Source organism: Clostridium sp. DSM 17811, from assembly GCF_018861905.1.
Classification (GTDB): domain Bacteria; phylum Bacillota; class Clostridia; order Clostridiales; family Clostridiaceae; genus Clostridium_AD; species Clostridium_AD frigoriphilum.
On the sequence record NZ_JAHLDU010000004.1, the window covers coordinates 1 to 115,343 of the forward strand.

General features: G+C 30.0%; 116 protein-coding genes and 3 riboswitches (1 of these 119 running past the window's edge). Of the genes, 89 read left to right on the forward strand and 27 right to left on the reverse strand.

Annotation, left to right across the window (positions count from 1 at the left end; all coding sequences use genetic code 11):
• Positions 1-149 precede the first annotated feature (149 nt).
• The 6 genes from KPL44_RS06860 (at position 150) to KPL44_RS06885 (ending at position 3,548) form a co-directional block, all read left to right on the forward strand.
• Positions 150-296, forward strand: coding sequence for an RNA polymerase sigma factor (locus KPL44_RS06860; protein ID WP_253201656.1), 147 nt, complete (start codon positions 150-152; stop codon positions 294-296).
• A gap of 2 nt (positions 297-298) precedes the next feature.
• Positions 299-757, forward strand: a complete 459-nt coding sequence (locus KPL44_RS06865; RefSeq protein WP_216248154.1) for a zf-HC2 domain-containing protein — start codon at positions 299-301, stop codon at positions 755-757.
• 242 nt (positions 758-999) lie between these two features.
• A complete protein-coding gene (locus tag KPL44_RS06870; RefSeq protein ID WP_216248155.1) occupies positions 1,000-1,443 on the forward strand; it encodes a DUF2953 domain-containing protein in 444 nt (147 codons plus the stop codon).
• A 111-nt stretch (positions 1,444-1,554) separates the two neighbouring features.
• Entirely contained in the window at positions 1,555-1,947 is a 393-nt protein-coding gene (locus KPL44_RS06875; protein WP_216248156.1) for a GerW family sporulation protein, read from the forward strand.
• Positions 1,948-2,186: 239 nt separating this feature from the next.
• Positions 2,187-2,963 (forward strand): DUF4931 domain-containing protein, encoded by a 777-nt coding sequence (locus KPL44_RS06880; protein ID WP_216248157.1) that lies wholly within the window; start codon positions 2,187-2,189, stop codon positions 2,961-2,963.
• A gap of 138 nt (positions 2,964-3,101) precedes the next feature.
• Positions 3,102-3,548 (forward strand): hypothetical protein, encoded by a 447-nt coding sequence (locus KPL44_RS06885; RefSeq protein ID WP_216248158.1) that lies wholly within the window; start codon positions 3,102-3,104, stop codon positions 3,546-3,548.
• Positions 3,549-3,636: 88 nt separating this feature from the next.
• Here KPL44_RS06885 and KPL44_RS06890 read toward each other — a convergent pair whose 3' ends face one another.
• On the reverse strand, positions 3,637-4,929 hold the full coding sequence (locus KPL44_RS06890; RefSeq protein WP_216248159.1) for an FtsW/RodA/SpoVE family cell cycle protein: 1,293 nt from the start codon (positions 4,927-4,929) through the stop codon (positions 3,637-3,639).
• On the reverse strand, positions 4,920-5,261 hold the full coding sequence (locus KPL44_RS06895) for a PadR family transcriptional regulator (RefSeq protein ID WP_216121822.1): 342 nt from the start codon (positions 5,259-5,261) through the stop codon (positions 4,920-4,922). The genes KPL44_RS06890 and KPL44_RS06895 overlap by 10 nt, the downstream gene beginning before the upstream one ends.
• Before the next feature lie 241 nt (positions 5,262-5,502).
• On the opposite strand from KPL44_RS06895, the gene KPL44_RS06900 reads away from it, so the two are divergent.
• From KPL44_RS06900 to rhaA, 21 genes are all read left to right on the forward strand, one after another.
• Positions 5,503-5,874, forward strand: coding sequence for a GntR family transcriptional regulator (locus KPL44_RS06900; RefSeq protein ID WP_071611689.1), 372 nt, complete (start codon positions 5,503-5,505; stop codon positions 5,872-5,874).
• A gap of 32 nt (positions 5,875-5,906) precedes the next feature.
• Positions 5,907-6,797: an ABC transporter ATP-binding protein gene (locus KPL44_RS06905; protein ID WP_216248160.1), complete on the forward strand. Its 891-nt coding sequence runs from the start codon at positions 5,907-5,909 to the stop codon at positions 6,795-6,797.
• Positions 6,790-7,830 (forward strand): ABC transporter permease, encoded by a 1,041-nt coding sequence (locus KPL44_RS06910; protein ID WP_216248161.1) that lies wholly within the window; start codon positions 6,790-6,792, stop codon positions 7,828-7,830. Before KPL44_RS06905 ends, KPL44_RS06910 begins: the two co-directional genes overlap by 8 nt.
• Before the next feature lie 35 nt (positions 7,831-7,865).
• Positions 7,866-8,756, forward strand: coding sequence for an ABC transporter ATP-binding protein (locus KPL44_RS06915; protein ID WP_216248162.1), 891 nt, complete (start codon positions 7,866-7,868; stop codon positions 8,754-8,756).
• Entirely contained in the window at positions 8,749-9,810 is a 1,062-nt protein-coding gene (locus KPL44_RS06920) for an ABC transporter permease subunit (RefSeq protein ID WP_216248163.1), read from the forward strand. The genes KPL44_RS06915 and KPL44_RS06920 overlap by 8 nt, the downstream gene beginning before the upstream one ends.
• 40 nt (positions 9,811-9,850) lie before the next feature.
• On the forward strand, positions 9,851-10,216 hold the full coding sequence (locus KPL44_RS06925) for a hypothetical protein (RefSeq protein ID WP_216248164.1): 366 nt from the start codon (positions 9,851-9,853) through the stop codon (positions 10,214-10,216).
• A 300-nt stretch (positions 10,217-10,516) separates the two neighbouring features.
• Positions 10,517-10,939 (forward strand): PTS sugar transporter subunit IIA, encoded by a 423-nt coding sequence (locus tag KPL44_RS06930; RefSeq protein ID WP_216248165.1) that lies wholly within the window; start codon positions 10,517-10,519, stop codon positions 10,937-10,939.
• A complete protein-coding gene (locus KPL44_RS06935; RefSeq protein ID WP_216248166.1) occupies positions 10,939-11,421 on the forward strand; it encodes a mannose/fructose/sorbose PTS transporter subunit IIB in 483 nt (160 codons plus the stop codon). Before KPL44_RS06930 ends, KPL44_RS06935 begins: the two co-directional genes overlap by 1 nt.
• 23 nt (positions 11,422-11,444) lie before the next feature.
• On the forward strand, positions 11,445-12,209 hold the full coding sequence (locus KPL44_RS06940) for a PTS mannose/fructose/sorbose transporter subunit IIC (protein WP_216248167.1): 765 nt from the start codon (positions 11,445-11,447) through the stop codon (positions 12,207-12,209).
• Between the two features lie 21 nt (positions 12,210-12,230).
• The gene (manZ, locus tag KPL44_RS06945) at positions 12,231-13,106 is read left to right on the forward strand and encodes a PTS mannose transporter subunit IID (RefSeq protein ID WP_216248168.1); all 876 of its coding nucleotides are present in this window, start codon (positions 12,231-12,233) and stop codon (positions 13,104-13,106) included.
• 184 nt (positions 13,107-13,290) lie between these two features.
• Complete coding sequence (locus tag KPL44_RS06950) at positions 13,291-14,106, forward strand: Cof-type HAD-IIB family hydrolase (protein ID WP_216248169.1); 816 nt, start codon at positions 13,291-13,293, stop codon at positions 14,104-14,106.
• A 140-nt stretch (positions 14,107-14,246) separates the two neighbouring features.
• Positions 14,247-15,593, forward strand: coding sequence for a sensor histidine kinase (locus KPL44_RS06955; RefSeq protein ID WP_216248170.1), 1,347 nt, complete (start codon positions 14,247-14,249; stop codon positions 15,591-15,593).
• The gene (locus KPL44_RS06960; RefSeq protein ID WP_216248171.1) at positions 15,586-16,257 is read left to right on the forward strand and encodes a response regulator; all 672 of its coding nucleotides are present in this window, start codon (positions 15,586-15,588) and stop codon (positions 16,255-16,257) included. Before KPL44_RS06955 ends, KPL44_RS06960 begins: the two co-directional genes overlap by 8 nt.
• A complete protein-coding gene (locus KPL44_RS06965) occupies positions 16,247-17,578 on the forward strand; it encodes an ABC transporter substrate-binding protein (RefSeq protein ID WP_216248172.1) in 1,332 nt (443 codons plus the stop codon). Before KPL44_RS06960 ends, KPL44_RS06965 begins: the two co-directional genes overlap by 11 nt.
• Positions 17,579-17,597: 19 nt before the next feature.
• Positions 17,598-18,542, forward strand: a complete 945-nt coding sequence (locus tag KPL44_RS06970) for a sugar ABC transporter substrate-binding protein (RefSeq protein ID WP_216248173.1) — start codon at positions 17,598-17,600, stop codon at positions 18,540-18,542.
• Positions 18,543-18,722: 180 nt separating this feature from the next.
• Positions 18,723-20,474 (forward strand): methyl-accepting chemotaxis protein, encoded by a 1,752-nt coding sequence (locus KPL44_RS06975; protein ID WP_216248174.1) that lies wholly within the window; start codon positions 18,723-18,725, stop codon positions 20,472-20,474.
• A 401-nt stretch (positions 20,475-20,875) separates the two neighbouring features.
• Positions 20,876-21,190: an L-rhamnose mutarotase gene (gene rhaM / locus KPL44_RS06980; RefSeq protein ID WP_216248175.1), complete on the forward strand. Its 315-nt coding sequence runs from the start codon at positions 20,876-20,878 to the stop codon at positions 21,188-21,190.
• 18 nt (positions 21,191-21,208) lie between these two features.
• Positions 21,209-22,495, forward strand: coding sequence for an MFS transporter (locus KPL44_RS06985; RefSeq protein ID WP_216248176.1), 1,287 nt, complete (start codon positions 21,209-21,211; stop codon positions 22,493-22,495).
• Between the two features lie 124 nt (positions 22,496-22,619).
• A complete protein-coding gene (locus tag KPL44_RS06990; protein ID WP_216248178.1) occupies positions 22,620-23,618 on the forward strand; it encodes an AraC family transcriptional regulator in 999 nt (332 codons plus the stop codon).
• Between the two features lie 145 nt (positions 23,619-23,763).
• Complete coding sequence (rhaB, locus tag KPL44_RS06995; RefSeq protein ID WP_216248181.1) at positions 23,764-25,173, forward strand: rhamnulokinase; 1,410 nt, start codon at positions 23,764-23,766, stop codon at positions 25,171-25,173.
• A 44-nt stretch (positions 25,174-25,217) separates the two neighbouring features.
• On the forward strand, positions 25,218-26,474 hold the full coding sequence (rhaA, locus tag KPL44_RS07000) for an L-rhamnose isomerase (protein WP_216248182.1): 1,257 nt from the start codon (positions 25,218-25,220) through the stop codon (positions 26,472-26,474).
• Positions 26,475-26,556: 82 nt separating this feature from the next.
• Here the strand turns inward: rhaA and KPL44_RS07005 are convergent, their stop codons facing one another.
• On the reverse strand, positions 26,557-28,554 hold the full coding sequence (locus KPL44_RS07005; protein WP_216248184.1) for an FAD-dependent oxidoreductase: 1,998 nt from the start codon (positions 28,552-28,554) through the stop codon (positions 26,557-26,559).
• Positions 28,555-28,744: 190 nt separating this feature from the next.
• Between KPL44_RS07005 and KPL44_RS07010 the strand changes: the two genes are divergently transcribed.
• On the forward strand, positions 28,745-29,359 hold the full coding sequence (locus KPL44_RS07010; protein ID WP_216248186.1) for a TetR/AcrR family transcriptional regulator: 615 nt from the start codon (positions 28,745-28,747) through the stop codon (positions 29,357-29,359).
• 83 nt (positions 29,360-29,442) lie between these two features.
• Here KPL44_RS07010 and KPL44_RS07015 read toward each other — a convergent pair whose 3' ends face one another.
• Positions 29,443-30,564, reverse strand: coding sequence for a glycoside hydrolase family 88/105 protein (locus KPL44_RS07015; protein WP_216248188.1), 1,122 nt, complete (start codon positions 30,562-30,564; stop codon positions 29,443-29,445).
• A 357-nt stretch (positions 30,565-30,921) separates the two neighbouring features.
• Here KPL44_RS07015 and KPL44_RS07020 point away from each other — a divergent pair, with 357 nt between their 5' ends.
• From KPL44_RS07020 to sigG, 10 genes are all read left to right on the forward strand, one after another.
• Positions 30,922-32,469, forward strand: coding sequence for an MFS transporter (locus tag KPL44_RS07020; protein ID WP_216248190.1), 1,548 nt, complete (start codon positions 30,922-30,924; stop codon positions 32,467-32,469).
• 233 nt (positions 32,470-32,702) lie between these two features.
• A complete protein-coding gene (locus tag KPL44_RS07025; RefSeq protein WP_216248191.1) occupies positions 32,703-33,539 on the forward strand; it encodes a sugar phosphate isomerase/epimerase family protein in 837 nt (278 codons plus the stop codon).
• Positions 33,540-33,651: 112 nt separating this feature from the next.
• Positions 33,652-34,842, forward strand: coding sequence for a pyridoxal phosphate-dependent aminotransferase (locus KPL44_RS07030; protein WP_216248193.1), 1,191 nt, complete (start codon positions 33,652-33,654; stop codon positions 34,840-34,842).
• A gap of 340 nt (positions 34,843-35,182) precedes the next feature.
• Complete coding sequence (gene spo0A / locus KPL44_RS07035) at positions 35,183-36,001, forward strand: sporulation transcription factor Spo0A (protein WP_216248196.1); 819 nt, start codon at positions 35,183-35,185, stop codon at positions 35,999-36,001.
• A 364-nt stretch (positions 36,002-36,365) separates the two neighbouring features.
• A complete protein-coding gene (locus tag KPL44_RS07040) occupies positions 36,366-36,725 on the forward strand; it encodes a hypothetical protein (protein WP_216248198.1) in 360 nt (119 codons plus the stop codon).
• A complete protein-coding gene (locus KPL44_RS07045; RefSeq protein WP_216248199.1) occupies positions 36,725-36,880 on the forward strand; it encodes a hypothetical protein in 156 nt (51 codons plus the stop codon). The genes KPL44_RS07040 and KPL44_RS07045 overlap by 1 nt, the downstream gene beginning before the upstream one ends.
• Positions 36,881-37,108: 228 nt before the next feature.
• Positions 37,109-37,612: an ABC transporter ATP-binding protein gene (locus KPL44_RS07050; protein ID WP_216248201.1), complete on the forward strand. Its 504-nt coding sequence runs from the start codon at positions 37,109-37,111 to the stop codon at positions 37,610-37,612.
• Between the two features lie 106 nt (positions 37,613-37,718).
• Complete coding sequence (locus KPL44_RS07055) at positions 37,719-37,958, forward strand: FtsX-like permease family protein (RefSeq protein WP_216248203.1); 240 nt, start codon at positions 37,719-37,721, stop codon at positions 37,956-37,958.
• A gap of 140 nt (positions 37,959-38,098) precedes the next feature.
• Entirely contained in the window at positions 38,099-39,397 is a 1,299-nt protein-coding gene (locus KPL44_RS07060; RefSeq protein ID WP_216248205.1) for a hypothetical protein, read from the forward strand.
• A gap of 417 nt (positions 39,398-39,814) precedes the next feature.
• Positions 39,815-40,588: an RNA polymerase sporulation sigma factor SigG gene (sigG, locus tag KPL44_RS07065; RefSeq protein ID WP_216248207.1), complete on the forward strand. Its 774-nt coding sequence runs from the start codon at positions 39,815-39,817 to the stop codon at positions 40,586-40,588.
• 178 nt (positions 40,589-40,766) lie between these two features.
• On the opposite strand, the gene KPL44_RS07070 is transcribed toward sigG, so the two are convergent.
• A complete protein-coding gene (locus tag KPL44_RS07070; protein WP_216248208.1) occupies positions 40,767-40,973 on the reverse strand; it encodes a DUF6440 family protein in 207 nt (68 codons plus the stop codon).
• A gap of 429 nt (positions 40,974-41,402) precedes the next feature.
• On the opposite strand from KPL44_RS07070, the gene KPL44_RS07075 reads away from it, so the two are divergent.
• On the forward strand, positions 41,403-41,552 hold the full coding sequence (locus KPL44_RS07075) for a CD1375 family protein (RefSeq protein ID WP_216248210.1): 150 nt from the start codon (positions 41,403-41,405) through the stop codon (positions 41,550-41,552).
• Positions 41,553-41,601: 49 nt separating this feature from the next.
• On the opposite strand, the gene KPL44_RS07080 is transcribed toward KPL44_RS07075, so the two are convergent.
• Positions 41,602-43,827 (reverse strand): HelD family protein, encoded by a 2,226-nt coding sequence (locus KPL44_RS07080; protein ID WP_216248212.1) that lies wholly within the window; start codon positions 43,825-43,827, stop codon positions 41,602-41,604.
• Positions 43,828-44,143: 316 nt separating this feature from the next.
• On the opposite strand from KPL44_RS07080, the gene KPL44_RS07085 reads away from it, so the two are divergent.
• From KPL44_RS07085 to KPL44_RS07100, 4 genes are all read left to right on the forward strand, one after another.
• On the forward strand, positions 44,144-44,902 hold the full coding sequence (locus KPL44_RS07085) for a DeoR/GlpR family DNA-binding transcription regulator (protein WP_216248214.1): 759 nt from the start codon (positions 44,144-44,146) through the stop codon (positions 44,900-44,902).
• A 254-nt stretch (positions 44,903-45,156) separates the two neighbouring features.
• On the forward strand, positions 45,157-45,975 hold the full coding sequence (gene rhaD / locus KPL44_RS07090) for a rhamnulose-1-phosphate aldolase (RefSeq protein WP_216248215.1): 819 nt from the start codon (positions 45,157-45,159) through the stop codon (positions 45,973-45,975).
• Positions 45,976-46,016: 41 nt separating this feature from the next.
• Entirely contained in the window at positions 46,017-47,168 is a 1,152-nt protein-coding gene (fucO, locus tag KPL44_RS07095) for a lactaldehyde reductase (protein WP_216248217.1), read from the forward strand.
• Positions 47,169-47,432: 264 nt separating this feature from the next.
• Entirely contained in the window at positions 47,433-47,648 is a 216-nt protein-coding gene (locus KPL44_RS07100) for a CsbD family protein (protein ID WP_216248220.1), read from the forward strand.
• A 134-nt stretch (positions 47,649-47,782) separates the two neighbouring features.
• Here the strand turns inward: KPL44_RS07100 and KPL44_RS07105 are convergent, their stop codons facing one another.
• Together KPL44_RS07105 and KPL44_RS07110 are read right to left on the reverse strand one after the other, a co-directional pair.
• The gene (locus tag KPL44_RS07105) at positions 47,783-49,174 is read right to left on the reverse strand and encodes a sugar porter family MFS transporter (RefSeq protein WP_216248221.1); all 1,392 of its coding nucleotides are present in this window, start codon (positions 49,172-49,174) and stop codon (positions 47,783-47,785) included.
• Positions 49,175-49,370: 196 nt separating this feature from the next.
• Positions 49,371-50,456 (reverse strand): GntR family transcriptional regulator, encoded by a 1,086-nt coding sequence (locus tag KPL44_RS07110; protein WP_216248231.1) that lies wholly within the window; start codon positions 50,454-50,456, stop codon positions 49,371-49,373.
• 168 nt (positions 50,457-50,624) lie between these two features.
• Here KPL44_RS07110 and KPL44_RS07115 point away from each other — a divergent pair, with 168 nt between their 5' ends.
• From KPL44_RS07115 to KPL44_RS07165, 11 genes are all read left to right on the forward strand, one after another.
• Positions 50,625-52,310: a ribulokinase gene (locus KPL44_RS07115; protein ID WP_216248238.1), complete on the forward strand. Its 1,686-nt coding sequence runs from the start codon at positions 50,625-50,627 to the stop codon at positions 52,308-52,310.
• Positions 52,311-52,313: 3 nt separating this feature from the next.
• Positions 52,314-53,015: an L-ribulose-5-phosphate 4-epimerase gene (locus KPL44_RS07120; RefSeq protein ID WP_216248240.1), complete on the forward strand. Its 702-nt coding sequence runs from the start codon at positions 52,314-52,316 to the stop codon at positions 53,013-53,015.
• 38 nt (positions 53,016-53,053) lie between these two features.
• Complete coding sequence (araA, locus tag KPL44_RS07125; RefSeq protein WP_216248242.1) at positions 53,054-54,520, forward strand: L-arabinose isomerase; 1,467 nt, start codon at positions 53,054-53,056, stop codon at positions 54,518-54,520.
• A gap of 71 nt (positions 54,521-54,591) precedes the next feature.
• Positions 54,592-55,239 (forward strand): fructose-6-phosphate aldolase, encoded by a 648-nt coding sequence (fsa, locus tag KPL44_RS07130; RefSeq protein ID WP_216248244.1) that lies wholly within the window; start codon positions 54,592-54,594, stop codon positions 55,237-55,239.
• 168 nt (positions 55,240-55,407) lie between these two features.
• Positions 55,408-56,184: an EFR1 family ferrodoxin gene (locus KPL44_RS07135; RefSeq protein WP_216248246.1), complete on the forward strand. Its 777-nt coding sequence runs from the start codon at positions 55,408-55,410 to the stop codon at positions 56,182-56,184.
• Between the two features lie 203 nt (positions 56,185-56,387).
• Positions 56,388-56,867 carry a glutathione peroxidase gene (locus KPL44_RS07140; protein ID WP_216248249.1) on the forward strand — a complete coding sequence of 160 codons (480 nt, stop codon included), beginning with the start codon at positions 56,388-56,390 and terminating at the stop codon, positions 56,865-56,867.
• Positions 56,868-57,063: 196 nt separating this feature from the next.
• Positions 57,064-57,984: an NUDIX hydrolase gene (locus KPL44_RS07145; RefSeq protein ID WP_216248251.1), complete on the forward strand. Its 921-nt coding sequence runs from the start codon at positions 57,064-57,066 to the stop codon at positions 57,982-57,984.
• Between the two features lie 53 nt (positions 57,985-58,037).
• A complete protein-coding gene (locus KPL44_RS07150; RefSeq protein ID WP_216248253.1) occupies positions 58,038-58,691 on the forward strand; it encodes an isochorismatase family cysteine hydrolase in 654 nt (217 codons plus the stop codon).
• Between the two features lie 231 nt (positions 58,692-58,922).
• The gene (locus KPL44_RS07155) at positions 58,923-59,282 is read left to right on the forward strand and encodes a hypothetical protein (protein ID WP_216248254.1); all 360 of its coding nucleotides are present in this window, start codon (positions 58,923-58,925) and stop codon (positions 59,280-59,282) included.
• Positions 59,283-59,339: 57 nt separating this feature from the next.
• The gene (locus KPL44_RS07160; protein ID WP_216248255.1) at positions 59,340-60,821 is read left to right on the forward strand and encodes a nicotinate phosphoribosyltransferase; all 1,482 of its coding nucleotides are present in this window, start codon (positions 59,340-59,342) and stop codon (positions 60,819-60,821) included.
• A 105-nt stretch (positions 60,822-60,926) separates the two neighbouring features.
• Positions 60,927-61,766 (forward strand): pirin family protein, encoded by an 840-nt coding sequence (locus tag KPL44_RS07165; RefSeq protein WP_216248256.1) that lies wholly within the window; start codon positions 60,927-60,929, stop codon positions 61,764-61,766.
• Positions 61,767-61,821: 55 nt separating this feature from the next.
• Here the strand turns inward: KPL44_RS07165 and KPL44_RS07170 are convergent, their stop codons facing one another.
• Positions 61,822-62,319: a C40 family peptidase gene (locus KPL44_RS07170; protein ID WP_216248257.1), complete on the reverse strand. Its 498-nt coding sequence runs from the start codon at positions 62,317-62,319 to the stop codon at positions 61,822-61,824.
• Positions 62,320-62,555: 236 nt separating this feature from the next.
• On the opposite strand from KPL44_RS07170, the gene KPL44_RS07175 reads away from it, so the two are divergent.
• Entirely contained in the window at positions 62,556-63,938 is a 1,383-nt protein-coding gene (locus tag KPL44_RS07175) for an AAA family ATPase (protein WP_216248258.1), read from the forward strand.
• Positions 63,928-64,641 carry a hypothetical protein gene (locus KPL44_RS07180; protein WP_216248259.1) on the forward strand — a complete coding sequence of 238 codons (714 nt, stop codon included), beginning with the start codon at positions 63,928-63,930 and terminating at the stop codon, positions 64,639-64,641. The genes KPL44_RS07175 and KPL44_RS07180 overlap by 11 nt, the downstream gene beginning before the upstream one ends.
• Before the next feature lie 59 nt (positions 64,642-64,700).
• On the opposite strand, the gene KPL44_RS07185 is transcribed toward KPL44_RS07180, so the two are convergent.
• Complete coding sequence (locus KPL44_RS07185; protein ID WP_216248261.1) at positions 64,701-66,080, reverse strand: amino acid permease; 1,380 nt, start codon at positions 66,078-66,080, stop codon at positions 64,701-64,703.
• 491 nt (positions 66,081-66,571) lie between these two features.
• Here KPL44_RS07185 and KPL44_RS07190 point away from each other — a divergent pair, with 491 nt between their 5' ends.
• A complete protein-coding gene (locus KPL44_RS07190; RefSeq protein WP_216248263.1) occupies positions 66,572-67,399 on the forward strand; it encodes an alpha/beta hydrolase in 828 nt (275 codons plus the stop codon).
• Positions 67,400-67,657: 258 nt separating this feature from the next.
• Positions 67,658-68,083, forward strand: coding sequence for a hypothetical protein (locus KPL44_RS07195; protein WP_216248265.1), 426 nt, complete (start codon positions 67,658-67,660; stop codon positions 68,081-68,083).
• Positions 68,084-68,162: 79 nt separating this feature from the next.
• On the opposite strand, the gene KPL44_RS07200 is transcribed toward KPL44_RS07195, so the two are convergent.
• Positions 68,163-69,170, reverse strand: a complete 1,008-nt coding sequence (locus KPL44_RS07200; protein ID WP_216248267.1) for a DUF3048 domain-containing protein — start codon at positions 69,168-69,170, stop codon at positions 68,163-68,165.
• A 203-nt stretch (positions 69,171-69,373) separates the two neighbouring features.
• On the opposite strand from KPL44_RS07200, the gene KPL44_RS07205 reads away from it, so the two are divergent.
• A complete protein-coding gene (locus KPL44_RS07205) occupies positions 69,374-70,819 on the forward strand; it encodes an NAD(P)/FAD-dependent oxidoreductase (protein WP_216248269.1) in 1,446 nt (481 codons plus the stop codon).
• Positions 70,820-70,896: 77 nt separating this feature from the next.
• On the opposite strand, the gene thiT is transcribed toward KPL44_RS07205, so the two are convergent.
• Complete coding sequence (gene thiT, locus KPL44_RS07210; protein WP_216248270.1) at positions 70,897-71,541, reverse strand: energy-coupled thiamine transporter ThiT; 645 nt, start codon at positions 71,539-71,541, stop codon at positions 70,897-70,899.
• An 87-nt stretch (positions 71,542-71,628) separates the two neighbouring features.
• Positions 71,629-71,732: riboswitch (TPP riboswitch) on the reverse strand.
• 382 nt (positions 71,733-72,114) lie between these two features.
• Here thiT and KPL44_RS07215 point away from each other — a divergent pair.
• From KPL44_RS07215 to KPL44_RS07225, 3 genes are all read left to right on the forward strand, one after another.
• A complete protein-coding gene (locus tag KPL44_RS07215; protein ID WP_216248271.1) occupies positions 72,115-72,375 on the forward strand; it encodes a TM1266 family iron-only hydrogenase system putative regulator in 261 nt (86 codons plus the stop codon).
• 35 nt (positions 72,376-72,410) lie between these two features.
• Positions 72,411-73,829 carry a [FeFe] hydrogenase H-cluster radical SAM maturase HydG gene (hydG, locus tag KPL44_RS07220; RefSeq protein WP_216248272.1) on the forward strand — a complete coding sequence of 473 codons (1,419 nt, stop codon included), beginning with the start codon at positions 72,411-72,413 and terminating at the stop codon, positions 73,827-73,829.
• Between the two features lie 177 nt (positions 73,830-74,006).
• On the forward strand, positions 74,007-74,621 hold the full coding sequence (locus KPL44_RS07225) for a nitroreductase family protein (RefSeq protein ID WP_071611759.1): 615 nt from the start codon (positions 74,007-74,009) through the stop codon (positions 74,619-74,621).
• Positions 74,622-74,694: 73 nt separating this feature from the next.
• Here KPL44_RS07225 and metA read toward each other — a convergent pair whose 3' ends face one another.
• The 3 genes from metA to KPL44_RS07240 form a co-directional block, all read right to left on the reverse strand.
• Complete coding sequence (gene metA / locus KPL44_RS07230; RefSeq protein WP_216248273.1) at positions 74,695-75,612, reverse strand: homoserine O-acetyltransferase MetA; 918 nt, start codon at positions 75,610-75,612, stop codon at positions 74,695-74,697.
• Positions 75,613-75,680: 68 nt separating this feature from the next.
• Positions 75,681-76,967, reverse strand: coding sequence for an O-acetylhomoserine aminocarboxypropyltransferase/cysteine synthase family protein (locus KPL44_RS07235; protein WP_216248274.1), 1,287 nt, complete (start codon positions 76,965-76,967; stop codon positions 75,681-75,683).
• Between the two features lie 216 nt (positions 76,968-77,183).
• A riboswitch (SAM riboswitch) is annotated at positions 77,184-77,294 on the reverse strand.
• A 72-nt stretch (positions 77,295-77,366) separates the two neighbouring features.
• Complete coding sequence (locus KPL44_RS07240; protein WP_216248275.1) at positions 77,367-77,825, reverse strand: YbaK/EbsC family protein; 459 nt, start codon at positions 77,823-77,825, stop codon at positions 77,367-77,369.
• A 114-nt stretch (positions 77,826-77,939) separates the two neighbouring features.
• Positions 77,940-78,043, reverse strand: a riboswitch (SAM riboswitch).
• A gap of 221 nt (positions 78,044-78,264) precedes the next feature.
• Here KPL44_RS07240 and KPL44_RS07245 point away from each other — a divergent pair.
• A complete protein-coding gene (locus tag KPL44_RS07245) occupies positions 78,265-78,909 on the forward strand; it encodes a hypothetical protein (RefSeq protein ID WP_216248276.1) in 645 nt (214 codons plus the stop codon).
• Positions 78,910-79,036: 127 nt separating this feature from the next.
• Positions 79,037-79,507, forward strand: coding sequence for a Cys-tRNA(Pro) deacylase (ybaK, locus tag KPL44_RS07250; RefSeq protein ID WP_216248278.1), 471 nt, complete (start codon positions 79,037-79,039; stop codon positions 79,505-79,507).
• Between the two features lie 56 nt (positions 79,508-79,563).
• Here the strand turns inward: ybaK and yjeM are convergent, their stop codons facing one another.
• Positions 79,564-81,072 (reverse strand): glutamate/gamma-aminobutyrate family transporter YjeM, encoded by a 1,509-nt coding sequence (gene yjeM / locus KPL44_RS07255; RefSeq protein WP_216248280.1) that lies wholly within the window; start codon positions 81,070-81,072, stop codon positions 79,564-79,566.
• A 312-nt stretch (positions 81,073-81,384) separates the two neighbouring features.
• Here yjeM and KPL44_RS07260 point away from each other — a divergent pair, with 312 nt between their 5' ends.
• Positions 81,385-82,737, forward strand: a complete 1,353-nt coding sequence (locus KPL44_RS07260; protein ID WP_216248283.1) for a pyridoxal-phosphate dependent enzyme — start codon at positions 81,385-81,387, stop codon at positions 82,735-82,737.
• A 72-nt stretch (positions 82,738-82,809) separates the two neighbouring features.
• Here the strand turns inward: KPL44_RS07260 and KPL44_RS07265 are convergent, their stop codons facing one another.
• Together KPL44_RS07265 and KPL44_RS07270 are read right to left on the reverse strand one after the other, a co-directional pair.
• Entirely contained in the window at positions 82,810-83,364 is a 555-nt protein-coding gene (locus tag KPL44_RS07265; protein WP_216248286.1) for a sugar O-acetyltransferase, read from the reverse strand.
• 24 nt (positions 83,365-83,388) lie between these two features.
• Positions 83,389-83,898 (reverse strand): DUF2179 domain-containing protein, encoded by a 510-nt coding sequence (locus tag KPL44_RS07270; protein WP_216248288.1) that lies wholly within the window; start codon positions 83,896-83,898, stop codon positions 83,389-83,391.
• A 325-nt stretch (positions 83,899-84,223) separates the two neighbouring features.
• On the opposite strand from KPL44_RS07270, the gene KPL44_RS07275 reads away from it, so the two are divergent.
• The 15 genes from KPL44_RS07275 (at position 84,224) to KPL44_RS07345 (ending at position 100,230) form a co-directional block, all read left to right on the forward strand.
• Positions 84,224-84,664, forward strand: a complete 441-nt coding sequence (locus KPL44_RS07275) for a MarR family winged helix-turn-helix transcriptional regulator (protein WP_253201658.1) — start codon at positions 84,224-84,226, stop codon at positions 84,662-84,664.
• 13 nt (positions 84,665-84,677) lie between these two features.
• On the forward strand, positions 84,678-86,117 hold the full coding sequence (locus KPL44_RS07280; protein ID WP_216248290.1) for an MFS transporter: 1,440 nt from the start codon (positions 84,678-84,680) through the stop codon (positions 86,115-86,117).
• 47 nt (positions 86,118-86,164) lie between these two features.
• Positions 86,165-86,311 carry a hypothetical protein gene (locus tag KPL44_RS07285; RefSeq protein WP_216248292.1) on the forward strand — a complete coding sequence of 49 codons (147 nt, stop codon included), beginning with the start codon at positions 86,165-86,167 and terminating at the stop codon, positions 86,309-86,311.
• A 232-nt stretch (positions 86,312-86,543) separates the two neighbouring features.
• Positions 86,544-88,436, forward strand: a complete 1,893-nt coding sequence (gene abc-f / locus KPL44_RS07290; protein WP_216248294.1) for a ribosomal protection-like ABC-F family protein — start codon at positions 86,544-86,546, stop codon at positions 88,434-88,436.
• Between the two features lie 209 nt (positions 88,437-88,645).
• Positions 88,646-89,875, forward strand: a complete 1,230-nt coding sequence (locus KPL44_RS07295) for an aminopeptidase (RefSeq protein ID WP_216248296.1) — start codon at positions 88,646-88,648, stop codon at positions 89,873-89,875.
• 253 nt (positions 89,876-90,128) lie between these two features.
• Positions 90,129-90,296, forward strand: coding sequence for a zinc-ribbon domain-containing protein (locus tag KPL44_RS07300; protein ID WP_071611770.1), 168 nt, complete (start codon positions 90,129-90,131; stop codon positions 90,294-90,296).
• Positions 90,297-90,640: 344 nt separating this feature from the next.
• Positions 90,641-92,122: a spore germination protein gene (locus KPL44_RS07305; RefSeq protein WP_216248298.1), complete on the forward strand. Its 1,482-nt coding sequence runs from the start codon at positions 90,641-90,643 to the stop codon at positions 92,120-92,122.
• 8 nt (positions 92,123-92,130) lie between these two features.
• A complete protein-coding gene (locus tag KPL44_RS07310) occupies positions 92,131-93,225 on the forward strand; it encodes a GerAB/ArcD/ProY family transporter (RefSeq protein WP_216248300.1) in 1,095 nt (364 codons plus the stop codon).
• Entirely contained in the window at positions 93,222-94,334 is a 1,113-nt protein-coding gene (locus tag KPL44_RS07315; protein WP_216248302.1) for a Ger(x)C family spore germination protein, read from the forward strand. The genes KPL44_RS07310 and KPL44_RS07315 overlap by 4 nt, the downstream gene beginning before the upstream one ends.
• 2 nt (positions 94,335-94,336) lie before the next feature.
• Positions 94,337-95,425, forward strand: a complete 1,089-nt coding sequence (locus KPL44_RS07320; RefSeq protein WP_216248303.1) for a GerAB/ArcD/ProY family transporter — start codon at positions 94,337-94,339, stop codon at positions 95,423-95,425.
• Complete coding sequence (locus KPL44_RS07325) at positions 95,422-96,543, forward strand: Ger(x)C family spore germination protein (protein WP_216248304.1); 1,122 nt, start codon at positions 95,422-95,424, stop codon at positions 96,541-96,543. Before KPL44_RS07320 ends, KPL44_RS07325 begins: the two co-directional genes overlap by 4 nt.
• Before the next feature lie 35 nt (positions 96,544-96,578).
• Positions 96,579-97,736 carry a Ger(x)C family spore germination C-terminal domain-containing protein gene (locus tag KPL44_RS07330; RefSeq protein WP_216248305.1) on the forward strand — a complete coding sequence of 386 codons (1,158 nt, stop codon included), beginning with the start codon at positions 96,579-96,581 and terminating at the stop codon, positions 97,734-97,736.
• A 21-nt stretch (positions 97,737-97,757) separates the two neighbouring features.
• Complete coding sequence (locus tag KPL44_RS07335; RefSeq protein WP_216248306.1) at positions 97,758-98,843, forward strand: GerAB/ArcD/ProY family transporter; 1,086 nt, start codon at positions 97,758-97,760, stop codon at positions 98,841-98,843.
• Positions 98,844-99,043: 200 nt separating this feature from the next.
• Positions 99,044-99,769: a hypothetical protein gene (locus tag KPL44_RS07340; RefSeq protein WP_216248307.1), complete on the forward strand. Its 726-nt coding sequence runs from the start codon at positions 99,044-99,046 to the stop codon at positions 99,767-99,769.
• Between the two features lie 41 nt (positions 99,770-99,810).
• The gene (locus tag KPL44_RS07345) at positions 99,811-100,230 is read left to right on the forward strand and encodes an acyl-CoA thioesterase (RefSeq protein ID WP_216248308.1); all 420 of its coding nucleotides are present in this window, start codon (positions 99,811-99,813) and stop codon (positions 100,228-100,230) included.
• A 32-nt stretch (positions 100,231-100,262) separates the two neighbouring features.
• On the opposite strand, the gene KPL44_RS07350 is transcribed toward KPL44_RS07345, so the two are convergent.
• The 4 genes from KPL44_RS07350 to KPL44_RS07365 all read right to left on the reverse strand — a co-directional run bounded on the left by KPL44_RS07350 (position 100,263) and on the right by KPL44_RS07365 (position 103,151).
• On the reverse strand, positions 100,263-100,871 hold the full coding sequence (locus tag KPL44_RS07350) for a 3'-5' exonuclease (RefSeq protein ID WP_216248309.1): 609 nt from the start codon (positions 100,869-100,871) through the stop codon (positions 100,263-100,265).
• A 304-nt stretch (positions 100,872-101,175) separates the two neighbouring features.
• Positions 101,176-101,355: an asparagine synthase gene (locus KPL44_RS07355; RefSeq protein ID WP_216248310.1), complete on the reverse strand. Its 180-nt coding sequence runs from the start codon at positions 101,353-101,355 to the stop codon at positions 101,176-101,178.
• A 115-nt stretch (positions 101,356-101,470) separates the two neighbouring features.
• A complete protein-coding gene (locus tag KPL44_RS07360) occupies positions 101,471-102,409 on the reverse strand; it encodes an anti-sigma-I factor RsgI family protein (protein WP_216248312.1) in 939 nt (312 codons plus the stop codon).
• The gene (locus tag KPL44_RS07365; protein WP_253201660.1) at positions 102,402-103,151 is read right to left on the reverse strand and encodes an RNA polymerase subunit sigma-28; all 750 of its coding nucleotides are present in this window, start codon (positions 103,149-103,151) and stop codon (positions 102,402-102,404) included. The genes KPL44_RS07360 and KPL44_RS07365 overlap by 8 nt, the downstream gene beginning before the upstream one ends.
• Before the next feature lie 196 nt (positions 103,152-103,347).
• On the opposite strand from KPL44_RS07365, the gene KPL44_RS07370 reads away from it, so the two are divergent.
• A complete protein-coding gene (locus tag KPL44_RS07370) occupies positions 103,348-103,878 on the forward strand; it encodes a DUF5667 domain-containing protein (protein WP_216248314.1) in 531 nt (176 codons plus the stop codon).
• A gap of 79 nt (positions 103,879-103,957) precedes the next feature.
• Positions 103,958-104,119: a hypothetical protein gene (locus KPL44_RS07375; protein WP_169829567.1), complete on the forward strand. Its 162-nt coding sequence runs from the start codon at positions 103,958-103,960 to the stop codon at positions 104,117-104,119.
• A 261-nt stretch (positions 104,120-104,380) separates the two neighbouring features.
• Here KPL44_RS07375 and KPL44_RS07380 read toward each other — a convergent pair whose 3' ends face one another.
• Together KPL44_RS07380 and KPL44_RS07385 are read right to left on the reverse strand one after the other, a co-directional pair.
• Positions 104,381-104,794: a hypothetical protein gene (locus KPL44_RS07380; protein ID WP_216248316.1), complete on the reverse strand. Its 414-nt coding sequence runs from the start codon at positions 104,792-104,794 to the stop codon at positions 104,381-104,383.
• 168 nt (positions 104,795-104,962) lie between these two features.
• Complete coding sequence (locus tag KPL44_RS07385) at positions 104,963-105,517, reverse strand: hemerythrin domain-containing protein (RefSeq protein ID WP_216248319.1); 555 nt, start codon at positions 105,515-105,517, stop codon at positions 104,963-104,965.
• A 264-nt stretch (positions 105,518-105,781) separates the two neighbouring features.
• Between KPL44_RS07385 and proB the strand changes: the two genes are divergently transcribed.
• From proB to clpA, 6 genes are all read left to right on the forward strand, one after another.
• The gene (gene proB, locus KPL44_RS07390; RefSeq protein ID WP_216248320.1) at positions 105,782-106,600 is read left to right on the forward strand and encodes a glutamate 5-kinase; all 819 of its coding nucleotides are present in this window, start codon (positions 105,782-105,784) and stop codon (positions 106,598-106,600) included.
• 64 nt (positions 106,601-106,664) lie between these two features.
• Positions 106,665-107,921: a glutamate-5-semialdehyde dehydrogenase gene (locus KPL44_RS07395; RefSeq protein WP_216248323.1), complete on the forward strand. Its 1,257-nt coding sequence runs from the start codon at positions 106,665-106,667 to the stop codon at positions 107,919-107,921.
• 95 nt (positions 107,922-108,016) lie between these two features.
• On the forward strand, positions 108,017-108,805 hold the full coding sequence (locus KPL44_RS07400) for a YdcF family protein (RefSeq protein WP_216248325.1): 789 nt from the start codon (positions 108,017-108,019) through the stop codon (positions 108,803-108,805).
• A 266-nt stretch (positions 108,806-109,071) separates the two neighbouring features.
• A complete protein-coding gene (locus KPL44_RS07405) occupies positions 109,072-109,452 on the forward strand; it encodes a hypothetical protein (RefSeq protein WP_216145965.1) in 381 nt (126 codons plus the stop codon).
• Between the two features lie 327 nt (positions 109,453-109,779).
• Positions 109,780-110,115, forward strand: coding sequence for an ATP-dependent Clp protease adaptor ClpS (locus tag KPL44_RS07410; RefSeq protein WP_216248326.1), 336 nt, complete (start codon positions 109,780-109,782; stop codon positions 110,113-110,115).
• A 2-nt stretch (positions 110,116-110,117) separates the two neighbouring features.
• Positions 110,118-112,457: an ATP-dependent Clp protease ATP-binding subunit ClpA gene (gene clpA, locus KPL44_RS07415; protein ID WP_216248328.1), complete on the forward strand. Its 2,340-nt coding sequence runs from the start codon at positions 110,118-110,120 to the stop codon at positions 112,455-112,457.
• Positions 112,458-112,501: 44 nt separating this feature from the next.
• Here the strand turns inward: clpA and KPL44_RS07420 are convergent, their stop codons facing one another.
• From KPL44_RS07420 to KPL44_RS07430, 3 genes are all read right to left on the reverse strand, one after another.
• On the reverse strand, positions 112,502-113,263 hold the full coding sequence (locus KPL44_RS07420; RefSeq protein ID WP_216248330.1) for an OmpA/MotB family protein: 762 nt from the start codon (positions 113,261-113,263) through the stop codon (positions 112,502-112,504).
• Positions 113,263-114,051 (reverse strand): flagellar motor protein, encoded by a 789-nt coding sequence (locus KPL44_RS07425; RefSeq protein WP_216248332.1) that lies wholly within the window; start codon positions 114,049-114,051, stop codon positions 113,263-113,265. Before KPL44_RS07425 ends, KPL44_RS07420 begins: the two co-directional genes overlap by 1 nt.
• Positions 114,052-114,344: 293 nt before the next feature.
• Positions 114,345-114,713 carry a VOC family protein gene (locus KPL44_RS07430; RefSeq protein ID WP_171297528.1) on the reverse strand — a complete coding sequence of 123 codons (369 nt, stop codon included), beginning with the start codon at positions 114,711-114,713 and terminating at the stop codon, positions 114,345-114,347.
• A gap of 194 nt (positions 114,714-114,907) precedes the next feature.
• Between KPL44_RS07430 and KPL44_RS07435 the strand changes: the two genes are divergently transcribed.
• Positions 114,908-115,343, forward strand: the 5' portion of a protein-coding gene (locus KPL44_RS07435) for an MBL fold metallo-hydrolase (RefSeq protein ID WP_216248334.1). Its footprint extends 284 nt past the window's final position; the window shows 436 of its 720 coding nt (coding positions 1-436); the start codon lies at positions 114,908-114,910; its stop codon lies off the right edge, out of view.

The following is a 115,343-nucleotide window of genomic DNA, read 5'->3' on the forward strand; positions in this document are numbered from 1 at the left end:
GAGTGATTGGTAGTAAAAGTTTTAGAGAAATTAATGAGTTCTTATATGTGTAATTTATTAGCTCCTTAATAGATGAGAGTATTTGAGAAGTTAACGTATCTAAGAACCCCACTCCTTAAGGTGTGGGAGTATCAGCAAGTAATTATAGAATGGTGATTGCATTAAGATATTTTGATGATCAGAGTTATTTAGAGATTTCAGAATTGTTAAATAGACCGCTTGGAAGCATTAAAACTGATTTATATAGGGCTAAAGCTATATTAAAGAAACAACTAGAAAATGATATGGAGGTGTAAATATGTGCTGTAAATTTGATAAAGAACTTTTATATGCTTTTGATGATAATACAATTCAACCACTAGAGAAAATATTCGTTGAAGAGCATATAAAATATTGCACTGATTGTCAAAAGGATCTAAAATTAATAAATATAATTAATCAAAATATTAAAGATGAACTTATTAATATTAAATTTCCTGATAAACTAAGTACAATTTCACAACTTGTTACAGAAAACTGTATATCTGAAATGGAGAAAACTACTATTAAATCTAAAATACATAATGCAATAAAAACATATAGTGGTATAAATAAGGCTATAAAAGGATCAAGCGTAGTATATAAACATAATCCATATAATAATTTTATTAATAATAAAATTGAAACTACTTTTAATTTTATAAAAAAACCTATAAAACATATGGTTAAAAGCAAGTTAGATGAAATAAACATTCTAAAAAAACTAAAATTAGGTTAGAACCTTAGGGAAAAGGAGGTGTTGGTTTGTTTATTTTATTTTTAATATTAAAAATACTCCTTTATTTATTAATCTTTATATTTGGTATTATTTTATTATTTTTAATAATTCCCTTTGAATATTATATAAGTTCAAAAATTTATGAAAAAATTAATGTGGATATAACCTTATTATTTTTTAAAAAAATTATAAAAGTAATTGTGAGACATGAAGACACTAAAGAAATATTTTTATTAAAAATTATGGGATTACGCATTATTAGAAAAGAAATAATAAGCCCTGATATAAAAATTGAAAAAGAGGAAAAAGAAAAGAATAAAAAGAAGAGTAAGAAAAAGAAGAGGAGTAATTTTAATATAAGGGATTATATAGAGCGGGAATTCATAAATGATTTAATAAATTATTTTAAAGATATAATAGGGATCGTAAAACCAAAAACAGTCAAAATAAATGGTTTTTATGGATTTGATGACCCTTCGCTTACAGGTATGATTTGTGGAATTATACCTCTAATATCAAATCTTATTCCTAAAAGTGATATTAATTTACAACCAGTATTCGATGATGAAATAGTTGAAATTGAGTGTGATATTCATGGAAAGATTTCTTTGCTAGCAGCAATAATAAAAACACTTAAATTTGTGTTTAAGAAAAACAACAGACAAAAAATATTTAAAAAAGCATAAAAAATCTGAAACTTAATAATAGTTTATGTGTATTGTTAAGTGTAAAGTTAATAATGATTATGTAATAAATAAATAATTAAATATATAATTAAATATTAGGAGGAAAAAGTTATGATAAATATGACAGAGAATGCTGAAGCATTATTCTCAAATCTAGAAAGATTTTTAAAGACAGAGACAGTAGTTGGTGAGGCAATAATTGTTGGAGAAACAACACTAATACCACTTATTACAGTTTCATTTGGATGCGGAACCGGGGGCGGAACAGGGAATACTCTTAAGGATGGCGAAGGTACTGGGGGAGGACTTGGAGCAGGAGCTAAGATAACTCCAACTGCTATTTTAGTTATAAAAGATGGAAATGTAACAATGCTTTCTATAAAAGGAAAATGTAATCTTGAAAATCTTATCCAAATGGTACCGGGACTAGTATCCAAAGTAAGCTCAAAAATGGGTGGATTTAAGAACAAAACAGATAAGAATAAAACGGAAAATGATATCTAACTTTAGATTAAAAATATTAAATGGTAAAATTGACTTAAACGGCCAAAGTCCTGAATTATATGGGGTTATGGCTGTTTAATATTTTTTGTAAGCTATCTTCTATTTTAGAAGATTATATATCCGTCAATTTGAAATTATTATTGATTATTTAAATAAAATCATCTATGATATTGTTAAAGTAGACACTGATTAGATTCGATTAAGCGTTTAAAAATTATATATTGGAGCAGGTGAATAAAATGAGTTCTAACAAATATTTAAAGTTTTTAGCAAATATAAGTAAAAATAAACCCAATAGCATTAAAAATAAGAAGACCCCATGCCCATTTTGTAACAGAGAGGGGCTAACAGGTATTATAGATGAAGAAGGGCCATTCATTTTAGTTAAAAACAAATTTCCTACATTAGAAAATACACTTCAAACAGTGCTAATAGAAACAAGTAGTTGCGATTTTGATATCACAATGTATGATAAAGAATATATGAGAAATTTATTAAGATTTGGAGTTCGTCATTGGATTGATATGGAGAAAAGTGGTGATTTTAAATCTGTGATTTTTTATAAAAACCACGGTCCTTATTCAGGTGGGACTATTAATCATGCACATATGCAGATTGTTGGACTAAAATCTATAGATTACAAAGAATCTTTAAAAGATGAGTATTTTGAAGGAATAGTAATTAACGAGTCGGATGAATGTGTCGTTAATCTTTCAACCAAACCCAAGGTAGATTTTACTGAATTTAATATTATAATAAATAGCATTGATAATTTAGATATAATGGCTGATAATATACAAAAAATTGTTCATTATATACTAAATGATTTTTATGTGAAATGTAGTAGTTTTAATCTTTTCTTTTATGATTGGAAGGGTAAAATAATATGTAAAGTTATACCTAGATTTATTACATCTCCATTATTTATAGGCTTTTCTATTTCTCAAATTACAAACCAAACAGATGAAATTGTAAAGCAGGTTCAACAGTTGTATTTTAAATCTGAACCTAGATAAGTTATTGATTGATAAGAAAATATCCCATATAATTTAAGTTTATGTTATATCTATTATAAAGATATGGTATTATTTAGTAGACACTTCTTAGAATAGACGAAATATTAATTTTATACAACTATTATAGGGGGAATTGATATGGGAATGGTGGATATAAATTTTATTATTTGGCTTGTGATTGTATTTGTAATTTGGTGTGTATGTATAATTTTTAGATACCTAGTTACTACAAATACAATAAAGGTAAGCAAAATTTCAAGGATATTTTATGATGATGATGAGAGGTTCATTAAAGTTTGGGGAAAAATGCAAGAAAAAGGATTGCTAAAATATATTATTAAAAGTATTTTTTCTATGACTGCTATTATGGGTATAGTAGGTTTGGTTATTATATTGTACCACCGAAGTGTGGGTGGATATGAGCAAAACCAAACATTGCTGGATTATTTGTCAACGGGGTTCGTCTTAGGTATAATTGAGTCTTTTTTCTGGGAGAAAAATCAAAATAGATACATCCGATTAAAAGAAGACGAAGAAGAAAGTATGAAAAATGATAATACAAATAACGACAGTGAAAACAATTAATGTATGCTTCTAAATATTTGTAAAATATAAATTAAGAGAAGTTTATTATGGCTTCTCTTAATTATAATTGTTACTCCATGACATTCAATTAGGCAGATAAACTTCTTCGTCTATATACACTCATAATAACACCTACGGAAAGCATATTAACAAGGCCTAAGGAACCACCGTAACTCAAGAATGGAAGTGCGACTCCAACGATTGGGAATAAATTTAGATTCATTAATATATTCGAAACAAATTGTACTATAAATACACTAATGAGTCCGCTTATAAGTAATTTGCCATAACTATTTCTAACATATTTTGAAATGTGTAAAATCCTATATATGAAAGAAATTATTATAGAAATAATAACTGCAGCTCCTAGCCATCCAAAGGTGTGTACTATATAACTAAATACTAAGTCAGATGAAATAAGCGGTACTTTTATTATGTCTTCATTTGCAGAAAAACCATGTCCCAAAATTCCAGATGTATGGGTTATATTATACATCTGAACACTTAAGAATCCAGAGTTTTTGGGATCAGAAAATGGGTGTAAAAACACTAAAAGCCTTTTTAGTGTATATGGGCGAGAGAAAGAATAAAATAAAAAAGAAATAATATTAAAGGCAACAATGTAAAAAGCATATCTTTTTTTCATACCAGATTTAAGTGCTAAAACCATAAATGAAATAAAATAAATTCCACAGTAAGCTAATGCTGGGACTGATAACATAAGAATCAATGGAATAAATAAATACACAACAGCTTTAATTAAATTTATTTTATTGTTCCAGTCATAGTTATTGAATATACCTGCCATGGATATTATAAATACATATAAACTAATAGCTTTAATGTCTACTGAAAAAGAGCCTATACTAAGGGATGAAATTCCATTTATTGGATGTCCTATGAAAAATAATAAGATAAATGACAAACACATTCCTACGAAAATATATTTTGAATATTTTTCTAATTTTCTATAATCAAAGAAATATAATAGTACAACACCTACAGTACCAATTGCTGAATATAATAAGCTATGATTAAATAAATAATCACTAGGTTTATATGAGTTTTTATATTGTATAAGATACATCAAAACAACGCCAGCATTTACAAGTATTATGGTTAAAAGTAATGTAATCCAATCGGGGGTTCCTTTATGTGCTATGTTTAACTGTTTACCTATAGCTTCCCCATCACCCATTCGCTTGATAGCTTCACTAGTTGATTCTACATCTGACAATCCTCTTTCATTATTTTCATCTACGATATCTTCTATGTGTGATAATAATTCCTCTTTTATTTCTTTATGAGCCCCCTTAAATTTTACATAAGAACATATATTGTCTATATATTCATTGATTTTAGAATTATCTTTTATGCCCATATCACAACCTCCAATAACATATTATCAACGGCTGATCTGAAAGTAGACCATTCTTCTTCTTTTTCTTTTAAAGATAATTTGCCGGCTTCCATTATCCTATAGTATTTTCGCTTACGTTTTGAAGAACCCTCATCCCAATATGATTCTACTAATCCTTTTGATTCTAATGTATGGAGAATTGGATAAAGAGTCCCTTCCTTTAATGTGAATATACCATTTGATTTTTCCTCCATTTCTTTTATCATTTCATACCCATACATTGGTTTTTTATTAATTAGTTTTAAAATAAGAATTACAGTGCTACCTTTTAAAAGTTCTTTATTTATTGGCATTTTTAACCCTCCTTATACATAGATGCTCTATACATAGTTAATCTATGTATAATGATAACACCGATCAATAAAATGTCAATATATACTTTTACATTTATATTTTAGAATAAATGTTTTTTTTAAGATTAGTTGACATTATAATAATAAAGTTATATATTTATAGTGTACTACATAACATAGTACACGTAGTACACGTTATGCAACTAGTAAAAAAATTGATTGAATGAAAGAAGGTGAGGCCATGATAAATATTGATAGTAGAAGCAGTAAGCCTATTTATGAACAGATTATTGAGAAGGTAAAGGAAAATATAATAAAAGGAATATTAAAACCAGGAGATAAACTGCCTTCTGTACGGGAACTCGCAGCAGCTATAACGGTAAATCCTAATACTATAAGTAAAGCATACATTGAGCTTGAGCGAATGAAGACAATCCAAGTTATAAGGGGAAAAGGAACTTTTGTATCAGAAAATTTTAAACCTGTTATGGATGAGGAAAAAATGAAAGAAATTAAAGAACATATGAAGAAGATAATAATAGAAGCGCATTATATAGGTCTTGATAAGGATACATTAATAGATATATTAAATGATATTTATAGTGAGTTTTAGTAATTAGAAATCTTAAAAGGGGGGGGATTATTTTGATAGATATAAAAAATGTGAGCAAAAAGATAGATGATAAATACATTTTAAAAAATGTAGATTTGCATGTGAATAAGGGGAGTATATTTGGAATAATTGGTGAAAATGGTGCTGGTAAAACTACACTTATTAAATGTTTAACAGGTATTTACAGAGTTAATGAAGGAAGTATTTTAATAGATGGGGAAGAGGTCTTTGATAATAATAAAATAAAACAGAAGATAGGGTATGTATCAGATGAAAACCAATATTTCTCATCTTTTAAAGTATGCGAGCTCTTAGAATTTTATAAGAAGGCCTATAATGACTTTTCCAAGGAGAGATTTGATGAACTTAATGTAAAATTTAAAATTCCTTTAAATCGAAGAATACGTGAGCTTTCAAAAGGCATGAAGATGAGAACAGCTATCCTTTTAAACTTAAGTATAAAACCAGATATATTAATCCTTGATGAACCAACATCTGGTCTTGATCCGGTGATTAAAAAAGAATTAATGTCAATTATCGTGGATGAAGTAGCATCAAGAGATGTAACTGTATTTATTTCATCACATCATTTGGATCATATTGAGAGAATATGTGATAGCATCGCAATAATCAAAGGTGGCGAAATAAAACTTAAAAGTTCTATGGAAGATGCTAAAAATAGTATAAAAAAACTTCAAGTTATGTTTAAAGATGAAGTCAATATAAATGAGAAGTTATCTTCTATTGATGGAGTAATTAAGGTTGAAAATATAGGCAGGGTAAATTATATAATTACTAAAAATTATACAAAAGATCTTGAGAAAAAGCTATATGACATGGGTGCTGAATTTATAGAAATTGTAGATATGAGTCTTGAGGATATGTTTATATATTTCGTAGGGGAGGAGGATAAAAATGAATAAGATTTTAAATAAGGCCCTTTTCTATAAGGAATGGATATACGTGAAATGGATAACACTTTTAACTATTGTTATACTTTTAAGTAGTAAGGGTTATGGGGTTATATCTGAATTAAATTACAAAAGAATGATTCAGGGAGGAGCAGAGAATAATTATTGGTTTAATAACGGACTTTATGAAGCAAATATTCATATTTTTATAATGGTGTTGGTTGTATTAATACTCGCCATGACTTTATTTGCAGGTGAGAAGACTAGCGAAACTCAAGGGTTTATTGCTTCCATGCCATTTACAAGGAAAGAAATAATTTTTAATAAATGGCTTGTTGGAGTGGTAAGTTTATTTATAAGTTTTGTAGTAACGTATATATTTCTAAGCTTGTTTTATTTCTTAAATATTAAAGGCATTAATACAACATTAAATCCATATTTCGATATAATTAAATGGTTTTTTATGAATACATTCCAATACATTTGCATTTTCACTTTTATGATGTTTATTCAGGCAGTTATGGGAAATAGTATAGTATCTAGCATAGTAGGTGGAATAATACTTATGGTACCATTATTTATAACTACGTTAGGAGACCTTATAATCAGAAGATACTATGGGTATAATCGATATAGGTATAAGATTACTAATGATATTTCGGACTGGTTAAGTGTTTATAGCTACAATATACCTCATCAGAGTTACGTTGAAACAGCAATAAAGGGGACGTATGCTCATGCATTTTCTTATTATACTAATTATAAATCGAAGTTATTAGTACTTTTTCTGTTAACTTGTTTATTTTTGTTCTTAGCTAATTTAGCATATAAAAAAAGAAACATTGAATATAATTTGAGACTAATAGTTTTTAAAAATTTAGAACCTGTATTTATAGGGGGAGTTGCTATTTGTTCAGGGCTTTTGGCTGGAGTTATTTTTGGAAGTGATCGCTTAAGAGAATTTGGGATTTACTTTGTCATCTTCACTATTATTGGATACTTTATATCTAAACTATTACTTAAGGTATTATCGCCAAGGAAATAATTAGGAATATTGGAATATAAAATGGGGGGATTACATTGATAGATATAAAAAATGTGAGTAAAAAGATAGATGATAAATACATTTTAAAAAATGTAGATTTGCATGTGAATAAGGGGAGTATATTTGGAATAATTGGTGAAAATGGTGCTGGAAAAACTACACTTATTAAATGTTTAACTGGTATTTACAGAGTTAATGAAGGAAGCATTTTAATAGATGGTGAAGAAGTTTTTGATAATGCTAAAATAAAACAGAAGATAGGGTATGTATCAGATGAAAACCAATATTTCTCATCTTTTAAAGTATGCGAGCTCCTAGAATTTTATAAGAAGGCCTACAATGATTTTTCCAAGGAGAGATTCGATGAGCTTAATATAAAATTTAAAATTCCTTTAAATCGAAGAATAAGGGAGCTTTCCAAAGGCATGAAGATGAGAACAGCTATCCTTTTAAACTTAAGTATAAAACCAGATATATTAATCCTTGACGAGCCAACATCTGGACTTGATCCTGTGATTAAAAAAGAATTAATGTCAATTATTGTGGATGAAGTAGCATCTAGAGATGTAACTGTATTTATTTCATCACATCATTTGGACCATATTGAGAGAATATGTGATAGCGTAGCAATAATCAAAGGTGGCGAAATAAAACTTAAAAGTTCTATGGAAGATGCTAAAAATAGCATCAAAAAACTTCAAGTGATGTTTAAAGATGAAGTCAATATAAATGAGAAGTTATCTTCTATTGATGGAGTAATTAAGGTTGAAACTATAGGTAGGGTAAATTATATAATCACTAAAAATTACACAAAAGATTTGGAGGAAAAGCTATATGACATGGGAGCTGAATTTATAGAAATTGTAGATATGAGCCTTGAGGATATGTTTATATATTTCGTAGAAGAGGAGGATAAAAATGAATAAGGTTGTAAATAAGGCCCTTTTTTATAAGGAATGGATAAATGTAAGATGGGTAACGCTTTTATCTATTATAACACTTTTATTTTATAAAGTTTATGGTGTTATATCATTGCTAAATCGAAATAAAATGTATATGGAATACAATATTGGAAGTAGGACTGACAGGTGGTTCAATAATGGAATATATGGTATGAAAAGTTATTATTTTGTAATGGTATTAGTTGTCATAATACTCGCTATAATTTTATTTAAAGGAGAAAAAACTAGTGAAACACAGGGATTTATAGCTTCTATGCCATTTACAAGGAAAGAGATAATAATTAATAAATGGCTTGTTGGTGTGGTAAGTTTACTTATAAGTTTTGTAATAACATATATATTTTTAAGCTTGTTTTATTTTGCTAATATTAATGACCTTAATACAACGTTAAATCCATACTCTGATATAGTTAAATGGTTTTTTATGGATACATTCCAGTACATTTGTATTTTTACTTTTATGATGTTAATGCAGGCAGTCATGGGAAATAGTATAGTGTCTGGCATGGTAGGTGGTATAATTTTAGGGGTACCAATATTTATGTCAATGGTAGTACAGGAATTAGTTATGAGATATTATCATTATGATGACTTAATTAATATAATCTTTGAAAAAATTAGTGGTTGGATAAATATTTATAGTTATAATGTAGCTAAACAGAAGTCCTTTTATCCAAATTCAGCAGAGAATATTAATCAGGATTATTATCAAAACTTCTATTATAGTAATTATAAATCTAAGTTATTAGTACTTTTTCTATTAATTTGTTTATTTTTGTTCTTAGCTAATTTAGCCTATAAAAAGAGAAATATAGAATATAATTTGAGATTAATTGTTTTTAAAAATTTGGAACCTGTCTTTATGGGGGGCGTTGCTATATGTTCAGGGCTTTTGGCTGGAGTTATTTTTGGAGAGAGTGGTTTAAAGGCATCATTTGGAATTTACTTTGTCATTTTCACTATTATAGGATATTTTATATCTAAACTATTACTTAAGGTATTATCCTCAAAAAAATAATTATAAGAGATGATCATTTTAATTTAAGGAGTGGGTTAGGTTGAAAAGAATACCATATATAACTGTATTAGGTTGTATAATTATTGCAGTTTTAATATCTGTTTGTGGTGAAAAAGACATTAAAAACAATCTCATTATAGGAAATAAAAGTTCAGAAATAATTAGCAATATAGCAATTCAAAGAATTGGTAAAACTGAGATTATGGGTAGTAATTTGAAGCAAAATCAGCATTGTTATTTTGATATGGGAGTGCAAAAAAATTGTACTTATAAAGTTGAATTTGAAGATAAAAATAACAAAAGTACTCTTAGCAATGAATTTACGTGTGATTTTAATAAAGAAGGAATAGTAGATATAAATGTTAGAAAAGATAATAATGGAAAGTGGGCGGTTGTTTTAAATTAGAGGGGTTTGTTTGTGAGCATATATAAGATTTATTATGCAATGTTATTAAAATTCAGTTTTAAATGTCCTAGTTGTGTTCACATAACTAGGGCCTTTTTTTATAATATAGGGTTATAATTCTGGAACTAACAGTTCAATTGAAAACTTTATGATAATTGTAATAATTTAAGTGACAATTGTCATAGTTTAGATGACAAAATGTAGGTGAAGATAATATAAAATTAGTTCATAATATATTTAAGAGATGACTGATAACGTTATCATGAATTGCGAAATAATATGTTTTAAGGGGGATAAATAATGATAGCTATTATACTTGGATCTCATGGAAAATTTTCTAAGGAATTGTTGAAGTCTTCAGAAATGATACTCGGCAAACAAGAAAATATAGGGTATGTGACTTTGGAACCTGGGGAAAGTGCTGATGATCTTGTTAAAAAGTATGAAGATTTAATTAAAAACCTTGATCTTAGAGAAGGATTGCTTTTTATGGTTGATTTGTTTGGTGGAAGTCCATTTAATGCAGCTAGTAGAATAGCAATTACGAGTGAAAATATTGATATTGTTACTGGAGTTAATTTACCAATGCTTCTCGAGGTTTCTGTTTCAAGAGATTTTAAAAGTTTAGATGATATTGTAAGAACGGCTATAGATTCTGGACTAGATGCTATAAAATCATTTAAAGAAAATTTTAATGATAATGTTGAGGAGGAATTAGAATAATGGAAATAAGTTTTGTAAGAATTGATGACAGATTAATTCATGGACAGGTAGCAACGGTTTGGGCGAAGGTATCAAAATGTAACAAAATATTTGTATGTAGTGATGAGGTTGCTAATGATAAGTTAAGAAAAAGTTTATTATTACAGGTTTCACCACCAGGAATAAAAGCCTATGTAATGCCTATTGAAAAGGCAATTGGTGCATATAAAAATCCTAAATACAACGATTTTAAAACTTTGTTTTTGACTACAAATCCAGCTGATGTTTTAAGATTGATTGAAGGCGGAGTAGATATTAAATCAGTAAACGTTGGTGGAATGTGCTTTAAAGAGGGTAAAACCCAAATATCAGCGGCAGTATCTGTAGGTCATGATGATATAAAAGCATTTAAAAAATTACATGAATTAGGAATAGAATTGGAGTTAAGACAAGTTGCCCGTGATCCAAAAGTTGATTTAATGAGTAAAATCGCAAAAATTTAAAAATTAAATAAGGGGGGATATTAATGAGTACATTACAAATAATTTTAGTATTTATAATTGCAGGTATAACTGGAATGGGGAGTGTTCTGGATTCAGCTCAAACTCATAGACCATTAATAGCATGTACACTTATCGGATTAGTTTTAGGAGACGTGAAAACGGGAATTATTTTAGGTGGTTATTTGGAACTTTTAGCACTTGGATGGATGAATGTTGGAGCAGCTATGGCTCCAGATGCTGCACTGGCTAGTGTTGTATCAACAATTTTAGTAATAGTTGGGCACCAATCAATAACAGCTGGAATGGCACTTGCAATTCCAATAGCAGTGGCAGGTCAAGTTCTTACTATTTTTGTTAGAACAATAATAGTGTTTTTTCAGCATCTTGCAGACAAATACGCCAAAGAAGCAAACTTTAGAGGCATAGAAATGTGTCATATAATGGCTTTAGCAGTACAGGCATTACGAGTTGCTATTCCAGCTGTATTAGTTGCAGCAGTTGCGGGAACTGGTACTGTTAATGCAATGCTTTCGGCAATACCAGTAGTTGTTACAAGAGGGTTACAAGTATCAGGAGGGTTTATAGTTGTTGTTGGTTATGCAATGGTAATAAATATGATGGAAGCTAAGTATTTAATGATTTTCTTCTTTGCAGGATTTCTAATTTCAGTATTTACAAGTTTCACTCTTGTTGGACTAGGAATGCTTGGACTAATTTGTGGAATAGCTTATATTCAATTGAATCCTAAGTATAGCAAAGCTTCTGAAGTTGTAGATGAATTAGATTAATTATAAAAAGGGGGATATAAAATGAGTGAAAATAAATTAAAACAACAAAATATTAAACATAAAGATATCGAAAACAAAGATGTAAAATTAACTAAAGGCGACCTTAGGAGTATGTTTATTCGTTCAAATTTTCTTTTAGGTTCTTATAACTTTGAGAGAATGCAGTCAATAGGTTTTTGTGTTACATTAATCCCTGCAATAAAAAGACTATATTCTAAAAAAGAAGATCAAGCTGAAGCTTTAAAAAGACATTTAGAATTTTTTAATACACAACCATTTGTTGCGGCACCTATTATGGGTATAACAGCAGCAATGGAGGAACAAAAGGCAAATGGTGCACAAATAGATGATGCAGCAATAAGTAGTGTAAAAGTAGGGCTCATGGGACCGCTCGCAGGGGTAGGAGATCCAATATTTTGGGGAACAGCAAGACCGGTTATAGCAGCAATAGGAGCTGGAATAGCAATTACAGGGAGCGTAGTAGGGCCTTTATTATTCTTTCTATTATTTAATGGACTTAGATTAGGTACACTTTGGCTTGGCTTAAACTATGGATATAAAAAAGGTACTGAAATAGTTACTGATGTTTCTGGAAATAAATTAGCTAAGCTAACTGAATGTGCTTCAATATTAGGTCTGTTTGTAATGGGTGCATTGGTGGCTAAATGGACTACTATTAATGTACCGGTAGTAATTTCAAGAATTACTGGATCAGATGGTAAAGTTGTAATTAACACTGTACAAAGTCAATTAGATTCCTTGTTACCAGCAGCATTACCATTATTATTAACTTTTTTATGTATGAAGTTATTAAAGAAAAAGGTAAGTGCTGTAGCAATAATATTCGCATTGTTTGCAGTAGGTATCTTTGGTTTTTGGGCAGGAATATTAAAATAACAAGCTGTCTTATAAATATAATTTTATAAAACATTAAAGGCTAACATTGAAATTTGATTTTCTCTGTTAGTTTTTTTTATAACTATAAATAAAGGGATTTAAAGTTAGTTTTGAAGTTAAATGTTATTATTAAAGAATATAATATGAGTTAAAAATTATAGAATATGGAGTGTGAAATAAATTAATGAATAAAATTAAAATGATATGTTTAGATATTGATGGAACATTACTAAATTCAGAACATAAAATTTCAAAAAAAACAAAAGAAGTAATTGAGATAGTAGCAAATCAAAAACAAATTCCAGTAATATTAGTGTCTGCAAGAATGCCTAAGGGAATATTGTTTTTACAAAAGGAACTTAATATCGAGCAACCAATTATTTGTTACAGTGGTGCTTTAGTTATGGACAAAGATGCTAATATATTATCTAATTGTAGTATAGAAGTTTCAGAGGTAAGGCAGGTTCATAATTTTGTTAAGGAAATAGGTGTGCATATGAGTTTATACAAAGATGATGAATGGTATATTGAAGAAATAGATGAATGGTCGAGTCAAGAAAGTGCAATAACTAATATTGCACCAAATGTTATAAATTTTACTGATTTATTTAATGTATGGGAACAAGAAAAATCAGGACCTAATAAGCTTCTATGTATGGCAGAACCCAATAAAATCAAAGCATTGGATCTACTAATTAAAAGTTATCATTCAAATAATTTAAATATATATCCTTCAAAACCAACCTATCTAGAAATAATGCCTAGTAATGTTTCAAAAACTTCAGCAATAGAAATCTTGATGTCAAAGTTTAACATACAAAGATCCGAAATAATTGCTATAGGTGATAACTATAATGACATTAGTATGATAGAATTTGCAGGTGTTGGGGTTGCAATGGGTAATGCACCAGAAGGAGTTAAACGATATGCTGATTATATAACTTCGACTAATGATGAAGATGGAGTAGCTATGGCAATAAAAAAATACATTATATCATGAACACTTTTTATTATGGAAGTAACTTATATAAGATGTTACAATAAAAGTGTAATGATGTAAACAAAGTGAAAATGAAATGACAAAAGAAATTAGACAAGATGTTTTGTGACGTAATTAAAAACCGATATGGAGGTAAAACGATGGAAAAACTAGATGAAAAAAGATGGGGAAAAACATCCGTAACTAGAATTTCATTGTTTGTTATAAATTTTTTAGTAATTGTATTTACGTCTATAGTTAGTTCTAATACTATAGGCTTAATTTGTGAAAATAATATGGCAAGGGAGTTTATTGAAAAAGTTAGCTCTGTTCCTACAATTGAATGGAAAATGCCTGTATTTTCTATGCTGCTTTTATTTATGCTTACTATTAGTGTTATAACTAGGGAATATCTATTTAAAAAAAATCAATTTGCATTATATATTTTTTGCGTTTTTGATATTTTATTATGCATTGGCATAATGGTATATCTTAATATGGATTATAAGGGGATATTGTTTATAGCAATAGCAAATATAGTTACTTATATTGATGGAAAAAAAAGAAAAAGTGTATTTATTTTAGTAATAATTATTATTTATATAACATTAGATTATAATATTTTGTCTATTAAAATTAATATATTTAATATTAATGATTATGTTCAATACTACACGTCAATGCAAAGACTTTATTTTTTTAGTATTAAGAATATACTTAATTCTATAAACGAAATAATCTTTATAGTGTTTATGATTCAAGTAATACAGAATGAAAGAGATGAAAATGAAAAAATTTCAGAATTGTATATCAAGCTATATAAATCCTCAGAGGAATTAGAAGTTATAAACATTCAATTGCAAGACTATGCTAGAAAATCTCAGGAAGCAGCTAAAATTAAAGAAAGAAATAGGCTAGCAAGGGAAATTCATGACACTATTGGTCATACACTTACTGGTATAGCAATTGGTTTAGAAGCATGTATAGAATTATCAGAATTCAACATTAGTAAGATGAAAATTCAGATGCTAAAAATATCAGAGCTTGCAAGATCAGGTCTCTTAGATGTTCGAAGATCTATGAATGAGCTAAGGCCTGATGCACTTGAAAGATTTTCGCTAATTGAAGCAATTTCAAAGTTGTCTGAAGATATAAATGAGTGTACAAATACTAAAGTAAAGATTCAAATTATAGGACAAGCTCCAAAAATGGGCGCGGATGAAGAAGAAACAGTTTATAGAATAGTTCAAGAGGGAATAACAAATGCAGTGAGGCATGGGGCCGCAAGTGAGATTATAGTGGCTTTAGAATTTGCAGAAAATAAGTTGCAAATTAAAATAATGGATGATGGAATAGGAGCAGGTGAAGTTAAAAAAGGGTTCGGATTAAGGCATATTGAGGAAAGAGTAAACATGTTAGGGGGAGAAGTTAAGTTTGGTGGTAATAACGCAGGAGGATTTATTATTTCTGCATACTTGTCTATAAGGGGGGAGTTTAAAAATGATTAAAATACTAATAGCAGAAGATCAAGAACTTATAAGTCAGAGTCTTGAAATAATTCTTGGAAATAAACCTGATATGAAAGTAGTTGGTGTTGCAGAGGATGGTAAAAAGGCTGTTAGATTAGCACAAAAATTAATTCCTGACATTATTCTAATGGATATCCGTATGCCTGAAATAGATGGAGTAAAATGTATAAAGATTATAAAAAAGATATTGCCACAAATAAAAATTATAGTACTTACAACCTTTGATGATAATGAATATATATTTGACGCTCTAAAATATGGGGCTAGTGGTTACCTATTAAAAGGTCTATCTTCTATAGAACTAGTGGGTGCTATTAGAACTGTATATAATGGAGGGGCTCTTATAAACCCTAATATTGCAATGAAGGTAGTTGAATTTTTCCATGAGGACGATAAGGTGGAATATAAAATCAATGTAGATGAGTTAGAATTCCATAATTTAAATAAGAATGAGTTAAAAATAATGAAATTAATAGGGAGGGGGATGTCAAATAAGGAAATAGCTCTTGAAACTAATTTTAGTGAAGGGACTGTAAGAAATTATATAAGTAATATTTTAAGTAAACTAAACTTAAGAGATAGGACACAAATAGCCATATTTGCAATTCAATCTAGATTGGAGCTGAAAAAGATTGAAAATTAGAATAGCAGAAAAAGATTTTAAAAAAATAGCTATGTCTATAATTTTTTTTATAATAATAACTTCTATTATTTATATTTATTATAAATATAAAAATGAAACAGTGGTATTAGAGTTTGGTACATTTGTTGGAAGTATGTATGATGTACCTGAGTGGCAATCTTATAAAGCTTTAGATGAAGCAATATACAAGTTTGAGAAAGCAAATCCTCATATAAAAGTTAAATATAAAAGTGGAATATTAAAGAGCGATTATTCAGAGAGATTATCCCAAAATATATTAAAAGGTAATGAACCTGATTTATTTTGTGTTTTGCCTGGTGATTTTAACACTTTTGCTTCAATTGGAGAACTAAAAAATCTTAATAATTTGATTAAAGATGATAAAACGCTAGATTTATATAAGCAATATAGTACGGCAGTAAAATCTGGAAAATATAAAGGTTCTCAATATGCACTTGCAAAAGAAGTAGATCCAGAATTAATGTTTGTAAATAAAACCTTATTAAAAAAACAGGGAATAGAATTGCCTAGTTCAGATTGGACATGGAATGATTTTTATGAAATATGTAAGAAAGTAACTCTCGATACAGATAAAGATGGTAAGATAGACCAATTTGGAACTGTAGGATTTAATTGGCAACAGGCTGTATATACTAACGGTCAGAAGCTTTTTGATACAAATGGTAATAAAGCAACTTTTGATAATGAAGGGGTTTCATATGCTATTAAGTTTATCATATTACTTAATAAGTTAAATAAAAATTATATAGTTAATCTTAAAGATTTTGATGATGGTAAAGTTGTATTTAGACCTTTCCCATTTTCAACATATAGGGCATATAAAGTATATCCATATAAAGTAATGAAATATGGACAATTTGAATGGGAATGTATAAAGTTGCCTAAAGGACCAGAGGGTGCAAACGCTGGACAACTTAATAGTCTACTTTTTGGAATAAGTTCAAGAACTAAACATGAGAAAGAGGCTTGGAAATTTTTAAAGTTTTTAACAAATGATAAAGATGTTCAAATGGATGTTTTAAAATATTCTCATGGAATGCCTGTAGTAAAGGAAGTATTAGAATCAAAAGAAACAGATAAAGAACTATCAAAGTATAATCCAGAAGGAAAAATTTTTATTAACAAGAAAGAATTGAGTCAGGTTGTAGAACAGTCTATTGTAACACCAAGTTTTCATAAATATGAGGAAAGTATGGATATAGCAGATAAAGATATATTTAAATTAATGAATAGTGGTGATGACGTGCAAGAGTCATTAATCAAATTAAACTATAAATTAAATAATTTTCTTAAGCCATAGCTAAATATAGGAGGGGCAAATGACTAAAAAAACTATTGTAATGATTCTAATAATTTTAATGGTTTTATTTACAGGAGTACTCAGTGTATATTTGAGCTTTATTAAGGAGTCTCCTTTTGGTGAAAAACGATTAAAGTTTGGTGCAACCTATATGAATATGAATAATCCATATTTTGTTAAATTAAATGAAAGTATAAAAAAAACTGTTGAAAGTCAAAATGGAACACTCATTGCACTGGATGCACAACTTGAAGTATCAAAACAAATATCTCAAGTTGATGATCTTATATCTCAAAAGGTGGACGTTATATTTTTAAATGCTGTAGACTTTAAAGGAATAAAGCCAGCACTTATAGCTGCAAAAAAGGCTAATATACCTGTTATAGTTGTAGATTCTCCAGTTTTTGATGACAAATTGGTTGATTGTACAGTGGTTTCTGAAAATTATAATGCAGGAGTTTTATGTGCAAGAGATTTAGTAGCAAAGCTTAATGGAAAAGGAAACGTTGTCATAATTGAACACCCAACGGCTAAATCAGCTATTCAAAGAATTGAAGGTTTTGAAGATACTATAAATAAATATAAAGAGATAAAGGTTGTTGCACGGAAAATATCAAATGGTCAACTTGAACTCGCTATGGAAGTTATGGATAGTATAATTCAATCAAATAAAAAAATAGATGCTGTCATGTGTCTTAATGACCCAACGGCACTAGGAGTTATTGCAGCGTTTGAAAACACTAAAAAAAATAATAAAGTATATATTTATGGAGTAGATGGAGCTGATGATGCATTAGCAATGATTGAGAAAGGAAAACTCACAGCAACAGCTGCGCAGTCGCCAGATAAAATCGGAAAAATAGCTGCAGAAACTGCTTTAAAAAAGTTGGAAGGATTAAAAATAGAAAATTATATTAATGTGCCAGTAGAATTAATTAATAAACAAAATTTGGTGTACCCATAAAGTTTGGGGTACGCCATTTTTTATTTTATAAGTGTTTGTTTTTAAATTGTGATAACTCTAGTCAAGAATATACCATAGTGAACGATATAATAAGAAGGTGAAAGTTATAGAGTGTTATATTGGAAAAGAATGTACTATAATAATAAATCTAAAAGATCAATAAATCAGGAGGTATTACATATGAAAAAAATGTTTAATAATTTAAAAATATCAACAAAATTGCTATCACTAGTTATCTTTCTGGCTATAGTTATAGGAAGTGTAGGTTTTTTAGGACTATATAATATGAATAAAATTAATTCAAATGCAACATTATTACATGACTATAATTTAGTTAGTATAGAACAAGTAAATACCTTAAGGCAAAATTATTCCGATATTAGAACAGCGTTAATTAAGATGGTTTATAAGGAAAGAAAAGATAAAGGTGAGGATGAAGAGATTGTTACAGAGATAGAGGGTTTAACTAAAAAAAATGAAAAATTATTTGCAACAATAAAAAGTACTAATGAGAAGATGAGAGTAGACAAGAGTCAAGTAGATCAAGAAAAAGATAAAGTTTTGCTTGATAAAATTGAAAGTTCATCAAAGGGATATTTAGCTTCAGGAAAAAAGGCAACCGATTTTGGATTAGCAAAAGATTTTAAATCAGCTGCAGGTCAACTCTCAGGGGCATCAAAGGATAGAGCTGCTTTATTTGAGGGTATTGATGGTCTTAATGCTAGTAGTGTTAAAGAAGCCAATTCATTTTACTCAGATAACAATATAACATTCAATGGGTCTAAAATGATAATAATAATAATTACTGTATTGGGATTTGTCTTTTCAATTATATTAGGACTTTTTATAGCTTTAGCTATTTCAAGACAACTAAAAAAAGTTGTTAATTTTGCTGGAGATATGGGAAATGGAGATTTAAATAAGGACATAGATATTGATTCAAAAGATGAAATAGGGGATCTTGCTAGAGCGCTAAATAAAGCAAAAGACAATATGAAATTGCTTATATCAGAAATAATTAATAGTTCTAGTGATATCAGTGCTGCTAGTGAAGAGTTGTCCGCAACATCTGAAGAGGTTTCTTCAAAAATGGATATTGTCAATGAATCTACTGATCATATAACCATTGGGATTCAAGATTTAAGTACTACAACGCAAGAAGTTAGTGCATCAACAAAGGAAATTGAAAATACAACAATGGCCTTAATTAACAAGGCTAATGAAAGTTTTAAATCCGCAGTAGAAATTAAGAAAAGAGCAGCTGAAATAAAAGTAAAAGCTACACAAAACATAGAGCAAGGTAATGAAATTTATGAGAAAAATCGTATAAATATACTAAAGGCAATAGATGATGGAAAAGTAGTTAAGGATATTACTGTTATGGCAGATTCAATTGGGGCAATAGCTGAGCAAACAAATTTACTTGCATTAAATGCTGCTATTGAAGCTGCTAGAGCAGGTGAAATGGGTAAGGGATTTGCAGTAGTTGCAGATGAAGTAAGAAGTCTTGCTGAGCAATCATCTGTTGCAGTAGAAAATATTCAGAGTATGGTAAATAAGATTGAAGTGGCATTCAATAATTTATCTAGAAGTGGTCAAGAGGTTTTAGAGTACCTTGAAACCGGTGTAAAACCAAGTTATCAATTACTTATGACTACTGGTGTTCAATATGATCAAGATGCAGATTTTATTAATAATATGGCAAGTGAAATAGCTAGTACATCAAAACAAATGAAAGAAGTTATAGATAAAGTAACTTATGAAATAGGTAATTTATCAGCAACTACTGATAAATCTGCTGCTAGTACAGAAGATATATCTAATAGTATAAATGAGATAACAATTGCAATAGGAGAAGTAGCAAGTTCAGCTCAAAGTCAAGCTGAAACTTCTCAGAAACTAATAGATGTAACTAATAAGTTTAATGTTTAAATAAATATTATAGTAAGTAGTAAAAAAATGAAGCCATAATTGGCTTCATTTTTTTTGCTTCTAATTGTATTAAATTACTTCGAGCTTAACAATCAATAATTGGTTAATCTAATATAAAATTGTATCTACAGATTATCATTTGTTTAAAGAATATAAAAACTGATTTTGATAGTTAACAACACTTTTAAGGTTAATGAATGTTTTTGCTTAAGTAGTTATACTTTAGTTAGTTACAAACGTATACAGTAACCGTATACAAGTAGCTGGATATTTTAAGTTTGATTACAGTGGATTTTCAAACCGATTTATTGTAAAGTAAAAGCAATTTTTTTATGTTATTTATGTAAACGTATAATAAAACAAATCAAGTAATGTTAGTTATAAATAGGGAGGAATTTTAAATGGTTCGTAAATGTATTGTAATGAAAGTATTTAGTGGGTTTCATGCTGAGTATAAAAGACGTCATGATGAAATTTGGCCTGAGATGGTTGAGATGTTACATGAGTATGGTGCAAAAAACTATTCTATTTTCTTGGATGCGCAGACGAATAGTCTAATTGCTTATTTAGAAATTGAAGATGAAGTTTTATGGAGCAAAAGTGATGCAACCGAGATTTGTCAAAAATGGTGGGCTTATATGAAAGATGTTATGGAAACAAATGAGGATAATAGCCCAGTTTCAATGGAGTTAAAAGAATTATTCCATTTAAATTAAAAAAAGGAGGAATAACAAATGATTAGTAAAGAAGAAAATAAACTAGCTTGGAAAACCACTATTTCAGCATCTATGGCAAATTACATTGATGCAGGTTCTATAGTTGCTGGAGCTGCGGGTTTATCACTATGGACTTCGTATCTTCATATGAGTGATGCGAAACTTGGATTATTAAGTGCTTTAAGTTCGAATGCTGTTTCAGCAGCTATTGGTGCGTTAATTGGTGGTTATATATGTGATAAATATGGTCGTAAATTGGTTTATAATTTCTCTATGATATTCTATATGTTTGGTATGTTATTTATTATTTTTTCACAGAATTTTGGAATGATGTTAACTGGATATATTATTGTAGGATTATCAGTTGGTGCTGACATTCCAGCTTCTTGGACAACTATTGCAGAAGGAGCTCCTGCTAAAGAGCGTGCAAAGCATTGTGGTACAGCGCAACTTGCATGGGCGGCAGGTCCCGTTATTGTTATGATTCTATCAGTAACCCTCGGACATTTAGGGCTTCTTGGTAGCCGTATAGTTTTTGGACATTTATTTGTAGTGGCACTTGTAACTTGGTTAATAAGGAGAACTTTGCCTGAGTCACAATCTTGGTTAGATCAAAAGAAAAAAGAAAAACAACTTATAGCAAAAGGACAACTAAAAAAGGTAACTATTAAAGATTTATTAAGACCAGTAAATTTTAAGTCAATAATATTTCTACTTGGTGTATATTTATTTTGGAATTTGGCAGCAGGTACAATGGGATTTTTCATGCCATTAATTTATCAAACAGTTGGTAAGGTTTCAGCAGAAACTGCTAACTTACTTCAAGCAGGTTTATTTGCATGTACAGCTATTGGTACTTATTTTGTATTTATGAGACTTGGAGATAAGGTAAGTCGTAGAGGTATTTATGCGGTATCAGCCATAATGGCAATTGGGGCATGGTCAATATTTTTATTACCAGCGTCAAGTATGAAACCTAGCATGTTATTAATATTTGTTGTTGGATATGGACTTTCATGTGGATTTGGTCAACAACCATTTTATCAATTATGGGCTAGTGAGCTTTTTCCAACAAAATATAGAGCATCTGCTCAAGGTGTAATGTTCTTTGTTGTTCGTATAGCACTTGGTATATGGAGTTTTGTTATCCCAACCATTATGAGCAAGTTTGGTTTCCAATTAGCAGCAGCATGCATGATAGGATTCCTTGTTATTAGTGCTGTAGTTGGTATTGCATTTGCTCCAAATACTTCAGGAAGAACGCTTGATGATATAGAAAAGGAACGTTATGGAAGCATAAGTTAATATATTTTCATAGTAATATAACCGCCATCAACTTTAAATTGTAAGACTAAATTTATAAGGTTATAATAAATTCATAAGACCATAATAAATAAAGAATTATAAAATAAAAAGTGATGGTGATAACATGAATATTAAAGATCTTGATAAAAAATTAAAGCAATTAAATGATATAGAAAAAAAAACTTATGATTTATATAATACTAAAATAAGTACAGAACTTGATATTAAACTTAAAGAACATTTTTCAAATAAAGTTAAAAATAATTTATGGATAATAAACAATGAAAAACTTATGAATGAATCAGAAGTTATAGCAATCCATAAACATGATAGGTTTATAAAATTTGATAAACATAAACATGATTATTTAGAAATGATGTTTGTATATTCTGGCAAAATAAATCAGGTGATTGAAGGAGAAAAATTAGTAATAGAAAGGGGAGAAATTTTATTACTAGACATGAATGTTGAACATAGTATTGAGGCTGCGGGTTTTGATGACATTGCCATTAATGTATTAATCAAAAAAGAATTTTTTGATTGGATTTTTATGAGTCAAATTGCTGATAATGATTTAATCTCAAATTTTATTGTTGAAGCAATATATGGTAAAAATAAGTTCAAGCAATACATTCATTTTAAAACATCCGAAAACGATAAAGTTTGTAATTTTATGATTCAGATACTTATGGAATACTATGATAAAAAAAATGGAATGGAAACTGCTATCCGTGCTTATATGATGTTATTATTTAATGAAATGTTAAGGGATTATAAAAAATATTTATCTAGTGAAATGGTTTCTAAAATTGATTCTACAATATCTACAGAAATTTTAAACTACATTAACAGTAATTATAAGGTTATAACATTAAAAAGCATGGCAGACCATTTTAGTTATAATCCTGATTATATAGGTAAATTAGTTAAGAAAATTATAGGAAAAACTTTAACGGAACTTGTAAAAGAAAAAAAAATTAAAGAAGCAGAATATCTATTGCATAACACAAAGATGCCAGTAATTGAAGTAATTACTGAAGTTGGTTATTCAAACGTGAGTTACTTTTATAGGCAATTTAAGGATCAAGTAGGCGTTACCCCTGATGAATATCGAAAAAAGTAGAAAATAATGTAATAGTTTGATTACTTATTAGGACAGTAAGATTCTCTTTATAGGACATAGGATTAATTAGACTATTAAACTAAAATATTAGCTATAGACAAAGTTATACGAGAAGTAGACGTTTGCAAAAGATTGGAGGTAAGTTATGGAATATTATCTAGCCATTGATATTGGTGCTTCAAGTGGAAGGCATATATTAGGCTCAGTTGAGAATGGAAAATTGAAATTAGAAGAGATTTATAGATTTGAAAATGGAATTAGTAAAGTTTCTGATGAATATTGTTGGGATATTGATAAATTATTTGAAAACATAAAAATAGGAATTAAAAAATGTGTTGAACTTGGAAAAACTCCAAAGAGTGTTGGAATAGATACTTGGGCTGTAGATTTTGTGCTTCTAGATAAAAAGGATGAGATTATAGGAAATGCAGTATCGTATAGGGATGATAGAACTGAAGGTATTATGGAAGAAGTGTTTAAGATTATCCCAAAAGATATGATGTATTTATATACAGGCATCCAGTTTCAAAGGTTTAATACTATATATCAACTACTTTCCATAAAGAAAAATAAACCTGAAATCTTAGAAAAAGCAAAAACCTTCTTAATGATTCCAGATTATCTTAATTTCTTGCTTACTGGTAAAAAAGTTAATGAGTATACTAATGCAACAACTACTCAATTAGTAAATTCTTTTGACAGGACATGGGATCCAAAGATCTTGGATGATTTAGGTATTAAGAAAGACATATTCCAAGAAATAAAATTACCTAAAACTAAAATTGGTGGGTTACGTGACGAGTTAATTGACGAATTTGGATTTGATATGGAGGTTGTACTTCCTGCAACTCATGATACTGGTTCAGCATTTATATCATCAGTATGTAATGATAGTGATAGTCTTTATTTAAGCTCGGGTACATGGTCATTAATTGGCCTTGAAAATAGATTTCCATTATGTGTACCACAAACTATGGAATACAATTTTACTAATGAAGGTGGTATAGATTACAGATTTAGATTTTTGAAAAATATTATGGGACTTTGGGTAATCCAAGAGGTTTCAAGGAATCTTGAAAATAAATATTCTTTTGCGAAGCTGGTAGATTTGGCAAGAGCAAAATCAGATTTTACATCAATAGTAGATGTTAATGATGATAGGTTCTTAAAACCAGAAAACATGATAAAGGAAATAAAGGATTATTGCTTTGAGACGGATCAAAAAGTTCCTGGCGATGTTGGTGAAATAGCAATGTGTGTATATAATAGTTTAGCTCATTGTTATAAGAAGGCTGTAGCAAACATTGAAGAAATATTTGAGAAAAAATTCAAGAGAATAAATATTTTTGGTGGAGGATGTCAAAATAATTTTTTAAATGAGTTAGTTGCCAGGGTTACTGGGAAAGAGGTCTTAGCTGGACCGGTTGAAGCAACTGCAATAGGAAATATCGTAGCTCAGCTCTTAAGTTATAACATTTTTAAAGATTTAGGCGAGGCAAGGGGAGCTATTAAAGAATCATTTAATATTATTACATTTAAACCAGATGACGTTTAAGTATCTATAATTGAGTATACGAATTATAAGGGAGGCAAATATAAATGAACATTAAAGAAAAGTATGAGATGTCTAAAAAAGAATATGAAAAATGGGGACTAGATGTAGATAAGATCTTAGAAGAACTGAGCAGGGTGAAAATATCAATTCATTGTTGGCAAGGAGATGATGTAACTGGTTTTGAAAAAACTCAGAATGCATTATCAGGTGGTATAGCTGCAACAGGTAATTATCCAGGGAAAGCTAGAAATGGAGAAGAATTAAGAAAAGATTTAGATAAAGCTCTAAGCTTAATTCCAGGAAAACATAAGGTTAATTTACATGCTATATATGCTGAAACTGATGGAGAAGTAGTTGAAAGAGACCAGTTAAAACCAGAACATTTTAAAAGATGGGTAGATTGGGCAAAGAAAAACGGTTTAGGTCTTGATTTTAACCCAACAATATTTTCACATCCCAAAGCTGCAGATGGTTTAACTCTATCAAGTCCAGATAAAGAAATAAGAGACTTTTGGATAAGACATTGCAAGGCATCGAGATTAATAGGAGAATATTTTGGTAAGGAGCTTGGACAAACTTGTTTAACAAATATTTGGATTCCAGATGGATATAAAGATATTCCAAGTGATAGAATGGGACCTAGAAAACGACTTAAAGATTCTTTAGATGAAATATTTACACAAAAAATAGATAAAAAATATAATCTTGATTGCGTTGAATCAAAGGTATTTGGTCTTGGAGCAGAAGCTTATACTGTAGGTTCAAGTGAATTTTATATAAGTTATGCAGCAAGAAACAACATAATGTCATTAATGGATACAGGACATTATCATCCAACAGAGGTTGTTTCAGATAAATTATCTGCAATGCTGTTATTTAATGATAAAGTTGCACTTCATGTAAGTAGACCAGTAAGATGGGATTCTGATCATGTTATACTATTTGATGATGAAATTAAAGAACTTTCTAAAGAAATTGTAAGAAATGATGCATTAGATAGAGTAATTATTGGACTTGATTTCTTTGATGCTAGTATAAATAGAATAGCAGCATGGACAATAGGATCAAGAAACATGATAAAATCATTACTAAGTGCAATGCTAACACCTAATGAGAAGTTAAAAGATTTACAAGACCAAGGAAACTTTACTGAAAGATTAGCTTTAATGGAAGAGTTCAAAACTTACCCAATGGGTGATATCTGGAATTACTATTGTGAAAAGAATAATGTTCCAGTAGCAGAAAAATGGCTTGATGATGTTAAAGATTATGAAAAGACTGAATTAAGTAAAAGAAGTTAATTGGATTAAGTATAAAATATAAATTATGAGTGAACTTAGAAAAGGGCCAGCAAATGCTGACCCTTTTCTAAATGTAATTTGTTTAAATGTTTCTTGATACTTCATATGCATCCCAGATTGCGTACATAATATTCTGAACTTGTCTTGCGTCTCCTAGCAGATGAACCTCTGGTACTTTAAACTTTAGTTCATCGTATAAACTCTTTTGTGAGTTATAGCCAATTGCAACAATTGCGCAATCTGCTTTTATAGCTTCTTCTTTTTCGCCTGATTTTAGTATGAAGCCTTCATTAGTAGCACTTGCTACCATTGTATTAAATTTAAGATCTATTTTCTTGAAATTAACTAAATCGCGAAGCATATCCTCATTTGCATGGCACAAAGGGCCACCTACTTTTAAGATGTCACTTTGCATTTCAACAATCGTAACTTTTTTGCCTTGATCTACTAACCATAAAGCAGCCTCGCAACCTACTAGCCCGCCACCAATAATTACTACATTATTACCAGCATCTTTTCTTCCGAGAAGAACATCTTCGGCGCTATAAACTTTACTCGAATTATCAATATTAAGAATTCTAGGAGTTGAACCAGTAGCAACAATTACAACATCAGATTTTAAATTAGTAATGATTTCTTTAGTAGCTTCTGTATTAAATTGTATATCTACTTCTAAATCTTTTAATTCATTTGTATACCATTTAGCAAGGGCTCTGTCATCGTCCTTAAAATCTGGAACTCCTCCAGCTATAATATTTCCACCTAGTCTATCGCTTTTTTCAAGCAAAGTAACTTTATGCCCCCTTAGAGTACAGACTCTAGCTGCTTCACAACCAGCCACTCCGCCACCAATGATGACCACTTTTTTACTTTTTCTAGCAGAAGCTATGCCGTATTCATTTTCTCTTCCGCAAGCCGGGTTTACAGCGCAAGATACGGTGGCATAAGTAGCGAGCCTTCCCATACAACCTTCTTGGCATGATAAACAAGGTCTCACCTTATCAAATTTATCAGCCATTATCTTATTAGGTATTTCAGCATCTGCAAGAAGAGGTCTTCCAAGCGCAATCATGTCTGTTTTTCCTTGTAGGATAGATTCACTTGCAAGTTCAGGGTCTTCCATTCTACCAGCAGTAATTACAGGAACTTTAAGTACTTTTTTTAGTATTTCATTGTACTCTAAATACATCCCTTTTTTCTGATACATTGGTGGATGACTCCAATACCAAGAATCATAAGAACCTACATCTCCATTAAAAGCATCATAACCAGCTTCTTCAAGAATTTTAGCTGCCTCAATTCCTTCTTCTATATCTCTACCTTTTTCCTCGAAATCTTCACCAGGAAGGCCACCTTGCCTCCAATCTTTAATAAAACTTTTAATGCTATAACGTAGTGAAACTGGATAATCCTGTCCACATGCTTCTTTTATCGCTTGTACAACTTCTATAGCAAATCTTAGTCTATTTCTTAAACTTCCACCATACTCATCTGTTCTATTATTAAAAAATGAAATTGCAAATTGATCAAGTAAATAACCTTCATGTACGGCATGAATTTCAATACCGTCAAAACCAGCTTTTTTAGCTATAACAGCTGACTGCGCAAATTTTTTAATATAAGTTTTTATTTCTTCTATAGTTAAGGCTCTACAGGTAACTCCATCAAGCCATCTATGAGGAATCGGTGACGGTGCTACTGCGGTTTTGCCTACAATTGAAGGTATACTTACTCTTCCAAATCCAGCTGACAACTGCAAAAACATTTTTGCCCCATAAGCATGTACTCTTTCAGTCATAATTTTTCCTGTTTTAACAAAGTTCAAAGGATTAAGTGTTGGACAAGGCATTGATGGTAAAGCACACTTTTCAATGTCATTTTCAACCATAGTTACTCCGGTAATAATTAAACCGGTACCGCCTTTAGCCCTCTCAACGTAATACTCTACTCCACGTTCATTATAAGTTCCATCGGCGTCACATAACCCACCAGGACCCATTGGTGCCATAACAAATCTGTTTTTAATTTCTAATTTACCTATTTTCATTGGCTGAAAAAGAATTTCATACTTTTTTTTCAAAATAATACCCCCTATGAAATAAAGTCTAGTGAATTTATTCAACGAACAAACTCACTGAATAGGTTCATTATATAAATATGTTATATTTATGTCAATACAATTATAAAACTTAAACTTATAAACAAAGTTGACAAACCATATTAATAACCTATAATTTACTTAGAAAAAGATTATAGTTAGGAGATTTATTATGGATGAAGAAAAGTTAAACAACAGACAACTACAAGCACTTAACACTAAAAACAAAATATATAAAAGTGCAATTGACCTTATGGACAAGAAAGGTTATAAAAATATTAAAATACAAGATATATGTAAAAAAGCCGGAGTTTCTGTAGGTTCTTTTTATAATTGTTTTGAATCTAAAAATGAAATTCTTATAGAAATATATAAGCGGGCAGATGAATATTTTATTAAGGAAGTTGCCAATAATATATATTGCGATAACGCTACAAATGAAATTATTAAGTATTTTGATTATTATGCAAAGTATAATGTTCAAGTTGGAATTGACACAATGAAATTATTGTATAACTCAAATAATAAGTTATTTATAACTAAAGGTAGGGATATGCAAAATCTACTGAATATTATTATAGAAAGAGGGCAAGAAAAAAATGAGCTTAGTAATGAGATGTCTAAAGAAAGTATTACTGAATATTTATTTATAGCTGCGAGAGGGGTTGTATATAATTGGTGTCTTTATGATGGAAAATTTGACCTTTTAGAAGCAATGAATGAATATATGAAGCGTTTTATAATTATATTTAAATATGAAAATAGTATTAAACAAAAGAATAGCTAATAGGTAGTTATTTTAAACTACCTATTAGCTATCAACAACACTCTATTTAATTATTTGCAGAATTATTGTTTATTAATTATGGTTTATAGATGGTTAAGTGCTTCCACAAGAGCCATTATAGTTAATGATTGTCCATAAGCCATTGGAGCTATAATTATATTCTTATAATGATCTACATTATATCCCATGCCAGTTCCACCGGATACTTTTAATACAGTACCATCTTTTTCTATGTTGTTACATAATGCTTTTATTGTTTTCTCAGCATATGGTTTAAATGAGTCATCAAGTATTCCTAGGCGTATTCCAGTTAAAATACCAGTAACTATAGCTGCAGAGCCAGAAACTTCCTCATAACTAGTAACATCGTCTATAACTGTATGCCATAAACCGGACTTTGCTTGATATTTAACTAAGGTATTTACTTGAGCTTTAAAAGTATCAAGTAAAAATTTCTTGATCCCTGGATTCATTGTGCCTTCAAATGCCTCGATATAGTCTAAAATTCCAAAAGTAAACCATGAATTACCTCTGCACCAAAAAACTTCACCAAAATTACTGTTTTCATTAAAACTCCAACCGTGATAGAATAGACCAGATTTTTTATCATATAAATATTTTATATGAACAAGCATTTGATTAATTGATTCATCAACCCAATCCTTCCTGTTATATTTTTGCCCCATTTTATTTAAAAATAAGACGGTCATAAATATGGTATCTATCCACATCTCACTTTCATTTAACCTTACTGCTTGCCTATCACCATTTGCACTAGTTACATGTTGGAAAGCACCTTCTTTAGTTCTTGGAAGGCAATTTATGAGCCAGTCAGCCCATGTTAAGCAAAGGTTTTCATATTCGGGATTATTAATAACTTCGCATAGATTTACAAGGGTTAGCAATGGTGCCGTAGTATTGATGTTTTTAGAAGGTAATCCTATTTCTATATTAGTTTTATACCAATTAGTTAAAAAGTCTAAATACTTATCACTCTTGTCGTGTTTATCTAATTTTAATAAACCATATAGACCTACACCTTGTGGCCAATCCCATTCTTGAATACCAAAATCTCTAGGAAATAAACCTATTGATTCGCCGCCTTCTTTAGGTAACTTTTTTTCAACGGTTGGACTATCTAGGTTAATTAGTTTATTAACAACTAGATCCAGTTTAATACGTATTTCTTTTTCTGTTAATTTCATAATACCACCTCACTATATTATAGTTTATAATTAATTTTACGCTATATACAAATTATACATTACTAAAGACAATAAATATACACATAAACAAAACAAAACAAAGAAAACATAAAATATAGTGATTTAGGTGCATAGTATAGTTATTAGTGGCTGATAAAGAATGGATAACAGACTTTGGCAGTTAACATAGGTACAAACAAACAAGATACCAACACTTACAAATATAACACACATAAAATATGTTGACTTTATGTTGCATGTGGAGTAATATCAATATAAAAGTTTGAGTAAACGTTAACGTTAATTTACGTAAACGTTAACGGTTAAATACAAAAGATATATCAGGAGGGGAAAAATATGAGTAAAAAAGACGGGAAAATAAGATTTATAAATTATTTTTCATATGGAATGAATGATTTTATAGGAGCGGGGGCATTTGCTTTAACATCTGCATGGTTATTATATTTTTATACTACATTTTGTGGCTTATCGCCAATTCAAGCTGCCTCAATATTTGCATTGGCTCGCGTTGTCGATGCGGTAGCAAGTCCTACAATGGGATTTATAACAGACAATTTCCATAAGACTAAATTAGGAAGGAGGTTTGGAAGACGGAAATTCTTCTTGTTACTTGCAATACCTCTCGTAGGAGTTTACACAACTATTTGGATTAGTGGATTCACTTATTTTTACTATCTTGCAACTTATATAGCATTTGAGTTAGTGTATACTATGATACTTATACCATATGATACGCTAGCTGCAGAAATGACATCAGATTTTAAAGTAAGGGCTAAACTTACTAGTGCAAGAATGTACATAGCTCAGTTTTCTGCATTCTTAGCAGCATTTATACCAGGAAGACTTATAAATTTATTAGGAAAAGAATCACCTAAGTCATTCTTGTATGCAGCTATGATTTTTACTGTAATATTTGTTATTGTATTAATCCTTGTCTACCTATTTACATGGGAAAGACCACTTGCAGAGATAGAGGCTGCAGAGGCGAGTGAGGTTAAAGAAAAATTAACATTTATGCAAAATGTACAAAAGATATATGTAGATTTGGTAACAACACTTAGAATTAGAACTTTCAGAGCCCATTTGGGTATGTATATTGGGGGGTACTTAGCACAAGACACATTTAATGCAGTATTCACTTATTTTGTAGTTTTTGCATTATTTCAAAATGTTATAATGGCATCAAATTTAATTGCAGTAATGTATATATTCCAAATAGCAGGTGTTGGTATAGCAACATATTTAACACTTAAATTAAATCCAGGAGCTGCATTTAGAGTAGTATCTTCAATTTTTATAATAAGCATTATAGGATATTTGATTGTGTACAAGACTATTCCAACAAGTATTATAGCTTTATATGCTGTATCTTGTATTGCTGGACTAGGACGTGGTGGAATAAATTTTGTGCCTTGGAATAACTATACTTTTGTTCCGGATGTAGACGAAATAGTATCTGGGGATAGACGTGAGGGAGTTTTTGCAGGATTTATGTGTTTCCTTAGAAAAGCTTCTCAGGCACTTGCTATTTTTTTAGTAGGAGTTGCATTAGAAGAGGCACACTTTGTATCTGGAGTAAAAACGCAGCCACAAGAAGCTTTAAATATAATGGTGGTTATATTAATAGCAGCACCTATTATATTCCTTATTATAGGTATTATAGCATCATTTAAATTTACAGTAACAAGGGAATCTCATGATATATTAAAGAAAGAAGTAAAAAGATTAAAGACGGGCGGATCAAAGGCTGATGTTGATGATGAAACTCGCAAAACTGTAGAAGAATTAACAGGATGGGATTATGAGAAGCTATGGGGAAATAATCCTGTAGGATATAAGAATTGGAAAAAATGTAAAGCTAAAGATAAACAAGCAAGTATGTAATAAATTAGTATTTATTGATAAATAGTTAGTATGTTAGTATATAAAAAGAGCTACCTTAAATTAGGAAAAATTTCTAAAAGGGTAGTTTTTTTTATAATATTCATTAAAATTAAAGGAAAAATTTAAAGGTGAAAGACTAATATTGATGTTGTATATTAATGCTATACAAGTTTTAGGAAAACAACAAGTATGATTTACAGATAATAAAATTTATTTAGGGAGTGGATTAGGTTATGAGAATTGGAATTCGCGGACATGATATAGGACAATACAAATTAGAGGAATTAGCAGAAATATTGGAAGGTAAAAATCTTAAAAGTATTCAATTTGTACCTAAAAAAATAATAACTGAATTTAAAATTATGAGTGGAAGCATGACACCAGGAATGGCTGAGCATATTAAGCAAATACTTACAAAACATAATTTGAATATAAGTATACTCGGATGTTATATAAATTTAGCAAATCCAGATGATAATGAACTTAATGAACTATTAGAGAATTTCAAAGAACATATACGTTTTGCAAAATATTTAGGATGTAATATAGTTGGGACAGAAACAGGAGCACTTAATAGAGAGTATGTTTATACAAAAGATAACAATACAGAAGAGGCATTTAAGAGGTCTCTAAGTTCAATAAAAATACTTGTAAAAGAAGCAGAAAAGTTTGGAGTTGTAGTTGGAGTTGAGGGAGTCACAAAACATGTGATGAACACACCGGAAAGGCTAAAGAGAGCAATAGATTGTGTTAATTCTAATAACCTACAAATTATATTTGATCCTATTAATTTTATAGATGAGACAAATTTCGATAAACAAGATGAGATAATAAAGAAATCATTCGAATTATTTGGTGATAAAATAGCAATCATCCATGCTAAAGATTTTGTATACGATGATGGAAAAGTAAAACAAGTCTCGATTGGTAGTGGAAAATTTAACTATCCATTATTATTATCTTTAATAAAAGAAAGAAAGCCATACATTGATATAATACTTGAGGACACAGTTCCAACAGATTTAGATTCGAGTATTAAATATATAGAGGAATTATATAAAAAAATATGAGTGTAATTAACATTTATGTTATAATATAAACTAATAATTCAAACTATTTAAGTTAGACATGAATTAGTGGGGTTATTAATATATTTTATTATATAATAAAAGGAGACCTAAAATGATATCGAGTAAGATGAAAGATTTAGTTGCTAACAGTTCTATAATAAGAGCTATGTTTGAGGAAGGTAAAAGATTATCTGATATTTATGGTGAAGAAAATGTTTTTGACTATAGCTTAGGTAATCCAAATGCTCTTCCACCTGAAAATATTAAAGTTGAAATTAATAAAATATTAAATGAAATAGCGCCTAAACTTGTCCACGGTTATATGAATAATTCTGGATATGAAGATGTTAGAGGAAAAATTGCTGAATTTTTAAATAAAAAGCACAATATAGATATTTCATACAATAATATAGTTATGACTTGTGGGGCAGCCGGAGGATTAAATATTTTATTGAAAACATTACTTAATCCAGAAGATGAAGTTATTGTTTTTGCACCATTTTTTGGTGAATACAGAAACTATGTAAATAATTTTGATGGTAAACTTGTTGTCGTTTCTACAGATATTGATACTTTTGAACCTAATATGGAGAGTTTAAAAGATAAAATAAATAGTAAAACAAAAGCAATTATTATAAACTCACCCAATAATCCAACGGGTGTCGTATACTGCGAAAAGGTTATACAAGACTTATCAGATTTAATGAATCAAAAACAGGATGAGTTAGGTACAAGCATATATCTTATATCCGATGAGCCTTATAGAGAAATAGTTTATGATAATGTTGTTGTTCCATATATTTTGAAATATTATACAAATTCATTTATTGGATATTCCTACAGTAAATCATTATCACTGCCTGGGGAAAGAATAGGCTACGTAGTTGCAAATACAAAGATGGACTGTTTTGATGATATAATGATATCTCTTAATGTTGCAAATAGAATTCTAGGATTTGTAAATGCGCCATCACTTTTCCAGAGAGTTATTGCAAATTGCCTTGAGGCCGAAGTTGATGTTAATATATACCAAAAAAATAGAGATTTATTATATAACTATCTTACAAAAATAGGATTTAAATGCGTAAAACCACAAGGAGCATTTTATTTATTTATTAGGACACCAATAAAGGATGATAAAAAGTTCTGCGAGGATGCAAAAGAATTCAACCTATTATTAGTAGCGGGATCTGCTTTTGAATGTTCAGGGCATGCAAGGTTATCATACTGTATTGATTATGAGAAAATAAAAAATTCATTACCAGCTTTTGAAAAACTAGCAAAATCATACAATCTTAAATAGTATAATTTTAAAATTATTGTTTTTATTTTTAAATTATATATAATAAGAAATAGAAATCTCAGTTTGCATACATAATGTATCAAATTGAGATTTTATTATGAATTTATAAAATACAATTTGCTGTGTGGCAATATAATTAGTTATATGTTAATATATAACTAATTATATTATAAATGTAGAAATAACATAAGAAATAGAAAGAGTCACTATCTATATTACTTAATTCGGTAATATTTTTTAATATTTTTTAATATTTTTTTAAAATAAAAGGATTTACCAAATAATTGTAGAATTTATAATTATTAGGATGTATAATTGATATGTAAAGGAGATTACGAACATGGAAGAGAAAAAAATAAATATAATTATTGTTGATGATAACAAGGAATTCTGTAATATTCTTAATGATTACTTACTAACGCAAAAGGATATAGTTGTTACTGGCATTGCACAAAATGGAATAGAAGCAATAAAATTGATTGAGGAAAAGAAACCTGATCTAGTAGTACTTGATATAATTATGCCGATTCTTGATGGACTAGGAGTTTTAGAGAGGCTAAATACAATGGAGATCCAGCCAAGGCCTCGTATAATAATGTTATCAGCAGTTGGTCATGAAAAAATTACCCAAAGAGCTATATCACTTGGAGCAGATTATTATGTTATAAAACCTTTTGATATGGAAGTATTCGCTAATAGAATAAGACAAACGCTAAATGAAAATATATATAATGATGAAATACCGAAAACGATTTCTTATGTTGATAACGATGAAATCAAAACCAATAGAAGTAAGCCGGTTGAAGTCGATATGATTGGTCAAATAACAAGCATTATTCATGAGATTGGAATACCGGCTAATTTAAAAGGTTATATGTTTGTACGCGAAGCAATAAACATGGTAGTGAATGATATTGATCTTTTATCATCAGTTACAAAAGAATTATATCCATTAGTAGGCGAAAAATTTAATACTACTGCGAGTAGAGTAGAAAGAGCAATAAGACATGCAATAGAAGTTGCATGGAGTAGAGAGCAAGTAGAAACCATAACCAATCTTTTTGGTTATACAATTAATAATGAAAAAGGCAAACCAACTAACTCTGAATTTATAGCGATGGTTGCTGATAAGTTAAGATTACAAAATAGGGTTAGCTAGTCTTAGTTATACCAATAGACTTTTTCTATTTATGAATATAAATAGAGGAGGTCTATTTTAATTTAAAAAATTAATTTCTTTATGATTGTCATTTTCATTCACATTTAGACTTATTATGAATACATTAGTAGTGTAGAATATACATTATTTATGTTCTATGCAAACCCATTAATTAAACTTTTAAATTTATAATGAAGGCAATTCAAACTATTAATCTGATTTAGTAGAACATATATCAACGTATAAGTCTTATGTTGAAAATATATTATAGTGATATATGTAGCTATAAAATTCTTGATGACGAGATCAGTATTAGTAAGTAGTGTCTTAGTTTAAATTTATATATAAAAAGGAGTTTTATTAAATGGGTAAAATTGAAAATTGTAGTAAGTGTTCATGTGAATTATGTAGTGTTATTAATGCAGACCCAGTAGATATGGAGAAACATGGTGCTAGATTACTAACTGTAAGAATAAGAGTAAACAATGTATGTTTTGATAAAAAAGTAGCTGTTGCAGTTATAATATATGACAATTGCCACAGAATACTCGCATTTAGAGGTTTTATTACAGTAGTGTGTAAAGAAAATGAATGTAGAGATGAATGTGGTACGATTGTAAGGAAATTAGTGTTTGTACTTCCAGATGATGATAGTAGTGACCCTGATGAAATTGAAGTTCGTACAGCGGCTAATTATATATATCCATGTGAGTCTAATTGTTAATGGTGGCTCATAGACAAAATATAACTGTTGATCCAATAGTATATGAAGAATTTTGCAAGTATGCAAAAATGAAAGGTATGAAAATTTCTACATGGGTGGCTATGAAAATGAAAGAGGCAGTAGCGGAAGAGAAAGAACTTAAAAAAGAAAACTAAGGACATTTAAAAGTTATAGACCTTTCTATTTATTGGATATTTTATACCATAAATAGGGAGGTCTATTTATGGTATAAAATCTAGTACATATATTACACTTATTGTTTTATATTTGATCCAAAAACAAAGAATGAGGGGAAATCTGTCATTACAATTTAAGTAAAAAATGGTATAATTAAATAAATAATTATAAAAGGTTGAAGTGATTGATATTAGGGGGAGATAGAAGTGTCAGTTTTAAACGCGAGTAATGTAGTGAAAATTTACAAAGGATTGGGTAAATCAAATTCTACGAAAGCTCTTAATGGTATTTGTCTTACAATCGAAAATGGTGAATTTGTTGCAATAATGGGACCCTCTGGTAGTGGAAAGACAACGCTCTTAAATATTCTAAGTGGGATAGATAAACTTACATCTGGTGATATCGAAATCTCAGGGCAAAATATAAATGTAATGACAAAAGATGAATTAGCTCTCTTTAGACGTCGACATTTGGGTTTTGTTTTTCAAGAATTTAATTTATTAGATAGCCTTACACTAAAAGAAAATGTCATGTTACCGATGATACTAGATGATAAAGAACCAGAAGATATTCAAAGTAAGACAGATGAAGTTATGGCGATGTTTAATATAGAAGACATTATGGAAAAATATCCATATACTGTTTCTGGGGGTCAACAACAAAGAACAGCTATAAGCAGAGCTATAATAAATAATCCAGATAGTTTTTAAAATTTTTAAAGCTAATTTGAGAAGATATTTGCTGTTTTTTTTATGCAACAGCTTTTCAATAATGGTTTTCTTTACATATGCTACAATTTATACAAACAAAAAGTTTATGAATCCGTCTAATATTAATTATTCTATTACAGGTAATATGGTAGCTCCTGGAGTAATGGTTATGCTTTTTTCGGCATTTTTTATATTTTATGCTCAGAATTCTTTTATCAAATTTAGAAAAAAAGAATTTGGACTTTTTATGGTGTTAGGCATGACAAATAAGAATATACAGAGAATGATGATTATAGAAAATGGTTTAATTGCAATTTTTTCTTCACAGCTATTTACTTACTTGTAATAATAAAAGGACTTATAGAATCTTTTAGGTATGAGATAATAAATCTTTTAAAATCCACTAGAAAACAAGATAACAACTTTCTAAATAGTCCAATCTGGAGTGTAATTGGAATTATCCTAATAGTAATAGCTTGCTGTGATATGATAATTAATAACAGCGTGGAAAATTCATCAGTATCATTACGAAGTTTGGCAGGATGTTTTTTAGGGATTTACCTTTTGATTTCTAGTATGGCTTGGCTTTTTTCGAAGGTAACTAATTATTTTCACTATAAGAGTTATAAAAACATTTTATTTATAGCTAATATGAAACACACTTTGGGTCAATCAAAGAAAATCCTCTTTATAATAACTTTGTTTGTTAGCATGACAATATTTATGAGTACTATAGCAGTAATATTAATATCGGATTCTAAGAGAATATCCACTGCGTACAATCCATATGACATAGGATATGCAGAGATTTTTGAAAAAAACAAGATCACAGTTCCTCAACTTGATAATATTTTAAATAAGTCTAAGACTGCATTGACTTCTTTAAAAACAATAGATTTTATATCAAAACCATACATAACAATATTATCTGATGAAAATATGAATACGAATTTGGGAACACAGTTAAAAGTTGAAAAAGGATGTTTTATATCACTATTCCAAATAGTGAAAGACGATGGGTATGAACATGACACTACTGCAATTAGTAGTCTTGTTATACCAATAAAGGGTACTAATAATACATATAAACCTGGAGGGAAAATTACGAAAGTACTATTTAACAACATTCCAATACTGAGTAATGGGCATTATGTTATCCTTAATAATAATGACTTCCAAAACATAAAAACTGCTTCTAAAAAAGAAGAGGTAGGTAAAATTAAGCTTATGAATTTTAAGGATTGGTATAAAACTAAAGAGGTTTTAGATGAGCTAAAAAGCAATTTGGAGACACATAACAGAAAAAATAAAACTTATTTTGAAAATATAAATGATGATATTAAATGGTTTAAACCAGCATCAAGAATAGCTGATTATTTGGATGAGAAGCAATCAGGGGCGTATTCATTGTTTTTGTGTAGTTTTGTCGGGATACTTTTTTTCCTATCGTCAGTGGTAATGTTGCATTTTAAACTTTTGACAGAGTATGATAATGAAAAGATAAAATATAAAAAACTATATAAAATAGGAATCACTGACAACGAGGTAGCTAGACTTATTTCAAAAGAGTTAAAAGTGTTATTTTTTGTGCCGTATATATTATCAATTTTTGTATCAGCTTTTTATAGTTACAACTTGCCAGTTAAACAAGGAGGTCAGATGGTTACTCTAATGTATTCTCTTATAATTAGTCTTATATATTTTTGCTTTCAAATAGTGTTTTATTTAGTTTATAATAAGATGTATGTAAAAAGATTAATTCATAATTTAGAAAAACAAAAATGAACCTGATTTGCATTTTTTAATTAATAAATGCTCAGAAAAAGAAATTGGTGTTATTGAAGGAGTTGTAAAGCTGATTTTACCACATCTTGTAAGGTAAGAAATATAATGAATATTTTAATTATGGAATTTTTAAAAATTCTGTGCATATCATATAGTATAGCGTAGGAATAAAGTACGCGATAGTTAATAGCTGTTCTCTTTAAGAGAATGGCTATTTTTTATTATTAGTAATAAGAGGTATTAAATATTTATAAAAACTGCTACAAGTACTCAAATTAAAGGCATGAATAGCTGTGGGAAAAAAATTAAAGTGTTTAAGGGAAAATTTAAAAAATATTGTAGGGTTGTCTTTAGTATAATAAATAAATCTTAAGGACATAATTTAAAAGCAATTACATTGAAGGGAATGATGACCTTATGATATTTAATAAAGTAGAGATATGTGGGGTAAATACTTCAAAATTACCAAAATTAAAAGAAAAAGAAATGAAGGAGTTATTGTATAGGATACAAAATGGCGAGCCTGAGTGTAGAGATGTATTTATTGAAGGAAATTTAAGATTGGTTTTAAGTGTAATAAAGCGTTTTAATAATCGAGGAGAAAATGTAGATGATCTATTTCAAGTTGGCTGCATTGGTTTAATGAAATCTATTGATAATTTTAATTTAAGTCTAAATGTTAGGTTTTCAACATATGCGGTTCCTATGATTATAGGGGAAATAAGAAGATATTTAAGAGATAATAACTCTGTAAGAGTTAGTAGGTCACTTCGGGATATTGCATACAGAGCATTGCAAGTTAGGGACAGATTGGTAAATGAGAACAATAAAGAGCCTACTGTAGAACAAATTGCGAAGGAGCTAGAATTACCAAGGGAGGATGTGGTATTTGCTTTAGATGCTATACAAGACCCTGTATCTTTGTTTCAACCAATATACCATGATGGTGGAGATGAAATTTATGTAATGGACCAAATAAAAGACACTAAAAACTTAGATGATAGTTGGCTTGAAAACATATCAATTAAGGATGGAATGAATAAATTAAAAGATAGAGAAAAATTAATATTAAATTTAAGATTTTTTGATGGGAAAACCCAAATGGAAGTAGCTGATGAAATAGGTATTTCTCAAGCACAAGTGTCAAGACTAGAAAAGACTGCACTAAAACATATGAAAAAGTATGTTTAGGGTCCCTCTACTAGGATCATTTTATACTTGTGGTTTAGAAATGTTAAAAGGTATTTAATTAAATTAGCACTTACAGGGAAACATGATTTAACTGTGTTTTTCTATAGGTGCTTTTTATATTATTTCTATTGAAAATCATACTATCTTAATGTTATAAAAAATTTGATTTTGTGCTGTCTTATAATTTTATTTGTGATAACATAGAATTACCGTCCTTATCTAACAATACAGTAATGTCTCCATTATAACCTTCTATATTTATAAAATAATTTGTTATTAAACCTGTATTTACAATTGATTTGCAACGTACGGATATTTCATATTCATGATCATATATTGTTTTAGGCATTTTATTTTGACTCTCATTATTATTTTTATTAAACATTTTCCCCTCCTATATTTAAGAACTCATATTATACAGTTATTGCCAAATACATAATTAGTCATTCATAAATCTTTATTTAGCTATGTTTTATTTATTTGATTTGAGGAATATTTAATAGAATACAGATATATCTGTATTCTATTAATATTAATATATGCATTAATCATATATTGGTGTTTTTTACAAGTCCCCTAAAAAGAAAGTAATAACAAAAAATAATTGTAATAAATGTATAAATTAATGAATTTTGTAAATAATATTATATAGAACATCGGATATAGTTATATGAGTAATATACTAGTGAAAACGTTTTTGAAAATACTTTTAAATATTTATCTAATTAATAAAAAATCAAGTTAAGATAATATAACTTTAATAGATGTTTCATATTCAAGGGCCAAAAACTTAATAGTGAAAGGAGAAATAAAAATGGTTGATATGTATTACAGACTTGTGAAAGCAGGCTTAAGAACAATTCAGAAAGTACCAGATCAGTTTAGAGATGATGTTATGACAAATTTGGCGACATTAACATTGAACAAAAATGGCAAGGCGGATACCAATGAGAAATATAAATAGTAAATAGATAAAGACTTTAAATAGCCTTTATCTATTTTTTTATTATAATTTAAAAAAAATCACTTTTTTCTCCGGTATAATAAATAACAAGTTGATGGAGTGCTCTTGTGCAAGCAACATATAAAAGATTCCTATCGAATTCACTATTATAATTGTTTTTAGAAACATTGAAAACTAGTACTACATCAAATTCTAGACCTTTTGATATATAGGACGGAATAACTACGGTGCCCTTTATAATTTCAGTGTCATCTATATTTAATAATTTAATGTTATCTAAACTAATTAATTCTTTTTCAATTATAAGTGCTTCTTGCTGCGTTTTACAAATAACTGCAATAGATTCATAACCAAGACTTTCGTATTTGTGAATATCTAGTATGATAGCTTCATAAATAGACTTCTCATTATCTTTGAATACAATTATTGGTTCATCTTCATGCCTATCAAATGAAACAAACTCTTCTTTGCTATTTAATATTTTTTGAGTAAATGAATTAATTTCAATTGAGGATCTAAAGCTTTTATTCATGGAAAGTTTTAGACTTTGTTTCTTATTAAGAATGTTTTCTAGATCATCATAAATAAATTTATTACCGTGCTTTTCAAGAGTTTGATTAAAGTCACCTAATATTGTAAATTTAGCTCTAGCAAATAGAAGATTAAAAACTTCATATTGAAGGGGATAATAATCTTGAGCCTCATCAATGACAACCTGCTGTATATCTGGAAATTCCCGATTACCATTAAGCTTAAGTTTAATATATAAAAGGGGTGCACAATCCTCATAATCAATATGGCCTTTATGGAGGCTTTCAGCGGTTTTTAATATCATTTGTTTAATTTCTTTTGGTAGTTCTAACCCTTTGGAAAGTTTAAAAAAAAGGCCGGATTTATTGAAAAGTAATTTATACAAATTTGCATAATCAACCTGCGTGTACTTGTGAATATGGCTCATTAATACTTTAGCTTCTTTAATTGCCAATAATCTGCTAAAAGATTTTATCTCTAACTGGTGGTTAGTTCCATTTAGAACAATCTTTTGAATCTTTTGAAGCCTTGATTTTCTTAAAGGGTGAATTTTATTAAGCATCATACTTTCAATTCTTTTAAGTCGTTTTGATATTGGCATATCCATTTTACCGTTTAGGAAAAGATTATTTAGCTGTTGCTTTGTTTCAATAATTTTGCCATCATAATATAAGTCTTCAAAATTAGTCAAATTATGTTCATAATAATTGATTAGTCTATCTAAAATTATAACAAAAGTTTTTGAGCCTTTAAATTTAGTGTTCTCCATTTTTATATTTATGGATTGATTATTATTAATAATCAAAGATTCAAGTTGCTCTTTCCTACTTTCAAATATAAATCTATTATCTAAGAAATCAATTATAATATTGTCAAAAGTAGTTTCTTCTACGTTATCTTCACCGAGTTCTGGTAAAACCCCGGAAATATATTTACTAAATACAGAACTTGGAGAAATTATAATAATATTATTAGAATGTAATTTTGATCCCATACCAACATAAAGCAAATATGCAATTCTATGTAGTGCTATAGAAGTTTTACCACTTCCAGCCACGCCTTGCACAATTAAAAGTTCGTTTTCAGTATCGCGAATAATTATATCCTGCTGCTTTTGGATGGTTTCAACTATATTTTTCATTGTTGATGAAGAGTTATGGCTCAAAACTTCTTGCAGAATTTCATCATTAATTGTTACACTACTATCAAAAAAATATTGAAGTTTCGAGTCCTTAATTTTATATTGTCTTTTCATAATAACATCACCTGAAATTATTGAGAAGGGCGCTATATATGAGCCTTTGCCGATTTCACATTGATAAAACATACTTGAAATAGGTGAGCGCCAATCATATATTAAAATTGAACTGGTATCCTTATCTATTAAATTATAAAGACCAATATAAATTTTATCTGTATCGTCATAACCATTTTCTTTAAAATCAAATCTTCCAAAATACGGTGAGTTTAAAATCTGTGTATATTTTTTTATGTGTTTAAGTGTTTTTTCGTAGCTATAATTTTGACTATCAACATCTGAAAGATGTTGAAGCATCTCTGGAATTTTATCAAAATCATTTGAAGAATGAGCAGATTCTTGCCACATATCTCTTCTTGAAGTAATGAGGTCTCTTTTTCTAAAGTTTATATCATATTCATCTTTTGCAAGTTCTTTTTTTAGAAAGTTAAGTGTATCATCAAGATATAGTGTTTCTTCTTTGTTAATTAGCTTATAATTACTCATTTTGCCACGCTCCTATTTATTTTTATAAAAACCATTGACATTTGCGTTTGTTATGTGATATACTAAAAGTGAGTTATAAAGTATAATTATTATACTTATATTCATATCTAATTATATACAAAAATCATATTTAAGTAAAGCTTATGTGTGGTTTTATTTTTATGTTTGAGGTAAAGCGGATGAGGTATGTAAATACTTTTTTTATTATAAAATACAAAATTATGTAGTGAAAACACGTTATACATAAAGAGGTAGAGGGCAATTAGATGCCTTCTTTTTTATTTAAGTGGCAAAATTTATACAAGGGGGAATAGGAATGTTATCAATAGAAAGATTAGAAATTATAAAGCAAACAGCCTTAAGCGAAAAAAAACTATATGTTTCAAAGTTAAGCGAAAAATTTGATGTAACAGAAGAAACAATAAGGCGAGATTTAGAAAAACTAGAACAACAAGGTTTAGTTACTAGAAGTTATGGTGGGGCAATATTGAATGCTCAAATAACAAATGAGGATATACCTTTTTATAAAAGGTCAAAGATTGATATGGAAGAAAAAATATACATAGCATCAAAAGCAATAGAATTTATTAAAGAAGATAGTACGATAATGGCAGATTGTAGTTCAACTGTACTTGAGGTCTTGAAGCTAATTAGAGATAGAAGTGACGTAACAGTTATAACAAACTCAGTTGAGGTTCTTAGTGAACTTAATCAATCAGAACTAAATATTATATCAACGGGTGGTGGAATAAAGCAAAGATCTTTATCACTTCAAGGACCTATAACGCATTGTACTATTAGAAAATATAGTGTAGATTTAGCTTTTGTGAGCTGCAAAGGAATGGATATTAAAAAAGGAATATTAGACTCAAATGAAGAAGAGGCAGAAATTAAAAATACTATGATAGAGCAAGCCAGTAAGGTGATTTTATTAATTGATCATAGTAAATATGATAAAACTTCTTTCGTAAAGCTTTTTGATTATGAAAATATAGATTATATCATTACAGATAAGGCACCAAGAGAAGAATGGTTAAAATTATTACATTCTAATAACATTGAAATTATATATTAATAAAAAAACTATAAAATTAAGTTAAAGAGCTACCAAAATTATTTTTGGTAGCTCTTTAACTTAATTTTAGGATAATAAGAAAAACAAACAAAAACAAGAAAAACAAAACAAAAACAACAGAAAACGATTGTATTTATAGAAAGAATGAAGTATACTTTAAGAAGTTAGATTTTGCAAAATGTACTACATAAAATAAAACGTGATAGAATATTAAAATTAAAAATATAATTATAAAATGAAAGTGGGAGATTAAAATGAATATAGAAAATATGAAATTCATACAAAACTTTAAAAAAATTGCAAATGATGCATGGCTTAAGGGTTGGCATGAAAGAAACGGTGGAAACATAACTTACAGATTAACACAGGAGGAAGTATCAGCAGTTAAAGGCATTATTAATGAAGAGTCAGCATATACTCCAATTGGAGTAACTGTTGAAAACTTAGCTAATGAGTATTTTCTAGTAACAGGAAGTGGAAAATTCATAAGAAATATGACTGTATGTTTAGAAGAAAATGCAGGACTCATAAAGATTGATGAAAAAGGCGAAAATTACAAAATAGTTTGGGGATTAATAAATGGAGCAAGACCAACAAGTGAAGTAACATCACATTTAATGAGTCATTCAATAAAGAAAGAAAAAACAAAGGGAACATACAGAGTTATAATGCATTCACATACTACAAACGCTATAGCTTTAACATTTGTATTACCACTAGATGGCAAGGTATTTACTAGAGAATTGTGGGAAATGGCAACAGAATGCCCTGTAGTATTCCCAGGCGGAATAGGCATAGTACCTTGGATGGTTCCAGGTGGAGCTCCGATTGCAGAAGCAACTGGTAAATTAATGAAAGAACATGATGTTGTAATTTGGGCACATCACGGAATGTTCTGCGCTGGTGAAACTCTAGATTTAACTTTTGGACTTATGGATACAGTAGAGAAATCAGCTGAAATCTTAGTTAAAGTATTATCAATGGGTGGAAAAAAGCAAACAATAACATCTCAAAACTTTAGAGACTTAGCAAAAGATTTTAATGTTAATATTTCAGAAGACTATTTAGTTTAATTTTTTATTAAAAAATATATTCTAAAAGGAGATTGATTATTATGGCAAACAGAATGGTTTTAAATGAGACAAGTTACATAGGCGCAGGAGCAATAACGAATATTGCGCAAGAGGTTAAAACTAGAGGTTTTAAAAAAGCATTAGTAGTAACTGATAAAGATTTAATAAAATTTAATGTAGCTTGCAAGGTAACAGATTTACTTAAAGAAAATGGTTTAGAATTTGAAATTTTTGATAATGTAAAAGCTAATCCTACTATAAGTGTAGTAAAAAGTGGTATAGCGATGTTTAAGGAAGCTGGTGCAGATTACTTAGTAGCTATCGGTGGAGGTTCATCTATTGATACTGCGAAAGCTATAGGGATTATTATAAATAATCCTGAATTTTCAGATGTAAGAAGTCTTGAAGGTGCAGCTATTACTAAAAATAAATCAATACCTATTATTGCAATTCCTACAACAGCTGGAACTGCAGCAGAAGTTACTATTAATTATGTAATCACTGATGAAGAAAGAAAACGTAAATTTGTATGTGTAGATCCACATGATATTCCAGTTATAGCAGTTGTTGATTCAGAGATGATGTCATCAATGCCAAAGGGACTAACAGCAGCTACTGGTATGGATGCTTTAACTCATGCAATTGAAGGATATATTACAAAAGGTGCTTGGGAGTTAACAGACACTCTCCATTTAAAAGCTATTGAAATAATTTCACGCTCACTTAGAAGTGCAGTAGCAAATGAACCAAAGGGAAGAGAAGATATGGCCCTTGGGCAATACGTTGCAGGTATGGGATTTAGTAATGTAGGTCTTGGTCTTGTTCATGGAATGGCACATCCACTTGGAGCTTTTTATGATACACCACATGGAATTGCTAATGCAGTAATATTGCCTTATGTTATGGAATATAATGCAGGCTCTACTGGCGAAAAATATAGAGAAGTAGCCCGTGCAATGCGAGTTCCAAATGTAGATAACATGTCCAAGGAAGAATATAGAAAGGCAGCTATTGATGCTGTTAAGAAACTTTCAGGGGATGTTGGAATTCCAAAGACATTAAAAGAAATTGGAGTTAAGAAGGAAGATCTAGAAGCACTTGCACAGTCAGCTATGGCAGATGCATGTACTCCAGGTAATCCAAGAGATACAAGTGTTAAAGAAATATTTGAAGTTTACAAATCAATTTTCTAATAAACAATATATATATATACAAAAAAACGGATTACCTTAAGGTAGTCCATTTTTTTGTATATGTTAGAAATAAGTACCCTAACAAATAGAAAACTTCAGTGGAACTATAAATATTATTTTCAAGTTGTCAATGCATCTTCTTTGAAGATGTTGTAGCGACCCAGCAGATGATTTAATTGGATAAAAAGAGTGAAATGTTGGAATAGTAATGGTATTGTAATCACATGAATAAGGAAGTTTAATAAATTAAAATGGAGGTGTCAAATGACAGATCTAAAAAACAAATTTGATAGTGCAAAGGATAAGATTTTGGGAAAAACTAAGGAGAATGTTGGAAAGGCAACTGGTAGTGAAGAGACGGAACTTAAAGGGAAGGCTCAGTCACAAACCGGGGAGTTTAAGGAGAAATTTGGTGAATTTAAAGAGAAGGTAGCAAAAAAAATTAATGATACATTAGATAAGAATGAAGAAAAGAAATAGATGGCTTTAGAAAAATTTATTTTGGATAAAGAGACTTAAAAAGCAAAAAAACTTCGGAAAAGTACAGCCGAAGTTTTTTTGCTTTTGGATATATTAGTTTGTAAATCTATTCTGTAATTTTAAATCAAATAAATTTAAGCAACATTTTTTTTCTTGTTTTTAGGAATCCAGAACTTTTCAATCTCTTCTAATGATTTATTTTTAGTTTCTGGAACAGACGTTGTAACAAATATGAAGCAAATAACATTTAATCCGCAGAATATCCAAAAGGTAAATGCACCGCCAATACTACTAAGCAGCATTGGAGTAAATTGACCGATTGCCCAGTTAGCGCCCCATAGAAACATAGTTGCAATGCCTGTTGCTCTTGCTCTTAAATAATTTGGGAATATTTCAGGAATCATAATCCAAGGAATTGGACCCATTGAAATACAAAATGATGCTACAAAACCAAGAATCAAGAACAAAATAACCATTCCATTTGCATAATGTGTATAAAATGCTAAACCAATGAATAACATAAAGAAAGCCATTAATGCAGAACCTATAGACATTAACTTTTTACGTCCAACTTTATCTATTAAGAACATAGCAAGTATTGTAGCTAAAACGTCTACAACACCTACAACGCTTGTAGCAAGAAAACTTGAATTAGTTTTAAAACCTATCATTTCAAAAATTTTAGGACCATAATATGTAATTGAGTTCATGCCAACTGCTTGATTAAAGATGGCAAGAAAAATTCCGATTACTAAAGCTTTACGAAGCCCTGGTTTAAAAAGCTGTTTAAGAGATGAATTTTTTTCAACTATTAATGAATTAGAAATAGAATCAAACTCTTGCTTTCCGATTACAGGGCCATTAATTTTATTAAGTACAGCAGAAGCTTGATCTAATTTTCCTGCTTTTACTAAATAACGTGGACTTTCTGGAACGAAAAATAATGTTAATAAGAATACAAAAGATGGGAATATACCACAAGCAAGCATCCAACGCCATCCAGTTGTTGTAAGCCAAGCATCACTACCCATATTTACAATCCATAGGTTTATGAAGTATGTAAGACACATTCCTGATATAGTGAATAATTGATAGAGTGCAGAAAGTCTACCACGAATTGCAGGTGGTGCACATTCTGTAATATAAGTTACAGATAAGGCTGAAGCCATACCAATACCTAGACCTCCAATTATTCGAGCAATAATTAAAGCTTCTACTGAATGTGATAGAGCAGATGCTAGGGCTGATACTCCAAATAAAGCAGCAGCAAACATTAATACTTTTTTTCTACCGATGAAATCACCTAAAAATCCAGAGATACCAACACCGGCGACACCACCAATCATAATACTTGAAATTACTAGACCTTCCATCATTGGTGTTAAATTATATAGCTTTTGAAGCGAACCAATGGCTCCGGATATAACGGCTGTGTCATATCCATATAGTAGACCTCCTAATCCGGCAGCGCATGATATTAGTATAATAAACATTAAAGAACGTTTACTTTTAGGTTTCTCTGACATTTTAAATCCTCCTCATATGTTATATTTATTATTTTTTTTTACTTTTAGTATTAGTTTTGCAAGCGATTACAAGCTTATAATAATATATATACGTACAAATGTCAATGAAAATGTAACAGTTGTAGGTACAAATAGAAAACAAATAAACCATAAACCGCTATAATATCGTAAAATAGCTTATGGTTTATGGTTTATTTTAAAGTTGTGTCGTTGAATTTCTAATAACAAGACTAGGTTCATATAATATAGAATCACTGTCATCAAATTTATTATTATTATTAACTAATTTTATTATTAAATTAGCAGCGTCCTTGCCCATTTGTTCTTTTGGGTGTGTAATGGAGGTTAGCTTTGGAACCATAATTCTTGATAACATAGAGTCATCAAAGCCGATAATTGAAAGGCCTTCTGGAATTTTTATTTGCAATTTATTTGCAATGCTTGATACCATATATGCGATTTCATCATTATAACAAAATATACCTGTAGGACGATTGCTAGATTTGAGTACACTCTCTATCCTTTGGGGAAGTACTGTTTCCACTTCTTCTGAAAGGTAAGTTAAAATTTGATTTGGCGACGATGCAATCTCATTCGTTTGACATTCTGTAATAAATCCATTCATTCTATGGATACCTTGGGAATCATCAACTTTAAATATACCCGTTATGTTAGTGTGACCTAAAGAAAGTAAGTGTTTAGTTGCAATCTTTCCACCTTTAAAATCATTAATCCGTAAGTTTGGGACTTTGATTTCATAATAGGAAGCATTAATCATAACAATAGGAATATTTTTAGCTAATATGTTATTTAGATATTCTAGATTGTGAATTTGATATGCACTTTTTGTTGGTTCTAATATAAGGCCATCTATTTCATGTGCTAGCAAATTTTTTAAATTACTATTCTCAAGCATTATGTTATTACTAGTAGATGATAATAAAAGTGAATAAGACTGGGCATAGAGAGTACTTTCAATACCACGGATTATATCTGGAAATATATAATTTGATATATGAGTTGTAAGAACACCTATATTTTTATTCTTTTTTAAGTGAATACTATTTTGTTTCCAATCAGATAGATATATTCCACTTCCTTGTATTCGATATACATACTGCGCAGCATTTAAATCACTGATAGCTCTCCTTACGGTATGCCTGCTTACATTAAAGAGAGACATTAGTTCTGATTCAGTTGGGAGCTTATCGTTTGGCTTATATTTTTCAGTAATTGCCCAATTAATAATTTTATCTATTACTTCTTCGTATTTGTGCTTCATATGTATCTCCTATAATAATTTATTTCATAAAATATTATATCAGAAGATAGGGGCATTCACAATGATATTTAAAATTAGTACGTATGAATAATAAATATATCTTGACAATTATACGAATAAATACTATAGTTTGTATTGAAAGCGATTACTAAGAAGGGGGTCAATAAAATGACAACAAAATATACAGTTGGAGTTGACTACGGAACTTTGTCTTCAAGGGCGGTGGTTGTAAACTTAGAAAATGGAAAAGTTTTATCATCTGCAGTAAAAAATTACCCAAGTGCGGTAATTGATGAAACCTTACCGGGAACTACGATTAAATTAGGTAATAATTGGGCACTTCAAGATCCAAATGATTATTATGAATGTTTTATAGCAACAGTTAAAGAGGCCGTTAATGAGGCAACGAAAACAATTTCAAAAGATGATATTATAGGAGTAGCTATTGATTTTACAGCGTGTACTGTACTTCCTGTAAAAAACGATGGTACCCCTTTGATGAATATAAAAGAATGGCATGATAACCCACATGCATGGGTTAAACTTTGGAAACATCATGCGGCGCAAGAGCAAGCAGATAGGCTAAATGCTATTGCAAGAGAACGTAATGAACCATGGCTTAAGTATTATGGTGGTAAAATTTCATCAGAATGGTTATTTCCAAAACTAATGCAAATAGCTGAAGAAGCACCTGATGTATATGCAGCTATGGATGACTTTATAGAAGCAACAGACTGGTTGACATGGCAGTTAACTGGTAAAAAAATAAAAAATGCAACTACTGCAGGTTATAAAGCAATATGGAATGCTGAAACAGGATTCCCAAGCAATGAATTTTTTAAAGAACTAAATCCATTAATGGAAAATGTAATTGAAGATAAAATTGGTACTAAGTTTTATCCTGTAGGAACTAAAGCAGGTGGGCTTCTTGAAAAAGTAGCTAAGGCTACTGGCTTAAACGTAGGCATTGCTGTAGGAGTTGGAAATGTTGATGCTCATGTTTCAGTTGCACCAACTGGAGTTGTAAGACCAAGAACTATGCTTAACATTATGGGCACATCCACTTGTGATATTACACTTGGGGAAAAAGAAATACCAGTACCTGGTATGTGCGGTGTAGTTAAGGATGGTGCTGTACCAGGATTTTATGCTTATGAATCTGGTCAAAATGCCGTTGGAGATATTTTTGGATGGTTTGTTAATAACCAGGTTCCAGAAAGATATTTCAAAGAGGCAGAGGAAAAGGGTTTAAATATTCATCAGTTACTTGAAGCAAAGGCTAAAAAATTAAAAATTGGTGAGAGTGGATTAATAGCATTAGATTGGTGGAATGGAAATCGTTCTATTCTAGTAGATACAGATTTAACTGGTTTAGTACTTGGAATGAATATGGATACAAAACCAGAAGAAATATATCGAGCTTTAATAGAAGCAACAGCATTTGGTAAAAGGTTGATTATAGATACTTTTGAAGAAAATGGTGTTCCAATTGATACTTTAACGGTTTGTGGTGGGTTACCTCACAGAAATCAAATGTTAAATCAAATTTATGCTGATGTTACTAATAAAGAAATGTTTATATCAGAGCATCATCAAGCACCTGCAATTGGAGCCGCAATGTTTGCCGCTGTTGCTGCTGGCAAAGAAGCTTTTGGTTACGATACTATACAAGAGGCATCAAAGAAAATGGCAAGACTTAAAGAAAACTCAATAAAACCAATTCCAGAAAATGTTAAACGTTATGAAGCAATTTATAAAGAGTATGTAAAACTACATGATTACTTTGGTCGTGGTGCCAATGATGTAATGAAACACTTGAAGAAGATTAAGGAATCCGTATCGAAGGAGGGTTAATTTATGTTAGAGGATTTAAAACAAAAGGTATTTGAAGCAAATTTATTGTTACCTTTATATAATTTAGTAACTTTCACTTGGGGTAATGTTTCTGGAATTGATCGTTCAAGGGGTTTAATTGTTATAAAACCTAGTGGCGTTGAATACAATCAAATGAGCGTAAGTGATATGGTTGTTGTTGATATGGATGGAAATATAGTTGAAGGTAAATTAAATCCTTCAAGTGATACACCAACTCATTTAGTTTTATACAAAGCTTTTCCAAATATCATGGGCGTAGTTCATACACATTCTCCTTGGGCAGTTTCTTTTGCCCAAGCAGGTGTTTCTATTCCAGCTGCGGGAACAACACATGGTGATTATTTTTATGGGGATGTACCTGTAACTAGGGCGATGACTGAAGATGAAATAATTAAAGACTATGAAAAACAAACTGGAAATGTTGTAGTTGAAACTTTTGATAAAAATAATATTAATCCAGATCATGTACCGGGAGTACTTGTTAATGATCATGGTCCATTTACTTGGGGTACGGATCCTAGTAATGCAGTTCATAACTCTGTAGTACTAGAGGAAGTTGCAAAGATGGCATATCATTCACTTCAATTAAATCCACATAATATTAAAATGGATCAAGTTTTGTTAGATAAACATTTTAATCGTAAACATGGAAAGAATGCATATTATGGTCAAAACAAAAAATAGATTAATAAGAAGTTAGATTATGAAGGAGGAAATAGAATATGTTAGATAACAAAAAGATGGAATTTTGGTTTATCGTAGGTAGTCAAAACTTATATGGTCAAGAAGCGTTAGATGAGGTTAAACAGGATTCACAAGTTATTGCAGATGGTTTAAATAAAAGTGGAAAATTACCTTACACTATAGTATTTAAATCACTAGCAACATCTGCGGATGAAATTACTAGTTTAATGAAAGAAGTAAACTATAATGATAAGGTAGCTGGCGTAATTACTTGGATGCACACTTTCTCACCTGCTAAAATGTGGATAGCTGGTACAAAATTATTACAAAAACCTCTACTACATTTGGCAACACAATTTAGTGAACATATTCCATGGAAAACAATTGATATGGATTATATGAATCTACATCAAAGTGCTCATGGAGATCGTGAATATGGGTTTATTAATGCAAGACTAAAAAAACATAATAAAGTAATTTTTGGATATTGGAAAACAGATGAGATTAAAAAAGAAATTGCTGATTGGATGAATGTAGCCGTAGGGTTTATTATAAGTCAGGAGATAAAAGTTGCTCGTTTTGGTGATAACATGCGTAATGTTGCTGTTACTGAAGGAGATAAAATAGAAGCTCAAATTCAATTTGGCTGGACAGTTGATTACTTTGCTATTGGTGATTTAACTACCGAGATTAGTAAAGTTTCAGAAAAAGAAGTTGATGACACATATGAAGGATTTAAGAAAATATACATTATGGATGCTGGAGAAAATGATCCTAAATTCTATGAGAAACAAGTAAAAGAACAAATAAGAATTGAAATTGGATTAAGGACTTTTCTAGAAGCAGGAAATTACACAGCATTTACAACAAATTTTGAAGATCTATATGGTATGAAACAACTACCTGGACTTGCTGTTCAAAGGTTGAATGCACAGGGGTACGGATTTGCTGGAGAAGGAGATTGGAAAACAGCAGCAATGTCTAGATTGTTTAAGGTTATGACTAATAATGAGAAAACAGGATTTATGGAAGATTATATGTACGAATTAAGCACTGGTAATGAAAGAATCTTAGGCGCACATATGCTTGAAGTAGATCCAACATTTGCTTCAGACAAGCCTAGCGTAGTTGTTAAACCACTTGGAATTGGTGATAAAGAAGATCCAGCTCGTTTAATATTTAATGGCTCAGTTGGAGCTGGAGTTGCAGTATCTATGCTTGATTTAGGAACGCATTATCGTTTAATTATTAACGAAATAACAGCAGTTAAACCTACTGAAGATATGCCAAACTTACCTGTAGCTAAAATGGTATGGAAGCCAGAACCAAACTTTAGTGATGGTGTTAAAGCATGGATATATTCTGGTGGTGGACATCATACAGTTGTTACATTAAAGTTAACAGTTGATCAAGTTTATGATTGGAGCCGTATGGTTGGGCTCGAAACTGTTATAATAGATCATGATACAAAATTAAGAGACATTATGAAAGATACAACAAGATAAAATAAATAACTAGAGAAAAATAATATAAAAGGTTGGCAGTTTTGCTGACCTTTTATAAGGAGGCTAATTATATGAAATTATTTATTGATACAGCTAATGTAGAAGATATCCGTGAAGCTAATGATATGGGTGTTATTTGTGGTGTTACCACTAACCCTTCACTAATTGCAAAAGAAGGTAGAGACTTTAATGAAGTTATAAAAGAAATAGCATCTATTGTAGACGGACCTATAAGTGGAGAAGTTATTTCTTTAGATTCAAAAGGTATGATAAAAGAAGGAAGAGAAATAGCAAAAATACATAAAAATATGATTGTTAAAATTCCAATGACGCAGGATGGTCTAAAGGCTGTTAAAGTACTTTCAAAAGAAGGAATAAAAACAAATGTAACATTAATATTCTCAGCTGGACAAGCATTACTTGCAGCAAGAGCAGGAGCATCATATGTAAGTCCTTTCATTGGAAGACTTGATGATATAAATGCTAATGCTATGGACTTAATAAGAACTATTGTTACAATCTTTAAAGTACATGCAATAGACACTGAAATAATTGCGGCTAGCATAAGAAATCCAATGCATGTTACAGATGTTGCGGTTGCAGGGGCTCATATTGCGACTGTTCCACTTAAAATCATTAAACAGATGATAAAACATCCATTGACCGATGCTGGAATAGAAAAATTTGCTAAAGATTGGAAAGAAACTTTCGGAAAATAATAATGAAATTATGTAGATAATGTATGGAACCTTTCTTTAAAAGAAAGGTTCCATATTTTTTTATAAAATCTTGACATAAACTATTATATACAATAGCATTGTATATAATAGAGTAGTTATAAATGAAATTGTTTCAATGAAAATAATATTGAGTATAGGAGTGTTTTTATGGAATCGACAATTTATTGTTTTAGTGGTACGGGTAATTCTTTAAAGGTAGCCAAGGATATAGCTCTTGAATTAAAAGATACAGAAATAATACAAATATGTACAAAAAATATGAATATTGACAATGCATCATCAAATAAAATTGGATTTATTTTTCCAGTATACGCTTCTGGAATTCCACTTTTAGTTAAAAAGTTTATTAAAGAAATTAGACTTAAAAAGGAGGCTTATGTTTATACTGTTGTAACTTTTGGATCAGCATCGGGGGCTTCTATAAAACAATTAGAAGAGCTGTTAACTGACAAGGGTATTAAACTTAGCGCTGCGTTTAAAGTCAAAATGCCAGGAAATTATCAAGTGATTTATGCACCTTATTCTGAGGAAAAACAGAAAAAGTGTTTTGACGATGAAAAAGCAAAAATAAGTGGAATTGTTAAAAGTTTAAATAATAATGAGATAGTTGGATTTAGTGGACTAGGCGAAAGCTTGATGAGGACAGTTGGTGGCATGGTTTACAGCAGCTTTAGCCCTTATGAAAAAGATAAAGATTTTTGGATAGACAAAAACTGTAATGGTTGCGGTACATGCTCAAAAGTATGTCCTACGAGTAATATAGAAATGATGGAGGGTAAACCACAATGGCAACATAAATGTGAGCAATGTCTTGCTTGTATGCAGTGGTGCCCACAAAAATCAATTCAATATAAAAAAGTAACAATAAAAAGAGGTCGTTATCATCACCCAGATGTAGACGTTACGGAATTATTCCATTTATAAAAAGCGAGTTATTAATATTGCAGCGACCCAGGAAATGATTTAATATAACAAGCGTTAGGCTCTTTAAATAGAGATTTAACGTTTGTTTTATTTTTTGTAAAATTTAGGTTGACAATAATAATAATTAAACATATAATAAAATTGAGTCAAATTTAATTGTATAAAACTAAAAAATAAATTAATTTTGAAGGGAAGTAAATAATATGAATTTTTATGATTTTTCAGCAAAAGAAATGGATGGACAAGATATAAAGATGGAGGAATACAAGGGTAAGGTTGTTTTAGTTGTAAACACTGCAAGTAAGTGTGGATTAACACCACAGTTTGAAGGTCTTGAAAAATTATATAACGAATATAAGCAGCAAGGGTTTGAAATTCTAGGATTCCCTTGTAATCAGTTTGCAAAGCAGGATTCTGGCAGTAATGAAGAGATACAGCAGTTTTGTTTATTAAATTATGGAGTTAGTTTTACTATGTTTGAAAAAATAAATGTAAATGGACAAAATGCACATCCTTTATATAAATATTTAAAGAATGAGGAAAAAGGATTTTTAGGTAAGGAAATAAAATGGAATTTTACTAAATTTTTAATAAATACAGAAGGGCAAGTAATTAAGAGATATGCTCCAACAGTGCTTCCATTAAATATAAAAACAGATATAGAAAACTTATTAAAAAAATAAAATTGCATTTAAAAAACGGGGCTGTAATAAATTACAGGCTCGTTTTTTAGATAATACAATGTTTTTAGTGTTTATTACAAAAACATTGACTTTGTATCTATACGGTGCTAAGGTAATAGTATTATAACAATACAAAGTAGATTAGATTAGCATAGTCATAAAATAATAATAAACAATATAGAAAGGAAAAATGATTATGAGAAATTTAGATATAAAAAATAAGGACGGATTAACTGAAAAAGAGTTTTTGGGTAGTTATGTGCCAGGGAATTATGATAGACCATCTAATACAGTGGATATGTTACTTTTTACGATAGATGATATACCAGTAGAAGGGAAAGATCCTGATAAAGCGCTTAAATTGCTTTTGGTAAGGAGGGGCGACCATCCATATATTGGGTGTTATGGGATTCCGGGTGGGTTCGTTAATATTGATGAAGGATTAAGTACAGCTTGTTACAGAGAATTAAAAGAAGAAACTAATATTGATAGTGTGTATTTTGAGCAGTTAAAAACTTTTGGGGATCTAGTAGATAGGGACCCGAGGATGAGGGTTATTTCGATAGCTTATTTGGCACTTGCTGATAAAACAAACATTAAGGCAGTAGCAGGTGATGATGCTACTTATGCGCAATGGTTTACGGTAAAGAAAGATTTTGTTTCATCAGATAATTCTGGAATAGAGAGAGTTGATGTTTATAATATAACACTTATTTCTGATGATGGTGAGGTTAAAATTGGTTATGTCGTTTATGAAAGATTTGTTAAGAATGGCATTATTACAATTAAAGTACCATCTTATGAGCCACTTAAGTGGAGTAAAGATGAACTTGCTTTCGACCATATTGACGAAGTGTATTATGCGTTAGATAGACTTAAAAATAAGATAGAATACACCTCAATTGCTTTTTCATTACTTCCAAAATATTTTACGTTAAGAGAAGCTCAAAAAATATATGAAGCTATTCTTAATTTAGGAAAACCTTTATCAAGGGCTAATTTTAGGCGCAAGATTAAGAAGATGGTTGTAGAAACTGATAAAGAAAAAACAACTGCGGGAAGACCTGCAACTTGTTATATGTTTAATGAAAACTGGGAACATAATTTCTTAGACTAATAGGTTAATTATCACATTTGGTGATAAATAATAAAAGAGAGGAAATGATATGCATGATAAATTTACTAATAAATAAAATATTTGATATGCAAAATGAAATAAAGGGAAATGTAGTTAATTTAAATGACCTTCCAAAAGAAAAAACAGCTTTGATAGTTATGGATATGGTAAATGGTTTTGTCCACGCTGGAATAATGTCTTCACCAAGAGTTGAAACTATTATAGATAATGTTGTAACTATTAATGAGCGTACATACGGATATAAGAAGGTGTTTTTTTTGGAGCAACATGATGAAAATTCTACTGAGTTTAAAATCTACGGAAGACATTGCTTAAAAAATAGTACCGAGGCAGAACTTATTTCTTCATTGAACTGTGGAGCTACACTTCATAGTAATACTACAATAATCCATAAGAATAGTACTAATGGTTTCCATGCACCAGAATTTAAAACATGGCTTCATGAAAATGAAGCGCAAATTGAAAACTATATTATAGAAGGATGTTCAACGGATATATGTGTTAAGCATTTTACAGAAACATTAAAAACATATTTTAATGAAAAAAATATTGATAGAAGAATTATTGTACCAATAGATTCAGTAGAAACCTTTGACACTGGAACTCATGATGGTGATTTAATGAAAGTTATATCTCTTTGGGAAATGAAATCTAATGGCATAGAGGTAGTTGATACTATATTATAGTTATTTCATTAATAGTGTAGATTATAAAATTAGTTCCTTTTATTGCCTAAAGGAACTAATTTTATATATAAACCAATAGTATGGAATATTGACAATGGAATAGTATATGATATAATGATAGTACTACATAGGTACAAAGTATCTTGGATATAAAAAGAAAAATACTAATTTTTAATTTTTTATGAATGCTTTGTACTGTTTTGATACTAAATAGATAAGGAGTGAAAGTGTATGATGAATTATTATATGATAAAAATACTAAATGAATTGGTAAATGAGGGGAGAATAAATACACTATCCGGAGTTGTAAAGGATAATAACAGAAAGGTTTATATTGAAGGTAACGAGTATCAAGAATATAGCTTGGATTTGATTTTTCTTGTTGACACGGATGATCTATTTAAAAAGACTATTGCGTTTACAATAACGACAAATTCATTTAGTTCAAAAATCGAAGTAATAAAACATTGTAGTACGATAAGTCAAATATTTAGTAGAAAGAAAGTTAAAGATGTTACTAACTATATAATAGATAAAATACTAGAATTTAAAAATAAAAATAACCAATGCTTAAATTTATTGAATGCTTAGATAAAGCGAAAAATAATTAAGCCCAATAAAAATATTAAATTAAGGAGAAATATGAAAATGAGTAATGAATTCAATATTCGCGAGGAAAGAAATCTTTCAATGTTAATGGATTTTTATGAATTAACAATGTCAAATGGGTATTTTGTAAATGGGGTTTCAAACACAATTGTGTATTTTGATATGTTCTATAGAAAGAACCCAGATGGAGGAGGATTTTCAATAGCAGCGGGACTTGAACAACTTGTAGTGTTTGTTAAGAACTTAAAATTCACGAGAGAGGATGTAGATTTTTTAAGAAGCAAGGGCGTTTTATCAGAGGATTTTTTAGAGTATTTATTAGCATTTAAATTCTCAGGAGATATATATGCAATTCCAGAGGGTACAGTAGTATTTCCAAATGAGTCAATAGTCACAATTAAGGCAAAAGTAATTGAGGCACAACTTATAGAGACTATGTTACTTTTAACAATCAATCATCAAAGCTTAATAGCTACAAAAGCTAGCAGAATAGTGAGAGCTGCAAAGGGAAGACCAATACTTGAGCTTGGAGCAAGAAGAACCCATGGTGCTGATGCAGCTATAATGGGGGCAAGAGCATCATATATAGGTGGAGTAAGTGGAACGGCTACAACTATTGCAGATCAAATGTACGGGATTCCTGCTACTGGAACAATGGCACATTCATGGATACAATTCTTTGGAGATGAATACAAAGCTTTTGAAACATATGCAAAAACCTACCCAGATACATGTACGTTACTTGTTGATACATATAATGTTATAACTAGTGGTATACCAAATGCTATTAAGGTTTCCAAAGATGTTTTAGAGCCAATTGGAAAAAGGTTAAAAGCAATTAGACTTGATAGTGGAGATCTTGCTTATCTTTCAAAGAAAGTAAGAATTATGTTAGACGCAGCAGGGCTTACAGATTGTAAAATAGTAGCATCTAATAGCTTAGATGAGTTTATTATAACTGAATTATTAAATCAAAATGCTAAAATAGACATATTTGGTGTTGGTGAAAGATTAGTAACGGCCAAATCAGAACCAGTATTCGGTGGTGTTTATAAATTAGTGGCAGTTGAAGAAGAGGGAGAAGTTGTACCAAGAATTAAATTGAGCGAAAGTGAAGAAAAAATTATTAATCCAGGATATAAAATGTGCTGGAGATTATATGACAAAAATACTCACAAGGCAATTGCGGATGTTATTACACTTACAGGTGAGGTTATAAATGAAGCGGCGCCATATATAATCTTTGACCCAGTTCTTACTTGGAAGAAGAAAAAAGTTACCAATTTTTACGCAAAAAAGCTTCAAGTACCAATATTTCTTAACGGAGAGTGTGTATATGGATTACCAACTATAGAAGAAATTAGAGATTACTGCAAAAATCAAGTAGACAGCATATGGGATGAAGTTAAGAGATTTTCTAATCCTCACAAGTATTTTGTTGATTTATCTCATGAACTTTGGTTAGTTAAGCAGGAATTAATTCGAAAATATAGAAATCTAGAAGAAAAAAATGAAAAATAATTAAATGTACTTATATTAGTTATATGATATAGTGATTATGTGGCTGAGAAGAAAGAATAATTGGTAATATAAAGTAAATTAGACTCAATAGGGAGGAAGGACATTATGAAAACAAGGGAAATACGTAAAGTAGTAACAGGAACAACTCAGTATGATGGAGCTGGAGTAAAACTTGTTAGGGTGATTAGTTTACCTGATGTAAAAGAATTTGATCCATTTTTGATGTTGGATGCTTTTGATTCAATAGATCCAGATGATTATACCAAAGGTTTTCCATGGCACCCACATAGGGGGATAGAGACAGTTACTTACCTTATAAGTGGAGATATTGAGCATACAGATAGCTTAGGTAATAAGGGAAGTATATTAGATGGTTGTTGTCAATGGATGACAGCAGGTGGGGGAATCCTTCATCAGGAAATGCCCAAAATCTCAAATAGAATGCTTGGCGTTCAACTTTGGCTTAATCTACCTCAGAAGGATAAAATGACAAGTCCAAGGTATCGAGATATTAGAGCAGACATGGTAACTAAAATTGACGAAGATGATAACATCATTAGAGTTATTTCAGGGAATTATAAAGGTAATTCAGGAGCCGTGCAAGGTGAACATGTGAAAATGTTATTCTTAGACGTTGAAATGAAAGCTGGTGCACGATGGGAATTAGAAACTATGATTGACACAACACTGTTTGTATATATAGTGGAAGGTGAAGGGTGTTTTGATGATTCTAATGATAAATTGGTTCCAAGTAGAAGTGCAGTGCTTTTTAATGATGGTGAGAAATTAATAGTTAGCGCAACAGAGAAAGGGCTTCGTTTTCTTTTATTTTCAGGAGCTAAATTGAATGAGTCAATCGCATGGGGTGGACCTATTGTAATGAACACCCAAGAGGAACTTAGGATGGCGTTTAAAGATATTGAGGATGGAACATTTGTTAAGTAGCAAACAAAAGCTTAGGAGCAAGCAATAATTACAAATTATTGTTTGCTCCTTTTTCCTAATTGCTCGTTATTCTTCTTGCTGTATTATAATCAGGCATATATTTTAAATCTATAATTTTAATCGATGACCCAGTTTTAGGAGAATGTATAAATTTACCATTTCCAACATAAATGCCTACATGATAGACAGGATTACCAAAAAAAACTAAATCTCCTTTCTTAAGGGTAGATTTACTAACTACACTGCCGTTTGATGTTTGAGATGATGCAATGCGTGGCAAATTTACTTTGAAATTATTATAAACATGCATAGTAAAACCAGAGCAATCAAAACCAGCAGTGGTAGTTCCGCCATATTTATATGGGATGCCGATAAAGGTTTCTGCATAGTCTACGATATTAGTCCCTGTAAGCTTGTTTTTACTTGCTGCTAATTGAGTAATTTCTGTTGTGTATACAAGTGCCTCAGCATGCGCAGGCTTACTAGTAATACTTATTGAACCTGCAAGCAATAAAGCAAGAGCAAATGTTATAATATTTTTAACTTTCTTCATTATGGCCTCCTTTGTAAACGTAATCTATTATTATATTCTACATAAATATAGGAAATCCCTTTAAAAAACAGAAACTTTTTTTAATTATACCAATTAAGGGCATAATGAATAATATTGTTTGAATGTGATATAATATAAGTGAATACATTGAAAGAAACATTTTGTATCAATTAAATGAAAAGTATTAACATTTTATAGTGAGAAGCGTGTAATTTATATGTATGGGAGTGGAATATATGACAAAAACAATTATAAGGATACAAAAGATTGAACTTACGGGGTTTAAGAATATCCAGGAGGGAATTATCGATTTGTCAGGTTATAGACAAAAAGAATATTATAGTGGTAAATCAGATATAATTGGAATTTATGGACAAAATGGTTCAGGAAAAACGACTATAGTAGAAGCTTTTAAATTATTTAAAACAATAGCAAGTGGTGAAAAATTACCAGAAGATATTAAAAATTATATACATGAATTAGAAGACGAGGCAACGTTAAAGTTTGTTTTTTATATTGAACTAAAAGATCAAAAGTTATTAGTATATTACCAGTTTTCACTAAGGAGAAAAGAAGGGCAAGCAGAATTATATAATGAGAAGTTAAGTTATTCTCAAATAAATGAGGATAACAAAAAAAGAAAAATTGATATAATCGAATATCTTATAGATTTAAAGGATACATATATATTGCCAAAGGCTCGTTATAACGAGTTAATAAGAAATAATAAAGAAAATGAATTTAATCTTGAAGTGAGTAAAAGGTTATCAATAAAGGAAAAAACATCTTTTATTTTTAACGATAGTTTGGAAGAAATTTTTAAAAGTAATTCAATGAGCAATGATTATTTTAATGTTATTAATGTTATTAAACATTTTGCTAGAGTAAATTTATTTGTAATAACTAATGAACATTCAGCGACTATAAGCCTTAATTATATGCCATTAAGTTTTAGAATGGAGAATGAGGCATGCGTAACTAGTGGAGATATCGCAATTAATTTACTCGGGAAATCAAATATAGATAAAAAAAGGTATAATATAGCAACAAAAATTATAAAACAGTTGAATATAGTGTTAAGTACTATCATTCCTAATTTACAGTTAGAGATTAATAATTTAGGAAACGAGTTATCTAAAAATGGAAAAGAAGTAGTAAGAATACAATTGCTTTCTATTAAAAAAGATATAAAGATTCCGCTTAAATATGAATCTGAGGGTATAAAAAAGATAATTTCTATTTTAAGTACCTTAATTTCCATGTTTAATAATCCATCAATTTGTTTAATAGTTGATGAACTTGATGCTGGCATATTTGAGTATTTGTTAGGGGAATTATTAAAGATAATTGAGCAAGAAGGAAAAGGCCAATTTATTTTTACATCACATAACCTACGACCACTTGAAATGTTAGAAAAAGAATCATTGGTATTTAGTACCGTGAATCCACAAAATAGATTTATAAGAATAACGAATATAAAAAGTAATAATAATCTACGAAATGTATATTTACGTGGGGTTGATTTGGGTGGACTTAATGAGTGTATATACGAAGAAACTAATAGTTTTGAGATTGCACACGCATTTAGAAAAGCTGGTGACATTCTTTATGAAGAGTAAAAAAATTGTTTTATTTATAGTTGAGGGAGTAACTGATAGAAATTCATTTGCATTAATTTTATCTAAAATAATTGAAAAAGATAAAATTGTTAGGTTTAAAGTTATTCACGGTGATGTTACAGCGCAAAATGGAGTTAATGCAGGTAATATTTACACCAAAATTACAGATTATATAAAGGAGTTTATATCTAGTGATATGTATAAGAAAAGTGATATTTCAAATGTAATTCATTTAGTAGATACTGATGGTGCATTTATAAGTGATGAACAAGTTTTGCAAAAGGACATGAATAGTATTAAACCCAAGGATAGTATTGAGTATAACACCCAAAATATATATGCAAAAAATACCGATAATATAAAAAAACGTAATAAACAAAAATCACAAATCCTAAGTAAGCTGGCAACTACGAATATGATATATACAAACTTAAGTTACCGGGTATATTTCTTTTCTTCTAATTTAGAACATGTAATTCATAATGTGCAAGGGGTTAATGCTGATGATAAACGGAGGTTTGCTGAAAAGTTTGAAGACAAATTTATAACAAGTCCTATTAGTTTTATTGAATTTATGAATAATCCGGAATTTGCTATTAATGCTGAGTATAAAGATACCTGGGAATTTATAAAAAAAGATACAAATTCTCTAAAACGATTTACTAATTTTAATTTATATCTTAACACAATAAAAATTGAATAAATTACAAAAATAAAGTAGACTACCAAAAGGTTGTCTACTTTGTTATTGTAATATTATTTCTATTTTTCTTTTTGAAGTAAACTGTGATGTCTACTATACACGAAGTAAATCACTATTCCAATTAATAACCAAATTATAAATCTAATCCATGTTACTAGTGGTAAGGCTGACATTAAATAAACACAAGAAAGTGCAGAAATGATAGGTAAAACTGGTACCCATGGGCACCTAAACTTTCTTTCAATATTCGGCATAGTTTTCCTAAGAACTATAACTCCTATTGAAACTAAGATGAATGCAAATAATGTACCTATATTGCATAGTTTTATTATTTCATCTAATGGTAGAAAACCGGCCATTATTCCAGCAATACTACCTGTTATTATTGTGCAAAGAGTAGGGGTTTTGTGAATAGGGTGTACCTTTGAAAAAACCTTTGGAAGTAACCCATCTCTTGACATAACCATAAACACTCTAATTTGTCCATAAAGCATTACAAGTAGTGTTGAAATCATACCTATAACTGCTCCAGTTCCAACAAGGGCTGCTCCCCAATTGATGCCAAATCTTGCAAGAGCTCCTGGAACAGCATTGTTCTCAATTATTTCTTTATATGGAACCATACCAGTTATAACAAGTGCAACTGCAACGTAAAGTATAATTACTACTCCTAGGCAAATTGCAAGTCCGCGAGGTACATCCCTCTTTGGGTTTATAGTTTCTTCGGCAGCAGTTGAAACTGCGTCAAAACCAATATATGCAAAGAATATAATTGAAGCACCAGCCATAACACCACTCCAACCAAATGGAGCAAATGGTTTATAGTTAGCTACATTAATATGGAATACTCCAAGTATTACAAATAAAATAATTACACCAACTTTTACCAAGACAATTTTATTGTTTAATTTTGCACTTTCTTTTATGCCTATAAATAATATCCAAGTTACAAACATAGTTATAAGAACAGCGGGTAAGTCAATAATTCCACCGGCCGAGGGAGTTCTAATTATTGCATTAGGCAAATTTAGCCCTGCGGAACTTAATAAACCTACAAAGGTTCCTGACCATCCAGACGCAACTGCAGCGGAAGAAACCAAATACTCAAGCATTAAGTCCCAGCCTATAATCCAGGCTATTAATTCACCGAAGGCAACATAAGAATATGCATATGTACTGCCAGCAACTGGAAACATTGTAGCAAGTTCAGAATAAGTAAGAGCGCAAAGTGCACTTATTACTGCAGCTACTATAAATGATAAAACAACTGCAGGTCCTGCTAAATGTGCCCCGACACCAGTTGAAACAAAAATCCCTGTACCTACAACTGCACCTATTCCAAGTGCTGCAAGGTCTTTTGATGTAAGATTCTTTTTTAAATCAGATTTTTCAGCTGAATGTAACATTTGTTCTAGGGTTTTCTTTTTCCAAATATCCATAAATTTTTTCACTCCTTTAATTAAATTTTAATTTTACTTTAATCGTTTTGTTGATATAAAAACTAAAGTTTTATGTATTAATATTGTTCGTTTCTTATTTGAATTATTTGTATTTAGAATTATAAAAAGAAATGAATGTAATACTATATTATGCATAAAAAATATTAATAAGATTCATTATATAGAAAATTTGGAGAATTAGAAAGAACTAAACATAGCTTGTTAAGCTCATTGGTTTGATTAGATATATAATACTATAACATCATGACATTTTCTAAGTTTTAATATGCAGTTACAATATTGACAAGATGATTTAATTTTATTTGGATAAGAAGTAAAATAGTAGCAAAAATTATTAATATGCTAACAAAATAAAGAGAACATTATAAAAATATAGACAATTTGGTATATTCTTATTATAATAGACTTAATTTGTCAAAAAAGTATCTGTAGTTTCTTAGCTTAAATTTATGATTAAAGGAGGGATGAATATGATAAATAAGACTATTGATTTGTGGGGTAAGTTTCCATATGAAAATAAGGGAAATGATGATTTTAGACCAAGTTTAGATACGTATTTACTTAAAGGAGATAAATTAAGGGGAGCTGTTTTAATATGCCCAGGAGGGGCATATGCTTATACATCATTAAGAGAAGCTGAACCAATAGCTATTAAATTTAACGCTGCTGGCTTTCATGCATTTGTCTTATATTATAGTGTTGCTCCAAACAAGTATCCACAATCATTGCTAGATTTATCAAGGGCAATGTGTATACTTCGTGAAAATTCTAAAGATTGGAAAATTGATGTTAATAAAATTGCGGTGTGTGGCTTTTCGGCAGGTGGGCATGTAGCTGCAAGTCTTGGAGTTTATTGGGATGAGCCTTATTTAAAAGGGGTACCTGGAATTGAGGGAGGTAAAAACAATCCAAATGCTCAAATTTTATGTTATCCTGTCATAACATCAGGAGTATTTACTCATGAAAACTCACTTTGCAATTTGATAGGAGATAATGCTAGTGAGTCATTAAAGGAGAAGATGTCATTAGAACATAATGTCTCTGGGAAAACACCACCTACATTTTTATGGCATACATTTGAAGATAACTCAGTACCGGTTGAAAATACATTGTTATTTGCTAAGGCGTTAAGAAACAAAAAAATACCTTTTGAATTACACATATACCCAGAAGGACCACATGGGTTATCGCTTGCTAATGAAGAAACTCGGGAAGAGGGAAAAGGGGTTTATCCGAATGTTGCTACTTGGATGGATTTGTGTATTACGTGGTTAACTAATCTATTTTCAAAGAAATAGAATAAAAATTTATAAGAACATATTTTTAGCCTAAACACCCATTTTCAAAGCGTTCATGGAATCTAGTCATAGATTGTTCATAATATTGACACTTAAATGCAATAATTATTTGTTAGTATTGTTAACAGATACAGAGGAACTACATGATGAATCCTCAAAATAACATAATCAACATATCACTAAATATTAATAATATCAGGTGAGTATTAAATGCAATTAATAATATAGCCTTTAAGGGCGGAATGGAGACAAATTATTATGGAACATAATGTAAAAAACACAACAAAAAAATCTGCTATTTCAATCGTTTTATTTATATCTGCTATAGTTGTAGCGATCTTAGGAGTGGCACTATTAGTTGATAATATCTACTTGTATAATACTAGTTTTGCTCAAGCTGTAACTCAAGGTTATGCAGTTGGTACGGTAAGAAAGGCATTAATGACATCACAATTGTTACCAGGAATATTCCAGCCGATTGCCATGTATGGTGGAGTTGCATTACTGCTAGTAGCGGTGGGTAAAATCAGTGATAAAGTTTCAAAATGTTTAACAGTTTTAACTAAAAAAGAGATTTGCGATGATGTTACTCATGAAAATTGTGTAGATCAAGATGTTGTTAATGTAGAAAATATAGAAACAACTAATCCAGAGGAAATATCTGACGAAACTCAAAAAATATAGATTAAAAATAAGGAAGGTCTTGTCTTAGCAATTAGCTAGGGCGAGACCTTTTTTTATGGTTAATTAGAAAATCCATAAATTATTTTATATCTATAACTGCATTTTTATCTACGATATTCCACCAAGTCTTTCCTGGATTTAAAGGTAAAATATTACCTTCTTCATCTGTTAGTAGTGTTTTTGAAGTTGTTGTTTTTTTAGTCCAAAACATTTTAACATATTTACCATTGCTGATAACATAACCATTCCCTGTGCCCACAAGTTTAATGTCTAAATGACTTCCATCTGCTTGAGTTTTAATTGTGGTTATTTGGACAACTACATTTTTAACGCTTAAGGGAAGTTTATTTTCTTTATCGGTAGAAGATTTTCCATCCATGCTTTTTAGGTAAAATCCATTTTTATAAGTGTATCTAGTGTTGTAATATTTATTTAAATTTAAAAATACATCGGATGCTTTAGTTAGTTTAGTATTATCCCAATAGCTTTTATTAAATTTTAATGTAACACTAGGTGAGTATACAAATTTTTTACTTTTGATAAGCTCTCTTAATTTATCTGTAGAGGTATAAAGGTTATGGGGAGCTTTCCTTATCGAATCCCTCCAATATGTAGAGGCATTTGTCATTTCGTTCATGCTCATTAATTTTTCTCCATTTATTTTAAGAAGGGCTTCTTCGCTTCCACCACAATGAGCAAAAGGCAAATTATATTCCTTTGAAATATCTAAAAAATAAGCCCGAGCGCTTCTAATTGGTCCGATTTTTTTAGGACTTTCCTTTTGAAACAATGTTATAAACCTAGGAATTCCACCCTCTGCCATGGTTTCATAAACTATATCAGCATCATTTAATCCGGATTGAGGTCTTGCATCTAAAGAGTTCTCGACTATTGCAAGTACAGCAATATTAGAGAATACTTTCTTTGTTACCTCTTCGCCAGTATAGGGTGAGATGTATTTTTGAGAGGTTTTTACAGTGGGTTTTGGTTTGAGTTGTATTGTAGTATCAACTTTTTTGCCACACCCTTCAGACAAAAAAAATATTGAAACAAGTATACATAGTAGCAGTTTAGATTTATTTTTCAAACTCAATATCTCCTCCTTTAGTTTTAAGTATCGTAATATATGGTCATAATAAATCTTTCTACAAGTCATAGATAATCACCTTTATATTTAATGATTTTTTTTTAGCGAAATATCTATTATAATATAAAAACTTATACTATAATAGATATTAATAAAGAATAAGTATTAAAGGATATAAAATAATATGTTGTGAGGTGATTTTTATGTATGATGTAATTATTATAGGAGCGGGAGTAGTTGGAGCGGCTATTGCAAGGGAACTTTCAAGGTATGATTTAAAAATATGTGTTTTAGAAAAAGAAGATGATGTTGCAACCAAAGCTACAAAAGCAAATAGTGGGATAGTTCATGGCGGATATGCAGCAAAGTACGGTACATTAAAAGGACAATTATGTGGAAAAGGGAATAAAATGTATAAAGCGCTTGAGAAAGAATTAAATTTTGGATATCGGAAAACAGGAGCTTTGGTAATTGGTTTTAATGAGAGTGATGAGAAAAGAATTATTGAGTTATATGAGAACGGTCTAAAACTTGGATGCGATGATTTAGAGATTATAAAAGGTGAGAAGTTAAAAGAGATAGAGCCATACTTAAATAGTGAAGTAAAGGTAGCACTTTATGCTAAAAGTGTAGGGGTTACATCACCTTATGAATTTACAATTGCATTAGTTGAAAATGCAATAACTAATGGTGTAGAACTTAAGCTAGAGAATGAAGTAATGAGTATAGAAAAATTGGAAGAAAAATTTACGATTCATACTAATAAGGAGGAGATCGAATCAAGATACATTATAAATGCTGCAGGACTTCATAGTGATAAAATATCTAATATGGTAGGAATCGATGATTTTAAAATAGTACCGAAGCGAGGTCAATATATTCTAATGGGAAAAGAGCAAGGTCATCTTGTAAATACTGTTATTTTTCAAGTGCCTACAGATAAGGGAAAAGGAATACTTGTAACTACAACATATCATGGCAATTTTATGATTGGACCTAATGCAGAAGAGGTTGATAATACAGAAGATGTATCAACTAATGAGAATAGTTTAAAGGATGTAATTACTGCTGCTAGAATGTCCATACCTGATTTTAATATTCAAAAGGCATTAACTACTTTTTCAGGTATAAGAGCTACTAGTAGTACAGGGGATTTTATCATTGAGGAAAGTAGAGTTAAAAGATTCGTAAATGTTGCTGGGATAGATTCACCAGGGCTTACATCATCACCTGCAATTGCGAAGATGGTTGTAGATATAATTAAGAATTTAGAAGGAAATCTTAGACTGAAAAATAGTTTTAATCCAAATAGAAAAGGAATAGTAATAAAGAAAGATAAGAATTTTGATGGAAAAGTTGATGATGAAAATAAAGAAAAGAATATAATATGCAGATGTGAGCAGGTTACAGAGTCAGAAATTATTGATGCTATTCACAGAAATATACCAATTAATTCTACAGATGCTATAAAAAGACGTACAAGAGCAGGAATGGGAACTTGTCAGGGTAATTTTTGTCAAAGAAGAGTTAAGGCAATAATAGCAAGAGAACTTAATATTTCAGAGGATAAGGTTACTGTAAGGGGAAATAGGAATTCTCAATCACCAGTTAAGGCGGAAATAAATTTAATTAGGAAGGCTAAATATTAATATGGTAAATTTGAGTTAGAATGAAAAAAGAGCAAAGATCATTTTATGAACTTTGCTCCAATGTTTGAGATAAAAAATCAACTTAAGCTAGGCTTATTTACAACTAGTTTTGATAAACGTGTTATAGGTAAAATAGCAATAATTATACAGGTGATTATTGTTTCGAGACCCATGTATGAGCCGTTATATAAAAGGGAGTATAAATAAACTGAGGTTCCCTTTGGAGCAGAGGTAGCGAAAAATACCACGCCGGATATAAAATGGCATGCAAATCTTGCTAGCATTGCACAGATTACTCCAATAAGTATTCCTGTAATTTTAAAGGATCTAAAGTATCCTACTATTCCAATGGCCATAAAAGGAAGAGGATAATCAAATAATACTTGGACTGGGTGGACTGCAAAAGGAGATAATATGAAATTTATTATTCCAAATAAAAAGCCTGTTAGAAAACCAACTTCCGGGCCATAAAACAATGCTATTAGTACTATTGGGACCATACTTCCAGCAGTTACGCTACCACCTTGTGGTAATTTCATAATAGTAATAAATTGCAATGAAGTAGCTAATGCAATAGATACACCAACTAAAGTTATCATTTGCGTAGTAAACTTAATTTTTCTAACTTTCAAAATAACATAAATTAATATTAAAACTCCAAGTAGTGCAAAAAGAGCAATGGGGCTTTTGGTAATTTCAGCGATTCTTTCATTTAAAGACATTTATATAACCTCCATTTATTGTGCTACAGAAGTATTATGGTAAAAACAAAAAAACTATATTCACAAAAGGAATATAGTTAATGTATTTATACATCATTACCGCTTTCCTCCGCTGGTATTATCCAGATCAGGTATAAGGGTCAATGAATTAATATTCATATCTCAGCCATAAGGCACCCCTAGCACATATTATTATTTAATTATATAACAGTATATTACAATTTACAAGTAATTTTATGTATTTAGTATAAGGGACGCCTATGTAAGTAAACAAAGGCAGGTTTGCAATTTAATACACAGAGTGTTATTGTATAAGTGTTCTAGGTGAATTTTAAAATTAGGAAATATTTTGTTTTGTTAAAAATTAAACAATAAATTATAATTACAAAAATATCGTTCTGAAGGTATGAGGGTTCGTCCCGAATGAGAAGGCGAGAGAATAGTTGTAATATTGTTAAGGAACATACTTTTAATGGTGTGTCTTTAATTATAAGAAACTATCCCTATGCCTTTAGAGGTATAGGGATAGTTTAATTTATTAAGGAGATTTAATTTATTAAGGAGATTTAATTAATGGAAACAAGAATTGCATTAATTGGAATTATAGTTGAAAACACAGATGCAGCTCCAAAGATTAACTCTATACTTCACGAATATGGTGAGTATATTGTAGGTAGAATGGGGGTTCCATATCATAAACGTGATATCTCAGTAATAAGTGTTGTTATTGACGCACCAAATGATGTTATCAGTGCTCTATCAGGTAAGCTAGGAATGATACCCGGTGTAAACACTAAAACAATTTATTCAAAAGTTACACCGCAAGCAAAGTAAATAAAAATTATTTTATATAAAAAGGAGATTATGTTATGTATGATTCTATGTCAAAAAATGCAACAGAGTTTATTGATGATGATGAAATTTTATCTACCGTTGCGTATGCTAAGGAAAACAAGAGTAATCGTGAATTAATTGATAGTCTAATAAAACGTGCAAGTGAAGGCAAGGGGTTAACACATAGAGAAGCTGCTGTTCTACTTGAATGTGATTTGAAAGATGAAGAAGAAAAAATGTTCAAACTTGCAAAGGAACTTAAGCAAAAACTTTATGGTAATCGTATTGTTATATTTGCGCCTTTATATCTATCAAATCATTGCATAAATGGATGTGTGTATTGTCCTTATCATTCTAAAAATAAAACAATACATCGTAAAAAACTTTCACAAGAAGAAATAGTTAAAGAGGTTGTTGCGCTTCAGGATATGGGACACAAGAGATTGGCTTTAGAAGCAGGAGAAGATCCTATTAATAACCCAATTGAATATATTTTGGAGAGTATTAAGACAATCTATAGTATTAAACATAAAAATGGGGATATTAGACGTGTAAATGTCAATATTGCAGCTACTACTGTAGAGGAATATAAGATGCTCAAAGAAGCTGGAATTGGAACTTACATACTTTTCCAGGAAACTTATAATAAGAAAAGTTATGAAGAGCTTCACCCAACGGGACCAAAACATAACTATGCATATCATACTGAGGCAATGGATCGTGCGATGGAAGGCGGTATTGATGACGTTGGAATTGGTGTCTTGTTTGGTTTAAATATGTATCGTTATGACTTTGTAGGCTTACTTATGCATGCAGAGCATTTAGAAGCAGCTAAGGGTGTAGGTCCACATACTATAAGTGTTCCAAGAATTTGTCCTGCTGATGATATTGATCCGAATGCATTTTCAAATTCAATATCAGATGAGATGTTTGAAAAAATTGTAGCTGTTATTCGTATTGCTGTACCATACACAGGCATGATTGTTTCAACTCGTGAATCAAAAGCAACTCGTGAGCGTGTGCTAGAACTTGGTATATCTCAGGTAAGTGGAGGATCATGTACAAGTGTCGGAGGATATTCGCAGCCAGAGGCAGAAGATGATAATTCAAAGCAATTTGAAGTAACCGACACTAGAAAATTAGATGAAATAGTAAATTGGCTTTTAGAACTGGGTTATATTCCAAGCTTTTGTACTGCCTGTTATAGAGAGGGACGTACAGGAGATAGATTTATGAAACTTGTAAAGTCAGGTCAGATTGGAAACTGCTGTCAGCCAAATGCACTAATGACACTTAAAGAATATTTGGAGGATTACGCATCCGAGGATACTAAGAAAAAGGGTGAGATCTTAATTCAAAATGAGATTCCAAATATAAAAAGTGAAAAAGTTAGAGAAATTGCAACGGAGTATTTGAAAGAACTTAAAGATGGAAAAAGAGATTTCCGTTTCTAAAATTATAAAAGAGGTGTAGCAGAATTTGCTACACCTTTTTTGTATTGCTCATATAATAAAGTAATTTTATCATTTACTTGACATATTGAAGAGATAGTAATACTATGATAATATAAAGTATATAATAATTATTACTAATAGATAATATAATCAATAAAAGAAATCGGGGGAATTTAAATGAATTTAAAAGAAGTTTATGAAGGTAGAAGAGCTATTAATTTTTTTGATACTAATAAAGGTGTGGAGGCTGGATTACTTAAAGATATAATTAACCTTGCGGTACTCGCACCATCAGCATTTAATCTTCAACCTTGGGAGATTATAGCAGTAAAATCTAAAGAGGGTAAAGAAAGATTGCATAAATTTGCAGCTCAACCTAAGATATTAGAAGCTCCAGTTACTTTAATTATAGTAGGTAACAAAACAGGATATGAAGCATCAAACCCTACTTGGAATGATATGTTAAAGTTAATGGGTGGAGATAAAGAAAAATTAGCCGGTACACAAGGAATGGCAGCTGGTTTATATGGTACATCAAACGAAAATAAATTAAAGTTTGCTGAAAGTAATGCAGGATTACTTGCAATGTCTATAATGTATGCAGCTAAGAGTCTTGGAGTTGATTCTCATGCAATGAGCGGAATGGATTTTGAAGGTGTACGAAAAGAATTTGAACTTGATGAGAATAAGACTGTAGTTATGCTAATTTCACTTGGTCACTTAGATGAGAGTAATACACTTTACCCAAGAGCATATAGAAGAGGGTACGATGAGATAGTTAAAGAAGTTTAAATGCATTTTGGATTGTAATTTAATAGATTATAATAACAAAAGCGGCGCCATAGATTATGGGCCGCTTTTGTTATTATTCTAAATACACCAGATTATATGGAGTTTCTTGGTAAACATAATAGTTTAACCAATTTGAAAAGAGTAAACTTGAATGACCTCTCCATTTTACAATAGGTGTTTTAGTTGGATCATCTTGTGGATAATAATTTTTTGGAACATCTATATTTAAGCCATTTGAGATATCTCTATCATATTCTGTTTTAAGCGTTAATGGATCATACTCCGAATGTCCTGTTATAAAAATCTGACGTCCTTTTTTCGCTGATACAATGTAAATTCCTGATTCCTCTGATTCTGATATAATTTTAAGTGCATCTACTTTATCAATATCAACTTTTCTTATTTCAGAATGCCTTGAATGTGGAACATAAAACTCATCGTCAAATCCAGTCAAAAGCCTGACATTCTTATGTGTTGCCGTATGTTTAAATACTCCAAACAGTTTTTTATCAAGTTTATGTTTTTGAACTCCATAATGATAATAAAGCCCAGCTTGGGCACCCCAACAAATATGCAAGGTGGAGAATACATTGCGCACGCTCCAGTCCATGATTTTTTTTAGCTCATCCCAGTAATCTACTTCTTCAAAAGGAACATTTTCAATAGGTGCTCCTGTTATTATCATTCCATCAAATTTAGAATCTTTTATTTCATCAAAAGTATTGTAAAATTTAATTAAATGTTCAGGTGATATATTTTTGCTGTCATGACTTTCTGGGTGAAGAAGTACTATATCAATCTGAAGTGGTGAGTTACCAAGAAGTCTTAGAAGTTGCGTTTCTGTATCAATTTTTGTAGGCATTAGGTTTAAAATTATAATTTTTAATGGCCTAATATCCTGATGAAATGCGCAGTCTTCAGTAATAGTAAAAACATTTTCTTTATTAAGGGTCTTATATGCTGGAAGATTGTCTGGTATTTTTATTGGCATCTAAATCCTCCTTAGGGTAATGCATCTTGCGTATTATAATATGTCAGATGCATAAGTTATTTTTGTGACTATTTAACTGCTTTTTCTAGGGCTTGATTTAAATCGTATATAATGTCATCGATACCTTCTACACCAATTGAAAGTCTTATCAAATCTGTAGTAACTCCAGCAGCCTTTTGCTCTTCCTCATTCAGCTCTGCGTGAGTTGTGCTTGAAGGATGAATTACAAGTGATTTTGCATCAGCAACATTTGCAAGTAGTGAGAATAACTGGACACTGTTAATAAATTTTTTTCCTGCCTCAAGTCCGCCTTTTATCCCAAAGGTAAATATTGAACCTGCGCCTTTTGGTAGATATTTTTTAGATAAATCTTCGTATTTACTTCCTTCGAGCTCTGGGTAATTTATCCATGAAACACTTGGATGCTTACTTAAAAATTCAACTACGGCTCTAGCGTTTGAAACATGTCTCTCAACTCTTAAGGACAATGATTCAAGTCCCTGAAGAAATAAAAATGCACTTTGAGGACTAAGCGTAGCACCAGTGTTTCTTAGAAGTTGAACTCTAGCTTTTAAAGCAAATGCTGGGGCACCGAGGTCTGCGTATACGAGTCCATTATAGCTTTTATCAGGCGTTGTAAAATCAGGAAACTTACCGCTTGCCCTCCAATCAAATTTACCACCATCAACTATGATTCCACCAATAGTAGTTCCATGTCCACCAATAAACTTTGTTGCGGAGTGGATAACTACATCAGCACCAAATTCAATTGGACGGCATAGGAAAGGAGTAGCAAATGTACTGTCAATAATAAGTGGTATTTTATTTTCATGTGCAATTTTTGCTACTGCTTCTATATCTAAAATATTTATTTTTGGATTTCCTATTGTTTCACCGTAAAGTGCTTTTGTCTTGTTTGTTATTGCTTTTCTAAAGTTTTCAGGATCATCTGGGTCAACAAATATTACGTTAATTCCAAGTTTCCTAAGTGTAACATTAAATAATTCATAAGTACCACCATAGAGTGTACTAGCTGTTACAATTTCATCGCCACAGCTAGCTACATTAAGTATTGCATAGAATATTGCAGCTAGTCCAGAAGCGGTAGCAAGTCCAGCAACGCCACCTTCAAGAGCGGCTACTCTCTTCTCAAAAACATCAGTAGTCGGGTTCATTATCCTTGCATATACATTTCCTGGCTCTTTTAATTGAAATAAATTTGCGGCATGATCTGCATTTTTAAACACGAAAGATGATGTTTGATAAATTGGAACTGCTCTTGAACCAGTAGTAGGGTCTGGAACTTGTCCTGCATGTACCTGTAATGTTTCGAAACTTAATTTTCTCTCACTCATATAAATTCTCCTCTTTAATAATATTTTTTGATTTATTAAAATATACTGTAAATGTATATTTGTTTTTTATACGTAAAGGTTTGTGAAAATGTAATAGTATATTATCTTAACAACAAAGTAATTTTATTTTATTAAAAAAAAAGCAACTCTCCTATAAGGAAAGCAGCATGATTAACTTTAATAAACAATAATATTGTATAATAAAATTTGCTATCTTCCTTATCTTTCAGATTTTACAATCTGATGGAATTGACACCATTGCATTTCGCTATAAATGCTGGTTGTCGGGTATCATCGGGCCAGTCCCTCTACCTCTCTTGATAAGTTGTTAGTGATTAGTATATGGTTCATAAAAGTAAATGTCAATCGTTTTTTTGTTTTAATTTCAATTGATGCACTTTATTTGCAAACATCAACAAATTCAGCTTGAGTTAAATTTTGCATATCTGATGGCCTTATTTTAAGGGCTGTAAAAGCTGAACCAGCTGCTGGGTAAACATATTCATAGTCTTTTAGTGACACATCTATGTATACTCCTATAGGACTTGCGAGTCCAAATGGACATACTCCACCAACAGGATGACCTGTTATTTGTGCAACTTCATCGTGGTCTAGCATTTTGGCCTTGGTTTTAAAAAAATCTTTGTATTTCCTATTATCTATTCGTGCATCACCTTTAGTAACAATTAAAATATCTCTGTCTTTAAGACGAAAGGATAATGTTTTTGCAATAAACTTTGGTTCAATTCCTAAAGTTTTAGCTGCAAGGTCAACTGTAGCACCGCATTCTTCAAGTTTAAATACGGGATCTACAAGCCCCTGTTCAGTGAAAAATTTTTTTACACTTTCAACACTCAAGTTATTGCCTTCTCTCAATGATTATTTTAGTAAATTAAAACATAATTATCTTTTGATAAAAAAATACCCTCTTCTATAGAAAGAAGAGGGTTAATTTATATTTTAAATATAGCCATCTTATCTTTCAAGAATAAATTTGCTGAAATTGGCACAGTATTCTAAAAGAACCCGCTGCCGAGGCTTCATTGGGTCAGTCCCTCTACCTCTCTTGATAAGTGTTTTCGTATTAAGTTGTTAAAGATATGATAAAGCTTTTATTGAATATTGTCAATAGTCCAAAAATAATTATATACAATAATATGTACAGAAATGAAACAAATTGATAATTATAAATTAGATAAAAAGCAAATGTAATATTATAACAAATAAGTCGTTCTCAGGGTAACCAAACAATGGAAATAGAATAATATAAAGTATAAATATTATTTTGGAGGTACTTATGTACGATTATCGTTGTAAAAATTGTGAAAATCTTGGACAATGTATGTCTATGATGAATATGCCAATGATGAATATGACAATGATGAATATGCCTATGGGGGATATGAACATGGAGAATATGCCAATTGAGGATATTCCAATGGGGGATATGCCAATGATGAGCATGCCAATGGGGAATATGCCCATGATGAACATGCCAATGGGGAATATGCCCATGATGAACATGCCAATGATGAACATGCCAATGATGAATATGCCAATGATGAACATGCCCATGATGAATATGCCTATGATTGAGAGCGATGATGAAAGTGATGAGAAGTTAAAAAATATGTATCCTAAGATATACATTAAAATATTACCTATGGTAAAACATCATTGCGATATGATGGTAGCCAAGCATGGAAAAAAATATTGCCCTAGTAAAGAAGAAATGGATTGTATTTGTAAGGAGATATCTGACAAGTATAAGGAACATTATAGGGGTGAGGAAGAAGTAGAAATAGAGGATAATTGTAGCGATGACGATGATAATATGAGGCGAAGACGTCGTTATGGTAGCGGTGGCGGAATTGGTGATATAGCTAGAATATTAATTATCGGAACTTTACTTGGAGGCAGAAGCTATAATTACGGATATTAAAAGTATGATTAAATTTTATTAAGTATGATGTTTAGGGTATTAGTGCAGAAGTGACAGAAAGAGGATATAATGAAGAGAACCATGAAATGATTTCTGTTGTAAATAAATTTAAACAAAGGGGATAACAATGATAAAAACAAATGTTATGCGTATTTTAGATAAAATGAGTGTAGAATATAATGTTATGACCTATGAGGTCAAAGATGATAAAGTAGATGGGATATCTGTTGCAAAGAAGATAGGTAGAGATGAAAAATATCTCTATAAAACAATAGTTACACATGCAAATTCTAAAGAAATTTATGTTATTGTAATTCCTGTTAGACAAGAAATAGATTTTAAAAAAGTAGCTAGAGTAACTAATGAAAAGAACATAGAAATGTTAGATCTTATAGATTTACAGAAGTGTACAGGATATATTAGAGGTGGGTGTTCTCCCATAGGTATGAAAAAAAAGTATAAAACGTTTATTGACAAAGGAGCACTTGAAATAGATAAGATAATTGTAAGTGCTGGGAAAATAGGATTTCAAATAGAGATAAATCCGAATTTATTAAAGGATATCATAGATGGTGAATTTGCTGATTTAATAAAGTAAACTTAAAAACACAAAAAAGATGGTTTCTAATTAATGTAGAAACCATCTTTTGTGTTTTATAGGTTTTTTAAATATTTTCTTTCATAGTTCCAATATATTATAAATGCAACTACAGCAAAAAATATCGGGCCACCCACACTCCAAAGGGTTGTTGGTAAGTCTCCTTCGAGTGCTGGTTGTATTATTGAAAAGAAATTTGCAAATCCAACAGTGAACATAACTACTATTGTCCATATTAAAGCACTTGTGTTAGTTTTAAATATTTCAAAAGGTTTAACAATAGCTTTGTTTTTCTTAAATGGTGCAAAAGCAAACGCTATAAACATGTATGGAAGAGTCATAGCTACGTTAGTCATTGAAACTAATATTTCAATGAACTTTTTCATAGAATCTCCACCAACAACAGAAACAAGGAAAATCATAACACAAACTATTATAGCTTGAATCCACATTGCATTTTGAGGCATTCCGTTTTTCATTTCTGCCATTTTTCCAGGCCATAATTTAGGTGGCGTACCTTCAATTAATTGTTTTAATGGTGAGAACATTAGTGTAAAGAAAGCACCAGATAAAGCTAAGAACATTGAAAGTCCAACGAATCTAGCTACACCATGTCCAATTGCTATTGAAGTAGCTTGGGTTGCACCGTATGCATTACCAAGAGAATATCCTAGGTTGTTCATTACTACATAACCAGCATTAGCTAAGTTAACGTTATCGCCAGTCATAATAGTAGACCAGTTAGTAAATATACCAACAAGGAATATTCCAAGTGAGTAGCCAATTGAGATAATAATTGCTGAAATAACAACACCTTTAGGAAAGTTTTTTTCAGCATTTTCCGTTTCATCAACTAGTCCTCCAACAACTTCAATACCACCATAAGCAAATATAGCAAATACTACGAATGCAAATGATTGAAGTATATTCCCAACAAATTTAGGGTTTGGTGAATCTATGAATGAACTAATTCCAGTTATAGGCTGAGCTAAATGACCATGATTTCCTACAAGAACTAGTATAGCTCCGATAAATAAAACTATATTTAATAATGCTACTGCAGTACCTCCAAGTGAAGTTACTTTTTTTATTTTATCTAATCCCTTAGTTGATATAATTGTAACAAATATTATCCAACATATTCCGAGTATTCCTAGAAATCTTGGGCCCGTTAATCCAAATAAACCCCAACTTTTTGTTGTATCTGTACCAAATATCGCATTTGATATTGGAACCCAAACTGTTGACGCAACATTAACCATCCAGATTACATAAGATGCATACCACATAAATGTTCCCATAAAAGCAAATTTAGCTCCTACGGACTTTGCCATCCATGAATAAATTCCACCCTTTTCATCCTTGAAAGCTGCACCGAATTCAGCCATCATGAAAGCAAAAGGTATGAAAAATGTTATTCCTGATAATATGTACCAAGGAATAGCAGCATAACCCATTTTATAAAATGATCTTGGAATGTTATTAAATCCGTAAACAGAAGTAAAAATCATTAATACCAATGGTACCAATGTTAAATGCTTAATATTTTTTGATTTTTCTGACATGTTTTTTCCCCCTAACGATGTTGTAAATAAATCTATTTTACTTTACTAATATAATTATATATAAAACGACAAAAAAATCAATCTTTTTGTAAGTTTTGAGTAAACTACAATTATACTTTAATGGAATTTTCAACTATAATTTAAAAATTGTTAATATAATGATGATGATTTACCTTGTATTTGCTGATTTAAGCTTAAAATGGTATAATATAAATAATTATAGCTTAATAAAATGGGCACGCTAACTACAAAGGTTTAAAAAGTCGGAGTGTTTTTTGAATTTAATCACAATTAAGTGTTGAAGGAGAGATTATGCGAAAAAGTGGAAGAACACCATTAATGAGAGCAAAAAAATTAGAGAAGGCATTAGGTATTTCGGAGATATATTTAAAACTTGAAGGAACTAATCCATCAGGACATAAATATGATCGTATATCAGAAGTTTTAGTTAAAGATGCTATTGCTAATGGATTTAAAAAAATATTAGTTGATGGGTCTGAGTGTTACATACAATCGGTAATGTTATTTGCAAAGTTAAATGAAATTGAGATTAAGGTTCCTTTATTCAAGCAAGAGAAATGGAAAATTTCAAAAATAGATAAATCTATTTTATTTGATATGCGTGATAAAAAAGATACTATTACACGTTCTAATTTAAGAGATATAGCAGAAAAAAACAACATGTATTTGATGTGTGAATGGAATTTAAATAATATTATTAGCCATCTTGTGCTAGAAGATATGACAAGAGAGTGCTTAGAACGTATGGATTTTAAGGTTGATACAATTACAATACAATTAGGCCTTGGATATACACTTTCAAGTGTTTATAGTGGATTAATTAAAAGTTGGGTACATGAGGAATTAGGTAAGTTACCTGAATTAATATGTGGTTCAAATCCGTCGTGGAAAGATTCACTGGACGAGTACGTTAGGAAAATGCAAATCGGTGGGATTAAAAGCAAGGAAAAAGATACTGCAAAACCTAATTTATACATGGAAGATGATTATACAGGTATAGTTGCAACAGTTGATAAAATAATTATGGATACACGTGCGGAAATGATTGAGATTGAAGAAATTGATTTAAAAAATGCAGCTAACATGTTAAGAGACCTTGAAGGTGTTATGGTATCAAGGAAGGAATCATATGCAATTGCGGCATTTATTAAAAATGTAAATCAAGGTAAGCTAAGTAATGGGAAACATTTAATTATTTTAAATGATGCAAGAAGTGAAATTGAAGTGTGTGAGATTAAAAGCTTTAATGATAAAAACAAAGAAGAGCTGCTTGAGATGACGCGTGATTGGTTATCTACTTATAATGATTCAGTGGGAGAGACCGTAGATGCTATAGAAAAAGCTATGAAAGAAGGTTTTTTATTAATAGCGAAACGAAATGGTGAAGAGCAGGGTATTTGTATTGTAGTAAATATGGGGTTTGAACGATTTATTCCAACTTACCACCTGGCATATATTGGTGTTAAGCCAGGTAATAAAGGTCGAGGTGTGGCATCTGAACTGATAGGGCGTGCAATTGAACTAACAGATGGTAATCTGTCCCTTCATGTAGATCTTGATAATAAAAAGGCTAAAAATCTTTATCGTAAAATGGGGTTTAACCATGTATACGATAGGATGATATATAATCATCCAAATGAGTAAGTTAAAATAAAAAAAGGAGATCAAACTACTGAAATATATTTCAGTAGTTTGATCTCCTTCTTTTTTAGAATACTAAACAATTTTTTTTAATATTTTACAAGGGTTTCCTACAGCGACAACATTAGCTGGGATATCCTTTGTAACAACACTACCAGAACCTATTACACTATTATCACCAATAGTTATACCTGGATTTATTATACATCCACCGCCAATCCATACATTGTTTCCTATAGTTACGGCTTTTGTATAATCGGCATTTTTAGGTCTCAAATTAGGATCAAGAAGGTGAGTTGCAGTAAATATACTTACATTAGGAGCAATTAATACATTGTCGCCTATTGTTACAAGTCCGTCATCTAAAACTAAAAAATTAAAATTGGCATAGAAGGTTTCCCCGATGTGAATATTAGTTCCGTAATCACAATTAAAGGGAGGTTCTATTTCAAAATTATCACCTATTTTCCCAAATAGTTTTTTTAGAATATTTATTCTATCAGTAACATCTTCTGGTTCAGTATTATTATATAATTTTGTAAGATGCCTTGCTTTATTTCTTAAAAGGACTAAATCCTTATCATATGCATTATAGATTTCACCATTTAGCATCTTTTGTTTTTCACACATTTTATACACCCCTTAGTTAGATCTTTATTTTCTAATACCATATCCGCCATATATAGTTTTAGTATCCATTAGAGAAATTACAGCATTTATATGGGAATCTGATATCAATTTTATTAATTCGTTTTTTCTTTTTCTTTTAACATGTAATATAAGCATCTTTTTTTCTTCTTTTAACCCTTCGGCATCAACAATAGTAACACCTACATTTTCTTTTCTTAATAGCTCAGCCAATGTATATCCATCTTTAACAGACACTATTGCATTTATAGTAATTAAGCCTAATGCTAGTTTTTCTTCTAAAATACAACCTATGTAATTTCCACAAGCAAAGCCTGAGGCATAAGTGATCATTTTAAGTGGTGCTTCATTTATTCCAACAAGCATTGTACCAATTATATATAACCATATAAGTACTTCGAAAAAACCAATGATAGAACCATAGAATTTTTCACCACGAGTTATGAGAACTATTCTAATCGTAGTTAATGAAACCTCAACTATTTTAGCAAAAAAAATAATAATAAAACCTAACATATGTAATCCCTCCAACATAATATATCTTTTGTACGTTTTCTATTACATAATACAATATGCTCTATTTAGAAGAGGTTTGCAAGAACTATTATCAAAAGTTTATACATATTTAACTAATACAAGAGAGTTTTTTAATTTAGTGGAAAAAATTTGTTTTATATAGTTAACTTAACCAAATATAAATATGCTTAAACATTTTAAGCATAACATTATAATACAGGAGTAGCTAAGTGGTTGACAAGTCAACAAAAACTTATTATAATAAGGTTGACTTGTCAACCAAAATTAAAAATATAATAATATACTTAATATAGGGGTGTAATATTTGAAAGAAGACATAATGCATTTGCTAAAACTTAATAATCAAATTTTAAGAAGCACACAAGTTCATTTGGATAAGATGCTAAAAGAATATGATTTAAGCAGTGGTTCATATCCTTATTTACTTATGTTAAGGGGAAATGAAGGTATTAGCCAAAATAAAATAAGCGAGGAAGTAGGTTGTGATAAGGCAATGTCAGCTAGAACCATAACAAAACTAATTGATCTTGGATACATAGTTAGGAATAAAGATGAAGATGATTCTAGAGCCTATAAGTTGTATTTAACGCAGAAAGCTAAGGTTATAATTCCAAAAGTACTTTATAAGATACATAAATTGGTAGAACTAATTACAAAAGATTTAAATGAGGAGGAGAAGAGAACTACAATAAACTCATTGAGTAAGGTTCTAAATAGTGTAAAAAAAATGAAAATACAAGGATAAGAGGAGAATATAAATGAATTCAGCGAATGATAGTAATTATAAAAACAGATGGGCAATTTTATTTATAGTTGTAATGGTAACTTTTATGTGCACTTTAGATAGTAGTATTGTAAATGTAGCTTTACCTGTAATGGCTAAAGCGCTTCATGTAACATCAGCAGGTATACAATTGGTAGTAACAAGTTACTTAATTGTTATCTCAGCAGCTATATTAGTTTTTGGTAAATTAGGGGATATGCTTGGTAAAACAAAGGTATTCAAGTTTGGAATAGCTTTATTTACTCTGGGGTCTTTATTTTGTGGAATAACAAGTTCTCTTACGGTTTTGGTTTTAGCGAGAGTTGTGCAGGCGGTAGGAGCTGCAGCGACTATGGCAAACAGTCAAGGAATTATAACAGGAGTGTTTCCTGCAAATGAGAGAGGTAGGGCCCTTGGAATTACAGGGACGTTTGTTGCACTTGGGGCAATGGTTGGACCGGGGCTCGGAGGATTTATAGTCGATGCTACCAGTTGGGAATATATATTTCTAATTAACATACCAATAGGCATAATAACTTTATTTTATGGATTAAAAATACTTCCTAAAGCAAACAAAACAGAAAAAGGTAAATTGGATGGATATGGAGCATTACTATTTGCATTTACTATAATTCCTCTATTTGTAGCTCTGGGTAAGGGTCAAGAAATTGGGTTTACACACCCTATAATTTTAATAGGTTTTTTAATATCAATTGTTTCATTCATACTATTTATATTTGTGGAGAAGAAACGTAAAAATCCTTTATTGGAATTAAAAATATTTGAGAATAAATTATTCTCACTCTCTATATTTTGTGGATTTATATCTTTTGTAGCAATGTTTTGTTCAGTTATTATTCAACCCTTTTATCTTCAGGATGTACTTAATTACTCACCTGCATTTACGGGACTTGTACTTATGGTATCTCCTTTAGTTTTGTCTGTTGTTGCACCAATAAGTGGGCATTTATCAGATAAAATAGGATCCGAGATTCTAACTTTTATAGGTCTAGCAATTAATAGTGTGGGTCTACTTTTAATGTCAACTTTAAATGAACAAACTAGTCTAATGAGTATGGTGTTTTATATAGTCGTTATGACCATTGGTAATGGTCTATTTCAATCGCCTAATAATTCTTTAATAATGTCCACAGTACCAAAGGATAAGTTAGGTATTGCAGGAAGTATTAATGGACTTGTAAGAAACCTTGGAATGGTATGTGGAATAGCTTTATCAACTGCACTTTTATATAATAGAATGAGTTTTAAAATTGGACATCGTGTAACTAATTATATAGTAGGACGAAATGATGCATTTATATATGGCATGAGAATTGTATATATAACTGCAGCAATTATTTGTTTCATTGGGGCTGTGTTAACTTTTTCAAGGTTACATAGCAGTAAAGGAAATTCCAGTATTGATATACAATAGGAATTATGGTAAAATTAATATAATAATTTTAAAAAAGGAGTAAAACAATGGCTAAATTCTTTTTAGAGAATACGATTTTAGATAGATTACCAATGTCATTATCTGGAATAAGTTTTGCTGATTTCAATTTTACGGGAGAAATCTACCCAAAATTGAATATATCGCTAAAAAGAAGAAAGTTATCTTTAACTTAAATACATTATAATTATGTTATTTGAAACCTAGGTAATGACTCTCTTGCCTAGGTTTTTTGATTCGAGTATGAATATGTTAGAATAACTAATCTATATTAAAATCAAACATAAAAACTTCGGCAAGTGTTTCTTGCTGGGGTTTTATTTATTTTTAAGTTTATTCCTAAAAACATAAATACGAGATTAAATTAACTTGAAATAAAAAGAAATATAAAATACGGAGGAATTAATAATGATAGAAATAGAATTAAAGGAAGTAGAAAAATATTTTGGAGGTAATAGAATCCTTAGCAATATTAGCTTTGAAGTTCATAACAATGAAAGAGTTGGACTAATTGGGAAAAATGGATCGGGTAAAACTACAATTTTTAAAATTATTGCTGGTATGGAAAATAAAGACAACGGAAGCGTATCTATAAGAAAAAATTCGACAATAGGATATTTAGAGCAAATACCAGATTATCCAAAACATTTTAAAGTGATAGATGTTCTAAAAACTGCTTTTCGAATTCAATATGAAATAAATAAAGAATTAAAAATAATAGAAGTGAAAATGGGTAGCCTAAACGGAAATGAATTAGAACGTGTTTTAAGAAAATATGGTGAACTTAATGAACTTTATCAAGCAAAAGGTGGGTATGAAATAGAAGAAAAAATGAGTAAGGTTTGCATTGGATTAAAGTTTGAAGAAGAGACTCTAGATAGGGAATTTATGACTTTAAGTGGTGGAGAGAAAACCATTGTTATGTTAGGTAAAATACTACTTGAGAATCCTGAAATACTACTTCTTGATGAGCCTTCAAATCATTTAGATGTAGCATCAATAGAGTGGCTTGAAAATTATCTTAAATCATATAAAGGAACAGTAGTAATCATTTCACATGATAGATATTTCTTGGATAGAGGTGTAACAAAAATAGTTGAAATTGAGGAGGGTGAGACCTCTTTGTATAATGGTAATTATTCATATTATGTTATAGAAAAGCAAAGAAGGATATTTGAAGAGTTTGAAGCATATAAAGATCAACAAAAGAAAATAAAGGCAATGGAAAAAGCCATAAAAAGATTAAGAGAATGGGCGACTCAAGGTGATAACGAAAAATTCTTTAAAAGAGCTGAAAGTATGCAAAAAAGGTTAGATAAGGTAGAAAGGGTTGATAAGCCCTTAATAAATGGAGCTAAAATAAAACTTGATTTTGCGAAAACTGATAGATCTGGCACGGATGTTGTGAGGCTTAAAGGTATGTGCAAAAAGTTTGAGGATAAAAAGGTATTAGAAGATTTGTATTTAGATGTTAGAAATAGCGAATCTACAGCTTTGCTAGGAAGTAATGGTAGTGGTAAATCAACCATTGTTAAAATCATTTTAGGTCAAGTTATACCAGATAAGGGTGAGGTAAAGTTAGGTTCTAATATTAAAATAGGATATTTACCACAGAATATAACATTTCACAATGAGGAGTTAAATGTACTTGATGTTTTTAGAGATGAAATCACTGTTTCTGAGGGTGAAGCTCGAGGAATCCTTGCGAAGTTTTTATTTTATGGGGAGAGAGTTTTTAAAAAGGTTAAAAATCTTTCAGGTGGAGAAAAAAGTAGACTTAAACTTTGCATTCTAATTCAAAATGATATAAATTTATTGATACTTGATGAGCCAACAAACCATCTTGACATTGATTCAAGGGAAAGGCTAGAAGAATCATTATTAATATTTGCAGGAACTATATTATTTATATCTCATGATAGATTTTTTATAAATAAGCTTGCAAAAAGAATATTAGAAATAGAAGATAAAAAGATTATTAGTTATGATGGCGACTATGAATATTATAGAGAAAAGAAAAATGAATTTGAACGAAATAAAGTAGAAAATCCCAAAGAAGATAAAACAAATAAGCAGCGAAGCATCGAAAATCATAATAAGATAGTAAGTAATAACAAATTAAAGGAGGTAGAAACTTTAGAAGAAACAATACAAAAATTAGAAAAAAAATTTAGGGACATAGATGTTGAAATGAATAATAGTGGTAGAGATTATGAGAAATTGGTGGAGCTCGGAAAGAAAAAGGAAAAAATTCAAATGGAGCTAGATGTAAATATTGAAAAATGGGTGGAAATGGAATGAAAAATCAAAATAATAGGTTAGTATTTTTAATATCTCGATTTATGGTATAATTTTCTTAAGGGTTATAGATAATATATTAGAATAGTGCTAAGTAGTCTATGAATAAACTTAGCCATGACAAGGGGCTTATACCTTGTACATAAGATATATAAAGGAAGTGAGTATTTAGTGGATTTGGGTATTGTGTACTAATCCGCTAAAGATATATTATGGATAATAAATTATTAGAGAAATATGCTCTTTTACTGGTTAAGACAGGAATTAATATCCAAAAGGATCAAACACTTGTAATTAATTCGCCTATTGAGTGTGCTGCTTTTACTAGGATTGTTTCTAGAATAGCATATCTAGAAGGGGCTAGAGAAGTAGTGGTAACATGGAGGGATGAAATATCTACAAAAATCAAATTCATGTTTGCTCCGGAAGAGATATTTTCAGAATATCCAGATTGGCAAAGAGATTTTTATGTTTCAAGTGCGCGAAAGGGAGCTGCTTTTTTAAGTATTTCAGCTTCTGACCCAGAACTTATGAAGGATGTTAATCCTGAAAGATTGTCAAAATCAAATAAGGCTGCGAGTACTGCAATAAAAGAATACAGAGATAGAATGATGAGTAATAAAAATGTTTGGTGCGTTGCATCTATTCCAACACAAGCTTGGGCAAATAAAGTTTTCCCAGAAGTTTCAGAAGGCGATGCAATGGAAAAACTTTGGAATGCTATATTTAAAACAGTAAGAGTAGATGCGTTGGACCCTGTTGCTTCGTGGGAAACTCATAAATCAAATCTAAAGAAAAGCATGGATTATTTGAACTTAAATAATTTTAAATATCTTCAATATAAGAATTCATTGGGTACGGATCTAAAAATTGAACTTCCAGAAAATCATCTATGGCTTGGAGGATCGGATTATACGCCTGGTGGTGTAGAGTTTATAGCAAACATGCCTACTGAAGAAGTATTTACATTACCTAAAAAAACTGGAGTTAACGGTACTGTAGTAAGCTCTAAACCTTTAAATTATAATGGAAATTTAATTGAAAATTTCTCACTTACTTTTGAGAAGGGAAAAGTAGTAGATTTTAAAGCAGAAACAGGTTATGATATTTTAAAGAGTATTATTGAAACTGATGAAGGCTCATGTTATCTTGGTGAAGTAGCATTAGTGCCATATGATTCTCCAATATCAAACTCTAATATATTATTCTATAACACGCTTTTTGATGAAAATGCATCATGTCATTTGGCTCTAGGAAAGGCATATCCAGTATGTATAAAAAATGGTGAGAATTTAAGCAATGAGGAACTTTCCGGATTAGAAGTTAATGATTCATTTGTACATGAAGATTTTATGGTTGGCACAGAGGACTTACAAATAATTGGTATCACAGCAGACGGAAAAGAAGTATCTGTGTTTGAAAATGGAAACTTTGCATTTTAACGACATTTCAGAAGTCGTTAATGTTGCAGTTTCTAAGAAGAGACTGTAATAAAATGTATAAAAAAAGTTTGTCGAATGGTTAAAATTATATTGTACATGCTTTTTAAATATGTTAATATAAGTATGTAATAGTAATTTAAAGTTACTATTTAAGAGAATCTAATCTGATAAACAACATATCCCCTTTTATTTAGGAAATTATTGTTAATCAAATTTAGATCTTAATTTTCAAATAAAAGGAGGAATATTTAAAATGGAAGACAAAAACTTAATTTGTAAAGACTGTGGAAAAGAATTCGTATTCACTGAGGGCGAACAAGCTTTCTACAAAGAAAAAGGATTTGAAAATGAACCACAAAGATGTGTTGATTGCAGAAGAGCAAGAAAACAACAAAATAATAACTCATCTTTCGGAAGATAGTTAAATAAGTGAATTATACCCTATAAAACTTTTGTTTTATAGGGCTTTTTTTATATAAAGATACCTGTCTAATTAAAATTTATACTAAATAAGAGCACTAGCCCCTTACTGTGTAACAGTAAGGGGCTAGTGCTCTTATTTTTTAAGTTGTGAAGCTTATTTAATTACTACATACTTGATATAGCTATTATAGGAGTAGCCGTACATTTAAAATTAACATAGAAAAAACAAAGTGGATATTTTAGATTAAATAAGAGAAACTATGTAATATAAAAATCATAATTGAGGTATCAATATATAATTCACAATCTGTCTATCTATAAGAAAAGGACATGGTGATTGCAATGGAAAATGGAGATTTAAATGGAAATATAGATTTAATTAGGAATGGGTTAGGCAAGCAAAGTCCTATAGTGGTAAAGCATTTTTATATTGGAAGTGATCAGCCTTTAGAAGCTGCGATTATCTATGTAAATGGAATTGCGAACAAGGATATTATTGATAGAGATATATTGAATCCTCTGATGATTCATATAGGAGAAAATTTAAATGGGAGGGCGAATATAGGAGAGTATCTTTGTAAAAGATATATTTCTATGAGCAATACATTAATAGAATCAGATGTAAATGGGGTCGTTGATCATCTCAAAAGAGGAAAAACAGCAGTCTTAATAAATGGCGATTTGGAAGTAATAATAGCTGACACTGCAGGTGGAGTACAACGTGCTATTATGGAGCCTATGAATGAAACAGCAGCAAAAGGTCCAAGAGATGGTTTTGTAGAGAATTTAGAAGTGAATATCAGCCTTATTCGAAGAAAAGTCAAGGATAAGAATCTCACAATTGAGTTATTTAATTTAGGAAGTCGATTGCAGAGTGATTTGGCAATAGTTTATATAGATGATATAGTGGATAAACATGTATTGGAAGAATTAAAAAAGAGAATAGAAGCTATTGACGTAGATGCCGTACTTTCAGCGGGAAAGCTTGAGCAATATATTGAAGACTATCCCTATACGGTTTTTCCACAAGCCTATAGCACAGAAAGACCAGATAGAGCCATTGGAAATATGCTAGAAGGAAGAATAGTTATTATTGTAGAAGGAACGCCAATGGTGCTTGTATATCCAGCAATATTCATGCAATTTTTTCAGGCTGTAGAGGATTATACTGAAAGAACAGTTGTATCCTCTTTTGTAAGACTTCTAAGAATTTTGGCGGCAATTATTGTTATTACCCTACCTTCTATTTATTTAACACTTATAAAGTTTAATGTAGAACTTATACCCATAAAATTTGTCACCCCCATTGTTCAATCAAGGGTAGGAATTGCCCTAACTCCATTTTTAGAGATTATAGCTATGGAACTAGTTGTGGAGTTTTTACGCGAGGGTGGCTTAAGGCTACCTACTAAAATTGCTCAAACATTAAGTTTAGTAGGAGGCATTATTATAGGTGATACGGCAATTCAATCTAAAATGGTTAGCCCGACTACCTTACTTATAGTGGGGATTACTGTAATTACTACCTTTTTAATACCTAATTATGATATGTCCCTTTCTATTCGAATGTTACGATTTCCAATGCTGGTACTAGCAAATATCATGGGCATATTTGGAATTGCAGTGGGTTGGTTTTTAATTTTAGTTCATCTTTCATCTTTAGACAGTCTAGGTGTACCATATTTTGAGTTTCATAAAAGTGACATGAAGGATACCTTTATTAGAGCACCGCTTTGGAAGATGAACAAACGGCCAGAGGGAATTCCCAATAGTGACCCAATAAGGCAGACGGATTATAGAAACAAGTTTAAGAAAAAAAGGTAGTGGATAAAATGCAGAGAAACTCTGGTAAAAAACAAAGCTACTTAACGGTAAGTCAGTTTGCCCTTATTATCTTTGGTAGCATCGTTGGAGTGGGTGTTTTATCACTTCCAAATGGTGTAGTAAAAGCTGCTCATCAGGATGGATGGATTTCCACTTTAATTGGTGGAATATATCCATTATATGTTGTAAGTATAGCCAACTATATAAGTGGAAAATTTCATAATGATAACATACTAATTTTGAGTAAAAAGTATTTTGGTGAAATTATTGGAAGTAGCTTTAATTTAATCTTTGCTACTTATTTTATTTTTATAACATCGATGAATGCTTGTTATTATAGTAACTTAATGCGAAATTATATGATGGGATTTTTAACCCCTTTTAAACTTATAGCTATCCTAGTTATCTGTATTATTTATGCGGTTTCAAGAGGCTTAAAAGTAATAGGAAGAATAAGTGAAATTTCTTTTTACGTTACAATCATTCTTCTTTTATCACCTATAATAGCTTTACGATCTCCGAACATGACAAATATTTATCCTGTATTTGGCTCTGGTTTTAGTTCAATAGCAAAGGGGGCTATAAAATCAAGTTTTGCTTATGGAGGAGCGGAAATAATCCTACTTATTTATCCGTTTCTAAAAGAGAAAAAGAAGATTCTTAAATCTTCGCTTATAAGTGTGACTATAGCTATTGTTATTTATGTTTGGTGCGTTTTTATAACTATATATTATTTAGGACCAGATATTGTGAACAAAAATTTTTGGTCATTTTTGGTGGTTACAGAAACTATAACCGTATCAGTAATCAATAATTATAGATACATTTTTATGACATTTTGGAGTTTAGTAGCATTTAAAAGTATGAGCATTAACTGTTATGCAAGTATATATATTTTAAAAGAGTTTGCACATAAAATAGAGACTAAAAATATTTATTTTTTAATCTTTCCAATAATTGTATATTTATCTCTGAAGTTTGGTAATGAAATAAGTAGGCAAAATATTAACGATATTATTTTACCCGGGTTTATCATATTTAATTTATTATATATGACATCTATTGCTATATTTATATCTTTTAAGGGAGGAGATAGAGCTTGAATAAAAAAAAATACTTCATCATAATAATTGGTGTTTTTATTTATGTATTTATTATGCTTGATCAAGACCGGGTACCTATTGAGGAGATAGTGACTATTAATGGCATTGGGTATGATATAGAAAGAAAAAGTGAAGGCAACATTGAATATAGTATACCTATTAATACAAATGTTTATAAGGCAAGTGGTAAGCAAGCGAATTTGTTATTTAATGAGCAAGGTCAAAATTTAGGGGAAGTAACTCAGAAAAGGCAAGAAAAGATGGATAAAAAATTTGTACAGGGGCAAGAAAGGGTTGTTTTTGTCAGCCAGGATTATGCAAGGTATGGTTTAAAAACTTTGATAGATGATAGATTTAGAAATCCACAAACGAACAATATGGCCTATATGGTAGTATGCAAAGGGAAAGCAGAGGATTATTTAAGGTACCAAGAAAAAGGTTATAGTAACTCTTCAGAATATGTAGGGGGGCTTGTAGAATCTTATGGCAATTATAGTTTTTTTTCTAATAACTACAAGTTAATAGATGCGTATGTGAGGATTGGAGCTGAGGGTAGAAGTCTGGTGCTTCCATATATAGAAATAACAGAAGAAGGAATAGAAATCACTGGTGTGGCTATTTTCAATGGAGATAAAATGGTAGAAGTTGTGGATATACAAAAGGGTAAAATACTTAATTTGTTAAAAAATGATGATGTAAACGGGATACTAACTTTACAAAAGAGTCCTAAAGAGTTTGTTGATTTTGATGCAAAAACTGGTAAAAGAAAAGTGAAATGTTATAAGCATGGAGATAAATACAGTTTCATTATTGATTTAACATTCACAGGTACAATTACTAATAATGAAATGTACGTTGATATGTTAAAGGATATAAACAAAAAAAAAGAATTTGAAAAAGATATGGAAAAAGATATGGAAAAGCAATGTGTTGATTTTATAAAAATAATGCAGAGTGATTATAAGATGGATTGTATTACTCTTGGAAGAGAAGCGGCTGCAAAGTATGGAAGGCAGAAAAATGTAGATTGGAATAAAGTAGTTTCAAATGCAGATATTAAAGTAAATGTGGCGGTTAATGCAGATTTACAGGGTAGAGGAGATTATTAGGTATGCGGATAGAAAAGAAAAATCTACTAACTCCAAATGAAGTAACTTTTATATTAATAGGAATTATGCTTGATGTAACGGCTACGAGTTTACCTAATGGGGGAATAGATATTGCAAAACAGGATGAGTGGATTTCTGTAATAATAGGGGCTTTATATCCCTTATATGTAGCTATCTTAGCTGTATATGTAAGTGGAAAATACCCTAAGGATAATATTTTAGTGCTTAGTAAAAGATACCTGGGAAAGACATTTGGGAGCATATTAAATGTTCTTTTTTTACTAAGTTTTTTTAGCTTTTTTCCACCATTAATTACAACAATCATGTTAATTGTAAGAACGGAAGCATCCCCTATTTTAACTCCTTTTAAAATTTATGTAGTTTTATTATTTATAGGAGTATACGCTGCTGGCCTTGGAATTAAAGTGCTGGGAAGGACATGTGCTATCACCTTTTGGATGGTGCTAGGGGTAATTATCCCTACCATTTCTATTTTAAAACAAGGAAGTTATTTAAATATAAGTCCTGTATTTGGGGCAGGAATTGTAAATATCTTAAAAGGTAGCGTTTACTCTGCTTATGATTACTCATTAATGGAGATTATATTTTTAATTTATCCCTTTATAAACGATAGTAGCAAGATAAGGAGTTCCACTTTAAAGGCAGTAGGATTTACTGCTATTATATATACATGGATTACTTTTATAACCATATATTATATGGGAAAAGATATTATTCATAAAACAATATGGAGTTTTTTTGGAGTTACATCGGCAGTAAAGGTTGAAGTAATAAATAATTTTAAATATATTTTCATATTTTTTTGGATAATTATAGCAATTAAATCTGTCGCTATTTTTAATTACGTGTGTTTGGTTTTCTTAAATGATTTTAAGAAAATAAAAAATAAAAAATTAATATATGTTGTTATAGCTGTTTTGGTTATTATCATTACAAACACCTATTATTCGGATAAGTTAGCGATGGAGAAAATTATAAAATATACCCTTCCAATCAGCGTTATTTACAATTTAATATATATAACCCTCATCACCAGTTTAATATGGATAAAAAAAGGATGGGCAAAATGAAAAAATATATGAATATAATATTGAATGTTTTTTTATGTAGTACTTTAATTATGGTTATTTTTGGAGGTGAAAAAAACAAAACACATAGTGTGGAGGATTTAGGTATTTCTGTGGGTGTAGGAATTGGAATAAATAAAAATGGTGAAGGGAATATAATATATAGGGTCTCTACCAATGCTAATGAATATAAAGAAGACGGCACTGTTGAAACACTATTAGGTACTGGAATAGGTAGCACTATTGGGAAAACAAGAGAGAATAGACAAAAAAAAACAGGAAAAGATTTTTTTTTAGGACTATCAAAGATTTATATAGTAGATGAAGAATATGCTAAATATGGAATAAGAGATTTAATAGATGTTAATTTTAAGAACTCTGTGGTTAATGACAATGCATTTTTAGTTGTATGCAAAGGTAGGAATGAAGATTATCTTAAGTATACTTCCACAGGTTATGATAATTCAGCAGAGTATATAAGCGATATGATTAAAAACTCAGTAAACTATAATTTTTTTAAGGAAGATTACATGGTTAAGGATGCATTTTTATCAATAGATGCAGAGGGCAAAAATGTTGTTAGTCCATATATTGAAATAATGGAAGATGGAATTAAAATAAAAGGTATGGCAGTTTTTAACAAGGATAAGCTAGCTGTTATTTTGGATACAAAGGATACAAAAATAATGAATATGCTTAGAGAAAATAAAGTAAAGGGCATATTAACCATACAAAAGAATTCAAAAGAATATGTGAATTATTCAGCGGAATCTAAAAGAAAGATTACATGTAAAAAAATAGACGGCAAATATACTTTTATTATTGACTTGGATTTGAAAGGAGAAATTGTTAACAATGGGTTATATGAAGGTATGACAGTAAAGACAGAGCCCATTCAAAAATTTGAGGATGACATGTCAAAACAAGTGGAAAATATGTGTATTGGATTTTTGGATAAGATGAAGAAAGAGTATAAGGTAGACTTACTGCAACTAGGATGGGTGGCTACTGCGAAATATGGAAGAGACACAGGAGTAGACTGGAATGAGGTTGTCTCTAACTCTGAGATTAAAGTAAATGTAAAGGTACATGTTGATAAATTAGGAAGAGGACAGTATTAAATATAGCTAAGTAAGAAAAAATAGAAGGTGACACTTTGAAAAAGAAAAAAATAATAATTGTGTTGTTAGTGGTAAGTATAGTTTCTATTTATGCAGAAAAATTGCAAGTAAGCCCTGTGGAGGATTTAAATATAACAGCAGGTGTTGGGTATGATATTAATAAAGGTCTAAATGGTGAGGTGGAATATAGAGTTCCTATTACTATATACGATTTTAAAACTAAGGGAAAAGAAGGTGCAGGCAGTTCTATTAAAAATTCAACTAAAATTATAAAAGGTAGTGATGTAAGTAGTAGTATTATAAAAACAAAGGCAAATACCATTGCAGAAATAAGGCAACAAAGACAATTAAATGCAAGTAAACCTTTTACAATTGGAACTCCGAAAATAACTATAATAGGTGAAGAACAGGCATTTTATGGGATAAAAAACATTGTAAATATATTGTTTTTTAATGCAAATGGTAATGATAAAGTTATATTTGCAGTTGGTAAAGGGAAGGCAGAAGATATATTAAGGGTTAAGGTAGATGGGTATCCTAGTGCGGCAGATTATATGGAGGGTATTGTTAGACATGGAACAAACTATAATTTTTTCAACACTGAATATAATTTATTGAATATATATGTTACATTGGATTCAGAAGGCAAAAATTTAGTACTGCCATATCTAGAAATAAAGGATAAAAATATTGCGATTACTGGAATGGCATTATTTAAAGGAGATAAAATGGCTTATGTACTACCTATGGAGGAAGGCAAAATTATGAATATGCTTAGGGAGAAAAATGGGAAGGGAATATTAAGTTTGCAGGAAAGTCCAGATAAGTATATAAATTATGATGCAACGGTTAAAAGGAAGGTAAAATGTAATAAAATAAAAGGCAAATATGAATTCATCATTGATTTAGAATTTCAGGGTGACATTATAGAGAATACATTATATAAATCTATGAAAAAAGAAAGTGAAAAAGAATTTGAAGAACTCATTTCAAAAAAAATAGAAATGAAATGTTATGATTTTTTATGCAAAATGAAAAATAGTTATAAAATAGATTGCTTAAATTTAGGAATGTATGCTGCGGCCAAATATGGCAGAGAATCTGGTGTAGATTGGAATGATGAGGTAAGCAATGCAGATATTAAAGTAAATGTAGTGGTGAACATTGATAAGATTGGAATAGGTCAGTATTAAAGTATATGGGGAGTAAATAAGATGGATAAAGTAAAAAAAAACTTCTTAGAAGAGAGCGAAACTATAGCAATTTTAGTAGGTTTTATAATTGGAATAAATATTTTAGCATTACCTAGTGAGGTAGTACAGGATGCAAAGCAGGCTGGTTGGATATCGGTGATAGTTGGTGGACTGTATCCGCTATATATGGCTTTATTATCAATTTATTATGCAAAAAAACATCCCAATCAGAATATATTGACCTTAAGTAATATATATTTAGGAAGGATACTCGGAATTATTTGTAATATTTTATTTATGGCTGAATTTGGTCTATTTACAATAGTTACTATTGTTGGCTTAGCTAATATTTTTAGAGTGCATGCAACAGCTTTTTTAACACCAATAAAAATTTTTATTCCTACCATACTATTAGCTATTTATTTAAGTAATAAAGGGATAAAAGTATTAGTAAGAATCAATAAAATTTCGCTATATATTATAGTGACAATAACAATGCTATTAGTAATATCACTGAAAAGTGGAGATTATTTAAATCTTTTCCCTATATTCGGACCAGGAATTAAAAATATTTTTAGTGGTAGCATTCAATCAGTTTTTGCCTATAGCGGAATAGAAGCCATATTTTTATTTTATCCAGTTTTGAAAGAAAAAAACAAAATAAAAAAGATAACTTTGAAAGCGTTATTTATTACTATGTCAATTTATGTTTGGATTACATTTATATGTATATATTCTTTAGGATATAAGGTTACATCTATTGCTTTATGGCCGGTTTTATTAGTAGCAGGAGGGATAGACATACCAATACTAATTAACTTTAGATTCTTATTTTTATTTTTATGGAGTATCGTGATGTTTATGATTATAGCAAATGAGAATTATGCGTTTGCTTATATTCTAAGTTATATATGTAAAATAAAAGATAAAAAGAAAATATATTGGTTTATATTTCCGGTTACTCTCCTTTTATGCACCATTATTAAAAATGAAGTGCAAAGAAGAGCTTTAATTGGGTATATTGTTCCTAAAATAGTTTTATTTAATATAACGTACATATCTATTATTGCCATATTGATATTTATAAAAGACAAAGGTCGAAAGTAAACTGTTTTTACTTAAAATTTATTTATAAATATCTTTATTATAAAAAAACCACCAGAATTTTTTCAATATTTTCTATAACAAAACAAAATAATATTTTATAAATCTATATGTATGAATTTTGGTTAGATGTATAATATTAATATTGAGTATTTTATTTATTTTTATGATTGAAAAAATAGTTTTGGAGGAAGTGACGTAATATGCCTTTTAATGTATACAGTAAAAACGGAGAATATTTAGGATTCATTCAATCTGCATATCCGCAATATACTAATGTATTTATGGTTGCGAGTACAGATATTAAACTTACGGAGAAGGACTTTAATATAAATAAAATAAAATCTGAGTTAGCAAGTTTTCTGGGATGTAAAAGTATTTTAGGGAAAATTAATGAGCAAAGATTAAGTAAAAGCATAGAGAATATAATAATTAAAGAATTCAAGAAATTCAAAGATAATACCTATGAGGAATTATTAAAACTAGTATATCTTAGAATAATGCGTTCTGAAGAAAACTTTAATTATAAAAAATTAGATATAACACAAATAAATGCATATTTTTTAGTGGATATTAATAATGCTATAATTGAAAATGATTCAATAATTATAGATGAAGAGATAGATTATATTTGTAATAAAAAAATAGAAAATCTAATTCCTATTGTTGCTAAAATAACTGATTATCCGGTAATACAAATTGATAGTCTAATGTCAGGGCAAGGGTTGTTATTAGGGGCAGACCTTGCTGATTTGGTAGGAAGAAGCCATATACATAGGACAAAATTAAAAATAAAATCAGGGAACTTTGCATATGAACTTAATTTGCCTGTAGAGTTATATATAAAAATAGGCGATGTAATTGAGATGTATGTAAGTAACAGAGTTGTTAAAAGAATATTTTGCGATGGTATAATATATGAGTTTTAATATTCTTAGAATTAAAAAGAATTTTTATTGGAGATATGAATATGTATATTAATGAAACAAAACTAAAAGTAAGATATGTAGAGACCGATCAAATGGGAATTGTTCATCATTCAAATTATTACGCTTATTTTGAAGTAGGTAGAACAGAATTTATAACAGCAATAGGAATGACATATAAAGAAATGGAAAAAGATAATATTATGTTACCAGTTGTGGAAAGCTCATGTAAGTACATAGAAGGTGCAAAATACGAAGATATAATTATTATCCAAACATTTATGAAAGAGCTAAATGGTGCTAAGGTAATATTTAATTATAATGTAGTTCGGGCAGAGGATGGAAAAATTTTGGCTAAGGGTAGTACAACGCATGCTTTTGTTAATGAAAAATTTAGAGTCGTAAATCTTAGAAAGGTTAATATTGATATGTGGAGTAAACTTAAAAAACTATTTGAAAAATAGAATTTCTATTCTTCAAATAGTTTTCAAGTTAATTATTTAGCAAGATTCGTAAAATAATGTTTTGGTATGAAACCTTTTTTAATACCTTCTGTAACTAGTAAATATGTTGCAGTAGTATCAAATCTAGCATCATGAAAATTTGCAGCGTCTCCAAAATACTTGTTGCTTTTTAAGTTTATTTGATCTTCGTTTAAGTCAAGAAATTTAATGGCTTCTGCTAATTTTGGGTTTTTGTATCCTCCACGTGAAGTAAAAAGTTTGCATATGTCTTTATAATACTTCATGGTACAAAATGTATGTTTAGGGTTTAGAGTATGTCCACAATTCTCAAGTTCGTGAGTTAAAAATTTTATATCAAAATTAACATTGTGACCTATAAGAATGTCTGCATTTATAAAATCTTCAATAAAATCTTCATAGGAATCTTCGAAAGTTTTGCCTTCGCTTAGTGCAAATAAAGTATCTACACTAAAACCATGTACATCCTCTGCAGATGGTTCTACATAATCTACAGTAAAAAATATATTTTTACCTATTGTTTTTGTAGGTTTATAGTCAGTATCAACGAGTATATAGCTAAGCTGACATATATTACCTGGCCTTATGCCAGTAGTTTCTGTATCAAAAAAAATCATTCTCATTAAATGAGCCCTCCCATATTTCTCTGTGGAATATAACAATAATGTTACATTAATTATAACATAGATTTTACATCTTTATATATTGTAGAATATTCCCTAGGTAAATATAGATTTAGGTGAAATGAAGGTTTGTGTGAAAAGTACTGTTAACAGATAGCATTTATTCAAAAGTTATATGACGGGAGAGTGTGTTATAGTAATATTAGTATATAAAATTTGAAAAAATAAATTATATTAACAAAAGGACTGATTAAAGTTAACTTTAATCAGTCCTTTTGTTAATATAGTGCTTGAAAAATTAATACTATTTCCTGTGTTCAACAAGATCAATTGCTCCAAGCACTATGTGAGCAAGCCCAAATCCTACAACACCAGCTTCTATCATAGGAAACATATTTTTCTTCTTCATGTTACTCTTTGAAAATGATGCACCAGCAACGCTTACAACTGTACCTAGAATCGTTGGAATTAATCCTTCACGCATATTAAAAAACCTCCTTTTTAATAACATATTAATATCTTTCACAAAAGAGAGAAAGTTAATACTGTGAAATATATAGAATGTAATCTATATATTATTAGTTATGTATTTATTTGTTTTAGTTACTATTTCTATTTTGTGTTTTATTGGAATGTTTTTGTATGTTATTATTACTAGGAAAATCGGCGTTTTTAATATTTTTATTTTTAGATGTATGCATATTATTTCTGATTTTATTTGAATTTTCATGTTTTGTGATGGATGATGAATTACTAGGTGAATTTTTTCTTTCAATTTTGATATCGCTGTTAATTTTATTATATTTTTTTGTTGTAGATTCGGAGTTATCATTCAACGTATCTTTAATTTTAGATGATTTATTTTCGCTTATATTTATATTTGATTGGTTACTTGTAATTTTTCTTTTGTAACTATTGTTGTTTAAGGTTGAAGTGTTTATTTTTTTATTATTAATTATAATATCAATGTTCTTAGTGTTGCCCGGAGATAGATTAATTTTAACATTTAAATTATTATTACCTATAGTATTTTCAAAGTTAGAAATATCGATAGAGATGGTTTTGGTACTTTTAATGTCAAGATTAATAACTTTTTTATCAATTATATATTTTTCGTTTATAAAGTTTTCAGTTTTAGCTTCTTTAACTAAAAGGCCAAGACCAACGTCAATAGATTTATTTTTTAACTTAATATTATTAAGTATTAGGGCACCATCAGAATTCAGTGGCTTAGAATTAATAATTTTATTCCATTTATTAGCGTCAATAGAAATAGAAGGGTTAATCCTAAGAATTATAGTTGATACAGGGGTATAGTAGGAATGCGCGTAGGTGCTAGAAACAAGCATAAACATCAGTGATGCAACGCTTATAACATATTTGTAAATAAATAAATTTTTCTTGTATAATTTTCCTGTATAAATTCCACCTATATTAGGTAATACTTTACTAATTTTTATATATAAAAATTCTCCACTGGAAGTCATAATGCCAGCTTTTTTATTAATGATATTTATCACAATACCTGTTTTATTCATTTATGTCACCCTCTTTTATATCAAGATAGGATTTCAAATACACATATTCCGGATTGGTAATTATTAATATTAAAGAAATTATGTATATACGCCATTTTTCTATTAATTTTCTGTTGGAGGCAGTTAGTATTATTATTTCCTTGGTTGGTAGTCGTTTCTTTGTTCTTAAATATCTTAATATTGATTCTTCCCTAGAGGATAAAAATGCAATATTTAATAAATTATTTCTTGTATCTTTGTGGGAGGGGGATAAGTTAATTAGTGAATCAAAATTAATTTTGTATTTTAATAATTCTTTAGAAAATAAGTTTATTTCATCAACTCTAAATTCATTCTCTATTTGAATTTCAAAATTAGTAATTGAATTTTTTTTATCTATATAATCTATATTAAATTCATTATTAGAAAACATTAGACTAGGGCATGTTACATTTTTTCTAAAAAAATCTATTAATGAATTCTTAATAATAATTTTACCAAAACCATAAAAATTTCCTTTTGTTTTATCATACTTGTCACAAGCTACATTAAAGGAATTAAGTGCGATACTAAGTTCTTCATCATTTTCCCAGCTTAAATGTCTTTTGCATATGTTACTTGTAGTTGAATAAATAAAACCTTTGCTTTTTTCAATAAAATTATTACGATTTTCAATAAATAAAGCATCTATATTAAAACTTTGTTCTTCATCTAACCCCGGAACTGTTTTTTTGTTTTTATGAAAAAGAAGTTTTAAGTTCATTTGTACACCCCTTATACTTTCTATACGTAAATATTATTAATTTTAAGAGGGGAAAGAAAAATAAACTGCAATTTATGTAAAATGGAAAAACCCTCTAATAAATCATATCATGTAACGTATATAAAGTGAAATTTAAAATATGGGACAATAATTAAAGACTATTATTTATATAAGAACAATATGAGGAGGAATTAACATGAAGAGAGTAGGTATTTTAGTTGCGGCTATAGTGTTTACAATAAGCATAAATACACAGGTGTTTGCAATAGGAGTTGAAAATTCTAAAAGTATAAGTAATGAAACAAATATAAATGAGGTTGTAAATAAGGAAACAAAAATCATAGGAAATAGCATTTTCTATGTTATTAACAAGGGAGTGGACAATCTAAAATTATTTTTAAACTTTGAGGATGTTAAGAAAACAGAAGTAATTTTACAAATTGAAAATGAAAGATTAGTTGAATGTGACGATATGACAGATAAAGAAAAATATGAATTGGCAAAAGATATGATTAAAGAATTAGGAAAGTTAAATGGTAAATTAGATGATAGTAGAAAGGAAAAAATTGAAACTCAATTAGTGAAAGTTAGTTTAGAGCGAGCGAAGAAATCTGGTGATGAGGTAGCTATAAAAGTGGCTGAAGAATTGTTAAAAGAAAAACAAAGTTTATATAAAGTTGCTATAGATGAAGATAAAACTGTTAGTGTGCCAAACAAGGTAGAATAAAAATTATCTTCTAGGTAAAAATAAAGTATTGTAATGAAATGTTACAATACTTTATTTTAATTTTAGAGGAGGAAATATTATGAAGAAAACAAAATTACCAAAAGGTCAACATGAAGAGCAAGTTGAATTAGTAAAAAATATGCTTGAGAGTGGAAGTGGTATTATCGAAGTTATGACATCAACAAGTCTAAATGAAGAGGAAGTTTTAAAAATCAATAATGATTTTAGAGGAGAAAAATAGTAGATAAGGTTTTTAAATAAAATAATATCTAAAAGATAATTAATGAAATGAGGATAATAAATAAATTTAAGGAGGAAATATTATGGCTAAAAAGGGAATGAGTAGACCTATGTCACCAGAGGTTCAAAGTAAAGGTGATAAAAACAAAAAAATGAAGAGGAATGATGCGAAAAATGTTCCGGTAGTAGGTAAATAAAAAAAATAAGAAATTAATTAAACACCAAGTCTGGTATTACCAAGGTTTGGTGTTTAGTACTAAGTTTATTCGTATAATCCAAATCCGGTAATAACCAAAAGATCCCAATCGGTTTCTTCATTTTTAACCCATTTGTATTCAATACAAAGTTCTTTTAACCAGGCATTTAGACCATTACTTTTTTTTGATACATTTGGAGATTGTCTTCCAAAATTTTGTTTTATAACTTCAAGTAATTCTTGTTGCTCCTCTTGTCCCAGGTCCTTATCAAGTTGTTCTTCTATAAAGTCACAACAAAGCTCATAACATTTCTTATCATCAACATACAAATCATCAGCAATTAACTGTCTTTTTTTATTCATGGTATTCTGAACAGCATTAATTTCTTCTGAATTTGTTAAGTATTTCTTAGCTATGTTCATAGCAGAAATTTCATTATCTATTTTAATTATTGCTCTTTCCAATTTTGCATTTCTCATTTTAATCTTCTCACTTTACAGTTTTTATTTAGTCATTATTTATATCATCTTAAAATTTTGTTAATAAAAATTAAATATATTCCTTAGGATGATTACATCCCCGTTTCTAGGGATGACTACTGACAATAAATTAATTATATCATAAATTGACTATGTTCGGAAAGAACGTTAACCAATTTTAGATTCTAATTCTTTTAATAAGGTAATATAGGTATCTTGAAGATTATTTTTTTTAGCTTCTTTTTCTACCTCAAGGCAGGCAAAGTCAATTTCGCTTAGTTGCTCTTTGTTTAACTTTCTTTGTGCAAAGGTATAAATGGTGGTATCTTCTTTTTCTATATGCCTATAAAGAAGGTCAGTGTATCCTATAGCATTTGCAATTATATCTACTCTAGAATCATTATCTCCACCCTTAAATTTAATTAGAGCTGTTTCTAGATTTCCTATAAAAAGTCTGCCTAAATCATGTTCAACAAGCATACCCATAATGGGACCATTAGCTATTCGCTCTCCTAAAACGTCACCCATTTTTTTAAAGAGAATAACCTCTTCTTTATTATGATGATGTTTATCTGCAAAATTATGTACAAAATCAATAACTTTATTAAAATCATTATAATCAACTTCTTCATTGTTAAGCACCTTAATAGAGATTTTCCTTGTTACAGCGAGCATCCTCTTTATAAGTTTATGTTCTTCAATCATTAAATCTATAGCATTCATAGTTAGTTCCTCCTAGAAAATTTGTTTTATGGGTTATTTAAGTATTTATACTTTATCTTAAACAAAACAAGTTATTATATACATATTTATAAATTAGCAATTCTTATTAATTAAAATATATCATATGAAAATATCTAGGTAAACTACAATTGTTACGGAATATATAAATGGAAATTTATCTTTATATGGTGTAAAATTAGATTATTATAGCAAATTCATAGAAAAAATAAAGTAAGGTCTTAGTATGAGATGAGGAGTGTCTGTATGAACATTAGAAAAGAATATTTAGAAAATGTAAAAAGAATTGTAGTGAAGGTAGGAACTTCAACATTAACTCATTCTACTGGATTATTAAATTACAAACATATTGAAAGTCTTATAAGACAACTCGCGGATGTTCATAATAAAGGAATTGAGGTAGTTCTTGTAACTTCTGGTGCTATAGGAGCTGGCATGGGGAAATTAGGGCTTGCAAAAAGACCGGAAACAATACCAGAAAAGCAGGCGGCGGCAGCTGTTGGTCAAGGCATATTAATCCACATGTATGAGAAGTTTTTTTCAGAGTATGGAAAAACCACGGCACAAATTCTTTTGACAAAAGAGGATTTTGGTGATGAAGCGAGACATTTAAATGCTCATAATACATTTTTGATGTTATTATCACAAGGGGTCATACCGGTGGTAAATGAAAATGATGCTGTAATCGTTGATGAAATAATGGTTGGAGATAATGATACCTTGTCGGCTATGGTTACAAATCTAATAGGGGCAGAATTACTTATAATACTTTCTGATATTGATGGATTATATGATTCAAACCCTAGGGTAAATTCTGATGCTAAAATAATATATAATGTACAAAATATTACTGATGAAATTAAGGAATCAGCGCAGGGAGCAGGAACGGAGCTTGGAACTGGTGGTATGGCAACTAAGATTAATGCAGCAGAAATTGTAGTAGATGCAAATGCTGCTATGATTATAGCTGAAGGCTCTACACCTAATGTTATTACTGACATTTTAGAAGGAATTGAAATAGGTACATTATTTAAAGGAAATGATATGAATAAGAACACCAAGTAAAACGGATTGATAAATTGAAGTTAGTAACTGTTATTAGCTACATAAGGACAAAAGGAGGGTATGAATGGATTTTGATAACTACATTATAAATATAGGTAGAAATGCAAAAGCTGCATCTAGGATTATGGTTACTGTTAGTACTACTATGAAAAACAATGCACTTTTGCATATGGCTGAAGTTTTAATAGATAACAAAAAAACTATAATTGAAGCTAACAATAAGGATATGGAATCTGGGAAAAAAAATAATTTATCTACTGCGATGCTTGATAGATTAATGATTAATCAGGAGAGAATTGAAAAGATGGCTGAAGGACTTAGAAATGTATCGACTCTGCCAGATCCAATAGGCGAGGGGATAAAAAGATGGAAACGACCCAATGATTTAGATATTTCAATGGTAAGGGTTCCACTTGGTGTTATAGGTATGATTTATGAGTCAAGACCAAATGTTACTGTAGATGCAGCAGCTTTATGTATAAAAGCAGGAAATTCAATAATACTAAGAGGTGGATCAGAAGCTATAAATACTAATATGGCTTTAGCTAAGGTTATTATTAAAGCAGCCACGAACGTAGGGCTGCCAAAAGGGTGTATTCAACTTATTGAGATGGTTGATAGGGAATTAGTAAATAAATTAGTAAAACTTAATGATTATGTAGATGTAATTATTCCAAGAGGTGGAAAGGGACTTAAGAAGGCTATTATAGCAAATGCAACAGTACCAGTAATTGAAACGGGATCAGGTATATGTCATATATATGTTGATTCAGATGCTGATTTAAAAATGGCTGAGGAAATAATAGTTAATGCTAAAACTCAAAGACCAGGGGTATGTAATGCGGTAGAAACAGTACTAGTTCATAAAGATATTGCAAGCGAGTTTTTACCAAAACTATCCAAAAGGCTTTATGGATTAGGCGTAGAAATAAGAATGTGCAAAAAGGGCCTGGAAATTATAGAAGATGCAAAAGTTGCGGTTGAGGAAGATTGGGCTACTGAATATTTAGATTTAATACTTTCAATTAAGGTTGTCTCAACAATAGAAGATGCAATAGATCATATTTTTAAATATGGAACAAAACATTCAGAGGCTATAATAACTAATAATTATACGAACTCTCAGAAATTTTTAAGAGAAGTTGATGCTTCTTGTGTTTATGTGAATGCTTCTACAAGATTTACAGATGGTGCAGAATTTGGATTTGGAGCAGAGATAGGAATTAGCAATCAAAAACTTCATGCTAGAGGACCAATGGGACTTGAGCAACTTACAACTACAAAGTATCTTATATATGGAGATGGTCAAGTTAGAAAATAAGGTTATAAGATAAGTATAAATAATTATTTATGCTTATCTTATTTTTGATTATTTTATGAATTATGGTTTGAAAATTTTAAGAAGGAGCTGGTATTATGTCTATAGGGAGACTAGCGAGATTAATAAAAACTAAAGGTTATGTATATATAATTTTAGGTTTATTATGTGAAATATATTATATAGGGACAATAATATTTGGCGGGATAGTAACTTTTGCATGGTTTTATCTAGGTGTTGGAATAGTATTAATAACACTCGGATTAAAAGAGAAAAAAAATAAGAAAGAATATATGTTAATAAGACCAGGCAAGATTAAAAATATGGTGAAAATATGTTTTTTACTTGGTTTAATTTCTGTTGTAATTATAGAAGGTTTAATAATTCAATCAGCTGTATCAAAATATAAGGGAAATAGTGACTATCTTATGATTTTAGGTGCAGGTATTAGAGGCGAAATTCCATCGACGGCTCTTTATCAAAGACTTTATGCAAGTCTTAAATATATTGAAATTAATCCTAATGTTAAAATAGTAGTTTCAGGTGGTAAAGGTTCCGGGGAGAGCATTACTGAAGCGGAAGCTATGAAAAGATTTTTAATAAAACATGGAGTTTCAAAAAATAATATTATAAAAGAAGAGAGATCAACCAATACTTTTGAAAATATGAAGTTCACAACGCAGATCTTGAAAAAATTAGATAAAAAAGAAACTATAGAAGTAACTGTTGTAACAAATAATTTTCATATGTTTAGATCTAAATTTTTAGCGAAAAGACAAGGATTAAAGGTATATGGTTATCCAGCACCTCTTCATCCAATGTTAGTTCCTACTTGCTTTGCAAGGGAGTATTTAGCAGTAATAAATTCATTTATATTTGATAAATAATAATATCTTAGAATAGAGAAAGTAAGTTCTTATAGAATTTGATAAAGAAAACAATATACGCATATACGTATAATTATGCAATATAATAAGCAAAATAATCGATTTACAAACTGACATTTTTCGTGTTTTATTCCTTAAATGGCTTGACATAACGATTTAAAACTTTGATAAATTATTATAATAGTCTATTGACATATGCATTAAAATACAATATAATGTATATATAAAGTAAATGGTTTATTCTATTAATTCAGGAGGTAATATAAATGTCAAACATGCAATTATTTCAATCAAAAACAGAATTAGTAGGTTTTATATCAGAATATCTCATCAAACATGATGATACTATAGCGATAATAAAAAAAGACTTAAGAAAAGATGTAATTAAGTCATTACTAATAAGTGAAGATTTTAATACATTTAAAGACCTTTCCGGCTTAGAAGAAAATGTACTATTTCTAATTAAGACTGGTGATAAAAAAGGTAAAAATTTAAGTATTAAGATTTGTGATGCACATAATCAACAAACCAAAGCTTTCAAAATGATAGACATAGATAATATATTACTTGTAGATGGTTTGATTACTGATGATGAGGCTGGAAGTATTACTTATTATAAAGAAATTACTAAAATGAGATTACAATAAAAAAGCTTATGTTTGCTTAAATATATAAATGATATAGTAGAAAGCATTAAAATGGTAAAAATCCCAGGATAACTTTGGGGTTGATACTATTTTATTTTTTTTGAGGATATTTATTTATAGACGAAGTATAACAATTAATAATTCCACATGTGAAAGATAAAAGTGAACAATAGTTGAAATAATATACGTAAATGCAGTAATATATAATTAAGTAGGATATAATAGTCTTATACCGATAATCATAAAAAAGGTAGACTAGCATTCTGGCTAGTTATTTTTTAAAAATTCAAAAAAAAAATTTAAAGGTAAACAGTGGGGTTGTTAAATATGTCAGAAAAAAGGATTTTTAATGAGGGAATTGAAACTAAAGAGAAAATTGATATTAAAGAAAAAATAGAAACTAAGATTAGGAAACCTAGTAATTATATGGTGATCATTCATAATGATGATTATACAAGCATGGAATTTGTTGTACAGGTTTTAGTTGGAGTTTTTAAAAAACAGGTTGTGGAAGCCACAAGAATTATGTTTGATGTCCATAAGAAAGGTAGTGGCGTCGCTGGGATATATAGTCATGATGTGGGCTTAACAAAAATTGATCAAACTATGGAAATGTGTGAAGAAAGTGGATTTCCACTGAAATTAACATTAGAAGAGGAGTAATTATGCAATTAGATGATATAGTAAATGAAATTATTACCGCAGCTTTTAATGAAGCTCAAACGTCAAATCATGAGTACTTTACCCCTGAACATATTCTTTATGCTTCTTTGTTTTTCGAAGAGGGTATAGAAATAATAGAAAATAGTGGTGGTAATGTTAAAAGGCTTAAGAACCAAATTAAAAAATTTTTAAAGGAAAATATAGAAGTTGTAGAAGACACAGAACCTATACAAACCATTGGAATACAAACAATTTTATCAAGCGCTGCAGATCATGTTATGTTATCTGGCAAAGAGTTAGTAAAGATAGGTGATGTTATTGTTGCTATGTATGATGATGAGGAAAGTTTTGCTTCTTATTTTTTAAGACAACAGCAAATGAAAAGGCGGGATCTTCTTAATTATATAGCGCATGGTATATCTGTAGTGGATACGCTTGATTTTTCATCTAGTATAGATAGTGAAAGAGAAGATCAAGTGAGTTTCACCGAAGACGAAGAAGATATAGAATATACTTATGACGAGGATATGGATAATCCAAATTTAAAAGGAGATTTTTTAAGTAATTTTACGGAAGAGTTAACGGAAAAAGCAAAAAAAGGAGAAATGGATCCGCTTATTGGGAGACAAGATATTCTTTTAAGAACACTTCAGGTATTATGTAGAAGGCTTAAAAACAATCCAGTTCATGTAGGGGAACCTGGAGTAGGTAAAACTGCTATCACTCAGGGACTTGCACAATTAATTGTTGAAAATAAAGTACCTAAGGTATTGCAAGGAAGTAAAATATATTATTTGGATATGGGAGCTCTAATTGCAGGTACAAAGTATAGAGGTGACTTTGAGGAACGTATTAAAAAAGTCCTAAACGAAATTAGTAAAGAGGAAAAACCTATAGTATATATTGATGAAATCCATACTATAGTTGGCGCAGGTGCAGTTTCTGGAGGGTCTATGGATGCTTCAAATATTTTAAAACCATTTCTTGCAGATGGTAAGGTAAGGTTCATTGGATCAACTACTTATGATGAGTATAAAAAGCATTTTGAAAAGGATAGTGCATTAGCTAGAAGATTTCAAAAGATTGAAGTTCCAGAACCATCAATTGACGATACTGTAAGTATTCTTATGGGACTTAAAGATAAATACGAAGCTTACCATAATGTTACATACAAAGATGAGGCTTTAAAAACAGCAGTAGAATTATCTAGTAAATATATTAAGGAGAGGTTTCTACCAGATAAAGCTATAGATATTATGGACGAGGCAGGTGCTTATGCAAGGCTTTATGCTGGTGATAATGATGAAAATATTGTTATAACGGTAGGTGCAGTTGAGAAAATAGTAGCTACTATTGCAAAAATTCCAGAGCAAAGTGTATCTGGTAATGAAGTAGATACATTGAAAAATTTGGATCTTAATTTGAAGAAACAGGTTTTTGGACAAAGCGATGCTATCGACACTTTAGTAAAGGCTATAAAGAGATCTCGCGCCGGTTTCAATGAAGAAGATAAACCAATAGCATCTCTTCTTTTTGTAGGCCCTACAGGAGTGGGAAAGACAGAAATAAGTAAACAATTAGCTAAGAGTTTAGATATACCACTTATCAGATTTGATATGAGTGAATATCAGGAAAAGCATACTGTAGCGAGGCTTATTGGTTCGCCACCAGGATATGTAGGTTATGAAGAGGGTGGAATGTTAATTGAGGCCATTAAAAAGAAGCCTTATTGCGTTCTACTTTTAGATGAGATTGAAAAAGCTCACCCTGATATTTTTAATGTGCTATTGCAGGTTATGGATTATGCAACACTTACAGATAACACTGGTAAAAAGGCAGATTTTAGAAATGTAATTTTAATAATGACTTCAAATGCAGGAGCTAGAGAATCTAGTAAACATATAGTTGGATTTGGAGAAAGAGTGGGAGCTGGCGGGGCAATTATTAAAGAGGTTCAGCGAGTATTTTCTCCGGAGTTTAGAAATAGATTGGACAATGTAATTGAATTTAATAAAATAGATAAGGTTATGGCTCTTCAAATTGCAAAGAAGGCAATGAAGTTGTTTGAAGATAAACTTTTAACTAAAAATATAAAATTAAAGGTAACGGATGCCTTATATGCTTGGTTAAGTAAAAAGGGATTTTCAGAGGATTATGGTGCAAGGGAAATTAACAGAGTTGTTCAACAAGAAATTAAAACTTATTTTGTTGATGAGGTGCTCTTTGGAGAACTTAGTACAGGCGGTAGCGCGATAGTTGACATTGTGGATGATAAACTTACAATAACAAAAGATAATTCAAATAAGATAAGTGAAAAAAGACAAGTAAAAAAGTACAAATAAAAGATCAAATAAAAAGATGTTGCTAATAAAACGGCAACATCTTTTTATTTGATTTTTTCTGTTTTTGAAAATTGATTACTTAATATAATAATATCTACGGTTCTATTTTTAGCTTTTCCAACTTCGGTCGTATTAGTAGCCACTGGTCGATTCTCTCCATATGCTACTGCTGATATCTTTTTAGGAGAAATTCCTGCTTTTGAAATAAGTAGCTCAGTAACATTAGTTGCGCGAAATGCAGAAAGTTGCCAGTTAGACTTAAATTCATTATTGCTCATTGGAGTACTGTCTGTGTGTCCTTCAATTCTTACGTAATTATTAACATGATTTAATATTTTACCTATGCTGATTAGCTTTTTAGCTGAATCTTCTTTAACACCTGCTGTACCAACATCGAAGAGTAATGAAGTTTTAAGACTTACTTCAAGCCCTCTCTCATCAATTTTAGTAGAAACGCTACTTGCTAAGCCATTTTGTTTCAAATATGTATCAACATTTTTTTTGATGTTTTCCATGTTGTTTTCTTCTGCTGTCTTACTATTTGCAGCGTTTGTAGTGGTTTCGGGCGGATCAACTACAGTGACTGTTGAATTTGAAACACTTGTAGCAGTATCACTACCAATAATAGAAGCACCACCACCACTAATAGCTACATTAAGTGATTTAGCTAGTTGTTTGTATTTAGTAGTGTCTGCAGTGCTTGAGGCATACATAACAACAAAAAATATCATAAGCAAAGTTATTAGATCTGAGTAGGTTAAAAGCCACCTTTCACCATTCCCTTCTTTTTCTTCGCGTTTTTTCATTATGCTACTCCTCCGTTATCCATTTCAGTAAATTTCTTTATTTGTTTTTTATCTAGAAAACCTTTTAGTTTTTCTGCTAAAATATTAGGGTTTGCACCTTCTTGCATAAGAAGAACAGCTTCTATTACTAATTCTTTCTCTTTAATCTCTTCGTTATTTAAATCTTTTAATTTTGAAGCCATAGGAAGCCATAGTAAGTTTGCAGAACCAACACCATACAGTGTAGCGATGAATGCAGAGGCTATTTTCTCTCCTAAAACAGAAGGATCAGCAAGATTACTTAAAACCATAACTAGACCCATAACTGTACCTATAATACCCATAGTTGGTGCAAAACCACCCGCGGCTTCAAATATAGCAGCACCATTTTTATGTCTATCATATGTTGATTCAAGTTCGAATTCTAATATAGTTTTTACCATCTGAGGATCAACTCCATCTACTACTAGTTGCAAACCTTTTTTTATAAAAGGATCCAAATCATCAGTTATTTCGCCTTCAATGCTAAGTAAACCCTCTTTCCTTGTTTTGAAGGATAATTGTTTGAAATATGTGACTATTTCTACTAAATCCCTATCTTTAGCTGTAAATATGAGCTTGAACATTGCTGGAATATTCTTTAATTTATTGACCGAAAATCCAAGACCAACAGCTCCGATGGTACCACCGAATACTATTATAGCAGCACTTGCACTGGCGAGCATAGCGGGGCTTCCACCTTCCATAATGAAGGCACCTACCATCGAACCAAAACTTATTATTATAAATATAATTGAAAAAACATTCATAAAATCCTCCTATTTTGCAGCTTGCATCATAATATATTTATTATAATAAGATGTAAACACAGTTTAATATTTTAGAAATAAAATAATATCATATAATAATCTTCGAACAAAGTTAGTTTTTATTTAGCCTTTTAACCAAATTTATTCAATTTATAGTAATTTATTGTTTTAATTTGAGTTAAAACATAAAAAAAACTCCAAAAGGAGTGTAAATCTCCTTTTGAAGCCAATAATATTGTACATTTTAAGGGCTGATACTTGAAAATATTTGTTTAGGGTTATTTTGACGAATTCTATTTTTTTGGAATAACCTCTGTCCAGTAACCATCTGGGTCCATGATAAAATATATTCCCATAGGTTTATTTTCATAACAGATGCAGCCCATTTTTTTATGATATGCGTAAGCCTCATCATAATTATCAGCAACTACAGCAAGATGAAACTCATTTTCACCTAGGTTATATGGTTCTGTTCTATCTTTCATACAAGTAAGTTCTAATTTATGTCCTGTTGTTTCATCACCTAAAAATACAAGCGTAAAACTATCATCTGATGGATGATGGCGCCTAGTTTCTACAAATCCTAAGGCCTCTTTATAAAATTCTACACTTTTTTCTAAGTCTAAAACATTTATGTTATTATGGTCAAAAGAAAACTTCATTTAATATAGCCACCTTTTCTAAAGAATTTAATATATCATATATATTATATCTTTATTATAAGCTTACTTTAAATTTTATTCATAAATATTTTCAAACAAAAAATATTTTTATTTACTTGAAACCTACGTTTGTATATAATTTTAGTATAATTATAATTAAACTAAAATATTGTTAATGTAGGGAGCGATAATTTATGAAAAAAGCAAAAATATACTATATATACCATAGTGGGTTTGTTGTTAAGACTGAAAATCATTTTCTGATATTTGATTATTATAAAGAACCTATAGAAAATCATGACAGAGTTTTGCTATCACCTGAAAATATAAAAGAAATGAAAAATGTTTATGTATTTTCATCTCATAGTCATGCAGATCATTATAATCCTAAAATTTTAGAATGGGAAAAATATAATGATAATATACAATATATACTTAGTAGTGATATAAAAACTGATAAAGATAAATCAAATTATAATTTTATGGGGGAAGGCGACGAAAAAGTATTTCAAGATATTTATGTAAAAGCTTATGGTTCAACGGATATTGGAATATCCTTTTTAGTAAAAGTAGATGGATTAACTATTTTTCATGCTGGAGATCTAAATTGGTGGCACTGGAAAGAAGATA

Bases quoted from the DNA above. Each gene is read 5' to 3' on its own strand.
- KPL44_RS07355 (WP_216248310.1), bottom strand. From the start codon at position 101,355: ATGCGTGAAGGATTAATTCCAACGATTCTAGGTACAGTTGTAAGCGTT.
- KPL44_RS07170 (WP_216248257.1), bottom strand. From the start codon at position 62,319: ATGAAGAAAGTTAAAAATATTATAACATTTGCTCTTGCTTTATTGCTT.
- KPL44_RS06930 (WP_216248165.1), top strand. From the start codon at position 10,517: ATGATAGCTATTATACTTGGATCTCATGGAAAATTTTCTAAGGAATTG.
- KPL44_RS07175 (WP_216248258.1), top strand. From the start codon at position 62,556: ATGACAAAAACAATTATAAGGATACAAAAGATTGAACTTACGGGGTTT.
- KPL44_RS07185 (WP_216248261.1), bottom strand. From the start codon at position 66,080: ATGGATATTTGGAAAAAGAAAACCCTAGAACAAATGTTACATTCAGCT.
- KPL44_RS07100 (WP_216248220.1), top strand. From the start codon at position 47,433: ATGACAGATCTAAAAAACAAATTTGATAGTGCAAAGGATAAGATTTTG.
- KPL44_RS06920 (WP_216248163.1), top strand. From the start codon at position 8,749: ATGAATAAGGTTGTAAATAAGGCCCTTTTTTATAAGGAATGGATAAAT.
- KPL44_RS06970 (WP_216248173.1), top strand. From the start codon at position 17,598: ATGACTAAAAAAACTATTGTAATGATTCTAATAATTTTAATGGTTTTA.
- KPL44_RS07105 (WP_216248221.1), bottom strand. From the start codon at position 49,174: ATGTCAGAGAAACCTAAAAGTAAACGTTCTTTAATGTTTATTATACTA.
- rhaB (WP_216248181.1), top strand. From the start codon at position 23,764: ATGGAATATTATCTAGCCATTGATATTGGTGCTTCAAGTGGAAGGCAT.
- KPL44_RS07385 (WP_216248319.1), bottom strand. From the start codon at position 105,517: ATGAATGCTATAGATTTAATGATTGAAGAACATAAACTTATAAAGAGG.
- KPL44_RS07145 (WP_216248251.1), top strand. From the start codon at position 57,064: ATGAGAAATTTAGATATAAAAAATAAGGACGGATTAACTGAAAAAGAG.
- clpA (WP_216248328.1), top strand. From the start codon at position 110,118: ATGCAATTAGATGATATAGTAAATGAAATTATTACCGCAGCTTTTAAT.
- KPL44_RS07040 (WP_216248198.1), top strand. From the start codon at position 36,366: ATGGGTAAAATTGAAAATTGTAGTAAGTGTTCATGTGAATTATGTAGT.
- araA (WP_216248242.1), top strand. From the start codon at position 53,054: ATGTTAGATAACAAAAAGATGGAATTTTGGTTTATCGTAGGTAGTCAA.
- KPL44_RS07055 (WP_216248203.1), top strand. From the start codon at position 37,719: ATGAATCCGTCTAATATTAATTATTCTATTACAGGTAATATGGTAGCT.
- rhaD (WP_216248215.1), top strand. From the start codon at position 45,157: ATGAATATAGAAAATATGAAATTCATACAAAACTTTAAAAAAATTGCA.
- KPL44_RS07320 (WP_216248303.1), top strand. From the start codon at position 94,337: ATGCGGATAGAAAAGAAAAATCTACTAACTCCAAATGAAGTAACTTTT.
- KPL44_RS07295 (WP_216248296.1), top strand. From the start codon at position 88,646: ATGGATAATAAATTATTAGAGAAATATGCTCTTTTACTGGTTAAGACA.
- KPL44_RS07180 (WP_216248259.1), top strand. From the start codon at position 63,928: ATGAAGAGTAAAAAAATTGTTTTATTTATAGTTGAGGGAGTAACTGAT.
- KPL44_RS07080 (WP_216248212.1), bottom strand. From the start codon at position 43,827: ATGAGTAATTATAAGCTAATTAACAAAGAAGAAACACTATATCTTGAT.
- KPL44_RS07010 (WP_216248186.1), top strand. From the start codon at position 28,745: ATGGATGAAGAAAAGTTAAACAACAGACAACTACAAGCACTTAACACT.
- KPL44_RS07345 (WP_216248308.1), top strand. From the start codon at position 99,811: ATGTATATTAATGAAACAAAACTAAAAGTAAGATATGTAGAGACCGAT.
- KPL44_RS07020 (WP_216248190.1), top strand. From the start codon at position 30,922: ATGAGTAAAAAAGACGGGAAAATAAGATTTATAAATTATTTTTCATAT.
- manZ (WP_216248168.1), top strand. From the start codon at position 12,231: ATGAGTGAAAATAAATTAAAACAACAAAATATTAAACATAAAGATATC.
- KPL44_RS07380 (WP_216248316.1), bottom strand. From the start codon at position 104,794: ATGAGAAATGCAAAATTGGAAAGAGCAATAATTAAAATAGATAATGAA.
- KPL44_RS07270 (WP_216248288.1), bottom strand. From the start codon at position 83,898: ATGTTAGGTTTTATTATTATTTTTTTTGCTAAAATAGTTGAGGTTTCA.
- KPL44_RS06935 (WP_216248166.1), top strand. From the start codon at position 10,939: ATGGAAATAAGTTTTGTAAGAATTGATGACAGATTAATTCATGGACAG.
- KPL44_RS07120 (WP_216248240.1), top strand. From the start codon at position 52,314: ATGTTAGAGGATTTAAAACAAAAGGTATTTGAAGCAAATTTATTGTTA.
- KPL44_RS06885 (WP_216248158.1), top strand. From the start codon at position 3,102: ATGGGAATGGTGGATATAAATTTTATTATTTGGCTTGTGATTGTATTT.
- KPL44_RS07370 (WP_216248314.1), top strand. From the start codon at position 103,348: ATGAAGAGAGTAGGTATTTTAGTTGCGGCTATAGTGTTTACAATAAGC.
- KPL44_RS07155 (WP_216248254.1), top strand. From the start codon at position 58,923: ATGATGAATTATTATATGATAAAAATACTAAATGAATTGGTAAATGAG.
- fsa (WP_216248244.1), top strand. From the start codon at position 54,592: ATGAAATTATTTATTGATACAGCTAATGTAGAAGATATCCGTGAAGCT.
- metA (WP_216248273.1), bottom strand. From the start codon at position 75,612: ATGCCAATAAAAATACCAGACAATCTTCCAGCATATAAGACCCTTAAT.
- KPL44_RS06895 (WP_216121822.1), bottom strand. From the start codon at position 5,261: ATGCCAATAAATAAAGAACTTTTAAAAGGTAGCACTGTAATTCTTATT.
- KPL44_RS07395 (WP_216248323.1), top strand. From the start codon at position 106,665: ATGGATTTTGATAACTACATTATAAATATAGGTAGAAATGCAAAAGCT.
- KPL44_RS07420 (WP_216248330.1), bottom strand. From the start codon at position 113,263: ATGAAAAAACGCGAAGAAAAAGAAGGGAATGGTGAAAGGTGGCTTTTA.
- KPL44_RS07015 (WP_216248188.1), bottom strand. From the start codon at position 30,564: ATGAAATTAACAGAAAAAGAAATACGTATTAAACTGGATCTAGTTGTT.
- KPL44_RS07195 (WP_216248265.1), top strand. From the start codon at position 67,658: ATGGAACATAATGTAAAAAACACAACAAAAAAATCTGCTATTTCAATC.
- KPL44_RS07085 (WP_216248214.1), top strand. From the start codon at position 44,144: ATGTTATCAATAGAAAGATTAGAAATTATAAAGCAAACAGCCTTAAGC.
- KPL44_RS07110 (WP_216248231.1), bottom strand. From the start codon at position 50,456: ATGAAGCACAAATACGAAGAAGTAATAGATAAAATTATTAATTGGGCA.
- KPL44_RS07030 (WP_216248193.1), top strand. From the start codon at position 33,652: ATGATATCGAGTAAGATGAAAGATTTAGTTGCTAACAGTTCTATAATA.
- sigG (WP_216248207.1), top strand. From the start codon at position 39,815: ATGATATTTAATAAAGTAGAGATATGTGGGGTAAATACTTCAAAATTA.
- KPL44_RS07150 (WP_216248253.1), top strand. From the start codon at position 58,038: ATGATAAATTTACTAATAAATAAAATATTTGATATGCAAAATGAAATA.
- KPL44_RS07160 (WP_216248255.1), top strand. From the start codon at position 59,340: ATGAGTAATGAATTCAATATTCGCGAGGAAAGAAATCTTTCAATGTTA.
- KPL44_RS06900 (WP_071611689.1), top strand. From the start codon at position 5,503: ATGATAAATATTGATAGTAGAAGCAGTAAGCCTATTTATGAACAGATT.
- KPL44_RS07045 (WP_216248199.1), top strand. From the start codon at position 36,725: ATGGTGGCTCATAGACAAAATATAACTGTTGATCCAATAGTATATGAA.
- KPL44_RS06865 (WP_216248154.1), top strand. From the start codon at position 299: ATGTGCTGTAAATTTGATAAAGAACTTTTATATGCTTTTGATGATAAT.
- KPL44_RS07430 (WP_171297528.1), bottom strand. From the start codon at position 114,713: ATGAAGTTTTCTTTTGACCATAATAACATAAATGTTTTAGACTTAGAA.
- KPL44_RS07165 (WP_216248256.1), top strand. From the start codon at position 60,927: ATGAAAACAAGGGAAATACGTAAAGTAGTAACAGGAACAACTCAGTAT.
- KPL44_RS06875 (WP_216248156.1), top strand. From the start codon at position 1,555: ATGATAAATATGACAGAGAATGCTGAAGCATTATTCTCAAATCTAGAA.
- KPL44_RS07060 (WP_216248205.1), top strand. From the start codon at position 38,099: ATGATAATTAATAACAGCGTGGAAAATTCATCAGTATCATTACGAAGT.
- KPL44_RS07140 (WP_216248249.1), top strand. From the start codon at position 56,388: ATGAATTTTTATGATTTTTCAGCAAAAGAAATGGATGGACAAGATATA.
- KPL44_RS06880 (WP_216248157.1), top strand. From the start codon at position 2,187: ATGAGTTCTAACAAATATTTAAAGTTTTTAGCAAATATAAGTAAAAAT.
- KPL44_RS07350 (WP_216248309.1), bottom strand. From the start codon at position 100,871: ATGAGAATGATTTTTTTTGATACAGAAACTACTGGCATAAGGCCAGGT.
- KPL44_RS07205 (WP_216248269.1), top strand. From the start codon at position 69,374: ATGTATGATGTAATTATTATAGGAGCGGGAGTAGTTGGAGCGGCTATT.
- KPL44_RS07190 (WP_216248263.1), top strand. From the start codon at position 66,572: ATGATAAATAAGACTATTGATTTGTGGGGTAAGTTTCCATATGAAAAT.
- KPL44_RS07245 (WP_216248276.1), top strand. From the start codon at position 78,265: ATGTACGATTATCGTTGTAAAAATTGTGAAAATCTTGGACAATGTATG.
- KPL44_RS06860 (WP_253201656.1), top strand. From the start codon at position 150: ATGGTGATTGCATTAAGATATTTTGATGATCAGAGTTATTTAGAGATT.
- KPL44_RS07340 (WP_216248307.1), top strand. From the start codon at position 99,044: ATGCCTTTTAATGTATACAGTAAAAACGGAGAATATTTAGGATTCATT.
- rhaM (WP_216248175.1), top strand. From the start codon at position 20,876: ATGGTTCGTAAATGTATTGTAATGAAAGTATTTAGTGGGTTTCATGCT.
- KPL44_RS06950 (WP_216248169.1), top strand. From the start codon at position 13,291: ATGAATAAAATTAAAATGATATGTTTAGATATTGATGGAACATTACTA.
- KPL44_RS06975 (WP_216248174.1), top strand. From the start codon at position 18,723: ATGAAAAAAATGTTTAATAATTTAAAAATATCAACAAAATTGCTATCA.
- rhaA (WP_216248182.1), top strand. From the start codon at position 25,218: ATGAACATTAAAGAAAAGTATGAGATGTCTAAAAAAGAATATGAAAAA.
- proB (WP_216248320.1), top strand. From the start codon at position 105,782: ATGAACATTAGAAAAGAATATTTAGAAAATGTAAAAAGAATTGTAGTG.
- KPL44_RS07280 (WP_216248290.1), top strand. From the start codon at position 84,678: ATGAATTCAGCGAATGATAGTAATTATAAAAACAGATGGGCAATTTTA.
- KPL44_RS07075 (WP_216248210.1), top strand. From the start codon at position 41,403: ATGGTTGATATGTATTACAGACTTGTGAAAGCAGGCTTAAGAACAATT.
- spo0A (WP_216248196.1), top strand. From the start codon at position 35,183: ATGGAAGAGAAAAAAATAAATATAATTATTGTTGATGATAACAAGGAA.
- KPL44_RS07375 (WP_169829567.1), top strand. From the start codon at position 103,958: ATGAAGAAAACAAAATTACCAAAAGGTCAACATGAAGAGCAAGTTGAA.
- ybaK (WP_216248278.1), top strand. From the start codon at position 79,037: ATGATAAAAACAAATGTTATGCGTATTTTAGATAAAATGAGTGTAGAA.
- KPL44_RS07215 (WP_216248271.1), top strand. From the start codon at position 72,115: ATGGAAACAAGAATTGCATTAATTGGAATTATAGTTGAAAACACAGAT.
- KPL44_RS07235 (WP_216248274.1), bottom strand. From the start codon at position 76,967: ATGAGTGAGAGAAAATTAAGTTTCGAAACATTACAGGTACATGCAGGA.
- KPL44_RS06985 (WP_216248176.1), top strand. From the start codon at position 21,209: ATGATTAGTAAAGAAGAAAATAAACTAGCTTGGAAAACCACTATTTCA.
- KPL44_RS07325 (WP_216248304.1), top strand. From the start codon at position 95,422: ATGAAAAAATATATGAATATAATATTGAATGTTTTTTTATGTAGTACT.
- KPL44_RS07310 (WP_216248300.1), top strand. From the start codon at position 92,131: ATGCAGAGAAACTCTGGTAAAAAACAAAGCTACTTAACGGTAAGTCAG.
- KPL44_RS07400 (WP_216248325.1), top strand. From the start codon at position 108,017: ATGTCTATAGGGAGACTAGCGAGATTAATAAAAACTAAAGGTTATGTA.
- KPL44_RS07335 (WP_216248306.1), top strand. From the start codon at position 97,758: ATGGATAAAGTAAAAAAAAACTTCTTAGAAGAGAGCGAAACTATAGCA.
- KPL44_RS06940 (WP_216248167.1), top strand. From the start codon at position 11,445: ATGAGTACATTACAAATAATTTTAGTATTTATAATTGCAGGTATAACT.
- KPL44_RS07405 (WP_216145965.1), top strand. From the start codon at position 109,072: ATGTCAAACATGCAATTATTTCAATCAAAAACAGAATTAGTAGGTTTT.
- KPL44_RS07300 (WP_071611770.1), top strand. From the start codon at position 90,129: ATGGAAGACAAAAACTTAATTTGTAAAGACTGTGGAAAAGAATTCGTA.
- KPL44_RS07070 (WP_216248208.1), bottom strand. From the start codon at position 40,973: ATGTTTAATAAAAATAATAATGAGAGTCAAAATAAAATGCCTAAAACA.
- KPL44_RS06955 (WP_216248170.1), top strand. From the start codon at position 14,247: ATGGAAAAACTAGATGAAAAAAGATGGGGAAAAACATCCGTAACTAGA.
- KPL44_RS07305 (WP_216248298.1), top strand. From the start codon at position 90,641: ATGGAAAATGGAGATTTAAATGGAAATATAGATTTAATTAGGAATGGG.
- KPL44_RS06870 (WP_216248155.1), top strand. From the start codon at position 1,000: ATGGGATTACGCATTATTAGAAAAGAAATAATAAGCCCTGATATAAAA.
- fucO (WP_216248217.1), top strand. From the start codon at position 46,017: ATGGCAAACAGAATGGTTTTAAATGAGACAAGTTACATAGGCGCAGGA.
- KPL44_RS06910 (WP_216248161.1), top strand. From the start codon at position 6,790: ATGAATAAGATTTTAAATAAGGCCCTTTTCTATAAGGAATGGATATAC.
- KPL44_RS07115 (WP_216248238.1), top strand. From the start codon at position 50,625: ATGACAACAAAATATACAGTTGGAGTTGACTACGGAACTTTGTCTTCA.
- KPL44_RS07410 (WP_216248326.1), top strand. From the start codon at position 109,780: ATGTCAGAAAAAAGGATTTTTAATGAGGGAATTGAAACTAAAGAGAAA.
- KPL44_RS07365 (WP_253201660.1), bottom strand. From the start codon at position 103,151: ATGAACTTAAAACTTCTTTTTCATAAAAACAAAAAAACAGTTCCGGGG.
- KPL44_RS06960 (WP_216248171.1), top strand. From the start codon at position 15,586: ATGATTAAAATACTAATAGCAGAAGATCAAGAACTTATAAGTCAGAGT.
- KPL44_RS07135 (WP_216248246.1), top strand. From the start codon at position 55,408: ATGGAATCGACAATTTATTGTTTTAGTGGTACGGGTAATTCTTTAAAG.
- KPL44_RS06890 (WP_216248159.1), bottom strand. From the start codon at position 4,929: ATGGGCATAAAAGATAATTCTAAAATCAATGAATATATAGACAATATA.
- abc-f (WP_216248294.1), top strand. From the start codon at position 86,544: ATGATAGAAATAGAATTAAAGGAAGTAGAAAAATATTTTGGAGGTAAT.
- KPL44_RS07225 (WP_071611759.1), top strand. From the start codon at position 74,007: ATGAATTTAAAAGAAGTTTATGAAGGTAGAAGAGCTATTAATTTTTTT.
- KPL44_RS07425 (WP_216248332.1), bottom strand. From the start codon at position 114,051: ATGAATGTTTTTTCAATTATATTTATAATAATAAGTTTTGGTTCGATG.
- KPL44_RS07360 (WP_216248312.1), bottom strand. From the start codon at position 102,409: ATGAATAAAACAGGTATTGTGATAAATATCATTAATAAAAAAGCTGGC.
- KPL44_RS07285 (WP_216248292.1), top strand. From the start codon at position 86,165: ATGGCTAAATTCTTTTTAGAGAATACGATTTTAGATAGATTACCAATG.
- KPL44_RS06990 (WP_216248178.1), top strand. From the start codon at position 22,620: ATGAATATTAAAGATCTTGATAAAAAATTAAAGCAATTAAATGATATA.
- KPL44_RS07265 (WP_216248286.1), bottom strand. From the start codon at position 83,364: ATGTGTGAAAAACAAAAGATGCTAAATGGTGAAATCTATAATGCATAT.
- KPL44_RS07025 (WP_216248191.1), top strand. From the start codon at position 32,703: ATGAGAATTGGAATTCGCGGACATGATATAGGACAATACAAATTAGAG.
- KPL44_RS07260 (WP_216248283.1), top strand. From the start codon at position 81,385: ATGCGAAAAAGTGGAAGAACACCATTAATGAGAGCAAAAAAATTAGAG.
- hydG (WP_216248272.1), top strand. From the start codon at position 72,411: ATGTATGATTCTATGTCAAAAAATGCAACAGAGTTTATTGATGATGAT.
- thiT (WP_216248270.1), bottom strand. From the start codon at position 71,541: ATGTCTTTAAATGAAAGAATCGCTGAAATTACCAAAAGCCCCATTGCT.
- yjeM (WP_216248280.1), bottom strand. From the start codon at position 81,072: ATGTCAGAAAAATCAAAAAATATTAAGCATTTAACATTGGTACCATTG.